Source organism: Streptomyces stoeckheimensis (genome assembly GCF_045822005.1).
Taxonomy (GTDB): domain Bacteria; phylum Actinomycetota; class Actinomycetes; order Streptomycetales; family Streptomycetaceae; genus Streptomyces; species Streptomyces stoeckheimensis.
Genome location: NZ_CP169550.1, coordinates 7,470,944 through 7,581,861 on the forward strand (window position 1 = coordinate 7,470,944; position 110,918 = coordinate 7,581,861).

A 110,918-nucleotide genomic window follows, 5' to 3' on the forward strand; every position below is an offset into this window, starting at 1 on the left:
CCCGGACCGGGCCGCGAGGAGCGCGAGCGGTGCCATCTGGTCCTGCCGCCGCCCGCTCCGGGCGCACCGGAGACGGTCTTCCTCTCGTCGCCCGGGGCCGCGCTGCGATTACGGTCCTTCGTGGTGTGGGAGCCGCGGCTGAGCGGGGTCGTGCTCGCCACCGACGGCTGTGCGGCCCTGACGCTCGACCACCCCTCCGTACGGGAACTCCCGCCTGAGGCGGGCCCGTTGCCCTCCGAGCGGTTCTTCTGCGGCCTCGCGGCCACGCTCCGCGCCAACGGCGGTGACGCCACACCCCTGCGCGCCCTGCTCTCCGGGCCCGGGGCGGCGCGGACCGGCGACGACCTGACGGTGCTCTGCGCTCTCACGGACGGCAGGTGACGATGGCCCTCACGGTGGTGTCCGACAGCGGACGCACATGGCACCTCACGCGGCAGATCGGCAGCGGCTCGGAAGGGGTCGTCTTCGCCGTGGACGACGCGCGCCCCCTGGTGGCCAAACTCGTCCTCGACCCGCCCGATCCCGCCGCCTACCGGCGCCGCATCGCCCGGCTGGTCCGGCAGCGCCGTCAGCCGCGTTCCGTCCGGCTGCTCGCGGGGGCGCCCGCGCGGGTCGCCTGGCCGATGGCCGGGGTCCGGGCCGGCGGGCCGGGCGGCGACGGCGTGGACGGCTACGTGATGACCGACATGCGCCACGCCCACCAGCCGTTCGCGTACCTGCTGACCCCGCAGGCCCGCCAGGTGCTGCTGCCCCGTGCGACGTGGGCCACCGCACTCGCCGCGGCCCTCTCGCTCGCCCGCCTCCTCGCGGACCTGCACGCCGAGGACTACGTGGTGGGCGACCTGAAGCCGGACAACCTCTGGGCGGACCCGCAGGGCAGGGTCGGCATTGCGGACGTGGACTCCTGGCAGTTCACCGACGGGGGCGAGACCTTCCCCGGGAGGATGGGCAGCCCGGGCCACACCGCGCCCGAACGGATCGGGGCACCGGCCGGTACCGCGCCGGACCGGGCGTCCGACGAGTTCGTCCTCGCCGTCCTCATCCACCAGTTGCTGATGTGCGGACTCCACCCCTTCGCCGGGCATCCCTCGGGGGGCGGCGACTACCTGTCGTACGACGACAACGTCCTGCACGGCCGGTGCCGACTGCTCGACCGGACCTCGGTGTACCTGCCCCGCTCCGCGCCGCCCGTCGACCTGCTCCCGCGCCGGCTCACCGCGCTCTTCCGGGCCGCGTTCGGCGGGATCCGGCCTTCCGCGGCGGCCTGGAGCGAGGCGTTGGCGGCGGAGTCGGACCCTTCGCGGCTCAGGACCTGCCGGCGGAACGCCCTGCACGTGCACACGGCGGAGCGGCCCTGGTGCCCCTGGTGCGACCTGGCCGAACGCGGGGCCGACGGCTATCCGGGGCCGGACCCGAGGTCGCGTACGGACGGGGTGGCGGCGGGCGCAGGGGGCGCGAAGGGCGCGGAGGGCGGGACGGACCCGAAGGGCGCGGGGGGCGGGACGGGTACGAGGGACCGGAAGGACGCGAAGGACGCGAAGGACGCGAAGGACGCGAAGGGCGCGCAGGACGTGCAGGACGTGCAGGACGTGCAGGACGGTAAGGACGCGAAGGGGACGGAGGGCGCGGCATGGCAGAGGTGACCGGGCTCTCGGTGGCGCGGCGGCTCGACCGCTGCACCGTCCTCGGCCCGGGGGTCAGGGCCGTGATCTGGGTGCAGGGCTGCCCGCTGCGCTGCCGGGGCTGCGTGGCCGCGGAGACGCTGCCCTTCGAAGGGGGCACCGCCCACACCGTGGAGGAACTCACCGACTGGCTCTGCGGGTTGCCCGACATCGAAGGCGTCACCCTCTCCGGCGGCGAACCCTTCAGCCAGGCGGCGGAGCTGGCCTCGCTGCTCGACACCGTGCGGGCGCGGCGCCCCGAGCTCAGCGCGATGGCCTACTCCGGATTCCGGTACGAGGCCCTGCGCCGGGGCGGCCCCGACCGGCAGGCACTGCTGCGCCGCCTGGACCTGCTCGTCGACGGCCCCTACGTGGCGTCCCGACAGCACGGTCTGCGCTGGCGCGGCTCCGCCAACCAGCGCATCATCGCGCTCACCGGCCGCTACGCGGACGTGGGGACGGAGCCCGACCACAGCGCGGGCGTCGAACTGTCCCTGGAAGCCGACGGATCACTGTCCTGGGCCGGAGTGCCGCCGACTCCCGGCTTCCGTGAGGGGCTCGAGGAACGACTCGCGGCACGGGGCTTCGTCCTGCGCGCCGAGGAACGGAGGGAAGCATGAGCGGATCACCGAAGTACAGCACCGTGTCGGTCGCGCCGGCCTACGCGCGGATCGAGGCGCAAAGGCGCCGTGCCCGGGAGGCCGCCCGCCGGCGGCTGGAGGCGCAGCGTGCCCGGGAACGGGCCGAGCGTGCCGCCCAGCGGGCCCGGGAAGTCGCCGCCCGCCGGGAGCGGGCCAGGGCGGAGGCCGGGCGCCGGGAGGCGGAGCTCGCCCGGCGCCGGTCCGAGCAACAGGATTCCCACGCCGCCCGGGTCCGCCGGGAGCAGGCCGACGCCGACGTGCGCCGGCTGGCCGAGGTGCGCGGGCTGCTGGGCCGGGCCCGCGCCGAGGACTCCGGGGTGCACGTGCTGCGCGAGCGCCTGGACCTGCTCCAGAGCCGCGTGGAGCGGGGCGAGGACCCCGGCCGGGACATCGAGGAACTGCGCGGCCGGGTCGTCCTGCTCGCCGAGGAGGCGGAGGCTTCCGGCCGGAACGCCGACCACGGTGCCGTCCTGGCCGGGCTGGAGGAACGGCTCGCCGGGATCGGGCCCCAAGCCCGTGAAAGCGACCCCGAGGGACACCGGCGCTGCCTCGACCTGCTCGCCGAGTTGCGTGCCACGGCCGGACCCGGTGAGCAGACGCGGTTCCAGGCGATGCTCGGCACCGCGGAGCACGCACTCACCCGGCATGCCGCGACCGTCGGGGAGCGGGCCGCCCGGGAACGCCGTCGGGCGGAGCAGGCCCGGGAGGCGCAACTGCAGGCGGAAGAGCGCGCGTCCGAGCAAGAGGCGGCACGGCAGGCCGCGCTGGAGGACGAACAGGAGCGCGTGACGGCGATCCTCGCCGAGGCCACGGACCGGCTCGGCGTCGTACGGCAGTCCGTGGGAGAGGCGGCGGCCGAGGCCCGGGAGCTCGGCGCCCCCGAACTCGCCGAGCGCATCGAGGCGGCGCTGACCGCCGTCACGAGCCCGCTCGCGGCGGGCGCGCCGGCGGAGGCGCTGACGGCGGTCGCGGCGCTGGAGGAGCTGCTCGTCGACGCGGAAGCCCGGCTGGACGAACTGCAGTTGGCGTACGCACGCCGGATGGATCTCGCGCAGGCGCTGCAGGACGCCATGATCGGCGAGGGCTTCGCCTTCACCGGGGGAGCGGAGCGGGCCGGAGAGCTGCTGCTCAGCTTCGAGCGTCCGACCGGAGCGACGTACCAGACCACGATCACCACGGACGGCGGCGGCACCCCCGTCCTCGTCTACCAGGTCGACGGCGAGCCCGATGTCACCCTCAGCCCGGATCCGGAGGTCGCCGTGTGCGACCGCACCGAGGACCTCCTGGTGCGGGTGCACGAGGCCATCGTCGAAGGGGACGGCTTCGTTCCCGGGGACCTCACCTGGCAGGGCAAGCCGCCGGGCCCGCGGGGCAAGAGGCTGACGGACACGGGGCAGGTGCCGGACACGGAGGAGTGGAGTTGGACCGGGTGAGCACCGTCGGCTGGGTGAAGCAGGGCGACGCCGGCGGCGCGGGACGCCCCTCGCGTACGGAGCGTCCGGGCGGGCCCGCCGGGGACGGGCAGCCGGTGGTCGCGGACGGCATGATGCCGCTGTGGGCGGTGTCCCTCGACTGGGAACTGAGGCGCGGGCGCCAGGTGATCCTCAACGGTCAGATCAGGGACCGCTGGTGGTTCGCGGACCGGCCGGCCTCCTTCCGCGAGGTGGTCGCCGGTCTGCTCGAAGCGCGCGGCGCCGAGGTCGTCGGCTGGTGGGATCCGGTGGGCGGGCTCGTCTTTCCGCTGGACGGCCACGCCGAGCGCTTCGACGAGCTGCGCGAGGGGCGGTCCTCCGAGCGCGCCCGGACCCCGGGCGGGGCTGCCACTCCGGGCGGGGCCTCCATCCCGGACGGGGCCTCCATCCCGGGCGGCGCGTCCGGGACCGGTACGCCCGCGGACGCCGCGGGAGCGCGGCCGCCACAGGGGCGGGGTGACGGGGAAGGGCCGTCCGACGGCGCGCCGGACGCGACCGCCCGCGCCCGGCGCGGAGACGAGCGGGACCGGGGCCGCGAACGCCTGCTCGCGCCGCGGCAGTCGGGCCGGCCCCGCTCCTTCGAGGACGTCGTCGCCACCGTGCACCGCCTGGTGGCCCTGCCCGACGCGGCGGTCGCCTTCGTCTTCGAGGACGTCGATCACCACCTGCCGCCCGGCCACCCCGAATCGCACCTGGGCTACTTGAGGCTGCGCGCCGCGATGACGGACGCCGTGACCCCGCGCTCCGCCGCGGGCCCGGCCCCGCACGCGCGCAACGCGGTGCTGTGCGCGGTGGGTGATGTCGGGCGGCTGCCCGGCTGGTTCCACCTGGAGGACCCGAGGGTCGCCGCGCTCCACATCGGCCCGCCCGACCCCAGTGAACGGCGGCTGTGGCTCACCTGGCTGCTCCGCACCTTCAACGGGGCGCACGAGTCCTCGCGCGCCGATCTCGAAGCCCTCGTGGGAGCCACCGACGGCATGCTGGGCTGGGACATCGAGTCCCTCGCCAGGACCTCGTGGATGCGCAACGCGCCCTTGGGGAAACCGGACAAGCTGCTGGAACTGCACCGGCTCAACGTGAGCGTCGACCCGTGGACCCAGCTCGACCGGGAGACGGTCGCGGGTGCTGCCGGGGTCCTCGGCTCCCGGGTGGTCGGCCAGAGCGTGGCCGTGAACGCCGTGGCCTCCGCCCTCCAGTCCGCCTTCGTGGGCGTCGACTTCGGCAGTTCGGGGACCGCGCGTCCCCGGGGCGCCTTCTTCTTCGTCGGACCGACGGGCGTCGGAAAGACCGAACTCGCCAAGGCGGTGGCCGAGTTGATGTTCGGCGATCAGAGCGCCTACGCCCGCTTCGACATGAGCGAGTACCAGCAGGAGCACGCCGCCGAACGCCTGGCCGGCGCACCGCCCGGCTACATCGGCCACGAGCAGGGGGGCGAGCTGACCCGCCGCGTGCAGGAACGGCCTTTCAGCGTGCTGCTCTTCGACGAGATCGAGAAGGCCCACCCCAAGGTGCTGGACAAGTTCCTGCAGATCCTGGAGGACGGCCGGCTCACCGACGGCCGGGGCCAGACGGCGTACTTCTCCCAGTGCCTGATCATCTTCACCTCCAACACGGGCGCGGATCAGGTCCGGAGCCTGCTGGAGGAGCGCGACCAGCTTTCGTACCCCCGGCTGGAGGCGCACTTCACCCGCGCCGTGGAGGAGAAGTTCCGGCAGATCGGCAGGCCGGAGATCTACGGCCGGCTCAAGCCGGGCGTCGTCGTCTTCGACATGCTGCGCCCCGAGCACGTCGCCAGGATCGCCGACCGGCTGCTCGGAGAGCTTGCCGAGTCGGTCCGGGAGCGCCACCGCGTGGAGCTGGTTCCCGACACGGACACCCTGTACCCGTGGATCACGGAGCGGATGTCGGATCCCGGGCACCAGGCCTACGGCGGGCGGCAGATCCGCAACGAACTGGAACTGGTGCGCTCGGCCGTCGTCGGCCATCTGCTGGCGAACCGTCCGGAGCCGGGCAGCCGGATCCGGGTCGGTGTCGGGGCCGACGGCCGGCCGTGGGTCACCGCCGACGGCGCGGGGCCGTTCGCGGGCGAAGGGAGCGTACGGTCATGATCGCCATCGACCTGGGACACCGCTTCGGGCGGGTCGCGCGGGTCGGCCCCGACGGCCTGCCGGAGGTGACCACGACCCGGCTCGCCGGTGTGGACGGCGTCCTCGACCCGGTCCGGGCCCTGCCCCTGCTGATCGGATCAGCCCCGCAGGAGGAGGGGGTCCACGGGGTGGAACCGGACGGTACGGCCGCTCTCGGACTCCCCGTGTCGGGCGGGCGGGAGGACGAGCTGCGGTACGCGGTGGAGCGCTGCGGGCTCGAGGTCGGACGCGTCGTACCGGAGCCCGTGGCCGTGGCCCTGCACTACGGGGCCGTCGCGCAGGGCGTGGACCACACGGTCCTGGTCTGCGACCAGGGGGCGACCACCCTGGACCTGAGCGTCCTGGCCATCGCCCCCGACCTCACCGTGCACGTGGTCCGCTGCCTCGGCCTCCCGCTCGGCGGCGACGACTGGGACGCGGCGGTCGCCGCCGAACTCGCCGGCCGCCTGCCGGACGGCGTGGACCCGCTCGGCGCGGCCGAGGTCCTGCGCCGGGCGCTCGGCGACGCGGACGCCGTCACCGAGACCGTGGAGGACGCCGATGGCGGCCGGCATGCGCTGACCCTGGACCGGAGCGACTTCGAGCGGGCGGTGACGCCCCTGCGGGAGCGCCTGCTCGCCGCCGTCGCGGAGCAGCTCGGCACCGCGGAACCGGCCGTGGACACGGTGCTGCTGGCCGGCGGGATGGGCGCCGAGCCCGGCCTGCGGACCGGGATCGAGGCCCTCCCGGCCGCGCAGGGCCTCACGGTGCGCTGCGATCGCCCCGAACTCGCGGTCGCGCTCGGGTTGTTGGAGCTGCAAGACTTCGGAGTGCTGCGCGTCGTCACCGCATCCGCCGGGAGGCCGGCACGGGCGGAGGCCGGGTACGCCGGCCGGGACTCCGGGTACCCGCGCGCGGAGACCGGCCGCCCCGGCGGGGACACCCGGTACGCGGGCGGCCTCGAGTCCGTGGACACCCTCCTGGACCCCGAACCCGCCGGCGCGCCGACGGACCCGGAGCCCCGCACCGGGCGTCCCCCGGTTGAGGACCCCGAGCCCGCCCCGCGGCAGGGCGGCGGGCGGGCCGGGCAGGAGGGCGCCTTCGCACCCCCCGAGCCCGAAGCGGCCGGGCCGCAGCCGCACGCCGACTCCGCGCACGCCGAGTCCCCGCACGCCCCGTACGCCGAGTCCGCATACACCGAGTCCGCGCACGCCCCGTACGCCGAATCCCCGTACACCGAGCCCCCGTACGCCGAATCCCCGACGGCCGGACCCGCGTCCACCGATGCCCCCGGCTCTCCGGAGGCCTCGCCGCCGCCCCCGCCGAGCGCTCACCACCCCGAGCCCGAGCCCCGCTCCGAGCCCCACCACGAGACCGACCCCGAGGACGGCTCCCCGGCCCCGCCCGGCCGGGATCCGTACGACGCCACGGCCGAGGACCCGCCGCGTTCGCCCGTCGAGCCGCGGACCCTGTTCGCGGTCCCGGTGGGCCAGCTCCAGTACGTCCGGCGCGGGGACCACCTCCTCGTGCTGTGGGCGTGGCCCGAGGGGGCGCTGAGCGCCCGGGTGCGCTGGCGCCGGGAGGGGAACGCCTCCGGGGCCGCCGCGGGCGCGGGGGACACCGTGTGCCGTCGCCGGGTGTACGAGCACGACGGCGGCTTCGACCTGGCCGTCGGCAACGGGGCCGTCACCCTCACCGTGGAGGCCCTGGTGGCGGATCTCGGCGAGGACTGCGAAGGAGCGTCCTCGCTGCTCATCCCGGCCGCCCCGACGGTCGTCTCGTACGAGCCGAGCGTGCGCCGCCGCCTCAAGGGCCGGGTGGCCTCGGTCACCTTCACCTCCGAGGACGGCTGCGACCTGCCCGGGCTGCGCATCGTCCACAGCCTCGGCCGCTTCCGCCCCACCAGTACGGCCGAGGGCACCGTCCTGCACGAGGTGCCCGCACAGCGGCTGTCCGCAGCCACCCCCCTGACCGTGGAGTTCCCGCTGCCCGCCACCCGCGGCCCGTCCTGGCTGGTCTGCTTCCCGGCGCACGCGGACGCGGGCACCGACCTCGGTATCGACATCCGCCCGACGGCGCTGCACAGACTGCGAGTCACCTGATGGCCAAACGCCTCATCTGCCCCTACTGCTACGAGAACTTCGCCCCGCGCGAGATCCGATTCCGCTGCCACAGCCGGCTGAGCCGGACGGGAAAGCAGTGCGAGCGGCGCCGCGACCAGGTGCTCGATCAGCGGAAGGGACCGCGCCGCAGCCACGACCTCGGACCGGACTTCGCCGCCGACGGCCGCAAGCCCACGGCCGTCTGCCCGGACTGCGACGGAGAGACCACCTACCGGATCTGCCCGGTCTGCCACTCCGAACTGCCCGTCCAGTTCGGCATGATGGACAATCGTCTGATCGCCATGGTCGGTCCGAAGGCCTCCGGCAAGACCGTCTACATGACCGTGCTGCTCCACGAGATGCGCAACCGGATCGGAGAGGCCTTCGGAGCGGCCCTGATGGGCTCGGACGACGAGACGATGCGGCGCTTCAGCTCCGACTACGAGGACCGCCTCTACCGCGACAACCAGATGTTCCCCGGTACCCAGACGGCCTCCACCAACCTCAACCGGGTGGACCCGCTGGTCTTCCGCTTCGGCCTGCGCCGGCGCACGCTGCTCGGCGAACGCCCGCAGCACACCGTCCTGTCCTTCTTCGACACGGCCGGCGAGGACTTCAACTCCCGGGAGAACGTGGAACTCAACACCCGCTATCTGGCCGGTGCCGACGGCATCGTGCTGCTGCTCGACCCGCTGCAGATGCCGGGCGCCCGCGACAACGCCCTGCCCGGCACCCCGCTGCCGGGCAGCGAGGGGCTCGACCCGCCCATCAACGTCCTCTCCCGGGTGACCAACCTGCTGCTCGCCCGCGGTTCCGGCCGGGCCGCCCAGAAGATAGACATCCCGATCGCCGTCGTCTTCTCGAAGATGGACGCCTTCTGGCACCTCCTCGATGCCGGCAGTCCGCTGCGCGACCACGTGCCCGCGCGGGACCGCTTCGACGTGGGCGACAGCCTGAACGTCCACGAGGAGGTGCGCCGGCTCCTCAAGGACTGGGACGGCGTGCCGATCGACCACCTGCTGGACAACCACTACTCCCGCTACCGGTACTTCGGGGTCTCCGCGCTCGGCCGCCACCCCACCACCGACGCACGGGTCGCCGCCACCGGCATCCAGCCGTACCGGGTGGCAGACCCCCTGCTGTGGCTCCTGAGCGAGTTCGGTTCGGTGCCGAAGGCGGGCCGGGGATGAAGCACTTCCAGCAGCTCTACTACACCTCCTGTGAGCACGGGCTCAGCGGGTTCTCCGGCTTCCAGTTCAACGCCGTCAGCCCGGGCGTCACCGCGGGCACCCGGCAGGCCGTGGAGGCCCTGGCCGGGTACGAGCCGCCCCGCTCCCTGGCGGAGTCGGACACGCCGGAGCTGCTGGAGCGCTGCCCGGTCAACCTCTGCTACCGGCCCTACGACCGGGACGGGCGCCGCGCCACCGCGCTGTGCGTGCGGTACGTGGGCCGCGACTCCGCCCGCCGCTTCGGCAACTACTTCGCCCACGCCCTGCACAGCGAGGACTTCCGGGAGGCCGCGGGCGGGATGCTCGGGATCGAGCTGTGGAACTCGCCCGTGTGGACCCGTACGGTGGCCCCGGCCACGGAGATCCCGGCGCTCGCGGCGCCCGCGCCCGGACCGCTCGATGTCCGGGCCGTGGCCGAGTTCCTGCGCGGGCATCCCCACGCGGCCCGGCTGCCGGAGCTGCTGGCCGCCGTGTTCGCCGCGCTCACCGAACACGGCTCGGTGGTGGTGGTCGACCGCGACACCGAACGGATCGCGCGCTGGTTCGCCGCCGTCTCCTACCTGCTGCCGCCCCCGCTCGCCCGCGGGCTGTCCTTCGCCACCTACGTCTTCCGTCCGGGCCGGAGCCGGCTGCATCTGATCGGCACCGTGCCGGAGGCGCAGCTCGCCTTCGGCACGGACGACGAAGCGGCCTACACCGTCTTCGACTTCTCGCGGGGCGTCTTTCCGGAGGTGCCCGTCAGCGACCTGGTCCGCCTCCTCACCAGGATCGGCGTCGAGTCCGTCCGGCTCGTCTGGTCCTGGACGGCCGACTACACGCGGGGCGGGGAGGAGACGCCGGACGACTGGCACGCCCCCGTCGCCGCAGCGGCCTGCGCGGGCGGCATCACGCTCACCAGGGCCGACGCCCACGCCGTGATCGACTGGCTGGCCGGGGCCGACCACCTGGGCGCACTCGGGGCGACCGTCGCGGACGACATCCACCGCAAGCACCGGGACCTAGACGACGGCCGGCTGGCCATGCTGAGCTCGGCCGCGAAGGCCGGAGGCGACATCGGCGTGCACCGGGAGATCGAGGGGAAACTGCACGCGGCGCGGATGCGGGCCTACATCCGCGCCGCCGGGAACGCCGCCCCGCCGGTGCCGATCGACGACCCGACGACGCGCGAACGGGCCACCGCCCTGTGGGAGCGGCTCGCGGCGGAGGCGCGGACCCCCCGCGAGCGGACCCGACTGCTGCTCTGGGCCGTCGGCGCCCGCCTCTCCCTGACACGGGAGGCCGTGGAGCGGGCGACCCTGGGCCTGGCTCACGCGCTGCTCGCTTCGAGTACCGACGACCTGCTCGACGAGGTGTCCGAACTCCTGCGCGTCCTGCCGGCGATGCGCGAATCCCTGGCCGCGGCGGTGGAGGAGGTACTGAAGGGACGCTCCGGCCAGGAGCAGGTGCTGTCGCACTTCCCCGCCAATCTCCTGCGCGAAGCCGACCTGGCGGACCGTCCTCTGGTCCTGGAGCACCACCTGCGGGCGAGGGCCGAACGCATGCGCTCGGACACGGTTCCGATCATGTTCAAGATCCTGAAGATCCGGGGTCGGACGTCGCCCGACGAGGAGCTGGTGAGCGCCCTCTGGCACCCTTCGCGGACCTGGTCCCACGAGGAAGCGGCCTGGATCGCCAGGCTGCTGCCCGCCGCGGAACCGGTGGACGAGGCGGTCGGCGCATGGTTCCGCCGCGCGCTGGGCCAGGACATCCAGGAGGAGGAGTCACTGGAGGCCTGCCTGCGCCTGTGCGGGCTGCTCGCCGACCCGGGCCGCTTCGCCTGGCTGCCCGCGGACGTGGGGGAGCGCGTACGGGTCGCCCTCGATCTGAACAGGGTCCTCCGTGAGGCCGTCGAGGCCACGGACCTGCTCGCGGCCTTCGAGGTCCCACCGAAGCTCAGATGGTCCGCGACGCTCGCGCTCACGAGCCTGTGCCTGGTGCCCGCCATGCTGTGGCTGCCTGCCGACATCGCGCGACTGCGGGGCCGGCTGCGGGAGTTGAGTGACCGTGACCTGGACCGCTACCTGTCGGACGTGTACCGCAGGGTCACGGGCGGCGAGGGGATCGGCGACGTACTGCTCAGCCATGTCGCCACCGCGGCCACCCTGTCGCGGAGGTCTCTGCGCACCCATGCCCAACTGGAGCTCGTGACGGCGATCCGCTCCCATCCCGCCGCACACTGGCGCCTGGCGGACCTGGCACGTCTGGAGGCGGCGGTACGGCCCCACCAGCCCGGACTCGCCGACCACTACGCCGAGGACGCCGAGGCCCGGCGCAGCAGCCCGCAGCGCCGGCCGCGCAGGGTCTGGCCCTTCGGCCGCCACACGGAGCCCGCCGCCGCGGATCCTCCCGGCGCGAGGGCGTCCGCGCCTTCGGCGCCCGATGCGGCGAGTCCCGACACGTCCCGGAAGAAGAGTTCCGACAAGTCCCGGAAGGAGAAGGGACAGTGATGCGTCATGGATGAAATCATCTCCTTCGTCCTCGTCCCCGCCCTCTACCTCCTCGGGCTCGGCGCGTTCCTGCCCTTCGTCCCGGTCATCGCCGCCCTGCGCGGCCTCGCCCTGGTGATGCAGGTGCTCGCCGGGTACGGACGCACGGTGGTCGGCGTCGTGCACCGGCGCACCCCCGAGTTCCAGACGATCGCCCCCTACCGTCCGCAGGACGAGCAGGTGAAGGCGTACCGCAACTACTTCTTCGGACCGGCCTTCCGCGACCTGCGCCAGATCCTCGTGCTGGAGCGCCGGTCGTACGTCAGGACGGTCGGCGACTCCTTCCGGGCCGTGACCTCGAGTCAGTTCACCGCTCCCGCGCGCAACCGGGCCTTCACCGTGCCGTACGGGCTGGCGCTGTACCTGGGACTCTGCACGGGCCTGGTGGTCGCCCTGCCGCCGCTCGCCGTGCTGCTGGGCCTGCACGCCGTGGTCATGGGCCTGCTGGCGGGCGGGGCCCGGCTCCTCGCCGGTGCGCTGCGGGCCGTCGACCGGGCGGTGCTGTGGGTGAAGCACCTCCGCACGGGCATGCTGTGCCCGCACTGCTTCGAACGCGTCCCCTATCCCGCGTACGACTGCCCGCGTCCCACCTGCCGGCGGCGGCACGCGGACATCCGCCCCGGCACGTACGGCATCTTCCGGCGGCGCTGCCAATGCGGACAGCGCATGCCGACCCTGCTGATGCTGATGAGCCGGGACGCGCGGCTCCAGGCGTACTGCGTCCACCCCCACTGCGGAAAGCCGATGAACACGGACGCCGGCCACATGCCCGAGGTGGTGATACCGCTGATCGGCGGACGGGCGGCGGGCAAGACGCAGCTGATGGCGGCCATGCTGCTTTCCCTGGAGCGCGCGGCGGCGAACGGCGGGCCGGCGCTCACCCTCGCCGACGAGGAGTCGGAGGCCAACTACCAGGTGCTGCGCGAGGTGCTGCGGATGCGCGGGAACACCCGCGCCACCCAGAAGGCCCTGCCCCGGGCGCACTCGTTCGTCCTCGGCGGCGGCCGCTCCCGGCGGCTGGTCCACCTCTTCGACACGGCCGGTGAGCGGTTCGTCGACCGCGAGGAAACCGACGCGCTGCGCTACGCGCGGGCCGCGCGCACCTTCGTCTTCGTCCTCGACCCGATGGCGGTGAAGGAGTTCTGGACCGCAACGGACCCGGCGCCGGGTCCCCTGTTGGACCGCACCCTCGGCTCCACGGTCGATCCCGAGGAGGTCTTCGCCCGGTCGGTCCAGGCGGTGGCCGCGATGGGCGCCCCGCTGAAGCGCGCCCGCCTGGCGGTCGCGATCAGCAAGACGGACCTGCTCGCCGAGCACGGCCTGGTACCGGCCGGCCTCGACGGCAGCGAGGCGCGGACCTGGCTCTGCGAGGTGCTCAGCCTGCAGAGCCTCGTCAGTGCCATGGAGCTGCACTTCCAGGAGGTCCGGTTCTTCCGCACCGCCGCCGTGGCGGACGAGGACGCGCGCGTGGACGACAGCATCGAAGGGTTCACCGAATGGTGCCTGCAGGGGTGAGCGGATGTGCCGCGGATATGCCTTGGATGCGTGGCTCGACGGCCGGATAGCCTGGGGAAATGCTCACAGAAGTGATCGCGACCCGTTACGTCACGCCTCTGCGGGAGGGCGGCTCGCTCCCCGGAATCGTGGAAGCCGACGATCTCGGCACGTACGTCATGAAGTTCACCGGAGCCGGCCAGGGTCGCAAGACCCTGGTCGCCGAGGTCATCTGCGGCCGCCTGGCCCAGCGGCTGGGGCTGCGCGTCCCCAGGCTGGTGCAGATGCAGCTGGACCCGGTCATCGGGCTCGGTGAGCCCGACCAGGAGGTCCAGGAGCTGCTCAAGGCCAGCGGCGGGCTGAACCTCGGGATGGACTACCTCCCCGGCTCCATCGGCTTCGACCCGCTCGCCTATCAGGTGGACCCCGTCGAGGCGGGGCGCGTGGTCTGGTTCGACGCACTGATCAACAACGTCGACCGGTCCTGGCGCAACCCGAACATGCTGGTCTGGCACGGGGACCTCTGGCTCATCGACCACGGCGCCACCATGATCTGGCACCACAACTGGCCCACCGCCGAGAGCGCCGCCGCCAAGCCCTACAACGCCTCCGACCACGTACTGGCCCCGGTCGGCCCGGACATCGCCGCGGCGGCGGCCGCGCTCGCACCGCTGGTCACCGAGGAGCTGCTCACCGAGGTCGCCGCCGACGTGCCCGACGAGTGGCTGGTCGACGAGCCGGGCTTCGACTCCACCGACGCGCTGCGCCGCGCCTACGTGGAGGCCCTGCTGCCGCGCGCGGCCACGATCCACGAGAGGATCACGATGGAGGCCGAGGCGAAGGTCCGGTCGGGTCCGCCCGGCTGGCTCGCCGACCGCCTCGACCCCCGTCCCCGGAAGATGAAGAGCGACAGCGAGTGATCAAGCGGGACGTGTTCGAGTACGCGGTGGTGCGTGTGGTGCCCCGGATGGAGCGCGGCGAGTGTTTCAACGCCGGCGTGATCGTCTACTGCCGGGCGCGGTCCTACGTCCGCGCGCGCACCCACCTCGACGAGGCCAAGCTCCTCGCCCTGGACCCGAAGGCCGACGTGGCCGGGGTGCGGGCCGCCCTGCGCGGGGTCGAGGGCGTGTGCGCGGGCGGCGAGTCCGCCGGCCAGGCCGCGGGTGACGATGCGGGGCGGCGGTTCCGGTGGCTGATCGCGCCGCGCAGCACGGTGGTGCAGCCGGGCCCCGTCCACACGGGACTGACGGCGGACCCCGCCGCCGAGGTGGAGCGGCTGCTGGACCTGCTGGTCCGGTAGTCGGCCGGATCTGCTCCCCGTTGACACGGAGTGCCAGGGCTCCTAGCGTCTCCTCAGCTGAAGCTACTAAGCGGTTGCTCACCCATGAGGGGCCGCTTTTCCGAGGGCGAGGAGATCCAGCATGTCCACCACCGAGCAGCGCGTCGCGATCGTGACCGGGGCGGCCCGGGGCATCGGCGCCGCCACTGCCGTACGCCTGGCCGCCGAAGGCCGGGCGGTCGCCGTCCTCGACCTGGACGAGGCGGCCTGCAAGGACACCGTGGAGGCGATCACGGCGGCCGGCGGCACGGCCGTCGCGATCGGCTGCGACGTCTCCGACAGCGCGCAGGTGGAGGCGGCCGTCGAACGGGTGGTGACCCTGCTCGGCGCCCCGACCATCCTCGTCAACAACGCGGGTGTGCTGCGGGACAACCTGCTCTTCAAGATGAGCGACACCGACTGGGACACCGTCATGAACGTGCACCTGCGCGGTGCGTTCCTGATGTCGAAGGCCTGTCAGAAGCACATGGTCGCGGCCAAGTTCGGCCGGATCGTGAGCCTGTCCAGCAGCTCGGCGCTCGGCAACCGCGGCCAGGCCAACTACTCGGCGGCCAAGGCGGGCCTGCAGGGCTTCACCAAGACCCTGGCCATCGAGCTCGGCAAGTTCGGCATCACCGCGAACGCCGTCGCCCCCGGTTTCATCGTCACCGAGATGACCGCCCACACGGCCGCCCGGGTCGGCATGGACTTCGATGACTTCCAGGCCGCGGCCGCCACCCAGATCCCGGTGCAGCGCGTCGGGCGCCCGGACGACGTGGCCAACGCGATCGCCTTCTTCACCGGCGAGTCCGCCGGCTTCGTTTCCGGCCAGGTCATGTACGTGGCCGGCGGCCCGCTCAGCTGACGAGAGGCAGGCGCACGCTATGACGTACGACGGAACGGACAGCGGCAAGGTCGCGCTGATCACCGGTGCGAGCCGGGGCATCGGCTACGGCATCGCCGAGGCCCTGGTGGCGCGGGGTGACCGGCTCTGCATCACCGGCCGGAACGAGGAGGCCCTCAAGGAGGCCGTCGAGCGGCTCGGTGCGGACCGGGTGATCGCGGTCGCGGGCAAGGCGCACGACGAGGCCCACCAGGCCGTCGCCGTGGAACGCACGATGGAGGCCTTCGGCCGCGTCGACTTCCTGATCAACAACGCGGGCACCAATCCGGTCTTCGGGCCGATCGCGGACCTGGACCTCGGGGTCGCCCGCAAGGTCTTCGAGACCAACGTGATCTCGGCGCTCGGCTTCGCCCAGCGGACCTGGCACGCCTGGCAGAAGGAGAACGGCGGGGCGATCGTCAACATCGCCTCGATCGCCGGCGTCTCCGCCTCGCCCTTCATCGGGGCGTACGGGATGAGCAAGGCGGCCATGGTCAACCTGACGCTGCAGCTCGCCCACGAGATGGCGCCGGGGGTCCGGGTCAACGCGATCGCGCCCGCGGTGGTCAAGACCAGGTTCGCGCAGGCGCTCTACGAGGGCCGGGAGCAGGAGGCCGCTGCGGCGTACCCGCTGGGCCGCCTCGGGCTTCCGGAGGACATCGGAGGGGCCGCCGCGTTTCTTACATCTGCACAAGCGGAATGGATCACGGGACAAACTCTCGTCGTAGACGGGGGAATGTTCCTTAATGCCGGGGTGCATTGACCGATAATCGGACGCATTTGCCTCCGAAGGGGAGGCAAATGCGTACCGAATGGGTACTAAATCGGTCAAGTGCCGCACGAAACCTACCCATTGGTTTCGTGATGCTCTGCGGTAGGGTCTGCCGCACCCCTGGCTGATCGAGGAGCGTGCACGTGTTCAACCGGACCAGATGCCTGCAGATCACTGCGGCCCTTGCGTCCATATCCCTGCTCTCAGGATGCGGCCTGTTCTCGGACGACGGCGGCAATGGAGAACAGCGGATTGTCGTCGGAACGACGAGCGCACCCACGACCCTCGATCCCGCCGCGGCCTGGGACGGCTCCTGGGAGCTCTACCGGAACGTCTACCAGACCCTGCTGGCGTTCCCCACGGGTGCCACCAAGCCCCAGCCGGACGCCGCCTCGAACTGCGAGTTCACCGACTCCGGGAACGAGTCGTACCGCTGCACCGTGCGCAAGGGCCTGAAGTTCTCCGACGGCGAGCCGCTCGACGCCAAGGCCGTCAAGCACTCCCTGGACCGGATCAAGACCATCGACGCCCCGTCCGGCCCCAAGGCCCTCTTCGGCAGCCTCGACAAGATCGAGACCCCGGACGCGCAGACGGTGGTCTTCCACCTGAACACCCCGGACGCCACCTTCCCCTTCGTGCTCGGCTCCCCGGCCGCCTCGCTCGTCTCGCCGAAGCAGTACCCGGCCGACAAGCTGCGCGAGGGCGACAAGGTGACCGGCTCCGGCCCGTACACCCTGGAGTCGTACAAGGAGGCCGGCGAGGCGGTCCTGAACCGCAACGAGAGCTACAACGGCTTCGCCAACCGCCGCAACGGCGGGGTCACCATCCGTTACTTCGCGGACTCCAAGAAGATGATCGCGGCCCTCAAGGGCAAGGAGATCGACGCGACCTACCGCGGCCTCTCCGCCGACGAGGTCAAGGACCTCCAGGCCCCCGCCTCGCACGACGCGGGCGTCCAGGTCGTCGAGAACGTCGGCTCGGAGATCCGCTACCTGATCTTCAACCCCACGGACCCGCAGGTCGCGAAGGTCGAGGTGCGTCGGGCGATCGCCCAGATCGTCGACCGCGGGGCGCTCGTCTCGAAGGTCTACCAGGGCACCGCCGAGCCGCTCTACTCGATGGTCCCCAAGGGGGTCGTCGGCCACAAGACGCCGTTCTACGACTCCTACGGCCAGCCGGACGTGGCCAAGGCCAAGAAGGCCCTCAAGGACGCCGGGATCCCCACGCCGGTGAACCTGACCTTCTGGTACACCACCGACCGCTACGGCGCCTCCACCGCGGACGAGTTCACCGAGCTCAAGCGTCAGCTCGACGAGAGCGGACTCTTCAAGATCACCCTGCGCGGGCAGCCCTGGAAGGACTTCCAGGCCGGCTACAAGAAGGGCGAGTACCCCGTCTTCGGCCGCGGCTGGTTCCCCGACTTCCCGGACCCCGACAACTTCATCGCGCCGTTCGTCGGCAAGGAGAACGCGGTCGGCACCCCGTACGAGACCGCGGAGATCCTGAACGTGATCCTGCCCAAGTCCCGCCGCGAGAGCGACCGGTCGGCCGGCATCCACGAGTTCGAGAAGGCCCAGCAGATCTTCGCCGACGACGTCCGGCTGCTGCCCCTGTGGCAGGGCAAGCTGTACGTCGCCGCCCGCGACGACATCGCCGGCGCCGAGCGGGCGCTCGACCCGCAGACCGTCATGCAGCTGTGGGAGCTGTACCGCAAGACCAGCTGGTAGCAGGCCCGTACACCGCCCGCCCGTCCGCACCGCCCACCCCGGCGGGGCGGGCGGGCGTCGCGTTGTCAGTGGCCACCGGTAAGTTCTGGACCAGTCGCGCGAAGCAGTTGCGCGAGCGCGCAGACGTGACGTATCGAAGAACGTGTACCGGAGGTTGTCGCCGTGACCCAGATGCTGCCCGAGTCCTGGCTCCCCGTCCTCGGCGGAGAGCTGGACCAGCCCTACTTCAAAGAACTCACCGAGTTCGTCGAGAAGGAGCGGGCGAACGGGCCGGTCTACCCGCCCCGCGAGCAGGTCTTCGCGGCCCTGGAGGCCACGGCGTTCGACGAGGTGAAGGTGCTGGTCCTCGGCCAGGACCCGTACCACGGCGCGGGCCAGGGCCACGGACTGTGCTTCTCCGTGCAGCCCGGCGTGAAGACCCCGCCCTCGCTGCGCAACATCTACAAGGAGATGCAGGCCGAGCTGGGCACCCCCATCCCGGACAACGGCTATCTGATGCCGTGGGCCGAGCAGGGCGTCCTGCTGCTCAACGCGGTCCTCACCGTCCGCGAGGCCGAGCCCAACTCGCACAAGGGCAAGGGCTGGGAGAAGTTCACCGACGCGGTGATCCGCGCGGTGGCCGAGCGCCCCGACCCGGCCGTCTTCGTCCTCTGGGGGGCGTACGCGCAGAAGAAGCTCCCGCTGATCGACGAGGAGCGGCACGCGGTCGTCAAGGGCGCCCACCCCTCGCCGCTGTCGGCCAAGAAGTTCTTCGGCTCCCGGCCCTTCACCCAGATCAACGAGGCCGTCGCCGCCCAGGGCCATGCGCCGATCGACTGGCGGATCCCGGACCTGGGCCGATGACCGACCGCGCCTAGGCGGCATTGCAGGTGCCTCCGGCTAGCGTCTTGATGATCAGACCGGAGCAGGTCTGACGGGAACGAGCCGGAGGCCGCGTTGACGGAGCAGCAGGAGGCGTCGGAGGACGCCGTCATGACCAGGATCGGCCAAGCGGCCATCCTGCTGCACGCCGGCGACCGCGAGGAGGCCCGCAACCGGCTCGGCGAGATCTGGTCGGAGATCGCCACGGAGGGCGACTCCCTGCACCGCTGCACGCTGGCGCACTACCTCGCCGACGCGCAGGACGACCCCGCCGAGGAGCTGGCCTGGGACCTGCGGGCGCTGGCCGCAGCGCACGCCGACTCCGACGGTCCCGGTCCGCCCTCGGCCGTGCGGGTCTTCTACCCGTCGCTGCACCTGAGCCTGGCCGCCGACTACGTGAAGCTACGGCGCCCCGAGGCGGCCAGGATCCACCTGGCGCGGGCCCGCGCCGCCACCGGGGCCCTGGCCGACGACGGGTACGGGAACGGCGTACGGGCCGCCATCGCCCGGCTGGAGCGCCGGCTCGCGGAGGAACCGGGGGAGGAGCCCCGGCCGTTCCCGGAGCAGAACCAGTAGCGGAGCCGGGGGAGCGGGGCCGGGACCGGGACCGGGACCGGGGGAGAGTGACCGGGACCGGAGGCCGGGCCGTCAGCCGCCCTGGACGCCCGCGCAGATTCGGGCCTCCGGGCTGTCCGGATGCCAGCGCCCGTGCCGGCGGCCCAGCGCGCACACGTCGGCCGGCCGCACCGGCAGCTCCCGCACCAGCTCCCGCGGCACCTCGGCACCCTCGGACCGGGGCCGCCCGGGGTGCTGCCCGCCGGGACGCCCGTCGGAGCGGTCCCGCTGCCCGCCGTGCTGCCGGGGCTCCGGGATGTCCGGAACCGGCGCAGCGGCCGCCGGGGCTCCGCGGCCTCCGGGCCGCCCGTTCCCGGCCGCCTCCGCGGCGGGGTCCGCGGCCCGCGGGACGGCGGCCCGGCCGGACGTGGAGGGCGCCGGCCCGGCAGGCCGCCCGGGCAGCGCCTCCACGGCCTCCAGCGCCTCCAGGGCGGGTGCCCGGACGACCACCGGCGCGGCCCCCGGACCGCCGCGGGGCTCGTGCCGGGGCGGCGCGCCCGGGGTGCCGGGGGCGGGCGCCGGCTGCACGGGGGGCGGGGTCACGTTCACGCAGCCGGAGACGGCCGAGACCGCACAGGCGACGCCGAGCAGCAGTTTTGTCGTGGTTCGGGTTGGATGCACTCACACAACTCTGCTGTGCGAGGACCCCGTTGCGAAAACCCGGAGCCGATATTCACCCCGCACGGGTGACGGCTACTCGCCCGTGGCGCCGTCGAGGTGCTCGCGCAGCAGGTCGGCGTGGCCGTTGTGGCGCGCGTACTCCTCGATCATGTGGGTGTAGACCCAGCGCAGGCTGAACACCTCGCCCCGGCGGTGGCTCTCGGGCTTCGAGGCGAGGTCCAGGGAGCGGCCGGCCGCGGCCTGCCGGGCCAGCTCGATCTCGGTCTGCCAGACCCGCTCGGCCTCGGCCCAGGTGTCCGCGTCGGAGAAGTGGAAGTCCCCGTCCGGGTCGTCAGCCGTGCAGAACAGCTCGGGCAGGTCCTCGTCCAGCATGATCTCCCGGAACCAGTACCGCTCCACCTCGGCCATGTGGCGCACCAGCCCCAGCAGGCTCAGCTCGGACGGCAGCAACGGGGTGGTGCGCAGCTGCGCGTCGGACAGTCCCTCGCACTTCCAGGCCAAGGTGGAGCGGTGGTAGTCGAGCCAGCCGTCGAGCATCTCGCGCTCGTCGGCCGTGGTGGAGGGTTCGGAACGGTGGGATCCGTCACTGATCGTCATGGGGCCCATCCTGGTCGAACCCGTGCGTGGTCACCACCGATTAGGCTGCGTACTCCCACAAGGAACGAACCTGGAGGTCCCGGTGAAGGTCGGCTGTATCGGACTCGGCGACATCGCGCAGAAGGCGTACCTGCCCGTCCTGACCACCCGCCCGGGGCTCGAACTGCACCTGCAGACACGGACCCCGGCCACCCTGGAACGGGTCGGCGCCCAGCACCGGGTCCCGGCCGAACGCCTGCACACCGACCTGGACTCCCTCATCGCGCAGAAGCTCGACGCGGCCTTCGTGCACGCCCCGACGGCCGTTCACCCGGAGATCGTGGAACGGCTGCTGGAAGCGGGCGTGCCGACCTACGTCGACAAGCCGATCGCCTACGAGCTCGCGGAATCGCGCCGCCTGGTCGAACTGGCCGAGGAACGCGGGGTCTCCCTCGCCGTCGGCTTCAACCGCCGCCACGCGCCCGGCTACGCGCAGTGCGCCGACCACGCGCGCGACCTGATCGTCATGCAGAAGAACCGGGTCGGCCTGCCCGAGGACGTCCGGACCTTCGTCCTGGACGATTTCATCCACGTCGTCGACACGCTGCGCTTCCTGCTGCCCGGCGAGGCCGACCAGGTCGACGTACGGGCCGTGGTGCGGGACGGCCTGATGAGCCAGGTGGTGCTCCAGCTGTCGGGTACGGGCTTCACCGCGCTCGGCATCATGAACCGGCTCTCCGGCTCCACGGAGGAGGTGCTGGAGGTCTCCGGGCAGGACACCAAGCGCCAGGTCGTCAACCTCGCGGAGGTCATCGACCACAAGGGCCAGCCCACCGTCCGGCGGCGCGGGGACTGGGTGTCGGTGGCCCGCCAGCGCGGCATCGAGCAGGTCGTCGACTCCTTCCTGGAGGCCGTCGCCGCGGGCACGACCCTCAGCGCGCGCGACGCGCTGCTGACCCACGAACTGTGCGAGCGGGTCGTGCGCTCGGCTCTGGACCAGGCGTCCTGAGCGACTCCCCGAGGGGCGCGGCGGCCGGATCACCGGCCGGCGCCCCGAGGGGCCGCCGGAGCCGTGCGGAGCGGGCGCCCGCGACCGTGCAGTACGCGGCCAGGGCGACCAGCGCCGCGCCCACCGCCCAGTCCCCGAAGCGGACGTAGAGGGTCGTGCCCCGGGCGAGCGGGACCTCGTACACCCGCGCCGTCCGCGCCGAGGTGGACAGCGCGGAGCCGATCCGCTCGCCGGACGGCCCGTGCACCGCACTGACCCCGGTCAGCGCGGCGTGCACCTCGGGCCGCCCGGTCTCCGCCGCCCGCAGCGCGGACAGCGAGGCGTGCTGGGCCGGGGCCCAGCCGTCCTGGAAGGTGGACGTGGCCGACTGGTCGATCAGCACGGCGGCTCCGTCGCGGACGAGGCGGCGGCTCATGTCGGGGAACGCCGACTCGAAGCAGACCAGCGGGCCGAGGCGGACGTCCGCCCGGCCGGGCAGGTCCATCAGGACCGGTGCGTCGCCCGGGACCCGGTTCTCGTCCGCCGCCTTGCCGACCGAGGTGGCCCAGCCCAGCAGCTCGCGGGCCGGCACGTACTCCCCGAAGGGGACCAGGCGCATCTTGTCGTACCGGTCACCGGTCGGGCCCGCGGGACCCACGAGCACCGCCGATTTGCGGATCCCCGGCCGGTCGGCGGCCCGCGCGTCCACGTTGACCAGCAGCGGAGCACCCACCCGCGCCGACAGGTCGGCGAGCCGCCGGGCCAGGTCCGGGCGGGCCGTCAGGTCCTCGCCGACACTGCTCTCGCCCCACACCACGAGGTCGGGGCGGAGCCCGGCCGCGGTCCCCGTGGGCGGCTGCCCGGTCGAGGGCCCGGTGGGCGGCTGTCCGGCCAGGGCCCCGGTCAGTTGCTCCCCGACGGCGAACCGCCGTTCCGCGCTGTCCGGGCCGTCCTCGACCGGACCCGGCTGTACGACGGCCACGCGCAGCACCCCGGAGACCTCCGGGCGGGGCGCCCACAGCCACACCACCCCCGTCAGCACCGCGCAGCCCGTCACCCCGGCCAGCGCCGGAACCCGCGCCCCCGGCGCCGTGAGCAGCAGCGCCACCGCACAGTTCACCGCCACGACCAGCAGGCCGACCAGCCAGACCCCGCCCACCGAAGCGAGCCTCAGCGCGGGCGCCACCTGCCACTGACTGGCACCGAGCAGCCCCCACGGCCCGCCCAGCCCCTGCCAGGACCGGGCCAGCTCCGACAGCAGCCAGCCCGCCGGTACGAGGACCAGCGCGGCGCCCGCCCGGACACCGCCGGGCCGTCCGCCCAGCAACTCCCGCACCAGCAGGGCCCAGGGGATCCAGAGCAGGCCCAGCAGCCCAGCCAGCACGAGGAGGAACACGTGCAGGCTGGGCAACAGCCAGTGGTGGACGGCGAAGACGAAGCCGGCGCCGCCGAGCCAGCCCTCCAGGGCGGCGCGCCGGCCGGTGGGAGCCGACCGCAGCAGCAGGATCCAGGGCACCAGGGCGACGTAGGCGAACCACCACAGCGCGGGGGCGGGGAAGGCGAGGCAGGGCAGGGCTCCCGAGGTGACCGCCGCCGCCGCACGCCACCCGGGAACCCGCTTCGGGACCGCCGGGACCATCGGCATCATGAAGGGCCTCCGCTTCCAGTGTGGAACAGCCCTGACCGTCGAACCATCAGAACGACATGTGCCGCCACTTCTCGTGGACGGTGACCCGCGAGAGCCGCCACCCGGACCGGGCGGTACGGGTGACGGCGAAGGTGTAACGGCCCGCCGCGACGAAGTTGGGCGCGGTCACGGGGGGCCCGCCGTCGTCGGGCTCCTCCCCGGCGAGCCGCATGGGATTGAGGAAGTCGGCCCGGACCTCCGCCGTGTCACCGGGGGAGCCGCCCAGGTCCGCGATCCGGATCAGCCGGTTCACGATCAGGTGCTGGCGCACCGGGAACAGCTTCATCGTCTCCGCGAGCCAGTCCGCGACCTCCCCGGCCGGGCCCTCGATCCCGCCGGCCGAGGCGTAGTCGGCCCGCCCGCCCGGGGCGAACAGGGCGCGGTAGGCGTCCCAGTCCCCGTCGTCCACGGCGATGGCGTATCCCGTGACCAGCTCGTCGATCGCCAGTCGGTCCATCACGCCCGCAAGGTCCACACGCTGCGTCATCGGGTCAGTGTGGGGGCGGGGGCCGCGAAGGCCAAGGGGCGTGCGCGGCCCGGATGCCCCGGCGCCCGATCAGTGACCGGAACGCGCCTCCCGCGGACGGACCACCACGAGGTAGGCGTCGGTCGCCAGATCCATCACCACCTCCGCGGGCACGCCCTCGCGGGTCCGCTGCGCCGCGTACTCCTCGGCCGGCCAACTTCCCCTCGGACTTCCGGCCGGAAACCGCTCCAACACCACTCGACCCATGGGACACCCCCTGCTGTTCGTCTTCAGGTCTCTCCCTCCACAACGACGCGGAGGCCGCCCGGGAACGTTCCCGGGCGGCCTCCGATTCACGCGAAGCGGTGAGCGCGGCCGTACTAGCCGGCCGACTCGCCGGCGTGGGGGCTGAGCACACCCATGCCGATCAGCACGAACAGCAGGATGCCGAGCAGGACCCGGTAGATCACGAAGGGCATGAAGCTCTTGCTGGAGATGAACTTCATGAACCACGCGATGACCACGTAGCCGACGATGAAGGCGACGACCGTCGCGAAGATCGTCTGAGGCCATTCGATGTGCCCGGGGTCCTCGATCACGTCCTTGATCTCGAACAGGCCCGAGGCCAGCACGGCCGGGATGGCGAGGAGGAAGGAGTAGCGGGCCGCGGCCTCGCGGGTGAAGCCGAGCAGCAGGCCGCCGGAAAGCGTGGCACCCGACCGGGACACACCCGGGATCAGGGCCATCGCCTGGCAGAGACCGAAGATGAGGCCGTCCTTGACGCCCAGTTCCTTCAGGGTCTTGCGCTCACGGATGGCGCGGTGCCGGCCGCCCTCCTCGTCGCGCGCGGCCAGCCGGTCGGCGATGCCGAGCACGATGCCCATCACGATGAGGGTGGTGGCGATGAGCCGCAGATCGCGGAACGGGCCCTCGATCTGGTCCTTGAAGGCGAGGCCGAGGACACCGATCGGGATCGAGCCGACGATCACCAGCCAGCCCATCTTGGCTTCCTGCTCGGAGCGCAGCGCCTTCGTGTACAGCGAGCGGAACCACGTGGAGATGATCTTCGCGATGTCCTTGCGGAAGTAGATCAGTACGGCGGCTTCGGTGCCGATCTGCGTGATGGCGGTGAAGGCCGCTCCCGGATCGTGCCAGCCGGCGAACGCCGCGGTCAGCCGCAGATGGGCGCTGGAGGAGATCGGGAGGAACTCCGTAAGCCCCTGGACGAGACCGAGGATTAGGGATTCGAACCAGCTCATGTCGGGGTGCGCTCGTCCTTGTGATCGTCGGGCAGTTCGCGTCCGATGCTAGGGCCCGTGAGGTGCGGCCGTGACCACAGGGGGGTGTACGGCCGTCAGTTCCCGTGCGGACACGGGCCGCTCGGGCTTCCGTACGGGCGCCAGCCGGTGCCGCTTGCGCCAGGCGACGACCGCCGCCCCCACCGCGGAGAGGGCGATGAAGCCGAACGAGGCGAGGAACGCGGGGGAGGTCGGGGAGGAGGCGCTGGCCCCCGCGATCACGTACGCGGCGGTGTTCGGGACCACGCCGATCGCGGTGGCGAGGAGGAAGGGGAGCCAGCCGCACCGGGACAGCGCGGCGGCGTAGTTGGCCACGGCGAAGGGCAGGCCGGGGAAGATCCGCACCGCGAGCATCGAGCGGAAGCCGTGCCGGGCCAGCTGGTCGTCGGCCGCCTGCAGCAGGCGGCCGCGGATCAGCGGACGCAGGGCGTCACGCCCCATCATCCGGCCGAGACCGAAGGAGATCCCCGCGCCGACGACCGAGCCGCCGACCGCGGCGACCAGGCCGAACTGGGAGCCGAAGAGGGCCCCCGAGGCCAGGTTCAGCAGCGGGCGCGGCACCAGGGCGGCCGTGCACACCCCGTACGCCGCGGCGAAGAGCAGGACGGCGGTGCCCACCGGGAGCCCCGGGGGCCAGCCCTCCGAGAGCAGACGCTGGGGCTCGAACAGCACGACGCAGACGCCGGCCGCGAGGAGCAGCACGACGAGCAGCGAGAGCCGCGTCCACGGCGCCAGGAGGAGGGACATTCCGGGAGACTAACCGACCCCCCTGTCCGAGCGCCGTAATCTGGGCCTCATGCAGTCGAACGACAGCCGGCCTCCGCAGGTTCCGCACAGCGACCTGGCCGACCTGTTGATGCCGCGGCTCACGGAGTCCTACGGCGCCGCGGCCGACGCGGGCCGGGCCGGGCCCATGGCCGCGTACATGAAGGACGTCTCGCCCTTCCTCGGTATCCCCACCCCGCTGCGCCGCGAGCTGTCCCGGGCCGTGACCAAGGGCACCCCGAAACCGTCCGAAGCGGACTGCGCGGCCCTCGCGCTGCGCTGCTGGGAGCTTCCGGAGCGTGAGTACCGCTACTTCGCCGTCGACTACCTGCGCCGGCATGTCTCCCGCTGCTCCTCCGGCTTCCTGCCCGTGGTCCGGCACCTGATCGTGACCGTCCCCTGGTGGGACACCGTCGACCTGCTCGCCGCGCACACGGTCGGGCCCCTCGTGGCGGCGGACCCGACGCTCGCCGCCGTCATGGACGAGTGGATCGGGGACGAGGACCTGTGGGTGGCCCGCACCGCCCTGCTCCACCAGCTCCGGTACAAGTCCGCGACCGACACCGACCGGCTCTTCGCGTACTGCCGCCGCCAGAGCGGGCACCCCGACTTCTTCGTCCGCAAGGCCATCGGCTGGTGCCTGCGCGAGTACGCCAAGATCGACCCCGCCGCCGTACGCGCCTTCGTCACCGCCGAGCGGGAGTCGCTGTCCCCGCTCTCGGTGCGCGAGGCGCTCAAGAACACCGGCGGGGCCGAGTAGTTCACTGGCCCCGCCGACCCGGGTCCGGCAGGATCGGGCCCATGTCCAGGCAGACCTTCCCCGAAGCACCGTCCGCAGTCGCGGACGCGCCGAAGGCTGCCGTCCCCGCACTGCTCGCCGCAGGCGCATCCGCATTCGGCGGCGCACGAAGCTGACCCTTCCCGGATCGTCCGGCGGACCCCACAGGGGGAGGGTCGGTTCGCTCAGGGGTCCCGTCATTCTTCAGCTTCGGAATCACACGGGAAGACATCATGGCCAAGACGGCCTTCGTGCGCACCAAGCCGCACCTCAACATCGGCACCATGGGTCACGTCGACCACGGCAAGACCCGCTAGCCGTACCCTACCGCGATGCTCCTGACCAGCAAAAAGGCCCCGGCGAGCACTCGCGGAGGAGTGCCAGCCGGGGCCGTGGCCGCGACCAAAAGAGTGCCTCTCATCCCTCAAAGGTGAGAGGGGACCATACCGGGGGCAGGCCTCCTGGGCTGGTTCGCTTCATCAAGCGTGAGCCTCACCCAGTCGAAAGGAATTCAGGATGCGAACGAACATCGCTGTCCGCCATGCCCTGATCGCCGCGCTCATCCTCTCCGGTTCCGCCCTGACCGTCCCCTCGGCCTACGCAGCCGATGCCGACCAGCTCGCGCTTCTCAAGAGGAGCGTGTCGGAGTGGAACCAGTGGCGTACGGACAACCCCAACGTCACGCCCGATCTCACCTCAGCCGACCTCGCCGGAACGAATCTGCTGGGGGCTAACCTCTCCAGCGCTGACCTAACCGACGCCACCCTGACGGACACGAACCTCACCGAGGTGAATCTGACCGGCGCCAAGCTCAGAGGCGTGAAGGCGACGGGCTCCCTCCTCTTCAGCGCCGTCCTCGACAACGCCGACGCCAACGGCGCAAACTTCGAGGGCTCCAACCTCTCCAGCATCAAGGGCCGGCACACCATCTTCGCCAGCGCCGATCTCAGGAACGCCAACCTCTCCGACGCCGACCTCGCCGAGGCCGACCTCAACGGCGCGAACCTCGCAGGCGCCAACATGAGCTGCAAAAACCACGAGCTCTGCACGACTACCCCTGCCGGGTGACCGTGGAACGAATGCGGCACCGCAAGTGACAGGCCCCGGAAGGTCCCTCTCAGCTCACAAGTGGGAGGGACCGCTCAGCTTAGTCCCTAGCCTCTCCCGCCTGGGAGCAGGTCGCGCGCCGTCTTCATCAGCACCTCGTCAACGATCCGCCTGAGGTGCTTCTTACCCTTCTCGTCCTCGTACTCCTCAGAGCCGTTGGTGAACGTCAGGCGGCCCGTATAGACCTCGGAGTGTCCGTACATGAAGGAGCTGCCCTTGTCGCCGTCCGCGTCGCCCCGGGCGTAAACCTCCAGGTGCCATTCCGTATCGTGAAGGATCAGACTCCCGGGCTTGAACACCGTGAGCGAAGACCAACCGGTGCACAAAATCCAGTTCACCCGTCGGGGAGGTCTAGCCCCGTGCCTGCCCGGTGGGGTTGGCAGGCAGGCACGGGAGTCTGTTAGGCCGTTCGGGCCGGGTCCGCCTCGCAGCCGCAGCCCGTGAACCGGCAGGGCATCAAGTGCGGTTCCTTGGCGGCCTCTTCTGGCTGGCCGGCCGCCGGGGCTGATTCGACGTCAGCGGCCTCGGTTTTGATGCGGTACGACCACCAGGTCGCGCGCTCTGCGCTCCGCCGGGGTCAGCACGCGGGTCAGTTCTTCGCCGCCCGTTTCGAGCCGTCCGGGTCGGCGCAGTCAATGTGCCGATAGACGACGACCGGGCCCGCCGGAGTCGGCAGCGTGCCACGCTTGCAGCGGTGCAGCGTCCCGATCGGGGTCATGCACGCCGGACAGCTCGTACCCCTCGGCGCAAAGGTCTCGTACTCCCATTGGCTTGCGTCTGTCGCGATCTTCCCCGCCGTCATATCGCTGTCCCCTCGTCGTCCGCCTGCCTCGACGGTAGGGATCGACAGAGAGCAACACCTAGGAAATTCTACCGAGTTCTACGCCGGTTCCAGCTCGGCGGCGGCTGCGGAGATCAGCGCGCGGGCGTCCGCCCCGTAGACGGCCAGCTTGGCGTACTCGCCGAACGCCTTGAGGTACTGGCGCACTTCAGTCGGGGCTGTCACGTTCACCTGAGCGGTTAGCAGCTCGACTTGGGCCTGTTCCTCGTCGTAGACGCTAAACGTCTCGATCACCCACATGCGGCGGTCGGAGCTGAAGGGGATCACCCCGAAGGAGACGCGCGGGTACGACATCACGGTCAGCAGGTGTTCGAGCTGCCCGGCCATTGTCCCTGCGTCGCCGACGCGATGCCGTAGGGCCGCCTCCTCGACCAGCAAGGAGAACCGGTGGTTTCCCTCCCGGATCACGCGGGAGCGCTCCAGGCGAGCCGCCACGGCCTCCGCAATGTCGTTGCGGGTACCCCTGAACTCAGAGATGGACGACAGCAGCGCGGCGACGTACGGGCCTGTCTGGAGGAGCCCCGGAATGACGTTGGAGCTGTAGACCCGGAACGCCTTGGTGCGCTCGAACAGCGGCACGTACGACTCTTGGAGCCGACGCATGCCGGTGCGCTGCAACCGCCGCCACTCGACGTATGCGTTCTCGGCCGTCCGGGATGCGGCGATCACGTCGGCGGCCTGCTCTTCCGCCTCGCAGGCCCGGCACCACGCCCTGATGTCGTCGTCACTCGGGGGCGTGGTGCCGCTCTGGAGCCGAGACACCTTGGACGCATACCAACCCGTCCGCCCGGCGACGTCCTTCACCCGGCACTACGCCCACGTGGACATGCCGGGCCACGCCGACTACATCAAGAACATGGTCACCGGCGCGGCCCAGCTCGACGGGGCGATCCTCGTCGTCTCCGCCCTCGACGGGGTCATGCCGCAAACCGCCGAGCACGTCCTGCTCGCCCGGCAGGTGGGCGTCGACCACATCGTCGTCGCGCTGAACAAGGCCGACGCCGGGGACCCCGAGCTCACCGACCTGGTCGAGCTGGAGGTCCGCGAGCTGCTCACCGCTCACGGCTACGGCGGGGACGGAGCCCCCGTCGTACGGGTCTCCGGGCTCGGGGCGCTGGACGGCGGCGCGGGTGTACCTGCTGTCCGCCCGCGAGGGCGGCCGCACCACACCGGTGGCGACCGGCTACCGGCCCCAGTTCTACATCCGCACCGCCGACGTGGTGGGGAACGTGGACCTGGGCGGGGCGGGCGCCGCGAGGCCGGGCGACACGGTCACCATGACCGTCGAGCTCGGGCGGGACGTCCCGCTGGAGAGCGGACTCGGCTTCGCGATCCGCGAGGGCGGCCGCACCGTCGGGGCCGGGACGGTGACCGAGGTCGGGTAGCGGGCCCGTAGCGGCCCGGCGGTACCCGCTGTGGTGGCGGTGGTCGGCTTGCGCCAGACTGCCGTCACCACAGGCAAGCGGGGAGGGGAGCGGTTCGTGAACGACGGCAGCGTGGGCGAAGGCGGCGGCGAGGGCGGCGGCGAGGGCAAGGGCACGGCTCTGGTGCTCGGCGGCGGCGGGCTGACCGGCGTCGGCTGGGAGGCCGGGATGCTCTACGGGCTCGCCCGCGCGGGCGTCGACCTGACGGGCGCCGACCTCGTCGTCGGGACCTCGGCGGGCTCGGTCGTCGGCGCGCAGCTCACCTCCGGACTGCTCACCCCGCGGGAGCTCTACGAGCGCCAGCTCGGTGACCCCGGCGGGGAACTCCCCGCGAAGCTGGGGGCCTCCCTGATCGGGCGGTACGCCGTCGCGATGGTGCGCTCCCGCGACGCGAAGTCCTACCGGCGCCGGATCGGCGCCTTCGCCCTCGCTGCCGACACGGAGCCGGAGGGCGTGCGCCGCAAGGTGTTGGAAGCCCGGCTGGTGTCGCACGACTGGCCCGAGCGGCGCCTCGTCGTCACGGCGGTGGACGCGCTGACCGGCGAACTCGCCGCCTTCGAGCGCGGGAGCGAGGCCGGGCTGGTCGACGCCGTCTCGGCGAGCTGCGCCGTCCCCGGGGTGTGGCCGCCCGTGACGGTCGCCGGACGCCGGTTCGTCGACGGCGGGGTCCGCTCCGCGACCAACGCCGACCTCGCCTCCGGCTACGGGCGCGTGGTGATCCTCGCGCCGATGGCCACGGGCGCCGGGCTGATCCCCTCGCCCGCGGCGCAGGCCGCGCGCCTGCGGGAGGCCGGCGCGAAGGTGCTGCTGATCACCCCGTCGCCGCAGGCCCGTAAGGTCTTCGGACGCAACGTACTGGACCCCGCGCGCCGCGATCCCGCCGCGCGGGCGGGGCTGGAGCAGGCCGCGGAGCACGTGGAGCAGGCGCGCGAGGTGTGGGCGGCTCCGAGGGCCTGACAATGGTGCGGTGAGTGACGAACAGATCCCGGTGATCCGGGACGTGGCCCAGGGCACCGCCAAACTGATGCCGGACATCGACCGCGAGCGGGCCTGGCTGCTCACCGTGGACGGGGCGCCGCAGTCGTACGTGGACCTCGACGACCCGGAGCACCTGGAGTTCGAGTACGTACGCCGCCTCGCGCACGTCCTGGACTGCGTGGCCGAGCCGGGGGCCGCGCTGGACCTGCTGCACCTGGGCGGCGGCGCGCTGACCCTGCCGCGGTACGCGGCGGCGGGCCGGCCCGGGTCGCGGCAGGACGTGGTCGAGTTCGACGCCGGGCTCGTCGCGCTGGTCGGGGAGTTCCTGCCGGTCGCGGCCGGGAGCGGCATCACGGTGCACGTCGCCGACGCGCGGGCCTGGCTGGCCGCGGCGCCGGACGCGAGCGCTGACGTGGTGGTGGGGGACGTCTTCGGGGGATCCCGGGTGCCCGCTTCGCTGGCCTCGGCGGAGTACGCCCGGGAGGTGGCGCGGGTGCTGCGGCCCGGCGGGGTGTACGTGGCCAACCTCGCCGACGGGGCGCCGTTCGGCTTTCTGCGGGGGCAGCTCGCGAACTTCGGTGCGGCCTTCGGGGAGTTGGCGCTGATCGCGGAGCCGGGGGTGCTACGGGGGCGGCGGTTCGGGAACGCGGTGCTGCTGGCTTCGCAGCGGGAGTTGCCGGTGGCGCCGCTTTCGCGGGTGTGCGCGGGGGACGCGTTTCCCGCGCGGGTGGAGAGCGGGGCGGCCCTCGCGCGGCTGATGCGGGGTGCCCTGCCGGTGGCCGACGCCGATGCGGTGGCTTCGCCCGAGCCGCCGGAGGGGGCGTTCAGCCTCGGCTGAGGCGGCTCCGCTCCGCCCCCCGCCTCAGACGGCGGCGGGGCTGGGGTCGGCGGGGCTGGAGTCGGCCGGACCTGGCTTCGCCAGGTCGGGGGCGCCGGCGCCGGGCCCGTGCACGGCGTGCGGTTTGCGGGTCATGCGGCGGACGTCCGGGACCAGGAGGACGGCGGCCGTCACCACGACCACCAGGGCCGCGCAGCCCCAGAGGGCGGAGGTGCGGCCGATCGCGGATTCGACCGGGCCGGCCACCGCCGTGGCCAGCGGGAGCATCGAGAGCGAGCCGAACCAGTCGTAGGCGGAGACGCGGGAGAACATCTCCTCCGGGATCTCCTGGTGCATCGTCGTCATCCAGCTCACGCCGAACACCTCGATGGCCGCTCCGCTCACGAACATCACCACGCACAGCCCCCACACCGGGAGCGGCACCGCCAGCCCCGCGGAGGGGAGCGCCAGCGGGAACACGCACAGGGTGCCGGCCAGCAGCAGGCGGCGCGGTTTCCAGGCCATCATCAGGACGGCCCCGCCGATGGTGCCGAGGCCGAAGAAGGCCAGGGCCACGCCCCACGGAGCCGCCCCGCCCAGTCGCTCCAGCGCGACCAGGGGCCCGTAGACCGCTTCGGCGGCGCCGACCACGGCCACGACGACGGAGAACTGGAGCACGATGCTCCACAGCCAGGGGCGGCTCCTGAACTCCACCCAGCCCTCGCGTAGATCCTTCAGCAGGCCGCCGCCGGGAGCGCGTTCGGCGATGTGGCCGACATCCAGGAAGGCCCGTAGGGCTCCGGCGGCGGCGAAGGCGGCCGCGTCCACGGCGAGCACCCAGCCGGGGCCCAGCAGGGCGACCATGGCTCCGCCGAGGGCCGCTCCGCCGACGCCGGCGCCGTTCATCGCCATCCGGAAGAGGGCGAAGGCGCGGTTGGCCTGCGGGCCGGAGACGCTGGCCATGAGCATGCCTTCGGCGGCCGGGTTGAAGAAGGCCGTACCGGTGCCGCACAGGGCCGTGAGCAGCATCATCTGCCACAGCTGCGGATCGCCGGTCAGGACGAGGAAGGCGAAGACGGCCTGCGAGACGCCGTTGAGGGCGTTGGCCGCGACCATGACGTGGTGGCGGGGGATCCGGTCGGCGATCGCTCCGCCGATGAGCAGGAAGAGGACGAGCGGCAGCGTACGGGCGGCGGCCACCAGGCCGACGTCGCCGGCGGAGCCGCCCGCCTGGACGACCGCGAAGGCGGTCGCGATGAGCGCCCCGTGGCTCCCGAGGTTCGTGATGACCGCGGCACCCGTCAGGAGGGTGTAGTTGCGGCCGGCCCACTCGGGCCTCCGGCGCGCGGAGGAGGGGCGGACGGGACCGGGGGAGGAGGCGGGGGAAGAACTCACCTCCGGACTATCCCGGTCCCGGGCCGGGAATCCAAACGGATTTCCGGCCCGGGAGGGAGGGGCGGGGGAAGATCAGCTCGCTTGGAGGCGGACGCTGCTCAGGATCTTCTCGTAGATCTCCTTGCTCACTTCGCCCGGGACGCCGGCGGCGCCGTAGAGGACCCAGGTGGAGAGGTCACCGTTGGTGGTCAGGAAGCTGAAGGCCACGGACTTCCCGTCCGTGGAGCACTTGTTCTCCTTGGGCAGGCCGCTGACGGTCGCGGTCGCCATGTGGCCCTTGAGCCCGGAGGAGGTCGTGTACTCCTTCGCCTCGGTCACCTTGGTGGTGCCCTTCGGCGCCTTCTGCGCGTACGCGGCGAAGGCCCAGTTGCCCGCCTCGTTGTACGCGGCTTCGGCGGTGCCCTTCGCACCCATGCCGCCCTTGGTTCCGGTGCTCGCCAGCTCGGTCGACTCCTCCTTGCCGTCCTTGTTGGCGTCGACCTTGCACCAGTCCTCCTTGAGGATGGCGGGCGCCCCCATCATGACCAGGGGCTTGTCGTCGCTGCTGTTGTGGTCGTCGAAGCCGATGGACAGGCCCGAGGACTTGACCTCCCAGTCCGGCGGGACGTCGAAGGCGGTGCCGTACTTCGGGTTGAGGACGACCTTCCAGCCGGGGATCACCGGCTTGGCCTCGGTGTTGCCGCGCGGGTTGGCGCTCGGGCTCGCCGGGGCGGGCGCACCCGAGGAGGCCGGGGCGGAGGAGGAGGCGCTGGGCTTGTCGTCCGCCTGGTTGGAGGTGTCGTCGTCCCGGGTCAGGACGAACGCCCCGGTGGCGGCGGCCGCCACGACGACGGCCGAGGCCGCCACGATGGCCACGGTCTTGGTCGAGAACGGGCTCCCGCCGCGCGGGGGCGGGGGCGGCGGAGTGCCGCCCCACTGGGGTACGGGAACGGTCGGGGGCTGTTGGCCCCATCCCTGGGGAGCGGGGGGCTGCTGCGGGTACCCGTAGCCGGGCTGCTGCTGCTCCCCGTACGCCGCCGTCGGCGGCTGCTGCTGGTACGGGTTCGGCGTTCCCGGCTGCTGCTGGTACGGGTTCTGATGCGCGTCCTGGGGGTTGGGTTCTCCCCCGGGCGGCTGCTGCTGTCCTGGCCACATGGCCGGTAACGATAGTGGGAGTGCGCGCGGGGAGCCACGGCCACCCCCGGCCGGGTCTGGCCAAGGGTGACTACTCGCGGGTAACATCGCGTCCCATGAGCGCTGACCAGATGAACGTGGGCGAACTGCTCGCCGCGACCGTGCCGATGGCCAAGACCCTGAACCTCCAGTTCCTGGAGACCACCCCCGAGCGTGCCGTCGTCCGGCTCCCGGACCAGCCGGACTTCCACAACCACCTCGGCGGCCCGCACGCCGGCGCCATGTTCACCCTCGCCGAGTCCGCGAGCGGCGCGATCGTCCTGGCCGCCTTCGGCGACCAGCTCTCCCGCGCCGTGCCCCTCGCGGTGAGCGCGGAGATCGGCTACAAGAAGCTCGCCAAGGGCGTCGTGACGGCCACCGCCACCCTCGGCCGCCCGGCCGCCGACGTCGTCGCCGAACTCGACGCGGGCGGCCGCCCGGAGTTCCCCGTCACCATCGCCATCCAGCGCGAGGACGAGGCCGTGACGGGCGAGATGACCGTCGTCTGGACCCTGCGCCCCAACGCGTAGTTTCCGACCCGGGGCGGAGCGTGTCGCGGGTGGTTGCACGGCATACCTGCGGCACGCTCCTTCCTCGACCGGCGTCTCCTTGACGGGCGATGCACACTCCACCGCCGAGCGGCGGATCCGCAGCGGCCCGACGTCGTGGGCGGACGCGCCCGCCGAGGACGGCGCCTGGGGTGCACCCTCCGGCGCCGCGGGACGGGTGGTCCGGACGCTGCGCCGCGCGGCCTGCGCCCGCTAGAGTCCCTCCTCCGAGGACGGATGGAGGGGGTCCCGTGCCGGGCCGAGCCAAGATCAGCATCAGTCTCGACGCCGAGCTCGTGGTGGAGGTGATGGTCCTCGCCGGGATCGGTTCGCCCCAGGACGCGGTCGAGGCCGTCGTACGGGACTACATCGAGCGCGGCCACCGCACCGAGGCGCGGGTCCAGCTCCAGGACGAGCCCCGGCGCGAGGCCGACCTCGGGCAGCCGCCGCCGCAGGGCTGAACATCGGCGTCGCGGTGGCGCGCCTGAAGCGGGCCCGCGCGGCGGGCGGCGCACAGTGGGCGGCGGGAGCGGTCCGGCGCGGGCCGCTCCCGCCACCTGACGCCGATGCCCACGCCGCAGGGAGCGCCCATGAGCGAGGCCGTGTCCAGACGCCGTGCGATGCGCCTCCTCGGGGCGTTGGGCGGCCTCGGCGCCGCCCTCGGCGCGGCCGGCTGTGTGCCCGCGCCGCCGCCCGGCGCGCAGCCCCGTAAGGCCTCCGCCTCCGGCGCGTCCCCCGCCGCCGCTCCCGCGGCCGGCAGCGCCGCCCGGGTCGACGCCCTGCTGGACCGGCTCACCCTGGAGGAGAAGACCGTCCTGCTGCACGGCGGCCCGGACCCGGAACCGCTCGGCCAGGCCGGCTACGTGCCGGGCATCGCGCGCCTGGGCATCCCGGCGCTCCGCCTCGCCGACGGCCCGGCCGGGGTACGCGTCGCCAAACCCGCCACCGCGCTGCCCGCGCCGGTCCTGCTCGCCTCCGCCTTCGACCCGGCGCTCGCCCGCGCGTACGGGAGGGTCATCGGCCGCGAGGGCCGCGCGCTGGGCATCGACGTGCTCCTCTCGCCGATGGCCAACCTCATCCGCACCCCGTACGCCGGACGGAACTTCGAGACGTTCTCGGAGGACCCGAAGCTGACGGCCGACCTGGTCGCCGAGGTCGTCCGGGGCATCCAGGACGAGGGGCTCATCGCCACCGTCAAGCACTTCGCGCTCAACAACCAGGAGAAGGGCCGCGACACCGTCGACGTGATCGCCGCCGAACAGACCCTCCACGAGACGGAGCTACGGGGCTTCGAAGCCGCCGTGGCCGCCGGGGCCGGCGCCGTGATGGGCGCCTACAACAAGGTCAACGGGGTCTACGCCTGCGAGAACAAGCCGCTCCTACACGAACTGCTCCGCGGGCGCTGGGGGTTCGACGGCTGGGTGATGTCGGACTGGGACGCCACCCACAGCACCGTCGCCTCGATCGGCGCCGGCCTCGACATGGAGATGCCCGCGGGCACCCACTACGGCGCCCCGCTGCGCGAGGCGGTGCGCGGCGGCTCCGTCCACGAGGACACCGTGGACCTCGCCGTACGCCGGATCCTGACCACCATGGACCGCTTCGGACTGCTCGCAGGGCACCCGGCCGCCCGGCCCGCCCGGGACGCCGCCGCCGGGGCCCGCACCGCACGGCAGATCGCCACCGCCGGAGCCGTCCTGCTGCGCAACGAGCGGGCCACCCTCCCGCTGGCGGGCTCCGCCGCCCGCTCCATCGCCGTGATCGGCCCCACCGGGCGGACCCCCTTCGTCGGTGGCGGCGGAAGCGCCCACGTGGTGCCGAACGCGGCCGCCGCCCCCCTCGACGAGATCCGGCGGCGGGCCGGGAGCGGCTCCACGGTGGGCTACGCCCTCGGCGAGGACCTCTACGGGCGCCCGTTGCCGGCGAAGCTGCTGGCGCCCGACGCCGGACTCGACGACCGGGCGGTGGCACCCGGGCGCACCTGGGGCTATGAGGGGACTTTCCGGCTGGCCGCCGACGACGAGTGGACCCTGCTCGTCCACTACACCGGGAAACGGCCGGCCGTCCGGCTCGACGGGGAGGAGCTGTTCCCCGTACGGCAGGGCGTGGCCGAGCAGTTCGCCGGGGGACTGCTCGGCGCCGCGCCCGACGGCCGCACCGTGCGCCGCCGCACCCTCGCGCTCAAGGCGGGCGACCACCGCCTCGCCGTCTTCGCCGAGGGCGGGCCCAAGGGGCAGCGGCTGCGGCTGCGGCACACCACGAAGGCGACCCGGGCCGCCGACGTCGCCGAGGCCGTCAAGGCGGCCAAGGCGGCCCGCAGCGTGGTGCTGTTCGCCTACGAGGACGCCACCGAGGGCAGCGACCGCACCTCCCTGGGGCTCCCCGGCGGCCAGGCGGCGCTGATCGAGGCGGTCGCCGCCGCCAACCCGCGCACCACGGTGGTGCTCAACACCTCCTCCGGTACGACCATGCCGTGGCTCCCGCGTACCGGAGCGGTCCTCCAGATGTACTACCCGGGGCAGGAGGGTGCGGCCGCCACCGCCGACGTGCTGTTCGGCGACGCGGAACCGGGCGGCCGCCTCACCCAGACCTTCCCGGCCGACGAGCGGGCGACCCCGGTCGGCGCGGACCCGGTGCGCTACCCGGGCGTGGGCGGGCGGCAGGAGTACACCGAGGGGGTGCATGTGGGCCACCGCTGGTACGACCAGCAGCGGGTGGCTCCGCTGTTCCCCTTCGGGCACGGGCTCTCGTACACGACCTGGGCGTACGAGAAGCTGGCGGTCCGGCGGGGCGGTGCGCACGGGAAGCACGGCGGGCTGCGCGTGGAGTTCACCGTCCGCAACACCGGACGCCGCACGGGCACGGAGGTGGCCCAGGTCTACGTGGGCCCGTCCCCGGACCTGAAACTGGACCAGCCGGTCCGGGCCCTGGCCGGGTACCGGCGCCTCACCCTCGAACCCGGCGAGGAGCGGCGGATCGTCATGGACCTCGACGCGCGCACCCTGTCCTCCTGGGATCCCGGGCGGGACGCGTGGGTGGTGGGGACGGGACGCCGCGAGGTGTTCGCGGGGCGTTCCTCCCGCGAACTGCCGCTGCGGGCAAAGACTGTGGTGGCGACCGGATAGGCTGCCCGTTCGGCCCGCCACAGGGGGCGGGCCGGGCGGAACAACTCGGGAGGACGTACCGGTGGTCCAGGAATGGCTGGAGACGATTCCGGCGGTCAGCATCTACCTCCTGGTGGGGCTCGTCATCGGACTGGAAAGCCTCGGCATCCCGCTGCCGGGGGAGATCGTCCTGGTCAGCTCGGCGCTGCTGGCCTCGCAGCAGGGGCACATCGACCCCGTGGTGCTGGGCATCTGCGCGACCACCGGGGCGATCGTGGGCGACTCGATCGGCTACGCGATCGGGCGCCGGGGCGGGAAGCCGATGCTGGAGCGGCTGGGCCGGCGCTTCCCCAAGCACTTCGGGCCGGACCAGGTGGCCATGGCGGAGCGTTCCTTCGACAAGTGGGGCATGTGGGCCGTCTTCTTCGGCCGGTTCGTGGCGCTGCTGCGGATCTTCGCAGGGCCGCTGGCGGGCGTGCTGCACATGCCGTACTGGCGGTTCCTCATCGCGAACGTCCTCGGCGGGATCCTGTGGGCGGGCGGTACGACGGCCGTCATCTACTCGATCGGGATCGTCGCCGAGCCCTGGCTGAAGGGGTTCTCGTGGGTGGCCCTCGCCCTGGCCCTCGTCTGCGGGCTCGCCATGACCGTGGTGGTGCGCGGACGGATGAAGAAGGCGGCCGCGGCGGCGCGGGCCGAGGCCGGTACGGACGCGGCTGCGGCCCCGGACGCGGCCGAGGTGCCGGGGCAGGCGTCGGCCGCTCCGACCGTGCTCACCGACTGAGAACCTGCCTCTCCCCTTTCCGCCCGAGGGCGGAAAGGGGAGAGGTGCGCGCGTTACGCGCCCGGGGTCACCGAGGCGCTGTGCTGCTTGGCCAGCTCGGTGTACATGAGGGCGTTGACCTTGATGCCCTCGCGCTCCTCCGCGGTCAGCTCGCGCCGCACCTTCGCCGGGACGCCGGCGACCAGCGAGCCGGGCGGGACGATCATGCCCTGCGGGACCAGCGCCTGGGCGGCCACCAGCGAGCCGGCGCCGATCACCGCACCGTTGAGGACCGTCGCGCCCATCCCGATCAGGCAGTCGTCCTCGACGGTGCAGCCGTGCACGACGGCGTTGTGCCCGATGGAGACGCGCTCGCCGATGGAGACCGGGAAACCGGGGTCCACGTGCACGGTGCAGTTGTCCTGCACGTTGCTGTCGGCGCCGAGCGTGATCGGCCCACAGTCCGCGCGGAGCACGGCCGAGTACCAGATGCTCGCGCCCGCCCCGAGGCGTACGTCCCCGACCACGACGGAGGTGGGAGCGGTGAACGCCGTCGGGTCGATCTCGGGGTTCTTCCCGCCGACACCCGCCACGAGTGCCTGGGCCGCCTGCTGCGTCATGTGTTCTCTTCCTCTTCCGGTACGTCGCGTCGCGCTACCGGAACCGTAGGCCACGCCGCCCGCACCCCCGGGGATGGGGTGAAGATCACGGCGCGGCCCTGGCCCCCGGCGCGCTACGGTGACCCGGTGGCGAAGAACCAGAACACGTTCTCTTCTCAGGCGGCGCTCTCTTCCCTGACGGGACTGCGCCGCCGGCTCGCCGGGCGCGCGGTCCACGCGGGCTGGCGCTGGATGCAGCGGGCCGGCGCGGTCACCGCCCAGACCCCCGGAGGGCTGCGCTTCGGCGCGATCGGACACGGCACCCGGCTCGCCTTCCCGCAGGGCACGGTCTTCGGTGCGCCCTGGATCCGGCTCGGCGACCACTGCATCATCGGGGAACAGGTCACGCTCACCGCCGGGATGATGCCGGACCTCGACCTCGGCGCCGAACCGGTCCTGGTCCTCGGCAACGGCGTGGTCATCGGCCGCGACAGCCACGTCATCGCCGACACCCGGATCACGATCGGCAACGACACCTTCTGCGGTCCCGGGGTGTACATCACCTCCACCAACCACAGCTACGACGACCCGCACGAGCCCGTCGGCAAGCAGTGGCCGCGCAGTGCGCCGGTGGAGATCGGCCCGGGCTGCTGGCTGGGGACCGGCGCGGTGATCCTGCCCGGGGCGCGGCTGGGCCGCAACGTCGTGGTGGCGGCGGGCGCCGTCGTACGGGGCGAGGTGCCGGACCACGCCGTGGTGGCCGGGGCACCGGCGCGCATCGTCCGCCGCTGGGACCCCGAGACGGGCTGGCAGCCGCCGCTGCGCACCCCGGCGCCGGTCCCGATCCCCGACGGGGTGACACCGGAGCAGCTGCGCGCACTGGCGGACGTGACGGAGCAGGAGTGAAGGTGGGGGCCGCACCTGCCGCCCCGTCGCCGGGCAGCGGGAGCCGGTGGGTCAGGGGCAGGCCTCTTCGAGCTTGACCGTGTTGAACACGATCTTCGTGTCGGCGGCGGCCTGTGTGCCGGCGGACGGCGCCTGTGAGCAGACCTTCCAGTTCCGGTCGAGGACCTGCATGCGGTGCCGCCCGAGGGCGTCGGTGGAGCCGAGCAGGAAGAACCCCGCGGCCTGCGCGCCGTCCTGGGCGGTCTGCAGGACCTGACCGACGCCGTTGGGCACGGCGGCCCGGGCAGGTGCCGGGGCGGGGTCCGGGTCGCGGCGGCCGTGTGGTGCCCGTGACCGGTCTGTGACGCACCCGAGCGCGCCTCAGCCCGCCGCCAGGAGGACCGTGCCGGCCAGGGCCAGGCCCGCGCCCGCCGCCTGGACGGTGCGCAGGCGTTCCTTGAGGACGGCGAAGGCGGCCAGGGCGGTGATCACCGGGTAGAGGGAGGAGAGCACGGCGGCGGTGGTGACCGGGCCGTGCTGGGCGGCGATGGAGTAGGTGCCGTTCGCCGCGACGTCGGCGAGGCCGACGAAGGCGAGCGCCGGCAGCAGCTTCCAGAGGACCCGCAGGCCGCCCGTACCCTCCGGGAGGGCCGGCACTCCGCGCCGGGTCCGCACCCACAGGGCCGTGCCGCCGACGGCGACGTTGGTGACGCGCTGGACGAAGAGCGCGAGGAAAAGACCCGGCACGGTCGAGGAGGCGGGGGCGATCAGGGCCATCACCGCGCCGAAGCCGAAGGCCGCGACGAGGGTGAGGACGACGGCCTGCCGCTGTACGGGAGCGCCGCGCAGCTCGGGTCCGCCCGCGAGGACGATGCCCACGACGGCCACCGCGATCCCGGCGAGCTGGGCGGCGCCGGGCCGCTCGCCCAGGAGCAGCCCCGCGGCCATCGGCACCACCACGCCGAGCGATCCGAGCGGGGAGACCACGCCCATCGGGCCGAGGGCGAGCGCCTTGTAGAAGCTGAGCATCGCCACCGGACCGACCAGCCCCGCCCCCACCGCGAACCAGAGCTGCGGTCCGGCCTCCCGCCAGGCACCGGTGCCCAGGACGACCGCGCCCAGCACGAGGACGGCGAGGACCTGGGAGGCCACGACCACGGTGAGGGCCGGTATCCGGCGGGTGAGCAGCCCGCCGCCGAAGTCGGCGAGGCCCCACAGGACGGCGGTGGCCAAGGCGAACAGGGCGGTCATGGCAGGCCTCGCAGTACAGTGCGTTGAACGGTGAAGTACACGATGAAGTACAGCACACGGTAGTTCAGTCTGTTGAACCCTGTCATCCAAAATATTGTACGAAGTGTAGGGAGTGGAGGGAACGGTGTCGGATCTCGAGCAGCTCACCCAGGCGCTCGGCCGCAACCTCAAGCGCTGGCGCGGGGAGCGCGGGTTCACCCTGGAGGCCCTCGCCGCCCGGGCGGGGGTGAGCCGCGGCATGATCATCCAGATCGAGCAGGCCCGTACGAACCCCAGCGTCGGCACGACGGTCAAACTCGCCGACGCGCTCGGCGTCAGCATCACCACCCTCCTCGACCACGACCGCGGTCCGCGGGTACATGTGGTGCTGCCGGGGCAAGGGGTGCGGATGTGGTCCACCGAGGGCGGCAGCGGCGCGAGGATGCTGCTCGGCGACGACCGGCGGGGGCCGGTGGAGATGTGGACCTACCGGCTGGAGCCCGGCGAGGGGACCGCCTCGGACCCGCACCCGCCGGGCACCTTCGAGATGCTGCACGTCACGCTGGGCGAGCTGACCCTGCTGGTCGCCGACGAGACGTACGCCGTACCGGCCGGCGGGGCCGTCTCCTTCGAGGCGGACGCCGCGCACGCCTACCGCAACGAGGGGCCCGGTCCGATGGAGATGACCATGGCGGTCTCCATCCCGCCGGTGACCGCCCACGGGTGAGCGGCGAGGCCGGCCCGGGGTCAGCGGGAGCCGGCGACTCCCAGGCCGGCGTTCCGGTGCGCCACGTGGCCTGCCGCGCCCAGCACCGGGTGCGTGGCGATCAGGTCCTGGCAGACGGCCAGTACGTTGCCCCGGTCGGCCGTGATCCAGTCCCGGTCCATGGCCCAGCCCCGCAGTATCGGGTCCGGTTCGAAGGCGACCGCCAGCCCGACCTGCTCGAACACCTCGGCGTCGGAGGGGGAGTTCCCGATGGCGAAGGAGCTCCGGCGGTCCACGGCGCCGCCCCTGGTCGCGGTGCGCAGGGCCGCGCGTTTGCCGCCGGGCAGGGCCGGCGTCGTGGTGAGGGTGCCGGTGCAGCGGCCGCGCCGGAACTCGGCCCGCATGCCGTGGGCCTCGCCGATGCCCAGCTCCGCCGCCGCGCGCCGGACGATCTCGTACGGGCTCCCCGAGATCAGCACCGTCCGCAGCCCGGCCGCGTGCAGGAGGCGTACGAGCTCGTCGGCGAAGGGAAATATCTTCTTCCGGGCCGCGGGCCAGGCGACTTGGGCCGCGTGCTCCACGTCGGTCCGGGCGGCGCCTTCGAGGGCCCGCGCGAGGTGGTCGTAGGCCGCGGCCGCGGAAGGGGCGTGGGCCGCAGTGCCCCGCTGGTAGCCGGCCATCATGTCGAGCGCTGCTCGCCCGGCCGCCGGATCGCAGACGCCGCCGGCGATGAGGGACTCCACGAAGGGCGGCGCCACCGACCCCTCCGCCAAGGTCCCGTCGAGGTCGAGGACGGCGATGCGGGCATGGCTCTCGGCACGGCTGTGGGCATGACTGATCACGGCGGGGCTCCCTGGTCGGGGTCGGTCCGAGGTGCGCGGCAGACCCCGACGGGGAGGCGCGGTCTCAAGTATTCGTACCGTTTGGGCGGTTTGGATACTTGGGCCGCGTTGAAAGAGTTGAAGGGCCGGGAGGCCGGGAGGCCGGGAGGCCGGGAGGCCGGGAGGCCGGGAGGCCGGGAGGTCCCCGGGGGCCTCAGAGGGCGGGGATCTCGATCGCCGGGCAGCGGTCCATGACCATGTCCAGTCCGGCCGCGCGAGTACGGGCGGCGGCGGCCTCGTCGACCACGTTCAGCTGGAACCAGACGGCCTCCGCCCCCTTCGCGACGGCCTCGTCGGCGACCGCACCCGCAAGCGCGCTGTTCACGAAGACGTCCACCACGTCCACCTTGAACGGGATCGCCTCCAGCGAGGCGTAGCCCTGCTCGCCGTGGACCGTCTCGGCCTTGGGGTGCACGGGGATCACGCGCTTGCCGTACCGCTGGAGGACCTCGGCCACGCGGTACGCGGCCCGGTCCTGATTGTTGGACAGGCCCACCACGGCCCAGGTGTCGCCGAGCTCGGTGAGGATCTTGCGAATGGTTCCCGGATCGCCGTACACGCGTGCCGCCTCCTGCTGCTGCTGGTCCTGCTGCGTCTGACCGCTGATTGCCGCCAGCTCGATCAACAGAGAAGACGCATGCCGGATTCCCCGTAGCCACCTCAGGGTGCCCATGTGCGCCGGTCCGACCGCTCGCAGCCGCTGCGTAGCCTGTAGCTCCGTTCGAACGGGATGACGGGATGAGGAGGCCGCTGGTGCCGGTGGATGCCGAAGGATCACATGCTGCGATCCAGCTTCCGGAAGGCTCCTGGTGGGACTGGGAGGTCATCGCCTGGGACGGCGCACAGCTCAAGCTCGCCGCCGACCACGACCTGACCTACCACCACGGCCTGGAGCTGGTCTTCGGCGATCCGCTCCTCGTGAGCTGCCCGTCCAGCTTTCACGATCCGGTCTTCCGGGCCCCGTCGCCCGACGAGCTCCTGAAGGTCACGCACCAGCTCGGCGAAGAGCCACCCGTCGTGGTCGCCTTCGAGGCCGACGCCGGCGGGCGGGAGCCGGTCTCGTGTCTCATCGCCGCCGGGCGGCTCGACATCGTCCGCGAAACCGTCCTGCGCTACCGGCGCGAGGACGCAGACCCCGATCAGCGCTTCGCTCCCCGGGTCCCGGCCCCGGAGCAGTAGGCGGTCCCGGGTCCGGCGGCCCGCGCCCGCGCCCGCGTTCGTGGTCAGGGAGTCGTCAACGGCTGAGGCGGTCATCCGGGGCGCCCGGTTCTTCTCCGGCCGGTCGGGCCCGGGCCACGGCTTAGGGTGGACGGGTGAAGGCAGACCAGTACGTGACGGTGGCCCGTGAGGGTGTGCACGAGTCGGAGATCAACCGCTCCAGGTTCCTGTGCGCGCTCGCGCCCGCGGCGACCGAGCGGGAGGCGCAGGATTTCGTCGCCCGGATCCGCAAGGAGCACCCCACCGCCTCGCACAACTGCTACGCCTACGTCATCGGCGCCGACGCCTCCGTGCAGAAGGCCAGCGACGACGGCGAGCCCGGCGGCACCGCCGGCGTGCCGATGCTGCAGATGCTCACGCGTCGGGACATCCGCTACGCCGTCGCCGTCGTCACCCGCTACTACGGAGGCGTGAAGCTGGGCGCCGGCGGCCTCATCCGCGCCTACGGCGGGGTCGTCGGAGAGGCCCTCGACGCGCTCGGCACCGTCACCCGCCACCGCTACCGGCTGGTCACCGTCACCGTCGACCACCAACGGGCCGGCAAGACCGAGAACGACCTCCGCTCCACCGGCAGGACCGTCCTCGGCGTGACCTACGGGGCCGCCGTGGAGATCGAGGTGGCCCTGCCCGAGTCGGACCTGCCCGCCTTCGAGGCCTGGCTGGCCGACAGCACCGCCGGCAGCGCCACCCTCACACCCGGTGGGGAGACCTACGCGCCCTGAGCGCCCGAGGGGACGAAGGGGACGGAGCGACACCGGGGAGGCGTTAGCGTAGAGGGGTTCAGGGTCCGGCCGGCGCGGTCCGGCCGGCGGGGTCATCCAGCAGGGGGAGACGGTATGCGCGGCGGTGCCGGCGAGTGAAGTTCCTGCACACCTCCGACTGGCATCTGGGGCGGAGCTTTCACCGGGTGAATCTGCTCGGGGCTCAGGCTGCTTTTATCGATCATCTTGTCGAGACCGTGCGGGAGCACGAGGTCGACGCCGTGCTCGTTGCCGGTGATGTGTACGACCGGGCCGTGCCGCCGTTGCCCGCGGTGGAGCTGTACGACCAGGTCCTGCACCGGCTCGCCGATCTTGGTGTGCCCACCGTGATGATCTCCGGGAACCATGACTCCGCCCGGCGTCTCGGAGTCGGGGCCGGGCTGATCGGGCGGGCCGGGATTCATCTGCGGACCGATCCCGCCGGGTGTGCCGACCCCGTGGTGCTGGCCGACCTGCATGGTGACGTGGCGTTCTATGGGCTGCCCTATCTGGAGCCTGCGCTGGTCAAGGATGAGTTCGGTGCTGGCAAGGTGAGTCACGAGGCCGTGCTGAGTGCGGCCATGGACCGGATTCGGGCGGATCTGGCCGGGCGGGCGCCCGGGACGCGGTCCGTTGTGCTTGCTCACGCCTTTGTTGTTGGTGGGCAGGCTTGTGACAGCGAGCGCGACATCACCGTCGGAGGCGTCGAGGCCGTGCCGGCTTCCGTTTTCGACGGGGTCGACTATGCCGCCCTCGGCCACCTCCACGGCTGCCAGACGATCAACGAACGGGTCCGCTACTCCGGGTCCCCGCTCGCCTACTCCTTCTCCGAAGCCGACCAGCGGAAGAGCATGTGGCTCGTGGAGATGGGGGAGGGCGGGGACATCGTGAGCACCGAGCGCGTCGACACCCCCGTGCCGCGCGGGCTCGCCCGGGTGCGGGGGCCGCTGGAGGAGCTGCTTTCCGAGAGTGCGTACGCCCGGTACGAGGACTGTTGGGTGGAGGCGACGCTCACCGATGCCGTCCGGCCCGAGGAGCCCATGGCCCGGCTCGCCGTGCGGTTCCCCCATGTGCTGAGCCTCGCCTTCGACCCCGAGGGGCGTGGCGAGGACGCCGGCGGGTCCTATGCCCAGCGGCTCAAGGGCCGTAGCGACCGGGAGATCGCCGAGGACTTCGTCGCCCACGTGCGCGGGGGCGGGGGTTTCTCCGACGATGCCGAACGGGACGTCCTCCAGGGCGCCTTCGACGAGGTACGGGCCGAGGACAGCCGGCAGGAGACCCATCGATGAGGCTGCACCGGCTCCGCATCACCGCCTTCGGGCCCTTCGCCGAACCCCAGGAGATCGACTTCGACGCCCTCTCCGGCGCCGGGATCTTCCTGCTGCACGGTCCCACCGGCGCGGGCAAGACCTCCGTCCTGGATGCCGTCTGCTACGCGCTGTACGGGTCCGTTCCCGGATCCCGGCAGGCCCCCGGTACCAGTCTGCGCAGTGACCACGCGGCCTCCGACACCCCGACCGAGATCACCCTCGAGCTCACCGCGGGCGGGCGGCGGCTCGAGATCACCCGGCGGCCCGAACAGGACCGGCCCAAGAAGCGCGGCACCGGGACGACGAAGGACAAGGCGCAGAGCTGGCTGCGTGAGTACGACGGGGAGAAGTGGGCCGCGCTGAGCCGGTCCCATCAGGAGATCGGCGAGGAGGTCGAGCAGCTGCTCGGCATGAGCCGCGAGCAGTTCTGCCAGGTCGTGCTGTTGCCGCAGGGGGAGTTCGCACGCTTCCTGCGGGCCGACGAGGTGGCGCGGGGACGGCTGCTGGGGCGGCTCTTCGACACCCGGCGCTTCGCCGCCGTCGAGACCCTGCTGGGTGAGCGCCGCCGAGCTGCCGAGGCCAAGGTCCGTGCCGGTGACGAGCAGGTGCTGCACACCGCCCAGCGGCTCGCCCAGGCCGCCGGGGACGCCGCGGACCTGCGTGCCTGGCCGCTGCCCCGGCACCAGCCGGGCGACCCCGGGCTGGCCGGGGCGATCCGTGCCTGGGCCGCCGTCGCGCGGTGCTCCGCCCGGGAGCGGCTCACCGTCGCCGAGTACGCACTCGCCGCCGTCGAGGGGCGCCACGCCGCCGCTCGGCGGGCCGCCGAGGAGGCGCGGGAGCTCGACCGGCTGCAGCGCCGGCACGCGGAGACCACCCGTCGGGCGGCCCTGCTCGCCGAGGCCGGTCCGGAGTGGGAGCGGGTGCGCGCCCTGCTCGACCGGGCTCGGCGCGGAGCCCTCGTCGCCCCCGCCCTGGAGCTGCGCGGAGCCGCCGCCGGCGCCCACATGGCCGCCGCGCACGCGGAGTCGGTGGCCCGGGCGGAGCTGCCGCCGCAGCTCGCCGAAGCGGGGACCGAGCAGCTGGCCGCGGTCGAGCAGCGGCTGCGCGAGGATCTCGGAGCCCTCGGAGCCGCCCGCCGCGCCGAGCAGCGCAGCGCCGAGATCGGCCGCGAACGCGCCGACCTGGAACGGGAGTCCCGGGCCGCCGACGAGCAGCAGCAGGAGACCGCCGAGTGGCTCGGCCGCTGGGACGCCACCCGGACCGAGCTGGCCGGGCGCGCGGACGCCGCCCAGCAGGCCGCGACCCTGGCCGAGCAGCTCGCCGGCAAGCTGGAGCCCGCCCGGCTGCACCTGCACGCCGCCCGGCGGCGCGACGCCCTCGACGCCGACGCGGAGCGGGCCTCGGGCGAACTGCTCACCGCGCGCGAGGAGTCGGCCGCCGCCCGGGAACGCTGGCTGGAGCTCAAGGAGACCCGGCTGCGCGGGATCGCCGCCGAACTCGCCGCCGCCCTGGTGGAGGGGGAGCCCTGCACCGTGTGCGGGGCCGCGGAGCACCCGGCTCCGGCCCGGCCCGCCCCCGGTCACGTCGACCGGGCCGCGGAGGAGGCGGCGCACGCCCGGTTCGAGGGGGCCGAGGAGCGCAGGGCCGGCGTGGAGGGCGATCTGGCCGCCGTCCGACAGGCCCGCGCCGAGGCCGCCGCCGTCGCCGGTGACGCCACCACCGCCGAACTCATGGAACTCACTGCGCAGTTGAGCTCCCGTCACGCCGAGGCGCACGCCGCGGCCGCCGGACTGCACACCGCCCGCGAGCGGCTGGCCCGTGCCGAGCGGGAGCACGCGGTGCGCAGCGCCGAGCGGAGCGAAGCCGAGGCCCGGGCCGCGGCGCGGGCTTCGCGCCGCGAGGCGCTCGACCGGGAACAGGCCTCGCTGGAAGCGGAGCTGGCCCTCGTGCGGGCGGACGCGCCCAGCGTCGCGGCCCGCGCCGGAGTCCTGGAGGACCGGGTCCGCATGGTCACGGGCGCGGCCGCCTCGCTGCGCCGGGCCGAAACCACCGCCGCCCGGCTCAAGGAGGCCGACGACCAGCTCGCCGACGCCGCCTTCAAGGCCGGCTTCGACACCACCGAGGAGGCGGCCGACGCCGTGCTCCCCGAGTACGAACGCAGCGGGCTCCAACGCCGCATGGACGCCTGGCAGGCGGAGGAGGCCATGCTGGCCGACCGCCTCGGCGAGGCCGACACCGCCGCCGCGGCGGCTCTGCCCCCGGCCGCGCCGGAGGCGGCCGAGGCGTACGCGGCGCTGGCCGCCGCGAAGCTTCGTACGGCCGGGTCCGCCGTGGACGCGGCCCGGGTCCGGTGCAAGGACCTCGACGGGCTCTCCCTCCAAGTGGAACGGGAGCTGCGCTCCCTGGGACCGCTGCGCGAGGCCTACGAACGGGTGGCCCGGCTCGCCGGACTCACCGCGGGCACCTCCGCGGACAACGAGCGCAAGATGCGGCTGGAGGCCTACGTGCTCGCGGCCCGGCTGGAGCAGGTCGCCGCCGCGGCCACGGTACGGCTGCTGCGCATGTCGGGCGGCCGCTACACCCTGCTGCACTCCGACGCCAAGGCGAGCGGACGAGGGCGTTCCGGGCTCGGGCTGCACGTGGTCGACGCCTGGACCGGCAGCGAGCGGGACACCGCCACGCTGTCCGGCGGCGAGACCTTCTTCGCCTCGCTCGCGCTCGCGCTGGGCCTGGCCGACGTGGTCACCGACGAGGCGGGCGGCATGCGGCTCGACACCCTCTTCATCGACGAGGGTTTCGGCAGCCTCGACGACCAGGCGCTGGACGAGGTGCTCGACGTGCTGGACTCGCTGCGCGAACGCGACCGCAGCGTCGGCATCGTGAGCCACGTCGCCGATCTGCGGACCCGGGTGCAGGCCCAGCTGGAGATCGTCAAGCAGCGCGGAGGCTCGGTGGTGCGGCACCGCACGGCGGGTGGACAGATCCGGGCATAGGTCGTGACGTCTCGGACGTCGCCGCCGCCTTCAAGGCGCACCGGGAGGAGGGCGCCGAGCTCGGCTTCCAGGTCAAGGAAATGCTCGGCGGCATCGAGTACTGGATCCGCGAGGGCTTCGAGGTCGAGACCTGGCAGGGCCGTGAGCAGCGTCCCGAGGCCGACCCGCTGACCGCCCCCACGGACTCCGACGACTGCGGCTGCTGACCGACCGGGCCCGCACCGCACGGATGGGCCGCACCGCACGGATGGGCCGCACCGCACGGACGGGCCGGCCCCCCGAGGGAGCCGGCCCGTCCGTGCGTGGTGCGGGTCCCGGCGGTCAGAGCTTCGACAGCTCGTCCACCAGGTCGTCCAGGCCCAGCGAACCCTGGGACAGCGCCGCCATGTGCCAGGCCTTCAGGTCGAAGGAATCACCGTGCGCGGCACGCGCGTTGTCACGGCCCAGCAGCCAGGCGCGCTCGCCCAGCTTGTAGCCGATCGCCTGCCCCGGCATCGACAGGTAGCGGGTGAGCTCGCTCTCGACGAAGTCGCCCGGCCGGCCGCTGTGCAGGCCGAAGAACTCCTGCGCCAGGTCCACCGTCCAGCGCTCGCCCGGGTGGAACGGCGAATCCGCCGGGATCTCCAGACCCAGGTGCATGCCGATGTCCACGATGACCCGCGCGGCGCGCATCATCTGGCAGTCCAGGTAACCGAGGCGCTGCTCGGCGTCCTTGAGGTAGCCCAGCTCGTCCATGAGCCGCTCCGCGTACAGCGCCCAGCCCTCGCAGTTGGAGCTGACGAGACCGACGCTGGCCTGGTAGCGGGAGAGCTGGTCCGCCACGTGCGCCCACTGCGCCAGCTGGAGGTGGTGCCCCGGAACGCCCTCGTGGTACCAGGTGGAGACCAGGTCGTAGACGGGGAAACGGGTCTGCCCCATCGTCGGCAGCCAGGTGCGGCCCGGACGGGAGAAGTCCTCCGAGGGGCTCGTGTAGTACGGGGCCGCGGCGCCTCCCGGAGGGGCGATGCGCGACTCCACCCGCTTGACCCGCTCGGCGAGTTCGAAGTGGGTGCCGTCGAGGTTCTCGATGGCCTCGTCCATCAGGCCCTGCAGCCAGGCCTGGACCTCGTCCTCGCCCTCGATGTGGGTGCCGTGCTCGTCCAGGTGCTTGAGCACCTCCCAGGGACCGGCGTCCGGCAGGATCTTGGCGGCTTCCGCCTTCATCTCCGCCAGCAGCCGGTGGTACTCCGACCAGCCGTAGGCGTACGCCTCGTCCAGGTCCAGGTCGGTGCCGTTGAAGTAGCGCGACCAGCGGGCGTAGCGCTCGCGGCCCACCGGGTCGGGCTTGCCCTCGACCGCGGGAGCGTACACGTCCCGCATCCAGTCGCGCAGTTCCACGACGGCGGCGGTCGCGGCGGCGGCGGCCTCGTCGAGCTCGGCGCGCAGCACCTGCGGGCCGGCGGCGGCGAACTCGGCGAAGTAGCCGTCCTTGCCCTCGCCCTCGGCGCCCTCGCCCTGGCCCGCCCAGGCGGTGAGCTGCTCGATGAAGGTGGCGGTGGGGCGCGGGCTGCCGAACAGGCCGCGGTCCAGGCCGAGCGCGAGGCACTCGCGGTAGCCCGCGTACGCGACGGGTACGGCGCGCAGCCGCTCGGCGATCGCGGCCCAGTCCTCGTCGGTTTCGGCCGGGGTCAGGGAGAAGATCTCGCGGACCGAGTGCGCGGGGGAGTGGATGTTGCTGACCGCGCGCAGGTCCTCGTCGGCTTCGTGAACGGCGAGCTCGGCGGTGAGCCGCTCGCGCAGCAGCCGGGCGCAGCGCCGCTCGACGTCGCTGTCGGCGCCGGGGAGGAGCTCGGCGGCGTCGAGCTTCGCGAGGGTGGCGCGGGAGAGTTCGGCGGCCGCCGCGCGGCCGGCGGGGGAGAGGTCCGGGAGCTTGCCGGAGCTCGCGGCGACACCGAGATAGGTGCCCGTGATCGGGTCGATGGCGATGAGGTCGTCGACGTAGGCATCGGCGACCTGTCGGGGCAGCCGTGCGGTGCTGTCACTGGTGATGATGTCTGACATGTGGACATCTTCGTATGCGGGACGGGTCCGCGTCATCACCAAAGATCGCCAGCCTGCTGACACAAAGATCGCCAGCCTGCTGACACAAAGATCGCCGGCCTGCTGACGTGAAGATCGTCAGCAGGCCGGCGTAAGGGGTGGCGGCGGCCCGCAAGCTCACGGCCGTACGGGCTCACCTGCGCGAGGAGCAGAGCCGCCGGCCCGTGCCGGGCCTGGCCGGATCGCGTGGCTCCGGGTCACTGCCGGCCGCGGGGCAGGCCGCGGGATTCGCCCGGGAGCTCGTACGGCAACCGGGAGCTGACGGGGGTCGCGTCCAGCCGGGCCGTGATCACCAGGGTGCCCTCCTCGATCTGGTAGTCGAGGGGGAGGCCGAGGCCGCGCATGGCGGCGACCATGCCGGTGTTCTGGGCCTGGGTGACGGCGTACACGCTGTCGCATCCGGCCTCGACGGCCATCCCGATCAGCCGGCCCAGCAGCTCGGAGCCGATGCCGCGGCGCTGCCAGTCGTCCTCGATGAGCAGCGCCACCTCGGTCTCGTCGCCGTCCCAGAGCAGGTGGCCGAGGGCCACCAGCTTGCCGGAGGCGGTGGTCGCCGCGAGCGTGCGGCCGAAGCGCGGGCTCAGCAGGTGGCCGAGGTAGCGGTCGGCGTCGGCGACGGGGCCGTGGTAGCGCAGGCCGAGGGTGCGCTCCGAGCAGCGGTCGTGCATGGCGCGGGCCGCGGGCAGGTCGGAGCCGTCGGCGCGGCGGACGGTGATCTCGTTGCCCTCGGGGAGGGTCAGTACGTCCCGGCTGCGCGGGACCCGCGGCCCGAGCCGGGCGTCCAGCTCCACGAGCGCGCGGGCGCGGGCGAACTCGGTCGGGGTGAAGGGCAGGTAGGGCCGCTCGATGGTGATGGCACCGCCGGACGGGTCGCGCAGCCGCATGACCGTGGCCTCCAGGACGCCTTCGACGGGCGCGTCGGCGCCGGCGTTGGGGCGCCCGGAGAGGGTGGTCGCGGGGATCGAGTGGATGGTGCACCGGCCGAGCAGCTGGCGCAGGGCGAGCGGCAGCTCGGCGGCGTCCAGTGCGGTGCGGGTGGCCAGTCCCAGGACGCGCGTCGGGGTGTCGACCAGGTCGTGGGCGTCGGCGCGCTCGATCCAGGTGCTGTGGCCGCCGGCGCCGGCGATGGCCCGGGTGAGGTCTGCGGAGGGAAGCTGCTGCGGGGCGCGCAGCAGGAACTCGTCCACCGTGCCGCCCTCGGGGAGGGGGTGCGTCTGCAGGGTCAGGATGTCGACCCCGCTGCGGGCGAGGGCGGTGCAGAGCGCGGCGAGGCTGCCGGGCTCGTCGCGCACGGTCGTCCGCATCCGCCACAGGGCGGAGGCCGGCGGGGCGTCCGTACCGGCCGCCTCCGCGACTGCCCCGGTCCCGGTACCCGTGGCGGGGTCCGGGAGCGCGGTGTCCGTGGGAGGCGGCGCATGGCTGTGGCGGCGTGCCCACCAGGTGTGGAACGCCGCCGTGACCAGGAGCGCGACGGCCGAGGCGACGAGCAGTACCGGGCCGCGGGGACCGTGCACGACGAGATTGGCGATGGCGTCGGCGACCGCGACGGCGCAGAAGAGAGCGGCGAGTTCGACGACGTCGCGGCGCCAGTGGTGGCGGTGGGGACGGTGGGCAGAGGCAGGAATACGCTCAGTCATGCAGACCACTGTGACGCAGGGGTGTTGCGTGATCACGAACGATCTGTGACCGATTGGTTAAGGATCCATCTGGCCGATTTCGCCCTGTTTTCCGGCCGATTTCAGGTATCGGACCCTACTGTCCCACCCGTCCGGGCTGCAGGGTCCGCGTGAACAGTACGCCGCCTCCCTGACGGCGCAGCCGGACGGTGAGCTCGCCGCCCTCCCCGTCGATCTCGACCTCCCCGTAGTACGGGGGGTTCTCGGACGGGGACATGTTGGCGAAGGGCGCGGACTGGACGTACGCCATCTCCGGGCCGAAGGTGGCGTCCAGCCGGCCGGCGGGGAACCCGCCCGCGCCGATGGGGCCCGAGACGAACTCCCAGAAGGGCGCGAAGTCGCTGAAGGCGGCCCGCTCGGGCGCGTAGTGGTTCGCGGCCGTGTAGTGGACGTCGGCGGTGAGCCAGAGGGTGCCGGTGATGCGCTGGTGCTTGATGTGGCGGAGCAGCTCGGCGATCTGCAGTTCGCGCCCGAGCGGCGCGCCGGGGTCGCCCTGGGCGACGGCCTCGAAGTTCGCGGCCCCGTCGGCCACCACGATGCCCAGCGGCATGTCGGCGGCGATCACCTTCCAGGTGGCGCGGGAGCGCGACAGCTCGCGCTTGATCCAGGCCAGCTGTTCGGGGCCGAGGATGCCGATGGGGTCGTCGGTCTGGCGGCCGGGGGAGTTCGCGTCGCGGTAGGTGCGCATGTCGAGGACGAACACGTCGAGCAGCGGTCCGTGGCGCATCACCCGGTACATCCGTCCCTCGGCGCGGCCTCCGCGCAGGTCGGTGACCGGGAAGTACTCGCCGAAGGCCCGGCGGGCCCGGCCGGCGAGGGTGTCGACGTCCTTCACGGTGTAGCGGGGATCGTCGAGGATCTGGCCGGGGTACCAGTTGTTGCGCACCTCGTGGTCGTCCCACTGGGCGAGGACCGGCACCTGGGCGTTGAAATCGCGGAGGTTGCGGTCGAGCAGGTTGTAGCGGAAGTTGCCCCGGAACTCGGCGAGGGTCTCGGCGACCTTCGCCTTCTCCTCGGTGGTCACGTTGTGCCACAGGGTTCCGTCGCGCAGCGGTACGGAGGCCTGGATCGGCCCGTCGGCGTAGATGGTGTCCCCGCTGAAGAGGAAGAAGTCGGGGTCCCGCAGTCGCATTTCGTCGAAGACGCGGTAGCCGCCGAGCTCCGGGTTGATCCCCCAGCCCTGGCCGGCGAGGTCCCCGGACCACAGGAAGCGCACGTCGCGGCGGCGGGAGGCGGGGGCGGTCCGGAAGGTGCCGTGGACCGGCTCGCCGCTGCGGCGCGGATCGTCGGGGTCGGCGAGGAGCACCCGGTAGTGGATCTGCTGTCCGGGCGGGAGCTCGCGCAGGGTGGTGGTGCCGGTGAAATCGGTGTCAGGGCCGAGCAGCGGGCCGCGGTGGCGGCGGACGGCGTAGCGGAACGACTCGCTCGGGGAGGTCTCCACGTACATCCGCGCGGGCCGGTCGGAACGCGTCCAGACGGTGGCCGAGTGGGCGGTGATCTCGCCGGACTGGACCCCCCAGAAGGCGTTCGGGCGGTCCGAGCGGACGAAGGCGGGCACCGCCGCGTGGGCGGGCGTGGCGAGGGCGCCCGTGAGGGCGCTGGACAGGGCGAGGCCCACCGGAACGGCGAGGGAACCGCCGAGCAGGGAGCGTCGGGTGTGCGGCAGAGGTGCCATCGGTGCGTCTCCAGAGGCCGGCGGGGACGGGCCGGACCAGTGTGCCGCCGTACACCGGCCGCACACCGGACCGCCCGCGTCGTGCACGCGAACCATGCGTGAACACTGGTGCGCACGGCGGACGCCCCGTCAACACCTCATCGGGCGAGCTTGGTTGTGTCCAGAATGACGCGGGCGACCAGGGCCGGGTCGTCGTTCATGGGCACGTGGCCGCAGCCGGGGAGCCTGACGAGGCGCGCGCCGGGGATGGTGTGCTTGGCGCGGACGCCTTGGCGGCGCAGGAGCAGCCGGTCGCGACTGCCCCAGGCGATGGTGACGGGCAGACCGGGCACATCCGCGGTGAACCGTACGGAGCCGCCCGCGGCCAGCGTCTGCTCGAAACCGGTGGCCTCGCGCAGGGCGACGGTCTCGGCGACCACGGAATCGGGCGAACGCCGTCCCGGTCGCGCGTAGATGCTGCCGGTGAGCGCGGTGCGTCCGGCGGCGCTGCGGGCGAGCCGTTCCACGGCGGAGTGGGGCAGTGCCCCGGCGCCGGCGCGCATCGCGCGCAGTGCCGTGAAGGCGTAGCGGCGTTCTCCCTCCGACCAGAACCCGGCGGGGGAGAGGGCGGTGACCGAGCGCGCCAGGCCGACGCGCCCCATCTCCAGGGCGAGCAGCCCGCCGAGGGAGTTGCCCGCGACGTGCGGCCGCTCTGTCCCGAGCGCCGTGCAGAGCGCGCCGATCGCCGGGGCGATGGTGCCCAGATCGTACGGAACCCCGTGCGGCAGCGGCTCCGAGGCGCCGAAGCCGGGCAGGTCGACGGCGATCACGTCGTACTCGGCGGCCAGGACGTCGGTCACCGGGCGCCACGCCTGGAGGTGGTGGCCGATGCCGTGGAGCAGCAGGAGCGGCTCGCCCGCGCCCTTGCGCTCGTAGGCGGCGGTGGTGGTGCGGGGGCCCAGCGGCGAATCGATCGTGAAGGAGACCGTGGCGGTCATGCTGCTCCTCGTCGGGGGTCGGGCGGCTTCGGCGGCCGTGTGAGACGGCTTGTCAGTAGTGTCTCCCGACCGGTTACCGCCCGGTAGCCCCAGGGGGCAGGACTTCGGCTTTCGCGGCGTCCTTCGTGGTCCTCGCGAACATCCCGTGAACAGCTTGATGCATATGCCCGATCTGCCCGGTAAAGCGGTGAGCATTGGTCTTGACCAAGGGGGTGCGCCGTCCTATCGTCGCAGGCATAGTGCAGGAACCTTTAATAAACAAAGGCGCGGAACTCACGCTGGAACACGGCGAGTGCGGCGATTGCAGGAGGAGTCAGGGTGGGGACCATGCAGCTCGAATCGGTGCCGGAGCCGAAGTACTTGCACCTCAAGACCGTCCTCAGTGAGGCGCTCGACCAGGACTTCGCCGTGGGCGAGATCCTGCCGAACGAGCGCGAGCTCGCCGCCCGCTTCGGTGTCGCCCGGGCGACCCTGCGCCAGGCCCTGGAGCAGCTCGAGCTCGAAGGTCGCCTCCAGCGCCGCCGGGGCGTCGGCACCACCGTCGCCCCGCCGCGCGTGGGCGTCGACGTCGGCGGTGCGCAGCACAGCTGGCCCGGCGAGAGCGTCGACGGGTGGGAGCCCGTGGACGCGGCCGAGGAGGCCGTGCTGTCCCCCGCCCTCCTGAAGCTCCTCGGGACCGCCCCCGGCGAGATGGTGCTCGCGGTGCGCCGCAGCCGCGTCGAGAACGGCCAGGTCCTCGCCGCCGAGCTGCTGTACGTGCCGGCCTCCTCGGTGCCCGGCCTCTCCGCGATCGACGCCCCGGCCGGTCCGGCGCGGGCCCGCGCCGTGATGCGCGAGCTGCAGAAGCTGGTCCTCGACGGACAGGACCGCTCGGTGGAGCTCGGCTCCGCCCGCCCCGAGGACGCGAAGGAACTGGACCGCCTGCCCGGCGCCCCGGTCCTGCTGGTCACCACCCGCTACTTCACGGTGGCGGGCACCGCGGCTGTCTCGGTGGCCACCTACCGGGCGGACACCTGCCGACTCACCTTCGGCGACTCGGGCGACGTGCAGATCACCCACGACGCGCGGGTCGCTTCCTGACCGCGTACTGAACGCCTGCCGAGCGGGGCCACCACATCGGGGTGGCCCCGCTCGGGTGTGCGGGGTCCGCAGCCCCGGAGGCGGCGGCGCGGACCGGTATCCGGACCGCCCCCCGGAGGGGCTCAGCGGCGCCGGGCGGTGACCGTCTTCTCCACCGCGAACAGTTCTTCCTCCACGTGGTCCAGCGCCAACCGCAACGCTCCCGTGGCCACCGCCGCCTCGCCCAGCAGGGACAGCGCCACGCGCGGCGGGCGCAGACAGTAGCGCTCCAGCTCCCGGCGGAGGGGATCCAGGACCCCGTCCAGCCCGGCCGCCCAGCCGCCGACCACGACCAGCTCCGGATCCATCGCCAGGACCAGCGCGGCCACGTCGTGGACCAGCCGCTGGATGAACCGCTCCACCGCGGCCACCGCCCCCACGTCCCCGCGCTTGGCCATCGCGAAGACCTCCGCCACCGCGCGCTCGTCCAGCGGGTGCAGGGGTTCGCCGGTCGTCGACAGCAGCTTCTCGGGCGTGACCTCACGTCCCAGCAGGTGCAGTGCGCCGATCTCCCCGGCCGCCCCGCCGAAGCCGCGGTGCAGCCGGCCCCCGATCAGGGAGCCCGCTCCGGGGCTGAGCCCGGCCATCACGAAGACCATGTCGTCGGTGTCGGTCGCGGCGCCCTTCCAGTGCTCGGCGACCGCCGCGGCGTTGGCGTCGTTCTCCACCTGCACCGGGCAGCGGAACGAGCGGCGGAGCCGTTCCCCGAGCGGGAGCCCGGTCCACCCGGGCAGGGCCGTGCCGAGGCGGACGGTGCCGTCGGCCTCCACGATCCCGGGGCTGCCGACGCCGACCGCCCGCAGGGAGTCCCGGGGTACCCCGGCGCGACGCAGCAGATCGGCCACCGCACCGCGGACCCGTTCGAGCCGTTCGTCGGCGGAGGCCGTCTCGGCGACCTCCTTGGTACCGGCGCCGATCACCCGGCCGTCCAGTCCGGACAGCAGCACCGCGATCCGGTGCGCGCCGATCTCCACGCCGAGCAGGTGCCCCGCCTCCGCGCGGAAGCGGAACCGTCTGGCCGGGCGTCCCTGGCGCCGCGCACCCTCTTCCGCGCCCGCCTCGACGACCAGGCCCGTCCCGATGAGTCCTTCGACGACACCCTCGACGGTGGGCCGCGAGAGCCCGGTGACCCGGGTGAGGTCAGTGAGCGTCGGCGATTCGGCCGCACGCAGGGCCCGCAGCACCACGGCGGAGTTGATCCGCCGCAGCAGAGAGGGGTCCCCGCCGGTCAGCTGCCCCAACGTGTGTCCTCCCAGCTAGCGAGCGTGTCAGCCGGATCGTACTGCGCACCGGCCGCGGCGGCGAGAAGCGGCCCCCCATCGGCCGGAATCAGCCCTTCCCCTCGGGGGCCGGTCATGCGGGAGCTACGAACCCGGACTCGTACGCGGTGATGACGGCCTGGGTCCGGTCGCGCGCCCCCAGCTTCGCCAGGATCGCACTGACGTGGGACTTCACCGTCTCGGTGCCCACGATCAGCTCGCGGGCGATCTCGATGTTGGTCAGCCCCTTGGCCATCAGCCGGAGCACGGCCTCCTCGCGCTCGGTCAGTGCCGCCCGCTCCAGTGCCGTCCGCGCCTGCCGGTTCCCGTACTCGGCGGCCAGCGAGCGGACCGCCGAGGGGAAGAGCAGCGTCTCGCCCTCCGCCACCAGCCGGACCGCGTGCACGATCTCCGAGGGACGGGCCCGCTTCAGCAGGAACCCGTCCGCGCCGGCCCGCAGCGCCTGGTAGACGTACTCGTCGTTCTCGAAGGTGGTGACCACGAGGATCTTCGGCGGGGAGTCCACGCTCCGCAGGACCGCCCGGGTCGCCTCGATCCCGTCGAGCAGCGGCATCCGCACGTCCATCGCCACGACGTCGGGGCGCAGTTGCCGCACGAGCGGGACCACCGCGGCGCCGTCGGCGGCCTCGCCGATCACCTCGATGTCGGGCTGGGCGTCCAGGACGGCGCGCAGACCCGCGCGCACCAGGGGTTCGTCGTCGACGAGCAGTACGGTAACCGGCATCCGGTCAGCGTATTCGCTCCAGCGGCAGCCGCGTGCGCACCCTCCAACCCCCCTTGTACGGACCGGTCTCGGTGTCCCCGCCGAGCAGGGCGGCCCGCTCCCGCATCCCGCGCAGTCCGGTGCCGCCGCCGGTCATGACGGAAGGCCGGTCCGGCAGCGGATTGGTCACCTCCAGGTCCAGCCGGTCGGCGACCATGCCGATCCGCACCCGTACCGCTACGGGACCGCAGTGCCGCAGCACATTGGTCAGAGCCTCTTGCAGGATCCGGTATCCCTCCTGGCTCACCGGGTCGGGCAACTGGTCGAGCGGGCCGACCAGTTGCGCGTCGACGGTGGCGCCCGAAGCGCGCGCGGACTCGAACAGCCGGTCGGCTTCCACCAGCGTGGGCCGCTGGGACGGCCGCTGGCCGGACTCGCGCAGGACGCGCAGCACCCGGTCCAGGTCCTCCAGCGCGGCCCGGCCCGTCTCCTCGATCGCACTCAGCGCGCGGTCCGTGAACTCCGGATCGCCCGCCGCCCGCGCGGCCCCCGCCTGGACGACGGCCACGGTCAGGGCATGGCCGATGGAGTCGTGCAGTTCCCGCGCGATGCGGGTGCGCTCCAACAACTGCTCGGTGCGCACCTCCAGCGCGGTGAGGCGCTCCGCGGCCGAAGGTCCCAGCAGGCGGCGGGCGATGGCCGTGATCATGTCGCCGAGCAGGACCACGACGACGATCAGGAGGACCGGTGGCACCGGAGCCAGCGCCCACGCCGCCCAGACCGGGAATCCGGCGGGTATCACGTTCTCGGAGGCGACCCTGCTGCCGAGTCCGGCCGTGACCAGTTGGACCGTCAGCATCGGCAGCCACACCGTGGCCATCATCGTGGCGAAGGAGACGACGAGTCGTATCTCCAGCCACAACAAGGTCCGCCAGCGGTCGCTCCACGTCTGGGACCCGACGGTGCTGAAGCTGTTCTCCTCGGCCTCCCGCGCGCCACGGGCGTTGCGCTCGGAGGGAGTGAGGAGGAATTGCGCCTGGAGTCCTTCGGCCACCCGCATCCAGGGCAGCAGTCCCAGCGGTATCACGAGGACGAGCGGTACCCACGGAGCCTCGGGCTCGATGAACATCCAGACGGCCAACATCAGCATGGGCACGCACAGATGCACCCAGCGCGAGTAGGTCACGGGGCGCAGTGCGGCGCGGAACAATCGGTGCATCCCCTCATCGTCGCAGTTCGGGGCGGTGCGGCTCCTCCCCCACGTGGGGGAGAAGGAACCCTCGCATGGGGGAGGAAGAGGGGTGGGGCCGGCAGCGAACCTTGAGACATGAACAGCATCGAGATCCGAGAACTGACCAAGGAATTCGGCCGGACCCGGGCCGTGGACCACCTCACCTTCGATGTCATGCCCGGCCGTGTCACGGGCTTCCTCGGACCCAACGGGGCCGGGAAGTCGACCACGATGAGGCTGCTGCTGGGCCTGGACCGGATCACCTCCGGGACGGCCACGATCGGCGGCCGGCGGTTCACCGAACTTCCCGACCCCCTCCACCGGGTCGGGGCCCTGCTGGACGCGCAGTCGGCGCACGGCGGCCGAACCGCCCGTGACCACCTGCGCTTCCTCGCCGCGGCCAACCGCATCCCGATGAGCCGGGTGGAAGCGGTCCTGGAGCAGTCCGGGATCGCCTCGGCGGCCAGGCGGCGGATCAAGACCTTCTCCCTGGGCATGCGCCAGCGCCTCGGCATAGCGGCCGCACTGCTCGGAGACCCGGAAGTACTCCTCCTGGACGAGCCCACCAACGGCCTCGACCCCGAGGGCATCATCTGGATCCGCGAGCTCATGCGCGGCCTGGCCGCCGAGGGGCGCACGGTCCTCGTCTCCAGCCACCTGATGACCGAGACGGCGGCCCTCGTCGACCACCTGATCGTGCTCGGGCAGGGCAGGCTGCTGGCCGACACCTCCATAGAGGAGTTCATCGACTCCCGCAGCACCCCGAGGGTGCGGCTGCGCACCACGGACCCCGTCCGGCTCCGGGCCACCCTGGCCCGGGACGACTTCGAGCTGGTCACCGCCGAGGGCGGGCGGTGGACCGTGGACGGCATGCAGGCCGAGCAGCTCGGCGTCATCGCCGCCCGCGAAGGCATCCCGATGCTGGAACTGATCGACGAGCGGGCCTCCCTGGAGCAGGCCTACCTCGATCTCACCGCGGACAGCGCCCAGTTCGCCGCCACCCGCTGACCCACCCCTTCCAAGGAGGCCTCCCCATGAGCACCGCTCTGCCCACCGTCCCCGTCCTGCACTCGGAATGGATCAAGATACGGTCCCTTCGCGGCACCTTCGGGGCGCTGATAGCCGTCTTCGTCGCCACGGTGGGCATCCAGATGCTGACCGCGGCGATGATCGGCACGGAGGAAGCCGGCAGCATGGGAGAGGATCCGCTCCTCGCGGCCTTCTACGGCCTCAACTTCGGCCAGATAGCGGCCTTCGCCTTCGGTGCGACCGCGCTGTCCTCGGAATTCCACAACGGCGCCCTGCGCACGTCCCTGACCGCGGTGCCGGACCGGACGCGGCTCTACCTGTCGAAGATGGCCATGGTGGGCGGACTGGCCTTCGTGGTCGGACAGTTGAGCGGACTGGCTGCCTTCGTCGGCGGACAGGCGTTCATGGGTCCCTACACCCTGGAACTGGGCAGCCCGGGCACCTACCGCGCGATCTTCGGCTGCGGAGCGTACCTCGCGCTGATGGCCCTGCTGGCGGCCGGACTGACGGCCGTGCTGCGCAGTGCTTCGGCCGTCCTGAGCCTGCTCATACCCTTCGTGCTGATCCTGTCGTTCGTCATCGGCCAGGCCACCGAAGGTGTCGCCGGATACCTGCCGGACCGCGCGGGGCAGATGATGATGCGGCTGGACACCTCGGTGGGCGTCGCCCCCTGGACCGGGCTCGGTGTGCTCGCCCTGTGGGCGCTGGCCGCCCTCGCCGGCGGATGGCTGTCGGTGCGGCGGCGGGACGCCTGACGCCGGAGCGGCTGCCCGGACCCCGCCGCCCGGCGGGGTCAGTGGGTGGTGAGGAGGGCGGGGAGTTGGCGCATGTCGTCGAAGACGACGGTCCCGGGGCCTTCGAGCTGCTCGGCGGGGGTCAGCCCGCCGGCGTAGCCGAAGGCCCGCATCCCGGCGGCGCGGGCCGCCTGGACGCCGGGACGGCTGTCCTCGACGACCGCGCAGGCGGCGGGATCCACGCCCATCCGCCGGGCGGCGTACAGGAAGAGGTCCGGGGCGGGCTTACCGCGGGAGACCTCGGTGGCGCTGTGGATGCGGCCCTCGAAGCGTGCGTAGAGGCCCGTACGGCCGAGGGTGTGCCGCATCTTCTCGTGCGAGCCGCTGGAGGCGACGCACGTCGGCAGGGTGATCGCGTCGAGCGCCTGAGGCAGACCTTCCACGGGGGACAGCCCCGAGTCCACGGCCTCCCGGTGGAGTTGCTCGAACCGGTCCCACCAGTGGGCGGCCACCTCGGGACCGAGCCGGCCGGTGATCTGCTCGCGGATGGAGGCGGAGGAGCGTCCGATGAACCGGTCGATGACCTCGGCCTCGGTGAGCGGCCAGCCGAGCTCCGCGCCCAGAGCGACCTGGACACGGGCGGCTATGCGTTCGCTGTCGACGAGCACCCCGTCGCAGTCGAATATCACGAGTTCGATCGGCTTGATGATCATCCCCGGATGATAGACGTGCCGGTCGCGGGGCGGCCGAGGCGGTCTACGGATCGACGTCGGTGGGATCCGCGGACTCGGCGGCTGCGCGGAGGCGGGCGTACTCCTGGGCCATGGCTGCGGCGGTCCACCGGGCGTTGAGGCCGCTGGGGTTGGGCAGGGCCCAGATCCGGGTGGCGCCGATGGTCCGCTCCTGGGGGCCGATCAGGGCCTTCCGGTCACCGAAGGCGGTGCGGTAGGCGGTGACTCCGACCACGGCCAGCCATTGGGGGCGCAGGAGCTCCACCTTGGCCGTCAGGATGCGGCCTCCCTCGCGGAACTCCTCGGCGCTCAGCTCGTCGGCGCGGGCCGTGGCGCGGGCCACGACGTTCGTGATGCCGAGGCGGTAGGTCGGCAGTTCCCCCTGCTCGGCGGGGGACAGGAGCCGCGGAGTGAAGCCCGACATGTGCAGGACCGGCCAGAAGCGGTTGCCGGGGCGGGCGAAGTGGTGGCCCGTCGCGGCGGAGAGGAGGCCCGGGTTGATGCCGCAGAAGAGGACACGAAGACCGCCCGCGACCACGTCCGGGAGGACGCGGTCACGGGCGGCGTTCAGCTCTTCGGGGGTCAGAGGATCGACCCGGGGGTGTAGCCCGCGGCCTCGGGGTGCTCCTTGGTGATCTCCTCGATGCGCGAGACCACCGCGGCGACCTGGTCGCCCGCCGCGCCGGTGAAGGAGAGCTTGTCGGCCATCAGGGCGTCCAGCTGGGCCCGGTCGAGCGGCATGCGCTCGTCGGCGGCCAGCTTCTCCAGCAGCTCGTTGCGCTCGGCACCCTGCTCGCGCATGGCGAGCGCGGAGGCCACCGCGTGCTCCTTGATGACCTCGTGGGCGGACTCGCGGCCCACCCCGGCCCGCACGGCGCCCATCAGGACCTTCGTGGTGGCGAGGAAGGGGAGGTAGCGGTCCAGCTCGCGGGCCACGACGGCCGGGAAGGCGCCGAACTCGTCGAGGACCGTCAGGAAGGTCTCCATCAGGCCGTCGAGAGCGAAGAACGCGTCGGGCAGCGCGACCCTGCGGACCACGGAGCAGGAGACGTCGCCCTCGTTCCACTGGTCGCCGGCCAGCTCGCCGGTCATCGACGCGTAGCCGCGCAGGATGACCATCAGGCCGTTCACGCGCTCGCAGGAGCGGGTGTTCATCTTGTGCGGCATCGCGGAAGAGCCGACCTGGCCGGGCTTGAAGCCCTCGGTCACCAGCTCGTGGCCGGCCATCAGGCGGATCGTCTTGGCGATGGAGGAAGGTGCCGCGGCCAGCTGGACCAGGGCGGTGACCACGTCGTAGTCGAGCGAGCGCGGGTAGACCTGGCCGACCGAGGTGAAGGCCTGGCCGAAGCCGAGGTGGGCCGCGATCCGCTGCTCCAGGTCGGCCAGCTTCGCGGCGTCGCCGCCCAGCAGGTCGAGCATGTCCTGCGAGGTGCCGACCGGGCCCTTGATGCCGCGCAGCGGGTAGCGGGTCAGCAGGTCTTCCAGGCGGCCGTACGCGACCAGCAGCTCGTCGGCCGCGGTGGCGAAGCGCTTGCCCAGGGTGGTCGCCTGAGCGGCGACGTTGTGGGAGCGGCCGGCCATGACCAGCTCGGCGTGCTCGCCGGCCAGCTTGCCGAGGCGGGCGAGGACGGCGACCGTGCGGTCCCGGACCAGTTCCAGCGAGAGCCGGATCTGGAGCTGCTCGACGTTCTCGGTCAGGTCGCGGGAGGTCATGCCCTTGTGGACGTGCTCGTGGCCGGCGAGGGCGTTGAACTCCTCGATGCGGGCCTTAACGTCGTGCCGGGTGATCTTCTCGCGCTCGGCGATGGAGCCGAGGTCGACGGTCTCCAGGACGCGCTCGTAGTCGGCGAGGGCCGCGTCGGGGACCTCGATGCCGAGATCCTTCTGGGCGCGGAGCACGGCGAGCCACAGCCGCCGCTCCAGCGTCACCTTGTACTCGGGGGACCACAGGACGGCGAGCTCCGCGGAGGCGTAGCGGCCGGCCAGGACATTGGGGATGCGGGGCTTGGCAGTCACGTGTAGGGATTCTACTTGGGCCTCGGCTGTGCGTTTACGCAGGTAGGGGACCCGGCCTGGATTGTGCCTTGCTACGAGAGCGGGCGGGGGGCGGGCCGGGGTGGCCCGGGGCGGGCGCGGGGTGGCCACGGCCGCCCCGCGGGCTATACGAGCCGGTCGCCCGCCGGAGCCTCGTAGGGCAGCAGTTCCGGGCGCTTGGCGGGTCGGCCGTCCCCGCTGGAGCGGCCCGTCAGACGGCGGCCGACCCAGGGGAGCAGGTGCTGCCGGGCGAAGCTGAGGTCCTGCGAGCGGCGCGCGGTCCAGCCGGGGGGCACGACGGCCGGCAGTTCGGCGCTCCAGTCCGCCTCGGGCGGCAGGCCCAAGGTCTGCCAGACCGCCTCCGCGACCCTGCGGTGGCCTTCGGCCGTCAGGTGCAGCCGGTCAACGTCCCACATCCGCGGATCACCGAGCGCGGCGGACCCGTACAGGTCGACCACGAGGGCGCCGTGCCGTGCGGCGAGCTCCTCGATGATGACGAAGAGCTCCTCCATGCGCGGACGGAAACGTTCCATCACGGGTCCGTTGCGGCCCGGCGAGCGCATCAGGACGAGCGTCCCGCAGGAGGGCGCCAGCAAGCCGACGGCCTCCTCCAGCTGACCGCGCACCCGGCCCATGTCCACCTTGGGGCGCAGGGTGTCGTTGAGCCCGCCGACCAGGGTCACCAGGTCGGCGCCCATCTCGGCGGCGGCGGGCGCCTGCTCCCCGGCGATCTGCCCGATCAGCTTGCCGCGGACCGCGAGGTTCGCGTAGCGGAAGTCCGGCTCGCGGGCGGCGAGGCGGTCGGCGAGCAGATCGGCCCAGCCCCGGTAGGAGCCGTCGGGGAGCAGGTCCGACATGCCCTCGGTGAAGGAGTCGCCGACCGCGACGAAACTGGTGTACCGCACATTCATCTCCATGGCGGGAGCGATGCTACCGCGGCACGCGCGCGGCGCTCCTGCCGCTACGTCGAAGCCGGCCGGCCGAACAGCTCCCGCAGCACGTCCTCCATCGTGACCAGGCCCGTCATGACCCCGTCCGGAGCGAGCACCGCCGCCAGGTGCGTACGGCTGCGCCGCATCGCGGTCAGCACGTCGTCCAGCGGAGTCTCCGCCCGGACCTGCGCGATCGGCCGCAGTGCGGTGACCGGGAACGGCTCGTCCCGCTCCGCCGCGTCCAGCGCGTCCTTGACGTGCAGGTATCCCAGGATCCGGCCCTGTGCGTCGATCATCGGGAACCGGGAGTACCCCGACTCGGCCGACAGCCGCTCCAGTCCGGCCGGTGTGATGCCCTCGCGGGCCGGAACCACCCGGTCCGCCGGCAGCACCACATCGGTCACCGGCCTCCGCCCCAGTTCCAGGGCGTCGTGCAGCCGCTCGCTCGCACGGTCGTCGATGAGTCCCGCGTCGCTGGAGTCCTTGACGATCCGGGCCAGCTCGTCGTCCGAGAAGGTCGCCGCGACCTCGTCCTTGACCTCCACCCGCAGCAGGCGCAGCAGGGCGTTGGCGAAGGCGTTGATCGCGAAGATCACCGGCTTCAGCCCCCGGGTGAGGGTCACCAGCGGCGGACCCAGCAGCAGGGCGGTCCGCACCGGCTCGGCCAGTGCGACGTTCTTCGGCAGCATCTCGCCGAAGAGCATGTGCAGGTACGTGGCCAGGGCCAGCGCCACCACGAAGGAGATCGCGTGGGTCAGCCCGGACGGCACCCCGAAGAAGTCGAACGCCGGGGTCAGCAGGTGGGCGATGGCCGGCTCGGCCACCACGCCCAGCACCAGGGTGCACAGCGTGATGCCCAGCTGGGCGGCCGCCATGAGCGCCGACACGTGCTCCAGGCCCCACAGTACGGCGCGCGCCCTGCGGTCACCCTGCTCGGCGTGCGTCTCGATCTGGCTGCGCCGCACGGAGATCATGGCGAATTCCGCGCCGACGAAGAAGGCGTTGACGACCAGGGTCGCCAGGCCGATCAGCAACTGGACGGCGGTCATCGGGCCTCCTCCACACCATCACCGGGGGTCGGTTCGACCGGCACGTGCAACAGCACCCGCGCGGCCCGCCGCCCACTCGCGTCCACCACGTCCAGCCGCCAGCCGTCGAGCTCCAGGCTGTCGCCGACCATCGGGATCCGGCCCAGCTCGGTCGCTATCAGACCGGCCAGCGTCTCGTACGGGCCGTCCGGCACGCGCAGCCCGATCCGCTGGAGCTGGTCGGTGCGCGCGGCGCCGTCCGCGGAGAACAGGGCGCGCCCGGCGTCGTCCTCCCCGGCCGGGGCCAGGTCGGGGGTCTCGTGCGGGTCGTGCTCGTCGCGGACCTCGCCGACGACCTCTTCGACGATGTCCTCCAGCGTGGCCACACCGGCCGTGCCGCCGTACTCGTCGATGACCACGGCCATCGTCTGCTTGCCGGACAGCCGGTCCAGCAGCCGGTCCACGGTCAGCGACTCCGGAACGAGGAGGGGTTCGCGCAGCAGCTGCGACACCGGGGTGCGGTGCCGTTCCTCGGCCGGCAGGGCCAGTACGTCCTTGATGTGGACGGTGCCGACGACGCTGTCGAGGCTGCCCCGGTAGACGGGGAACCGGGAGAGGCCGGTGGCGAGCGTCGCGTTCGCCACGTCCTCGGCGGTGGTCTGCAGGTCGAGGGCGGTGACCTGCACCCGCGGGGTCATGACGTTCTCCGCGGTCAGGTCGGCGAGGTTCAAGGTCCGCATGAACAGTTCGGCGGTGTCCTTCTCCAGGGCGCCGGCCCGCGCGGAGTGCCGGGCCAGGGCGGCCAGCTCCTGCGGGGTGCGCGCGGAGGCGAGCTCCTCGGCGGGCTCCATGCCGAACCGGCGGACCATGTGGTTCGCCGTGGTGTTCAGATGGCTGATGAGGGGCCTGAAGGCACGGCTGAAGACCCGCTGGAAGGTGGCGACCCGCTTGGCGACGGCCAGCGGGGAGGAGATCGCCCAGTTCTTGGGCACGAGCTCGCCCACGACCATCAGGACGACGGTCGACAGCACGGTGCCGAGGATCAGGGCGGTGGAGGACGCGGCTCCGGCGGAGAGTCCCATGGCCTCGAAGGGGCCCTTGAGGAGGGCGGCGATCGAGGGCTTGGAGATCATGCCGATGACCAGGCCGGTCACGGTGATGCCGAGCTGGGCGCCGGAGAGCTGGAACGTCAGGCTGCGGACGGCGGCCAGGGCGCTGTCGGCGCCGCGTTCGCCGCGCTCGACGGCCCGTTCCAGTTCGCTGCGCTCGATGGTGGTCAGCGAGAACTCGGCCGCGACGAAGACTCCGCAGGCAAGGCAGAGCAGCAGCGCCACGACGAGCAGGAGCACTTCGGTCATCGGTCCTTCACCTCCGTCCCATGATCAGCCAGGAGGAGGGGTGTCGCGCGCTGTCGCCGACGGGAAGGGAGGGGACTGGGAGGCTCGCCCATGGACGGACGCTCACACCTTTCGTTCGGGGGAGAAGAGGAACAGCTGCCTACAGGGTAAAGGAAGAGCAAAGTGGGCGGAGCGTTCCTTCGGTGGACCCACCCGGCCCTGACGGCGTGACGCCCTGACGGCGTGATGCCCCGACGGGGCCGGATGTGAACGATCTTCGCATCCCACCCGCGTCGGCGTCCGCGCGATGGGGCCCGGGTGCGCCCGCCTTGCGTCTCGGCAGGCGGAAGTCGGTGGCGGGGCCCCGGGCGGTCGTGCTTGGCTCCCGGACATGACCGATCTGCACATACGGGCCGCCCTGCCGGCCGACGCCGAGACCGTGCTCGCCTTCTGGAGGGAAGCGGCGGAGGGCACGTCGATCACGGACGACGCGGACGGCGTGACCCGGCTCGTCACCCGTGATCCCGAGGCGCTGATCCTCGCGGAACGCGGCGGGGTCCTCGTCGGGTCCGTGATCGCCGGCTGGGACGGCTGGCGGGCGTCCCTGTACCGGCTCGCCGTACTGCCCTCCCATCGCCGCCAGGGGATCGCCACGGCGCTCCTGGAGGCGGCCGAACGGCGCTTCGTCGCCGTCGGGGGCCGCCGCGGTGACGCGATGGTCCTGGAAGCGAACGAACGCGCGCAGCGGGCGTGGGCCGCGGCCGGCTACCACCGTGAGGATCACTGGCGGCGCTGGGTCAAGCCGCTGGTGGAGACGGCGTGACGCCTCGCACCGGCACCGGCACCGCGACCGGCATCCGCACCCGCCGGGTCGGGGCCCTGCTCCTCGCCGCCGGAGCGATCGCGCTGGCCGGCTGCGGCACACGGACCGCGGGGGCCGGGGAGGCGGCGGAGCCCCCGGCGCCGTCCGTGACCCCCTCCGTGGACCACGCGGCCCAGGCGGCCGCGGCGGTCGCGCGCCACGACGCGCTGTTCCCCGCGATCGCGGCACGGTGCGCCGACGTGGCGACGGGCGGCGCGAGCCCCGGGGCCACGTCGGGAGAGCTGCCCGCGGATCCCGAGGCACGCAAGTACGCGGAGAACCACGCCTAGAAGCAGCAGGCGCAGCTCACCCCCGGGGCCCGCTGCCGGGGCGACGCGCACGCCGCACGGATCAAGGCCGCGGTGGCCGGCGGTTCCGGCGGGAAGGGTGCGCCGCACACGGTGGAGGAGGTCCGCGCGGTCCTGACCGGGCTGGGGTACGGATTTGACGCCGGGGGCGCGTACGGATCCGGGGCGGTGAACGTCTCCTTCGTCCTGTCGGTCCCCGAGAGCGGCCCGTGCGTGACGGGCCGTCTCGGCCCGCCGCTGACCGTGGAGCCCCACGGGGTGTACGTGGAGGGCGGCTGCCTGGAGCCCCGCGGAGGCCACTGACCCCGCCGGTGCCCGCTCCACCGACCCCGCCGGAGCCGGAGCCGTCGGCTCACGTCGCGTCGGCATCGGCCCCCGAGCCGTCCCGGGCCAGGGCGAGTACGCCCGCGCAGATCAGGGACAGGCCCAAGAGCTGCGGAAGCAACCACCAGTGGGTCCGCAGGTGTTCCTCGTACAGCAGCACGCCCAGCGCGACGCTGACGCCCGCGTCCCCGAGCGTCAGCGCGGGCTGCGAGGCGACCAGCGGGCCGCCCTGCATGGCGTGTTCGAGGAGCAGGAGGGCGCAGATGCCCGTCGCGGCGAAGGCGTACGTCTCCCAGGTGCGCAGGAAGGCGCCGACGCCGCCCCCGTCGAGCACGTGCATGGCCGACTTCATCAGCGCGGCGGTCAGCGCGTAGCAGACGGCGGTGGCCGCGCCGAGGCATCCGGCCCGCATCCGGCCGGGCCGCCGCCGCAGGCCGAGCACGGCGAGCACCGCCACCGCCCCCGCACACGCCACCAGGGCCAGGACCCACCGGTCGGCGGGAACGTCCGTACGGTTCCCCGCCGGCGAGGCGGCCACCAGGACGATCCCGAGCCCGGCCACCACGCCTCCCACGGCGAGCCACAACGGCCCCGGCATCCGGGTCCGCGTCACCAGCGAGGCGATCAGCAGCGCGAGCGGCAGCTCCAGGACGAACAGGGGCTGTACGAGGGCCAGCGCGCCGGTGGCGAGCGCCACGGCCTGCCCGACGCCGGCCGCGATCACGGCCAGGATGCCGCCGATCCAGAGCGGCCGGCGCAGCAGGTCGAGCACCAGCCCGAAGCGGAACCCGTCGCTCTGCGGCACGGTGAGCGACGCCCGCCGCTGGAGCACGGTCGCGAGCGCGTTGCTGAGCGCCGCGAACAGCGCGAAGAGGACCGGTACGAGGAAGCCCACGCGCCGATACTCATCCGCCCCGCCGCGACTCCCCACCACGACACCGCGGGGAGGCCGAGCGGCCCGGCCCGTTCCCCCGTCCGGCCCCACGGACCGGGCGGCGGGACCCCGTACGGGGCCTCGCCGCCCGGTCCGGCTGCGCACGCGGATCCCGCCCGCGGAGGCGGGTTCAGCCGGCGGGCGCCGACCAGGTGCCGTGGAGGGCGGCGGCGAGCCAGCCGGGCGCCGAGGTGCGGAAGGCCGTCGGGGGGAGGGTGCCCGCGCCGGCCGGGACCATGCCCAGGAGGGGGAGGGAGGAGACCGAGGGCAGGTCGGCCAGGTTGCAGCGGGACGCCAGGTCGGGCTCGGCCGGCCAGCTGCCGATCACCACGCCCGGGGAGTTCAGGCCGCGGGCCCGGAGGGCTTCCGCCGTGAGGGCGGTGGAGTTGAGGGTGCCGAGGCCCGCCGGAGCCACGATCAGCACCGGGGCGCCGAGCAGGCGGGCCGCGTCCGCCAGGGTGTGGCCGGACTCGTCGAAGCGGACCAGGAGGCCGCCCGCGCCCTCGACCAGGACCAGGTCGTGGGAGAGGGCGAGCTCGCGGGCCGCCTCGGCGATCCGCTCCGGGGAGACCGTCGGGAGGCCCGAGCGCCGGGCCGCCGTGTCCGGGGCCAGCGGCTCCGGATAGCGGGCCAGTTCCGCCGTGGTGACGTCGGAGCCGGCCAGCCGGCCGACCTCCGCCGCGTCTCCGGGCTCGTCCGGGCCGACGCCCGTCTGGGCCGGCTTCAGCACGGCCACCGAGAGGCCCGCCGCGAGCGCGGCGGCCGCGACGGCCGAGGTGACGACCGTCTTGCCGATCTCGGTTCCCGTTCCCGAGACCATCAGTACCGTCATGTCAGGCCTCCTTCGCGGCGGCCATCACGGCCCGGCAGATGCGGGCCACGTCGGCGTCGGCCGTCACGAACGGCGGCATCGTGTAGATCAGGTCCCGGAACGGGCGCAGCCAGACGCCCTCCCGGACCGCCGCCGCCGTGGCGCGGGCCATGTCGACCGGGTGGTCGAGCTGGATGACGCCGATCGCGCCGAGGACCCGTACCTCCCGGACGCCCGGCAGGTCCGCGGCCGGGGCCAGGCCCTCCAGCAGGCCCGCCTCGATGCGCTTGACCTCGCCCTGCCAGTCCTGACCCAGCAGCAGGTCGATGGAGGCCAGGGCCACCGAGGTGGCCAGCGGGTTGCCCATGAAGGTCGGCCCGTGTGCCAGGACCGGGACCTCGCCCTGCGAGATGCCGTCCGCGACCCGCTCCGTGCACAGCGTGGCGGCGAGGGTGAGGTAACCGCCGGTCAGCGCCTTGCCCAGGCACATCACGTCCGGGGTGATCCCGGCGTGGTCGGCCGCGAACAGCGCGCCCGTGCGGCCGAAGCCCGTGGCGATCTCGTCGAGGATCAGCAGCACGCCGTACTCGTCGCACAGCTCCCGCAGCACCCGGAGGTAGCCCGGGTTGTGGAAGCGCATGCCGCCCGCGCCCTGGACCACCGGCTCCACGATCACGGCCGCCAGTTCGTCCCGGTGCGCGGCGAACAGGGAGCGCAGGTGGGCGACGTAGGACTCGTCCACCGGAGCGGAGAACCCGCTCGGCGGGGCGTCCGCGAAGAGCTGGCGCGGGAGGATGCCCGACCACAGCTCGTGCATGCCGCCCTCGGGATCGCAGACGGCCATCGGCTGCCAGGTGTCCCCGTGGTAGCCGCCCCGCCAGGTGAGCAGGCGGCTCTTCTCGGGGCGCCCCACCGAACGCCAGTACTGCAGGCACATCTTCACCGCGACCTCGACCGAGACCGAGCCCGAGTCGGCGAGGAAGACGTGCTCCAGGCCGGCCGGGGTGAGCTCGACGAGCTTCGCGGCCAGCCGGACGGCGGGCTCGTGGGTGAGCCCGCCGAACATCACGTGCGACATCCGGCCGAGCTGGCCGGTGACCGCCTCGTTCAGCGCCGGGTGGTTGTACCCGTGGATCGCCGACCACCAGGAGGACATGCCGTCGACCAGCTCGCCGTGCCCCTGCGACGGCTCGGCCAGCCGCAGGCGGACCCCCGAGGCGGAGGCGACGACGAGCGGCTCCTGCCGCCCGGGCATCGGGCCGTACGGGTGCCAGACGTGCTGCCGGTCCAGCGCGAGCAGTTCGGCGGCCGGCAGCGCGTCGGGCGAGCCCGTCTCCGGGGATCCCGCCTGATCAGGCATTGGGAGCGAGATCCGTTCCCGCGCCTCGGCGGCGTACCGCCACCAGGTCGGAGCGGACGTCGCCCGCCTCCGCCTGGACCGGTACGGGGGCCTCGTGCCCGGCGTGCCCCGAGCAGCCGCCGCACGCCGAACCGCAGCCGGCCTCGTCCGCCGTGGCGGAGGAGCCGCAGACCGAGGCGCCGGAGCCCTGCGAGCCGCAGCCCCCGGTGGCCGCCGCGACCTCGGAGCGGTGCGCGGGCAGGGTCGTCGTACCGGCGCCCTCCACCTCGAAACCGGCGTCCGCGATCATGTCGAGGTCGGCCTGTCCGGCCTGGCCCTCGCTGGTCAGGTAGTCGCCCAGGAAGATCGAGTTCGCCACGTGCAGCGCCAGCGGCTGCAGGGTGCGCAGGTGCACCTCGCGGCCGCCCGCGATCCGGACCTCGACGTCGGGGCAGACGAAGCGGACCATCGAGAGGATGCGCAGGGCGCGCTGCGGGGTGAGGTTCCACTCCTGGGCCAGCGGGGTTCCCTCGAAGGGGATCAGGAAGTTGACCGGCACCGAGTCGCTGTCGAGCTCGCGCAGCGCGTAGACCACGTCGACGAGGTCCTCGTCGCTCTCGCCCATGCCCGCGATCAGGCCCGAGCAGGCCGACAGGCCGGCGGCGTGCGCCTTCTGCACCGTGTCGACCCGGTCCGCGTAGGTGTGGGTCTTGGTGATCTGGCCGTACGTGGCCTCGGAGGTGTTGAGGTTGTGGTTGTAGGCATCCGCACCCGCGTCCTTAAGGCGCTCGGCCTGGCCGTCCGAGAGCAGACCGAGGCAGGCGCACACCTCGACGCCCTCGTTCTGCTCCTTGATGGCCGCGATCGTCTTGCCGACACGGTCCACGTCGCGGTCCGTCGGACCGCGCCCGCTCGCCACCAGGCACACCCTCTTCGCCCCGCCGGCGACGCCGGCGGCCGCGGCCTGGGAGGCCTCGTCGGGCTTCAGCCACGTGTACTTGAGGATCTCGGCCTTCGATCCCAGCCGCTGGGAACAGTACGAGCAGTCCTCGGGGCAGAGCCCCGACTTCAGGTTGACCAGGTAGTTCAGCTTGACCCGGCGTCCGAACCACTGTCGGCGCACCTTGCCGGCCGCAGCCACCACGTCGAGCAGTTCGTCGTCAGAGGTCGCCAGCACGGCGAGTGCCTCTTCGCGGGTCGGCAGCTCACGCCGCAGCCCCTTGTCCACGAGGGTGTTCAGCAGGTCCATGATGCCGATCCTGTCCCACACGGGCACTCCCGGCCAAGGAGAGATCGAACAACATGGCCGGAAGTGAGTGTGTGTATCGCCACACCTGACGCACAGGTCACGGGCGGTTAGGGTCGGTCAGGTCTGTGGACTGCCGACAAAAACTCGAGGACCGTCGATGCCGCACCAGCACACCCCCGCCCCCGTGGACGTCTTCTCCTGGATCGACGACGCGGAGCGGGCCAGGGAGCAGGCCGGACTCGTCCGGACGCTGCGTCCGCGGCCGGCCCACTCCCCGCTCCTCGATCTCGCGAGCAACGACTACCTCGGGCTGTCCCGGCACCCGGAGACCGTACGGGGCGCGCGCGAGGCCGCCGAGCGCTGGGGCGCGGGAGCCACCGGATCGCGCCTCGTCACCGGCACCACCGAACTGCACGCCGAGCTGGAGCGGGAGCTCGCCGCCTTCTGCGGGTTCGAGGCGGCGCTGGTCCTCTCCTCCGGGTACGCGGCCAACCTGGCCGCCGTCACCGCGCTCAGCGACCGGGGCACCCTGGTGGCCTCGGACGCGGGCAACCACGCGTCGATCGTGGACGGCTGCCGCCTGTCCCGCGCCGATACCGCCGTCGTCCCGCACTGCGACCCGGAGGCCGCCCGCAAGACGCTCGCCGCCCACCAGGGTCGGGCGCTGCTGGTCACCGACTCGGTGTTCTCGGTCGACGGGGACGCCGCCCCGCTGGCGGCGCACGCCGAGGCCTGCCGGGCGGAGGGTGCGGCCCTGCTCGTGGACGATGCGCACGGCCTCGGGGTCCTGGGCGAGGGGGGCCGCGGGGCGCTGCACGCCGCCGGGCTCGCGGGGGCTCCCGGGGTGGTCGCGACGCTGACCCTCTCGAAGTCCCTGGGCAGCCAGGGCGGTGCGGTGCTCGGCCCGGCCAAGGTGATCCGGCACCTGGTCAACACGGCGCGGACCTTCATCTTCGACACCGGACTGGCCCCGGCCGCGACGGGCGCCGCACTGGCGGCCCTGCGCCTGCTCCAGCGGGAACCGGAGCGCGCGGACCGGGCCCGCGCGGTGGCCGCCGAACTGTACGGGCGGCTCACCGCGTCCGGCCTGACCGCGGCCAGGCCGGACGCGGCCGTGGTGTCGGTACGGGCCCCGTCGGCTTCGGCGGCACTGCGCTGGGCCGCCGACTGCCGCGAGGCAGGTCTGTCCGTGGGGTGCTTCCGGCCGCCGTCCGTGCCGGACGGCATCTCCCGGCTGCGACTGACCGCGCGGGCGGATCTCACGGGGGACGAGATCAGCCGTGCGGTGGAGACGATCCTGGGGACCGCTCCGGCCGGAGCCACGGACCGCTGAGCGGAGCCGTTACGAGCGCTCCTGCGCTCCTGCGCTCCTGCGCTCCTGCGTTCCTACGTCCCGAGATCCGCGCGGACGGAGACGAGGAAGCCGTGCCAGGCCGGCCCGGTGAAGAGCACGGCCGGGCCGTCCGCCCGCTTGGAGTCGCGGACGGCGAGCAGGCCGCCGCCGAGGACGGCCGTTTCCACGCAGTTGTTCATTCCGGTGCTGCGGCTGCTTCGCCGCCACCGCGCGCTGTTCAGAAGTCCGCTTGTGTATAAGGGGGTTGCGGACACGGAGGTGCCTCCTTACGCGTCGTCAGCGAGGGCGCTGATGAGATCCGACGAATCGCGGGGCGGGAGGGCGTGCGCCTGGATGGTGCGGAACGCGGCGCTGTACGCCTCAAGGTCTTCCTTCCGCTCCAGATAGAGGCTACTCGTCAAATGGTCGAGTACCACCACATCCAGATCGGCGATGTTCGGAAATGAGAAGATGACGAACGGTCCGGTCAGGCCGAGATGTCCCCCCACGCTGAACGGCAGTACCTGAAGCCGCACTTGGGGCAAACGCGCCACCTCCACCAGGTGCCTCAGCTGTTCCTCCATCACCCCCGCCCCGCCGATCGCGCGCCGCAGCACCGCCTCGTCCAGGACGGCGCTCAGCTCCAGCGGCGGATCCGCCCGCAGCACGGACTGACGCGCCAGCCGTACGTCGACCAGCGCCTCCACCTTCGGCTCCGGCAGCCCGCCCAGCGCGGCCCGGGTCACGGCCCGCGCGTACTCCGGGGTCTGCAGCAGTCCGGGCACGACCGACAGCTCGACGGTGCGGGCCGACCGGGCGCCCGCCTCCAGGCTGATGAAGTCCCGGTACTCCTGCGGCAGCAGTCCCCGGTAGTCGTGCCACCACTGGCGCCCGCGCCCGGTGTCCTCGTCCGGGGCCGGCCCCGCCGCCGAGGCCGACAGGGCTTCCAGCAGGGCGCGCTGCTGTGCGCTCACGACGTCTTCTCCGTAGACGTCGAGCAGCAGCCGGATGTCCTCCACCTTGACGCCGCTGCGCCCCGTCTCGATGCGGCTGATCTTCGACTGGTGCCATCCCGCGAGCCGGGCCGCCTCACCGCTGGTGAGTCCGGACCGGTCGCGAAGGGCACGCAGTTCCTCGCCGAGCTTGCGCCGGCGCACCGCGGGACCGTGCTGCACATCCGCCTCCTTCCACCGGCACAGGTCGCACCAGTCTGCCGTCCAAATACGCTCTTCCGTAGCAGAGTTCACCGCATTGAGCGACAGATATATGCATATCTTGAGGGATCGGCGGAAACGACGGGACGATGGGTGGCACTCTGGCGTCCAGCACAGATCCGGGGCGGCTTCGCCCCGGTGGGAAAGGGACCGTCGCCATGGCAGATCACCAGGAAGCATCCGTCACTCTGCCGAGCGATCCCGCCTCGGTCGCGGCCGCCCGCCGCTACGTCGCGGAGGTGCTGAGCGAGTGGGGACTGTCCGAGGGGACCGAAGCCGCAGACAGCATCCGGCTCATCGTCTCGGAACTGGCCACCAACTCCGTACTGCACACCTTCGGCCAGTCGCCGACCTTCACCGTGCACATCCGCCTGGAGCGCGAGGAGTGGCTCCGCATCGGGGTCACCGACAGCCACCCGCGCTGGCCCAAGCGGCTCCCGGCCGCCGTCCAGCAGGACAACGGCCGGGGGATGGTCATCATCCGCTGGCTCGCCGCGGAGGCGGGCGGCCGGCTCTCAGTCAGCCCGACCGAGGACGGCGGCAAGACCGTGTGGATCGCCCTGCCCTGGACGGCCGCCGGCACGCCGGCGAGGACCGCGACCGGCTGCTGACCGGCCGCCGACCGGCCGGGCGTCACGGCATCAGGACCCGGCGCGCTCCGCGGCGCTGCGCTCTATGCACAGTTCGTTGCCCTCCGGGTCGGTCAGCGTGACCCAGCCGGTGCCGTCCTCCCGGCGGTGGTCGCCCTGGATCTTCGCGCCGAGCCCGAGCAGCCGCTCCACGTTCTCGTCGCGGGTGCCGGTGGTCGGCTGGATGTCCAAGTGGACCCGGTTCTTCACGGACTTGCCCTCGGGCACCTGGATGAACAGCAGTCCGGGCACCCCGGCCTGCCCCGGCACGAGCGAGATCTCGGGGTCGTCTGCCAGGTCGTCCGGGTGAATGGGCCAGCCGGTGACCTCGGACCAGAACTGCGCCAGCGCGTAGGGCTCCTGTGCGTCGAAGGTGATGTGGTGGACGGGGTTGGCGAACATGCTGCTCCTCGTGGGCGGCTCCGTATACGGAACCGGGCTGTGCGATGCCCGGAGTTGAACCGGGTACCTGCTCGAAACGTGGGTTAACTCAGCGGAAAAACGCGGCCCCTAGCGTGACGGCCACGTTCCTTCCGCCAATGGTCACCCATGCGCCGGCAAAGCGGCGGTGGGCGGGACGGAAAGCCTTTCCCTGTGTTGGGCAAGACACGCTTGGCTCGGATATGCGCAGGTCAACAAAGTGTTGACGGCCCATAGGGTCGGCTCGGCGCGATGTTGATCATGTCCCGGAAGCTTGGTGATTGCTGTGCAGCTGACCCCCCACGAGCAGGAGAGACTGCTCATCCACGTGGCCGCGGACGTGGCCGAGAGACGCAAGGCGCGGGGCGTGCTCCTCAACCATCCCGAGGTGGTAGCCCTGATCACCGCACACATCCTCGAAGGGGCCCGCGACGGGCGGACGGTGGCCGAGCTGATGGCCTCCGGACGGACCGTGCTCTCCCGCGAGGAGGTCATGGAGGGGATACCCGAGATGATCCACGACGTCCAGGTCGAGGCGACCTTCCCGGACGGCACCAAGCTCGTCACCGTCCACGACCCCATCGTCTGAGAGCGAGTACCCGCATGATCCCCGGCGAAATCGCCTACGGGGACGGCCCGGTGCGCCTCAACGAAGGCCGGCCCGTCACCCGCCTCACCGTGCTCAACGCCGCCGACCGGCCCGTCCAGGTCGGCTCGCACTACCACTTCGCCGAGGCCAACCCCGGCCTCGACTTCGACCGCGCGGCCGCCCGGGGACTGCGCCTCGACATCGCCGCCGGCACCGCGGTCCGCTTCGAACCGGGCATCCCGGTCGCCGTGGCCCTCGTACCGCTGGCCGGGCTGCGCACCGTGCCCGGACTCCGCGGGGAGACCGGAGGGCCGCTCGATGGCTGAGATATCGCGCCAGGTCTACGCCGACCTCTTCGGGCCCACCACCGGCGACCGCATCCGCCTCGCCGACACCGACCTCTTCGTCGAGATCGAGCAGGACCTCGGCGGCGGCCCCGGCCGGGCCGGCGACGAGGCCGTCTTCGGCGGCGGCAAGGTCATCCGCGAATCCATGGGCCAGGCCCGCACCACCCGCGCCGAAGGAGCCGCCGACACCGTCATCACCGGAGTGGTGATCCTCGACCACTGGGGCATCGTCAAGGCCGACGTGGGCATCCGCGACGGCCGGATCTGCGGCATCGGCAAGGCGGGTAACCCCGACACCATGGACGGCGTCGACCGCGCCCTCGTGATCGGCCCCGAGACCGAGATCATCGCCGGCAACGGGAAGATCCTCACCGCCGGCGCCGTCGACGCCCACGTGCACTTCATCTCCCCGACCGTGATCGAGGAGGCCCTCGCCTCCGGCGTCACCACCCTCGTCGGCGGCGGCACCGGCCCCGCGGAGGGCACCAAGGCCACCACCGTCACCCCCGGGCCCTGGCACCTGGCCCGGATGTTCGCCGCGCTGGAGGCCCACCCCGTCAACATCGGCCTGCTCGGCAAGGGCAACACCATGTCCCGCGAGGGCATGTACTCCCAGCTGCGCGGCGGAGCACTCGGCTTCAAGCTCCACGAGGACTGGGGATCCACCCCCGCCGTCATCGACGCCTGCCTCACCGTCTGCGAGGAGACCGGCGCCCAGGCCGCCATCCACACCGACACCCTCAACGAGGCCGGGTTCGTCGCCGACACCCTCGCGGCCATCGGCGGACGGACCATCCACTCGTACCACACCGAAGGCGCGGGCGGCGGGCACGCCCCCGACATCATCACCGTGGTCTCCGAGCCGAACATCCTGCCCAGCTCCACCAATCCGACCCGGCCGCACACCGTCAACACCGTCGAGGAACACCTCGACATGCTGATGGTCTGCCACCACCTCAACCCCGCCGTCCCCGAGGACCTGGCCTTCGCCGAGTCCCGGATCCGGCCCTCCACCATCGCCGCCGAGGACGTCCTGCACGACCTCGGAGCCATCTCGATCATCTCCTCCGACGCCCAGGCCATGGGCCGCGTCGGCGAAGTGATCCTGCGCACCTGGCAGACCGCCCACGTGATGAAGAAGCGGCGCGGCTTCCTTCCCGGCGACGGACCCGCCGACAACCACCGCGCCCGGCGCTACGTCGCCAAGTACACGATCAACCCCGCCGTCGCCCAGGGCCTGGCCCGCGAGATCGGCTCCGTCGAGACCGGCAAACTCGCCGACCTGGTGCTGTGGAAGCCCGCCTTCTTCGGGGTCAAGCCCGAACTGGTCATCAAGGGGGGCCAGATCGCCTACGCGCAGATGGGCGATGCCAACGCCTCCATCCCGACCCCGCAGCCGGTCCTGCCGCGCCCGATGTTCGGCGCGTACGGGCGGGCCCCCGGGCTCAACTCGGTGAACTTCACCGCCCAGGCGGCCCTCGACGACGGACTGCCCGAACGGCTCGGCCTCGGCAAGGAGTTCGTCGCCATCGAGAGCACCCGCAAGGTCACCAAGGCGGACATGCGCAACAACGACGCCATGCCGAGGGTGGAAGTCGACGCCGACACCTTCACCGTCACCATCGACGGCGAGGTGGTGGAACCGGCCCCGGCGACGGTGCTCCCCATGGCCCAACGCTATTTCCTCTTCTGAGAGCAGGGGCCTTCCGATGAGCCTCGCCACTCTGCTCGTCCTCGCCGACGGCCGCTTCCCCGCCGGAGGGCACGCCCACTCCGGCGGGGCCGAGGCCGCCTGCAAGGCCGGCCGGATCCACGACGCCGCCACCCTGGCGGAGTTCTGCCGGGGCCGGCTGCACACCGCCGGGCTCGTCGCGGCCGGACTCGCCGCGGCGGCCGCCCTCGGAATCGACCCGGCCGCCCTCGACGAAGCCGCCGACGCACGGACCCCGTCACCCGCGCTGCGCGCCGCCGGGCGGCGGCTCGGACGCCAGCTGATGCGGGCCGCCCGCGCCACCTGGCCCGGCGCGGAACTGGACGCGCTGGCCGCCGCGTTCCCGCGCGGGGCGCACCAGCCCGTGGTGCTCGGCGTCACCGCCCGGTCGGCGGGGCTCGGGGCGCCGGGCGCCGCGCACGTGGCGGCGTACGAGAGCGTGAGCGGGCCGGCCACCGCCACCGTACGGCTGCTCGGCCTGGACCCCTTCGAGGCGAGCCGGGTCCTGGCCGGGCTCGCCCCCGAACTGGACTCCGTGTCCCGACAGGCGGAGCGGGCCGCGCTGCGGGCCCGCACCGACGGAACGCACACCCTGCCCGCGGCCTCCTCGCCGCTGCTGGACATCGCGGCACAAGCCCATGCCGACTGGCCGGTACGGCTCTTCGCCTCCTGATCCCTTCGGCACCCCGCGCCGCCCCACCCCCACATCCCCATGCCTCAGCTCAAGGAGCCCCCCATGCACCTCGATCACGCTGTGACCTTCCCGCACCGCCATACCCACAGCGCCGATCCGCTGCGGGCCGACGGGACCCGCCGGGCCCTGCGCATCGGCCTCGGCGGGCCCGTCGGCTCCGGCAAGACCGCCACCGTCGCCGCCCTCTGCCGGGCCCTGCGCGCGGAACTGTCCATGGCCGTGGTCACCAACGACATCTACACCCGCGAGGACGCGGAGTTCCTGCTCCGCGAAGCCGTCCTGCCGCCCGAGCGGATCAGCGCCGTGGAGACCGGCGCGTGCCCGCACACCGCCATCCGCGACGACATCTCCGCCAACCTGGAGGCCGTGGAGGAACTGGAGGAGGCCTTCCACGGGCTCGGACGGCTCGACCTGATCCTCGTCGAGTCCGGCGGGGACAACCTCACCGCCACCTTCTCCCGGGGCCTCGTCGACGCCCAGATCTTCGTCATCGACGTGGCCGGCGGCGACGACATCCCGCGCAAGGGCGGGCCCGGCGTCACCACCGCCGACCTGCTCGTCGTCAACAAGACCGACCTCGCCCCCCACGTCGGCTCCGACCTCGGCCGGATGGCCCGCGACGCCGCCGAGCAGCGCGGCGAACTGCCCGTGGCCTTCCAGTCCTTGCGCGGCGAGGAGGGAGTGGGCCCGGTGGCCGCCTGGGTGCGGGAGCGGATCGCCGCCTGGACCGCCCGGTGAGCCTCACCGCCGTCCCCGCGGGCCTCCCTACGCCGACCGGCGGGGCCCCCGCCCGCCCCCCGGCCCCCGCTCCGGCCGGCCTCCGCGCCACCGCCCGGATCGGCGCCGTCGCCGACGGGCGGGGCTCCACCGCCCTGCCGCTGCTGGCCGGGGAGGGGCCGCTCGCCCTGCGCCGCACCCGGGGCGGGCCGGGCGAGGCCGGCGTCATGCTGGTCGGCGCCATGAGCGCCCCCCTGGGCGGCGACCACCTCAGGGTCGAGGCCACCGCCGGACCGGGCGCCCGGCTGGTGCTCCGCTCCGCGGCGGCCACCCTGGCGCTGCCCGGCCGGCACGGGGAACCCGCGCGGTACGACGTACGGCTCCGGCTCGGGGACGGGGCGGCGGTGCGCTGGCTCCCGGAGCCCCTCGTCTCGGTGCGCGGCAGCGACCTGCGGGTCCGCACCCGCGCCGAACTGGCCCCCACCGCCCGGCTCCTGCTGCGCGAGGAGCAGGTGCTCGGCCGCACCGGGGAGGCCCCGGGCCTGCTGCGCGCCCGGCTCACCGTGACCCGGGACGGGAAACCGCTGCTGGAGCAGGAGCTGGCCTGCGGGCCCGGCGCGCCCGGCGGCTGGGACGGTCCGGCGGGACTCGCGGGCCACCGGGCGCTGGGCCAGCTGCTGGTGGTGGACCCGGAGTTCGCCAAGGCCCCGCCGCAGGCCGGGATGCTGGGGGAGTTCGCGGCGCTCACCCCGCTGGCGGGACCCGCCGTCCTGGTCACGGCCCTGGCCCCGGATGCCCTGCGGCTCCGGGAGCTGCTCGACTCCGCCTGCGCGGCCTACGGTTGGTGAACCCGGGGGAGGCCGCGGGCCCTCCCGCCGCCGAAGGCCTCCGAACCCGGGACGAACCCGACACCGCTCAGCGGTACACGCATTTCCGGATATCGGGTTGGCAAAGAACGGCCCCGCGCTCTGTCGCCCGCTCCCGGTCAGGCGGAAGTATCCCCTGCACATGCCGACGCACATCCAGACCGGCACGAACCACGCCGCCCACGGCGGCAGATGACGCAGGGGGAACAACCACGTGATACGCAACGCGGCGCTGGGGAGCGCCGCCACTCTGATCACCGGCACGCTGGCGGCGGGCCTGCTGCTCGCCCCGTCCGCGTCGGCCACCCAGGCCTTCCCGTCCGGCCCGTCCGGCCGCGACAACGGGGTCGCCGAGGCCTTCGGCACCCAGATCGCCGCCGCCCGCGCGGCACGCGCCGGGATCGACTGGAAGGACTGTCCGCCCGACTGGGGCTTCGCGGCGCCCATCCAGTGCGGCTATGTGAAGGTCCCGCTCGACTACAGCAAGCCCTTCGGCAAGACGATCGACATCGCGGTCGACCGTGCGGTCAGCACCGGCACCAAGGACGAGCGCCAGGGCGCGCTCCTCTACAACCCGGGCGGCCCGGGCGCCTCCGGCATGCGCTTCCCCCGCCGCATCACCACCAACAGCCCGCTGTGGGTCAACACCGCGAAGGCGTACGACTTCGTGGGCTTCGACCCGCGCGGCGTCGGCCACTCCGCGCCGATCTCCTGCATCGACCCACAGGAGTACGTCAAGGCGCCCAAGGCCGACCCGGTGCCGGACAGCAAGGCCGACAAGAACGCCCAGCGCAAGCTCGCCGAGGAGTACGCGGACGGCTGCAAGGAGCGCAGCGGCGAGATGCTGCCGTTCATGACCACGCCGAACATCGCGCGTGACCTGGACGTCATCCGCGCCGCCCTCGGCGAGAAGAAGCTGAACTTCATCGGCGTCTCCTACGGCACCTACATCGGCGGGGTCTACGCGACCCTGTTCCCGACGCACGTGCGCCGCATGATCGTCGACAGCGTGGTGGACCCGTCCCGCGACAACATCTGGTACGAGGCCAACCTCGGCCAGGACGTCGCCTTCCAGATGCGCTGGAACGACTGGCAGGACTGGGTCGCCAAGAACGACGCCTCCTTCCACCTGGGCACCACCCGCGCCGCGGTCGAGGCCAAGTGGCTGGCGCTGCGCGCCAAGGCCAAGGCCAACCCGCTCGGCGGGATCGTCGGCCCGGCGGAGCTCATCGGCTTCTTCCAGAGCGCCCCGTACTACGACTCCTCCTGGGTGCCCGTCGCCCAGACCTGGGCCGCGTACGAGGCGGGCGACGAGCAGGCGCTGATCGACGCCATCGCCCCCGACATGAGCGACGTCCAGGGCAACGCCTCGGCGGAGAACGGCAACGCGGTCTACACCGCCGTGGAGTGCGCCGACGCGAAGTGGCCCACCAGCTGGTCCAAGTGGGACCGGGACAACACCAAGCTGCACGCCCAGTACCCCTTCATGACCTGGGCCAACGCGTGGATGAACCTGCCCTGCGCGACCTGGAAGTCCAAGCAGTACAACGCGATCGAGGTCGGGGTCGGCGCCCACCGCGGCCTGCCGCCGGTGCTGGTCGTCCAATCCGAGCGGGACGCCGCCACGCCGTACAAGGGCGGGGTCTCCCTGCACAAGCGGCTCGCCGGCTCGCGTCTGATCACCGAGAAGGACGCCGGCTCGCACGGTGTCACCAACCTGGTGAACCCCTGCATCAACACCCGGGTCGACACCTACCTGCTCACCGGCCAGGTCGACGCCCAGAACGTGACGTGCGGTCCGCACGCCACCCCGGTGGCCCCGGCCCCCGTCGCCGCCAAGCTCGTCGCCCCGGCCCCTGCCGCCGACAAGCAGGCGATCGAGGAGCTCCCGGCCATCCGCTAGCCGGACCGTGCGGGCAGCGCCCGCACAGCACGACACCGCACAGCACCGCACGGGAGAAGGCTCAGCGCGTCCAGCGCCGGGCCTTCTTCCGTGCTTCCTCCTCCTCCGCCTTGACCTCGGCGGCGTACCGGTCCACGTACTCCTGGCCGGACAGGGCGAGGACCTCGTACATGATCTCGTCGGTGATGGCCCGCAGCACGGCCCGCTCGCCCTCCATCCCCTCGTACCGGGAGAAGTCCAGCGGCCGGCCGAAGCGGATCGTGACCCGGCGGATCTTGGGGATCTTCTGGCCGGGCGGCTGGATCTCGAAGGTCCCGACCATCGCGCACGGGACGACGGGCACCGCGGCGCCCAGCGCCATCGCGGCGACACCGACCTTGCCCTTGTACAGCCGCCCGTCGTGCGAGCGGGTGCCCTCCGGGTAGATGCCGAGCAGCTCGCCCTTGGACAGCACCCCGAGCCCCTCGCGGAGCGCGGCCTGACCGGCGTCCTTCCCGGAGCGGTCCACCGGGATCTGGCCTGCACTGCGGAAGAAGGCGGCCGTGAGCCGTCCCTTCACCCCCGGTCCGGTGAAGTACTCGGCCTTGGCGAGGAAGGTGATGCGCCGCTTGAGGATCGCGGGCATCAGGAAGTGGTCGGAGAAGGAGAGGTGGTTGCCCGCGATGATCGCGGCCCCGTCCTCCGGAATGTTCTCCAGTCCTTCGATGCGGGGCCGGAACAGGAGCCGCAGCAGCGGCCCCAGGATCACGTGCTTGAGCAAGTGGTAGAACACCAGGCGGCTCCCGTCGACGTCCCGTGGTCATGGACATCCTACGGACGGCTCGTCAGGGGGTGCAGGGCCCGGCTACTCAGGTACCCATCAGGTACCTACTCAGGTACCGCCCGAGGCCGCCATGCCCGCGGTGAGCAGCCCCAGCACGACCCAGCCGAACCACAGCCAGCCGTTGCTTCCCAGGGCCACGGAATACGTGGCGATCGCCACCAGAGAGGCGAAGGTCATCACTGCCATCGCCTTCACGGATCCGGTCATGCCCCATGGTGGCGCCTGAAGGCGGTCCCGCGCTACTGGCCACGCGCTTGGAGCGAGGCGAGATACGAGTTGTAGGCCGCCAGCTCCTGGTCCCCGTTGCGGTCCTCGGACCGGTCGGAGCGCTTCGCCGCCCGCTGTTCCGAGTGGTACCACTGGTAGACCAGCGCGATCAGGACCAGCACCGAGGGGATCTCGCTGAAGGCCCAGGCGATACCGCCGCCCCACTGCTGGTCGAGCAGGGGGTCGATGCCCAGGGAGGCCGGCGGGTTCGCGTACGTCTTGATCATCGGCTCGCTGGCCATCATCAGCGCGATGCCGAAGAAGGCGTGGAAGGGCATTCCGGCGAACAGCTCCAGCATCCGCATCACGTAGCCGGGGCGGTGCGGGCCCGGGTCCACGCCCATGATCGGCCAGAAGAAGACGAGGCCGACGGCGAGGAAGTGCACCATCATCGCGATGTGACCGGTCTTCGACCCCATCAGGAAGTCGAAGAGCGGGGTGAAGTACAGGCCGTAGAGGCTGGCGATGAACATGGGGATGGTGAACACCGGATGGGTGATCACCTTCATGTACCGGCTGTGCAGCAGCATCAGCAGCAGCTCGCGCGGCCCCTTGTGGCCGCGGGCCGCCGGCGGCAGCGCGCGCAGCGCCAGCGTCACGGGCGCGCCCAGCAGCAGCAGGATCGGGCTGAGCATGCTGATCACCATGTGCTGGACCATGTGCACGCTGAACATGACCATGCCGTAGTCGTTCAGCTTGGTGCACATCACCAGGGCCACGCTCAGCACGCCGATGGCGAAGGCGACCGTCCGGCCGACCGGCCAGGCGTCCCCGCGCCGGCGCAGCCGTACCACGCCCCACCCGTACAGCACGAGGCCGAGGATCGAGCCGATCAGGAAGAAGGCGTCGAAGGAGAACTCCAGCCCGCGCCCGAGAGTGAAGGGCGGCAGGTCCATGTCCATGCCGGGCATGTCCATGCCGTCGTGCGCGAGGTAACTCAATCTCTTCACTCCTTGACCCGTGGTGCCCCACCACAGTAATGCCGCCCCCGGACGGGAAATCATCCGGGGGCGCCCATTAAGGGAGTGATGCGTGAAGGAGGGGAAAGATCACAGAACGTTCTGGGCCTCGGCGTACCGCTCGGCCGGGACCGTCTTCAGGGTCTGGACCGCCTCGTCCAGCGGCACCATCACGATGTCCGTGCCGCGCAGCGCCGTGAGCATCCCGAACTCGCCCCGGTGGGCCGCCTCCACCGCGTGCCAGCCGAAGCGGGTCGCGAGGACGCGGTCGTACGCGGTGGGCGTGCCGCCGCGCTGGACGTGGCCCAGGATGACCGGACGGGCCTCCTTGCCGAGACGGTCCTCCAGCTCGACGGCGAGGCGGTTGCCGATGCCGGCGAACCGCTCGTGGCCGTACATGTCGGTGCCGCCGCTCTCCAGGGCCATCGAGCTGCCCTCGGCGGGCTTGGCGCCCTCGGCCACCACGACGATCGCGAAGCGCTTGCCCTGCTCGAAGCGTTCGCCGACGATCGCCGTCAGCTCCTCGATGTCGAACGGGCGCTCCGGCACGACGATGGCGTGCGCGCCGGCCGCCATGCCCGAGTGCAGGGCGATCCAGCCGGTGTGGCGGCCCATGACCTCCACGACCATGACGCGCTGGTGGGACTCGGCGGTGGTCTTCAGCCGGTCCAGGGCCTCGGTGGCGACGCCGACGGCGGTGTCGAAGCCGAAGGTGACGTCGGTGGAGGCGATGTCGTTGTCGATCGTCTTCGGGACGCCGACGATGGGCAGACCGCCCTGCGAGAGCAGGTTCGCGGCCTTCAGGGTGCCCTCGCCGCCGATCGGGATGATGGCGTCCAGGCCGAGATCGGCGACGTGGCCGCGGGCCCGCTCCACGCCGTCGCGCAGATGGGCGGGCTGGACCCGGGAGGATCCCAGAATCGTTCCGCCACGGGCCAGGATGCCGCTCACGGCGTCCAGGTCGAGCTTGCGGTAGTCGCACTCCAGCAGGCCGCGCCAGCCGTCGTGGAAACCGATGACCTCGTCCCCGTGGTCGACGACGGCGCGGTGCACGACGGAGCGGATGACGGCATTGAGCCCGGGGCAGTCGCCTCCGGAAGTGAGCACACCAATGCGCATGGCAGGAGGACCTTTGCAACGTGGGCCGACGACCGGACCACGTCGTCCGGTTGGAACTACCCAGCACCCTACAAGCGGATCGAGGGTGGACTGAACCATCCTCCACATGCTGGTCAGATAAGTCGTACGAACGCACGTCGGCCCGGATCCCCCCAGGGGAATCCGGGCCGAACAGCAGGTGCCGCGAGGGGGCCGCTACGCGGGCTGCGTGGCAGCCGCGATCCGCTCGGCGCGCAGCGCCTCGTACCAGCGGTCGTCGATGGGCGGCAGCGCGTTCACGTCGAGGGCCAGCTTCAGCAGCAGGTCCGCGATCTGCGGGTTGCGCGCCAGCACGGGACCGTGCATGTACGTGCCGAACACAGTGTCGTTGTACGCGCCTTCGGTGCCGTCACCGGTGCCGTTGCCCCGGCCCATGGTGACCCGCGCGAAGGGCTTGGCCGTCGGGCCGAGGTGCGTGACGCCCTGGTGGTTCTCGAAGCCGGTCAGCTGCGGCAGTCCGAGCCGCGGGTCGATGTCGCCCAGCACGTCGCCGACGCACCGCTCGCCCTCGCCGCGCACGGTCACCACGTCCAGCAGGCCGAGGCCCTCCTGGCGCTGGCCGACGTCGTTGACGAACTCCTGCCCCAGGATCTGGTACCCGGCGCAGACGGAGAAGACGATCGCCCCGTTCGAGACGGCGCGCTCCAGACCGCCGTCGCGCAGCAGGCGCTCCGCGGCCAGCCGCTGCGGCCGGTCCTCGCCGCCGCCGATCAGGTAGATGTCGCCCGAGGTCGGGATCGGCTGGTCGCTGCGCACGTCCACGCGCTGCACGTCCAGGCCGCGCCGGCGGGCCCGGCGCTCGACGACCAGGGCGTTGCCCTGGTCTCCGTACGTGCTGAGCAGGTCGGGGTAGACCCACACCAGACGCAGGCTGTTGTCGCTCATGCTCTTGTCCTTATGGGTACTAGTTGCCGACGCGGCGGCGCACGTCCTGGAAGGCGGTGTAGTTGGCGATCAGCTCGATCTGTCCGGGCGGCGCCAGCTGCACGGCCTCGTCGAGGGTCTCGCACACCCGGAAGTCCAGGCCGGCGACTTCCAGGCGGACCGCGAGGTCCAGCTTGCGGTCGCCGATCACGAAGATGGGGTGGCCGGCCAGGCGCGGGTAGTCCACGTCCCACAGCCACGAGGTGTCGGTACCGTCCGCACCGCGCGCGTTGACCGACAGGATCACCGGGGTCGGCGGCGGGTCGATGAGGGAGAACGTCTCCAGCCAGCCGGCCGGGTTCTTCGCGAGCAGCAGTCGCAGTTCGCGCCCCTGGAAGCTCACCACGTCGTAGCGTCCGGCGACGGCCTGCACCTGGTACATCCGCTCCAGCGCCACCTGCGGCGGAACGCCGAAGACGGCTGCCACGGCGGCCGAGGTGGCCGCGTTCGCCTTGTTGGCGCGGCCCGGGAGCTGGAGGCTGATCGGCCAGGCGCTGCCGTGCGGGTCGAGCACGTGGTCACCGGAGAGCACCCAGCTCGGGGTGGGACGCCGGAAACCGCACTCGCCGCAGAACCAGTCGTCGCCCGGGCGCTGCATGACGCCACCGCAGGAGGGGCACGACCAGGCGTCGTCCTTCCACTCCTGGCCGGCCGCGACCCACACCACGTTCTGCGAGGAGGAGGCGGCCCACACGATCAGCGGGTCGTCAGCGTTCGCGACGACGACCGCCTTGGAACCCGAGAGGCCCTCGCGCCACTTCTCCGCGAGCATGCGGGTCTCGGCGGCGCGGTCCAGCTGGTCGCGGGAGAGGTTCAGCAGGGCGATCACCTTGGGGGTGACGTCCCGGGCCACACCGGCCAGGTACTTCTCGTCCACCTCGATGACGCCGTAGCGGGCGTCCGAACCGCCCGCCAGGGCGGAGGTGATGCCCGCGGGCATGTTCGCGCCCAGCGCGTTGGAGACGACCGGGCCGCTGGCCCGCAGGGCCTCGGCGATCAGTCGGGTCGTCGTGGTCTTGCCGTTCGTCGCCGAGACGAGGACGACGTCGAGATGCTGCGCGAGCGCTCCGAGAAGATCGGGGTCGAGTTTGAGTGCGACCTTGCCACCGATCACCGATCCGCTTCCGCGTCCCGCGGCCCGCGACACCGCCGCCGCGGCCTTGCCCGCCGTCACGGCCAGCTTGGCCCGCGGCGAAAGCGGCTCTGTGTTGCCTGCCATCGTCCCTTGTCCTCCTTGCGTCGGTCGCCCCCAGCCTATCCATGACCTGCCCGCGCCCCGACCGCGGCGCCCCCGGTCTGCCGAAGATCTCCTCATATAGTCGCCCGTCGTACCCTTACGGCCATGCGACAGCGCCCCCTCCCCGGTACCTCCGGCATCGTCCGCACCATGAGCCTGCTGGGCGACCCGGTGCTCCATTCCGCTTGCGCGGAGGTCACCGAGTTCGGTCCGGCCCTCGACCGGCTCATCGAGGACATGTTCGCCACGATGTACGCCGCCCAGGGCGTCGGCCTCGCCGCGAACCAGATCGGCGTCGGGCAGCGGGTGTTCGTATACGACTGCCCCGACGACGAGGACGTCCGCCACGTCGGGCACATCGTCAATCCGCGGTTGGTTTCCGCCGAGGGGGACGAGTTCGCGGGTCCCGAGGGGTGTCTGTCCCTGCCGGGGCTGGAGGCGTCCACGGTCCGCTTCGACGAGGCCGTCGTCGAGGGCGTCACCTCGGACGGGGCGCCGGTGCGGGTGGCCGGGACCGGGTTCTTCGCGCGGTGCCTGCAGCACGAGTGCGATCACCTGGCCGGTGCGGTGTACGCGGAGCGGGTTACGGGGCTGCGGGCGCGCAAGCTGCGCAGGCAGATCCGGAAGACCGACTGGGGTCGGGCCGGGATCCACGCGCTGGAGGAGTGAGAGCCCGGCGGGGCCGGGGTTCCCGGGGCTCCGCCCCGGACCCCGCGCCTCAAACGCCGGCGAGGCTGGATTTGCCCCCGGCGGCGCCGGATTTGCCGGGCGCCCCGAGGCGGTTCCGCGGGGCTGGATGTGCCCCGGCGGCGGATGTGCCCGGTGGGGCCTAGAACCCCGGGCCGTCCGCGCGGTTGCCTGCCGTGGCGAGGCGGCCCCACAAGAGGTCGGTGAGGGCGCTGACCAGTTCCGTGCGTGCGCAGGGGCGTTCGCCGAGCCACCAGTCGCCCGCCGCGTGCATCATGCCGACGATGCCGTGGCCCCAGACCCGGGCCAGGCGTTCGCCGCCGGGGCCGAGGTCGACGCGTTCGCCGATCACCTGGGCCAGTTCCTCGCCGAGGCGGCGCAGCAGCGGGGCCGAGTGCAGGCCGACGTCGAAGCCGCGCTCCGGGGTCTGGGAGTCCTCGGCCGGGTGCATGAGGAAGCGGTAGACCTGGGGGCGTGCCTCGATCGCGGCGAGATAGGTGTCGAGGGTGGCCTCCACCCGGCTGCGCCGTTCGGCGGGTGCGTCGAGGGCCGCGCGCAGCGAGTCGAGCAGGGCGTCCGTGTGCCGGACGGCCAGGGCCTGGTAGAGGCCCGCCTTGTCGCCGAAGTGGCGGTAGAGGATGGGTTTGGTGATCCCCGCCTCCGCCGCGATGGCGTTCATGGACGCCTTGGGGCCGTCCCTGAGGACGACCCGGTCGGCGGCCTCCAGCAGCTCCCGCCGCCGGCGCTCGCCCGCTCCCGGCTCGCCGGACTGCCGTGTGGTCTCCATGCCGTGTCACTCCCCGCCCTTGCGATGTCCTGAGGCCCACGCAACGTAACACCCCGCACACCCTGGTGATCTCATCGGCGGTCCGTCATCGACGCTGCTTGACAGTGCTTACCGGCCGGTAACAGACTGGAGTCGAAGTAAGGGTTACCGCAGGTAACCTCTTGTGTGGCAGGCGAGACGAAAGTTGGAGGGGACATGGCGGAGTTCACCATGGAGCTGAACGACGACCAGAAGCAGGTGCGGGACTGGATCCACGGCTTCGCCGCCGACGTGATCCGCCCCGCGGCCGCGGAATGGGACGAGCGCGAAGAGACTCCGTGGCCCGTCATCCAGGAGGCCGCCAAGGTCGGCATCTACTCCCTCGACTTCTACGCCCAGCAGTTCTTCGACCCCACCGGCCTCGGCATCCCCATGGCCATGGAGGAGCTGTTCTGGGGTGACGCGGGCATCGCGCTGTCGATCGTCGGCACCGGACTCGCCGCCATCGGCGTCGTCGCCAACGGCACCGAGGAGCAGATCGGCACCTGGATCCCGCAGATGTACGGGACCCCCGACGACGTGAAGGTCGCCGCCTTCTGCTCCTCCGAGCCCGACGCCGGCTCCGACGTCGGCGCGATGCGCACCCGCGCCGTGTACGACCAGGCCACCGACGAATGGGTGCTCAACGGCACCAAGACCTGGGCGACCAACGGCGGCATCGCCAACGTCCACATCGTCGTGGCGGTCGTCGACCCGGAGCTGGGGACCAAGGGGCACGCCTCCTTCATCGTGCCGCCGAACACCCCGGGCCTCTCTCAGGGGCAGAAGTTCAAGAAGCACGGCATCCGCGCCTCGCACACCGCCGAGGTGGTCCTGGAGGACGTACGGATCCCCGGTTCCTGCCTGCTCGGCGGCAAGGAGAAGCTGGACGAGCGGCTCGCGCGGGCCCACGAGCGGGCCAAGGCGGGTGGCGGGGAGCGCGTGAAGAACGCGGCCATGGCCACCTTCGAGGCCTCCCGCCCCGCCGTCGGCGCCATGGCGGTCGGAACGGCGCGGGCCGCGTACGAGGTGGCGCTGGACTACGCGAAGACCCGTACGCAGTTCGGCCGGCCCATCATCGACAACCAGGGCGTCGCCTTCCAGCTCGCGGACATGCGGACCTCCATCGACGCGGCGCGGCTGCTGGTGTGGCGGGCCTCCTGGATGGCGGTCGCGGGCAAGCCCTTCACCTCGGCCGAGGGTTCGATGTCCAAGCTGTTCGCGAGCGAGACCGCCAAGAAGGTCACCGCCCAGGCGGTCCAGATCCTCGGCGGCAACGGCTTCACCCGGGAGTACCCGGTGGAGCGCATGCACCGCGACAGCGCGATCTACACGATCTTCGAGGGCACCAGCGAGATCCAGCGCCTGGTGATCGCCCGCACCCTCTCGGGCATGCCGATCCGCTAGCGCGGGGCCGGAAAGCGAAGGGCCCCCGGCGGCACGAGGCGCCGGGGGCCCTTCCGCTGCCGGTCGCCCGGTCAGTGCAGCGGCGTCAGGCAGTAGAGGACGGTGCCTTCGGGGCTGTAGGCCGGCAGGGCCAGGAAGTCGCCGGGGGCGCAGGTCCCGCCCGGGGCCAGTGAGGGGCGGGTGGCGCGGTACTGGGCGTCCGGTGAGGCGCAGTCGGTGACGAGGAGCTTCTGGTGGCTCCAGTCGCCCTCGTTGCGGACGCACTGCCCCGACACCAGCGGGTGCGGGGCGTCGTCCCCGGCCAGCACGCCGATCAGGATCAGGGTGGGGATCGCCAGGAGGAGGAAGAGGGCCGGCACCAGGAAGAACAGTGCGGCCGGCCGGCGGCGCAGCGGCTTGCCCGGGTCGAGCGGGGGCCGGTGGCCGCCCGTCGGGGGAGCGAGTCGGCGGAAGGCCGCGCGCGGGCCGAGGTTGAGCAGCAGGGTGACCGGCGTGATGAACAGCGACAGGGGACCCCACCAGCCCTGCCACAGGGTGTCCGAGGACATGCGGCGGTAGGTGGCGAGCCCGCAGTCCCGGCAGAACGGCCCCCGCAGGCTCAGGAACCGCATCAGCACGATCATCCCCTGATGGCCGCGCACGGTCGCCTCGGCCGCCGGACCGGCCCCGCAGAGCCTGCAGCCGTACGAGGGCTGCGGCGCGGCCCAGGAGCCGTACGGACCCGGCTGCGGCGGCACGTGCGGCGCGTGGCCCGCGTGCCGGCCGTAGGGGCCCGCGGACTGCGGCGGTGCGTACGGGCCCGCCGGCCCGGGCTGCTGCGGCTGGAGGGCCGCGTACGGGCCGTACGGGCCTGCCTGCGGAGGTGGCGGGGTGGCCACGAGGATCCCCCTCGGTCGCGCGGTGATCACCCGGTGCGGTGACGGGGGAACCTTAACCGCGCTGCTCAGGGCCGCAGCAGGCGGTCCAGGGCGCGGGTGAAGAAGAGGCGGGCGGCCGCCGCCACCAGGGGGTCGAAGGGGCGGCCCAGGCCGCTTACGCGCAGTTCCTCGCGCCATTCGGCCTCGCAGCCGCCCCGGGGCGAGGGGCGGAGCTCGATCTCCGCCCGGCCCCGCACCACGCGCCCGTGTTTGACGAGCCGGACCAGTCCCGCCGAGCCGTCCCGAGGGGGCCGCCAGAGGGTGACTTCCATGGGGTCGTCGAACGTGATCCTCCCCACGCCCGTACGCATGGTGAAACGGCTTCCGGTGTGCGTGGGAGGCGGCGTTTCGATGATCGCCCGGGTGAGCGGGACGGCGGCGCCGTGGCGTTCCCAGTCCGTCAGCCTCCTCCACGCCTCCTCGGGGTCGAGAAGTGTGTGGCGAATGATCCGGATAGCGGGCATGAGCGCATCGTAAGCGGGCATACACACCCTGAACTGGGCGGCGAATATGGGTTCCGCCCGGGGGTGGCGATCAGTAATACTCACCGCCACCGTGGATCGCGGATTCGACCGGGTGACCACCGGCCTTCCCGCCCCACTCTGCGAGGAGGTGCGCCATGTGCTCCCACCAGCCCCCCTGCCCGTCCGCCGACAGCGTCGATCATGACGCCGCACGCACCGTGGCCTTCCACCCCGAACAGGGCTGGAACCTGCTCTGCAACGGCGCCGTGGTATTCGACGACACAGGTGAACTGCTCCCCGACGGCCGCACGGTGGAACCCCGCCGCCCGGCCCTGGTCTGAGCGAGGAGGCAGCATGCGCCAGCAGCTGATCCGAAAGCCCGTTCCCAAGCCCGCACCCCGAGACCTGGATCTGCGCACACCGTCGGGCAGACCCCTCCCGTACTGACGGGAGCCCAGGAGTTACGCCACGGCGCCACCGGCCCGGCCCGGCCCCCTGCACGGGGTGGGCCTCAGCCGGTGGACGCCGCCGCCCCGCCCAGGAAGGCGCTTTCGTACGCCTCGTCGCCGATCGCCGCCCTGGCCTGCCGTTCGCCTTCGTCGCGCACCGCCGTGAGCGACGGGGAGCCCATCTGCGGCCGGCCCACCGTGCGCCACCAGGCGTGCCCCGTGCCCAGCAGCCGGGCCGCCAGCTCGCCGTCTCCCATGGCCGCCACCGCCGCCGCCAGCAGGTCGAGACCGAGCGCGATCCCGAAGCGGTCGCCCAGCAGCCGTTTGCCCGACAGCATCGCCCGCGCGTGCCGGGCCGCCTCCCCGTGGTGGCCGAGCCCGAACGCAGCCACGGCCAGGATGTAGTCCGCGTACGCCCGCAGCCAGCGCTCGCCCAGCTCCGTGCAGGCCTCGCGCAGGCCCCGGGCCTCCCGCTCGGCCTCCTCGAAGCGCCCGAGGTCGCACAGCGCGTAGCCGGTGGCCAGCCGGCACAGCAGCCAGCCCACGCCGGTGGGTCTCCCGCCGTGGCCCCCGCGGGCCCGGGGTCCGGCGAGCGCCAGGGCCCGTACGGGATCGCCGGGCATCAGCACCGACACCGCGTGCAGGTACGCGGCGCGCAGCTCCGGCTCCGGGTCGGCCAGCGTGGCCGCGGAGGCGGTGCACGCCTTGCCGAGCTCCTCGGCCGTGGCCAGGTCGCCCTGGAGCAGGGTGGTGAGCCCCAGGGCCCACAGGGCCTGGACGTACGCGGCCCCCGAGCGCGGGCCCCGGCTCAGGGCCCGTTCCAGGAAGGACCGGCCCTCGTTGACGTGGCCGCAGGAGAACCAGAAGAACCAGAGCGCGCCGGCCGTCTCCAGGGCCGCCGTCGGATCCGAGCGGAGCAGGTGTTCCAAGGCGGTGCGCAGCTGTGCGTGCTCGGCGGTCATCCTGCGGTACCAGTCCACCTGGCCGGGCCCCATCCACCCCGGATCGGCGGCCTTCGAGAGCGCGGCGTACCAGTGGGCGTGCCGGTCGGCGACGACCCGCTCCTCGCCGAGTTCCGCCAGCCAGTCCTGTCCGTACTCGCGGATCGTGTCCAGCAGCCGGTAGCGGGCGCCCGCGCCCCGTTCCCGGCTGCACCGGACCACCGACTTCGCCACCAGGCCCGCCAGCACCCGCTCCACCCGCGCGGCGGGCAGGGGGCCGCCCGAGCACACCGCGCGCGCCGCGGCGACGTCGAAGTCCCCGGTGAAGACCGACAGCCGGGCCCACAGCAACCGCTCGACCGGTTCGCACAGTTCGTGGCTCCAGCCGATGGCGGTGCGCATCGTCTGGTGCCGGGGGAGCCGGGCGGCGGTGGTGCCGGAGAGCAGGTCGAAGCGGCCTTCGAGGCGCTGCGTCATCTGCTCCAGGGTCCAGAGCCGCATCCGGGCGCCGGCCAGTTCGAGGGCGAGGGGGATCCCGTCCAGGCGGCGGCAGATGTCGGCGGCGAGGGCCACCCGGTCCGGGTCGGCGAAGGCGGCCGCGGCGTGCGGGGTGGCGGCGAGGGCGCGGGCCCGGAACAGGGCGAGGGCGTCGCTGTCGGGTCCGTCGCTGGGCAGCGGGCTGACCTCGACGAGGTGCTCCCCGGAGGTGCGGAGCGGCTCGCGGGTGGTGATCAGCACCGTCAGGCCCGGTGCGGACTGCAGGAGTTCGCCCACCAGGTGCCGGCAGGCGGCCACCAGGTGCTCGCACGTGTCGAGGACGATCAGCAGTTCCTTGTCGGCCATCCACGCGCACAGTTCCTCGTCCAGGGGGCGCGGGGACTGGTGGGCGAGGCCGATGGTGTGCGCGACGGTGGCGGTGAGCAGGTCGACGTCGCGCAGCGGGGAGAGCTCCACCCACCACACCCCGTCGGGCCTGCGCTGGCGGGGGTCGGCGGCGGCCCGCAGGGCCAGCCTGGACTTGCCGACGCCGCCGACGCCCGTGAGCGTCACGAGCCGCCGATCGCGCAGCAGGTCGGACAGGAGGCCTAGTTCACGCTCGCGGCCCACGAAGCTCGCCGTTTCCGGCGGCAGGTTTCCCGGCACGGCGCCAGAGTCTGGCGCAGGATCGCCGTCCGCGGAATCTGCCTGATTGTTGTTGACCGAGTACTCACCGAACACGGGAGTATTCTGCGCGATCTTCTTTCCCCGTAGTGTCGTTCGGGCCAGATCGGAACGAACGGGTTGTCAGAACCTGCTCCGCCACGCGGGGTTCAGGAGGCCAGGACGATCCGCCGCTCGGCGGAGAAGGCCCCCCAGGTGCCGTCGGGGAGCCGCGCCCGGAGCTTCACGGTCCATACGGTTCCGGGCGGTTCGGCGACCGTGAGGCGGTGCTCCGCCCGGCCGGCCGGGACGGCGCCCGCGCCGAACTGGATGACGGTGGTGGGGCGGCCGTTGACGTAGAGCTCGTACTCGCTGGTCTCCCGGCCGGTCGCCGGGGCGGTCCAGGCGAGGGTCACCGCGCCCGGTGAGGCGGCCGCGGTGAAATCGGCCGGGGCGGTGCCGGTCCGCTGCCCGGGCCCGGGCGGGGTGGTCACGTCGGCGGCGGGGCCGGCGGGGGAGGAGTTGTCGGCGCCGTCGCGGGCCTTGACGGTGAAGGTGTACACGCTGTCGGGCCGGAGGTCCTCCAGGACCGTCGTGGTGACGCCGGGGCCGACCGTGTGGATGCGGGCGTCGCCCTGGTAGACGTCGTACGCGGTGACGCCCGTGTCGTCGGTGGCCGTGGCCCAGGTCAGCCGGGCGGAGGTGGGCCCGAGGGCCCGGCCGTCCGTGCGGGGCGGGGCGGTCGGGGGCAGCCGGTCCTCGGCCTTGGCGGCGGGAGTGGTGGCCGAGGCCGTCGCACCGGCGGGGGAGGTGTTCCCCGCGGCGTCCCGGGCGCGGACCGTGAACGCGTAGGCCGTCTGCGGGGCGAGGCCGGTGATGTCCGTCATCGTCTTGTCGGCGGGCAGTTCCCGGACCAGGCGGTCCGCCTGGAAGACGAGGAAGGAGGTCACCCCGTCGGAGGGCGCGGGCGACTGCCACATGACGTGCACCGTGGTGGCGCTGCCGGCCTGGGCCGTGAGTCCGGCCGGGGCCGCCGGGGGCGTGGTGTCGGAGGCTCCGCACGCCGACAGCAGGGCCGCAAGGGCCAGGGCGAGGGCGGGAGTTGCCCCGCGTACGGACGGCCGCCGGAAGGGGTGCGGGGGGTGCGGCGCGGTGCGGGGTGCGGGGTCGTGCACGGCGGGCGCCCTCTTCTCCCGGCTCCTCGGAAAGGTCTAGACATATATGGCACGCTCCGCGGCGGCCGGGCAAGACCCCTGCGGCCCCTTCCCGCCGACGGTGCCCGGTTCGTGTTCTCCCGTCCCCGTCTGGCATTATTGCGAGCTCTTTGCAATAACGAAGGAAGTGCACCAGATGAAGGCCCGGACCGTACGGGGAATGGCCGGGGCGACCGCGGCCGCGGTGATCGTCACGGGCGCGGCGGCCTGCTCGAACCCCGGGGGAGGTGCCGCGGCGGGTGCCGGGGCGGCCGACTCCGCCGTGGTCGGCATAGCCACCGAGCCCGAGAGCCTCAGCCCGCTGCTGGGCTACGGCAAGGACGGCAACTCGAAGATCTTCGACGGACTGCTGGCCCGCGACGCGGACATGAAGCTGAAGCCCGCGCTGGCCCGTGCGCTCCCGGAGGTCTCCTCGGACGGGCTCACGTACACCTACGCGCTCCGCCCGGGCGTGCGCTTCAGCGACGGGCAGCCCTTCGGTTCCAAGGACGTCGTCTTCACCTACAAGGCGATCCTCGACGCGAAGACGAACAACGCGTCCAAGTCCGAGCTCGACGCGATCGCGGACGTCACGGCGCGGGGAGACGACGCCGTCGTCTTCACCCTGAAGTACCCCTACGCCCCCTTCGCCGAGCGGACCGTCCTGCCCATCGCCCCCGAACACCTCGCGGGCGGACAGGACGTCAACAGCGGCGAGTTCACCACCAAGCCCGTCGGCACCGGACCGTACGTGCTCACCGCCTGGTCCAAGGGCGAGAAGCTGAGCTTCAAGGCCAACCCGACCTACTGGGGCGGCGAGCCCGCGGTGAAGAAGTTCACCATGGCGGTCATCAAGGACGACGACGTGCGCGCCACCCGGCTGCGCTCCGGCGAGCTGGACGGGGCAGTCCTGCCGCCGAACCTGGCCAAGGGGTTCGCGGCCGACAAGGCGCTCAAGAACTACGCGGCCACGACCTACGACTACCGCCAGGTCACCCTGCCGACGGAGCACCCCGTCACCGGTGACACGGCCGTGCGCCAGGCCCTGGACATCGCCGTGGACCGGGACACGATGGTGGACAAGCTCCTGGAAGGCGCGGGCAAGGCCGCCTACGGCCCGGTCCCGACCGGCAGCCCCTGGTTCACCGCCGGCACGGAACGCCCGTACGACCTCGCCATGGCCAAGGAGATCCTCGACGACGCCGGCTGGATCCCCGGCGCCGACGGCATCCGAGCCAAGGACGGGATCCGCGCCGCCTTCCCGCTCTGGTACCCCTCGGGCGACAAGCTCCGCCAGGAGCACGCCCTCGCCTTCGCCTCCGACGCCAAGAAGGCCGGCATCCAGGTCACCACCGAGTCCGGCAGCTGGGAGGTCATCGAGCCCCGGATGAAGACCGACGCCGTCCTCGCGGGCGGCGGCTCCCCGGCCGACCCGGACTTCGACCAGTACCTGACGCTGAACTCCGCGCTCGCGGGCGACGGCTTCAACAACATGGCCCGGTACGACAACCCGGCCGTCGACAAGGCGCTGCTCGACGGCCGCCGCAGCGCGGACCCGGCCGTGCGCAAGGCCGCGTACGACACGGTCCAGCGCGAGCTCGTCAAGAACCCGGGCTACGTCTACCTCACCCACATCGACCACCTCTACGTCGTGGCGGACAAGTGGGACGGGCCCACCACCCAGGTGGAGCCGCACGACCACGGCCTGGGAACCGGCCCCTGGTGGAACGTCGAGAGCTGGAAGCCGAAGCAGAAGTGAGCCGTCTCCACCGTCTCCACCGTCTTCCGTGGGGGCCGATGGCGCGCATGGCGGGGCGGCGGACCCTGTTCGCCGGGCCGGTGCTGCTCGTCGTGACCTTCGGGGTGTTCGCGGTCGCCGCGCTGTCGCCCTTCGACCCCGTCAAGGCCTACGCCGGCACCGCCGGGCTCACCGCCTCCCAGGCCGGACTCGACCAGTTGCGGGTCAACCTCGGGGTGGACCAGCCCCTGCTCGCGCGCTGGTGGGAGTGGCTCACCTCGGCACTGACCGGTGACCTCGGCACCTCCGCCGTGATGCGCCAGCCCGTCTCCGACGTCATCGCCGAGCGGCTCGGCTGGTCGGCCCTGCTCGCGGTGTGCGCCTTCGCCTTCGCCGTCCTGCTGGGCACCGGGCTCGGCGTCCTGGCCGCACGCCGGCCGGGCGGGCGCCTGGACCGGGCCGTCTCCGGGCTCGCGTACACCCTCGAAGCGGCCCCGGCCTTCTGGCTGGGCCTGCTCGCCGTCTGGTTCTTCTCGGTGCGCCTGGGCGTGCTGCCGTCCGGCGGCCTCACCGACGCGGGCAGCGACGTGGTCACCGCCGGGCAGGTGGCCCGCCACCTGGTGCTGCCCGCGCTGGTCCTCGGCATCTCCCAACTGCCCTGGTTCTTCCTGTACGTCCGGCAGGGCGTGGCCGACGCGCTGGAGGAGGATCCCGTACGGGGAGCCCGCGCGCGGGGCCTGGGGGAGCGGCGGGTGCTGCTCGGCCACGGGCTGCGTTCGGGCATGCTCCCGATGCTGACCCTGATCGGCTCACGGGTGCCGGAGCTGATCACCGGCGCGCTCCTGGTGGAGACCGTCTTCAGCTGGCCCGGCATCGCCGCGGCCACCGTCGAGGCCGCGACCTCGGTGGACTTCCCGCTGCTGGCCGCGCTGACGGTGCTGGCCACGGCGGCCGTGCTCGCCGGGAACCTGCTGTCCGACCTGCTCTACGGACTGGCGGACCCGAGGGTGGGCTTCGATGGCTGATACCGCTCACCCGACCGACGTGACGGACCCGACCGACGCGACGGACACGACCGGCGCGACCGGAGCGAGGCTCTGGAGGTCCCACGGCCGCGACCGGAGCTCCACCCGGAACCTGCGGGTGCGGACCTCGGCGGTCATCGTCGTCCTCATCGCGCTGGCGGTGCTGCTCGTGCCGCCGCTGGTCCAGCTCGACCAGCAGGCCGTCGACTTGTCGGCAAAGCTGCTGCCGCCCTCCTGGGCCCATCCCTTCGGCACCGACGACGTGGGCCGCGACCTGCTGCTGCGCTGCGTGTACGGGCTGCGCGTCTCGCTGCTGGTCGGGCTGGTGGCGGCGCTGGTCGCCACCGTCCTCGGCACGGCGGTCGGCGCGCTCGCCGGAGCGCTCGGCGGGTGGCCGGACCGGTGCCTCATGCGCGTGGTGGACGCGCTGTCCTCGATCCCGCACCTGTTGCTCGGCATCTTCATCGTGGCGATGTTCCGGCCGGGCGTGTGGCCGGTGGTCGTCTCGGTGGCGCTGACCCACTGGCTGTCCACGGCCCGCATCGTCCGCGCGGAGGTGCTCTCGCTGCGCTCGCGACCCTATCTGGACGCGGCCCTCTCGGGCGGCGCCTCGCGGTGGCGGGTGACCGTACGCCACCTCGTGCCCGGAGTCCTGCCGCAGGCCGGGCTCGCCGCCGTGCTGATGGTCCCGCACGCCATGTGGCACGAGTCGGCCCTGTCCTTCCTGGGCCTCGGCCTGCCGGCGCACCAGGCGAGCCTGGGCAATCTGGTCCAGACGGCCCGCGGTTCGCTGCTCGCCGGCGACTGGTGGCCCACGCTCTTCCCCGGGCTCCTCCTGATCGTCCCGACCCTGGCCATCGCCGGCCTCGCGGGCGCCTGGCGCGAGCGCCTCAACCCCCGCCGCCGCTCGGAGCTCAGCCTGTGAAGGAGCTCAGCCTGTGAAGAACCCCGTCCCTCCGGGACCGAAGCCGGCGTCGGCACCCGTGCCCGCGCCGGAGTCCGTGCTGGAGACCGCCCGGCCCGTGCTCGCCCTGGACCGGCTCTCCGTGCGCTTCCGCATGCGCGGCGGCCGGTACGTCGCGGCCGTCACCGACGCCACGCTCGCCTTGGCCCCCGGCGAGTGCCTCGCCCTCGTCGGCGAGAGCGGCTGCGGCAAGTCCGTGCTCGCCTCCGCCCTCCTCGGCCTGCTCCCCGGCAACGCCGAGACCGCCGGCGCGGCCCGGCTCGCCGACGGGACCGACCTGCTCGCCCTGGACGAGCGCACCCTCGCCCGGACCGTACGGGGCCGCCGCGTCGCCCTGGTCCCGCAGAGCCCCGCCGCGCACCTCACCCCGGTCCGCACCATCCGCTCCCACCTGGAGGAAACGGTCCGCGAACTGACCGGGGCCGCCGGACGCAAGTCCAGGGCGCAGCTGCGGGAAGCCGCCGAAGCCGCGGCCGAGCGGGCGTCGTTCCCCGCCACCCACCTGGACCGCCATCCCCACGAACTCTCCGGCGGGCTCGCTCAGCGCGCCGCCACCGCACTCGCGCTGATCGGCGACGCACCCCTGCTGCTCGCCGACGAGCCGACCACGGGCCTCGACCGGGACCTCGTCGACCGCACCGTCGACGAGCTGCGCGCCCACACCCGGGAGGCCGGCCGGGCGCTGCTGATGATCACGCACGACCTCGCGGCCGCCCACCGCATCGCCGATACCGTGGCCGTCATGTACGCGGGCCGCATCGTGGAAACGGCCCCCGCCGGAGCCTTCTTCGGCGCTCCGGGCCCCCGCCACCCCTACGCGCGCGGGCTCCTCGACGCCCTCCCCGAGCGGGCCTTCGCCCCCGTCCGGGGCGTCCCGCCCGAACTCGGCGCGCTCCCGGCCGGCTGCGCCTTCGCCGCCCGCTGTCCGCGCGCCGATTCCCGCTGCCGGGCCGAGCGGCCCCCGCTCACCGAAGGGGTGGCCTGCCACCATGCTTGAGCTCACCGGCATCACCGCCGGCTACGACCGCCGCACCCCCGTCGTACGCGGAGCCCACCTGAGCCTCGCCCCCGGCGCCTCCCTCGGACTGCTCGGCCCCAGCGGCTGCGGCAAGTCCACCCTGGCCAGGGTCGCCGCACTGCTGCACCGCCCCGACCGGGGAACCGTGGCCTTCGACGGCCGCGCCGTGGCCGGCTTCCGGCACCGCGCGCCGCGCGCCCTGCGCACCTCGGTCGGCATGGTGTTCCAGCAGCCCCGGCTGGCGGCGGACCCCCGGCTCACGCTGCGCGAGCTCGTCGCCGAACCGCTGCGGGCGACCGGACGGCGCGGCGAAGTCGACGCCACCGTCCCCGCGTTGGCGGACCGGGTCGGCCTGGGCGCCGACCTGCTCGACCGGCGGCCCCACGAGGTCAGCGACGGGCAGCTGCAACGGGCCTGCGTGGCACGGGCCCTGGTGCTGCGACCGCGCTGGCTGGTGTGCGACGAGATGACCGCCATGCTCGACGCGTCGACCACGGCCGCGCTGGTCGGCGTAGTGGAGGAGTACCGGGCGGAGTCAGGGGCGGGGCTGCTGGCGGTGGGGCACGATGCCGTGCTGCTCGGGCGCTGGTGCGGGCGAACGGTCCACTGGGACGAGATCGTCAAGGACTGAGCACCGGTCACGGACCGTCAACACCCGTTTGGCGGACACGAGTTTCGCCCGAAGGGCCCTCCCGCTGCGCCACCATGGCGGCGCGTAAGGAGGTGTTCCGATGGTGATCTCCCTCTCCGTCCTCGTCCTGCTCCTCGTCCTCGCGTGGATCTTCCTGCGCGGTGGCGGCCTCAAGCTGTCGCACGCGCTCGTCTGCGTCCTGCTCGGCTTCTACCTCGCGAGCAGCAGCCTCGCGCAGACCATCCACAACGGGGTCTCGGCCACGGCGAACGTGGTCAGCGGCTTCAAGCCCTGATCTTCGAAGGCGAGTTGATCAACTGTTGCGCCTTCGTGAATCATCCGGCTCTTCCATGGACTCCTCAGGCAGTGCGATCTAGCGTCTGGCCGCGGCGCGATGTCATACGCAATGTCAATAAAGCTGAGGACAAGGGAGGAAGTCCGGATGTTCCGAAGAGCGCTGAACTGCGCCGTGGCACCCGCTCTCGCCGCATGTGCGGTGTTGTACGGGGTCTCGCCGGCCGCCGCCGAGGAGATACCCCTGGCACCGGGCCACCGTCTGGTCAGCCATTACGACGGCGCCCCGGCCGCGGCGGCGCCGCTGCCCGGCGAGGCCCCGCCGCAGCACCCCTTCCTCGCGCCCAACGGCCGCAGCGGCATGCACTCCGACGCGGCGGGCAGCGCCACCTCGCCCTGGTCCGGCCCGCTCGGCAAGAACCCGAAGGTGACCAGCGAGAAGATCGCCGCCCTCGGCGGCGAATGCGCCACCGCCACCTTCGACTCGGGCGGCCGGCTGGTCACGGTGTGCGGCACCTTCGGCGGCTTCAAGGTCAAACTGCTGGACCCCCGTACGCTCGCCACGCTCGCGGAGCACCAGCTCCCGCAGCGTTCTTCGACGGTCCAGGCGATCACCTCGCTCGACTTCTCGAAGATCTTCAAGGACACCTCGGGCGGCGCCTACTTCTACCTGGACAACCAGGACCGGGCGGTGCTGGCCGACTCCCGCCAGCACATCCTGAGGCTCTCTCACGTCCAGAACGCGGACGGCGGCTGGCAGTTCAAGGTGGACGACGACTGGGACCTCACCGGCCAGGTCCCGCACGACTGCGTCGACTGGACCAACCTGTGGCCCACCGGCACCTGTGACCCGGTCACCTCGGTGATGCCCGACTGGAACGGCCGCATCTGGTGGGTCACCCGCCAGGGCCGCGTCGGCACCGTGGACCCGGCGACCTCGGTGATCCGCTCGATCCGGCTGGCGGGCGAGGAGATCCAGAACTCCTTCTCGGTCGGCGAGGACGGCGTCTCCATCGTCACCGACCACGCGCTCTACAGCTTCACCGCCTCCGCCGACGGCACCCCCGTCGCGCAGTGGCGCCAGACCTACGACCGCGGTACGGGAACCAAGCCCGGCTCGGTCAACCAGGGCTCGGGCACCACCCCGGACCTCTTCGGCAACGGCTACGTCGCCATCACCGACAACGCCGACGACCGGATGAACGTGCTGGTCTTCAAGCGGGGCCTGGACGTGCCCGACGGGCAGCGGCTGGTGTGCAAGGTCCCGGTCTTCGGATCGGGCGCCTCGACCACCGACAACTCCCTGATCACCTGGGGCAACAGCATCGTCGTCGAGAACAACTACGGCTACGAGAACGTCACGTCGCTGGTCCTCGGCAAGTCGGTCGTCGGGGGCGTCAGCCGCATCGACGTCCGCGCCGACGGAAGCGGCTGCGACACGGTCTGGCAGAGCGCGATCCGCTCGCCCTCCGTGGTCCCCAAGCTCTCCACCGCGAACGGGCTGCTCTACTTCTACGAGAAGGAGCCGAACTTCTGGGGGATCGACGCCTGGTACCTCACGGCCGTCGACTTCCGCACCGGTGAGCGCCGCTGGCGCCAGCTGACCGGCACCGGCCCGCTGTACGACAACAACTGGGCCCCGATCACGCTGGGCCCCGACGGGACGGCCTACGTCGGCGTCTTCAACGGCATCGTCGCGGTCCGCGACGGCGGCTGAGTCACCGCGGGGGCCCGTCCACCGGACGGGTCCCCGCTCAAGGTGGCAGGCCTCCCGGCTCACGGCAGCCGGCCTCCCCGCTCACGGCAGCGGGCCGACGCGCTCGATGGCCACCATCGCCGCGTCGTCGCCCAGGAGGCCGTTCGGAGTGTGGGCGAGGAGGTCCGCGCACAGGTGGCGCAGGAGGGCTTCGGGGCCGTCTCCGTGCCGGTCGGCGGCCCGCTCCGGAAGCGGGTAGAAGGCCCCCGACGCGTCACGGGCCTCGATGACGCCGTCCGTGTACAGCAGGACCACGTCCCCGGGCTCGAAGGGGAAGGACTGCGGGGTGAAGCCGGTGTCCGCGAACTCGGACAGTCCCAGCGGCGGAGCCGGATGGTCCACCTGGAGGGGGACGACGCGGCCCGCGCGCAGCAGGAGCGGCGGCGGGTGCCCGCAGCTGACCAGCCGCAGCGAAGGCTCCCCGTCGGGAACGTCGAGCACGGCCGCGGTGGTGAACCCCTCGTCCGGCCGCCCGGGGCCGTCCGAGCCCCGGTCCGGGTCGGCGGCCACGGCGGCCTCCAGATAGCCCACGAGCCCCGGCAGGTCGGCCTCCAGGTGGGCGGCGGCCCGGAAGGCGCCGAGGACGACCGAGGCCTCCCCGACCGCCTCCAGCCCCTTGCCGCGGACGTCGCCGATGATCAGCCGGGTGCCGTCGGCGGTGCGGGCGGCCGCGTACAGGTCGCCGCCGATCTGGGCCTCGGCCTCCGCCGACAGGTACACGGAGGCGATCCGCAGCGGGCCCATCCGGTCGCGCAGCGGTCGTAGGACCACCTGCTGCGCCGCGACCGCCACGGAACGCAGCTGGGTGAGCTGCCGCTCGTGCACCTCGCGCAAGTGTGCGAAGAAGGTGACGAAGGCCGAGATCAGGACGAGGGCGATGATCTGGAACGTGTGGTTGAGGTCCGTCAGGGAGGTCCGGGCGATGGCCACGCCCACCTGTGCGAGGACCGCCACGGCACCGACGAACCCGGTCGTGCGCGGCCCGGCGAAGGAAGCGGTGAGGGCCGGGGCGGCCACCAGGAAGGGGCCCAGGTGGACCTCCGGCGGGGCCAGCACGTCGACCACCGTGACCACGGCGATCAGCGCGAAGGGGACCGACAGCAGCACCGCGCGCGATTCCCGGAACCTGCTGGAGCGTCGGTGCGTCGGTGGGTGCGTCGCGGAGGGGGCCATGCCACCTGCATACACCGCACACGGCCGGGCGGCACCCGCTCCGGCCGTGGGGCCGGGGCGGGTGCCGCCCGGTGGGTGCTCAGGTGGGGCTCAGGGTGCCGGGGGCGTCAGCTCACCTGGAGGGTGACGTCGTCCACGACGAAGGAGGTCTGCAGGGACGCGTCCTCCAGGCCCTGGAACTTCAGGGTGACCGTCTGGCCGGCGAACCGGGAGACGTCGTACGTCTTGAGCTGGTAGCCCGAGGCCGCGTTCACGTTGGACAGGCTCGCCAGCGTCTGGCCGCCCACCGAGACCGTGAAGGTGTCGTAGACGGTGTTCTCGGTCTCGTCCGTGTCGATGTGCAGGTAGAAACCGAGCTGGTACGAGGAGCAGCCGGTCGGGATGGTCACGGACTGCGAGGCGTTGTCCGTGCGGGTCGTGCCGTAGCCGTTGAGCCAGGCCTTGTAGGTGCCGCCGTGCGGGGTCTGGCCGGCCTGGTTGGTGATGACGTTCGAGGTGGTCGTCCACGGGGTGGTGCCGCTCTCGAACCCGCCGTTCACGACGAGCTGGCGCGGGGTGCAGGAGGGGCCGGTGCCGGTGACGGTCAGGGTGTAGGTGGTGGTGTGGCTGACCGAGCCCGAGCCGGTGACGGTCAGGGTGTAGGTGCCGGGCGCGGTGCTCGCGCCGACCTGGACGGAGAGCGTCGAGGAGCTGCCCGACTGGACCGAGGCGGGGCTCAGCGAGGCGGTGGTGCCGGCGGGGGCACCGGTCACCGACAGGGCGACGGTCTGGGCGGCTCCGCTGACGGTCGCGGTGTTGATCGTGGAGCTGGTGCTGCCGCCCTGGGCGGCGCTGCCGGTGGCCGGGGAGGCGCTGATGGAGAAGTCCGGACCGGGGGTGGTGCCGCCGACGGCCTGGTTCCAGACCGTGTAGGCCACGCCGTCGGCGCTGCGGTCCAGGACCGTGGCGCTGATGTTGTTCGTGGTGTCGCAGGAGGCGTGGTAGCAGGGGTCGTACGCCGCGTTCGCGGTGCCGCCCCACTTCGTGACCTGCGCCGCGGTCTTGCGGGCGCTGGCACCGGCGGCGTAGCCGGAGGTGGGGATGCCGCCCTGCTGGAAGGAGTAGTCGTCACTGCGGCCCTGGCCCTCGGTGTTCTCCTCGGGAGCGAGGTTCAGGGAGGTCCAGTAGGCCTTGAGCGGGGCGGCCGCCGTGGAGTTGACGTTGTTGATGAAGTAGCCGCCGTTGGTCGAGCCGACCATGTCGAAGTTGTAGTAGGCCTTGATGGCCGACTTCTGGGTGCTGGTGAGCTGGTTGACGTAGAACTTCGAGCCGTTGAGGCTCTGCTCCTCGTCGGTCCACCAGGCGAAGCGGACGTGCTTCGTCATCGTGGGGTTCTTCTGGGCGAGGACGAGCGCGTTCTCCAGCAGGGTCGCGGAGCCCGAGCCGTTGTCGTTGATGCCCGGACCCGCCGAGACACTGTCGAGGTGCGCGCCGAACATGACCGTCTGGTCGGCGGGGCCGCCGGGCCAGTCGGCGATCAGGTTGTTCGACGGGTAGGTGCACGAGGTGCAGTTCTGCTCGGTCACCGTGTAGCCGGCGGCCTGCAGCTTGCCCTTGATGTACGCCACCGACTGGGTGTAACCGGCGCTGCCCGCACGGCGGTTGCCGCCGTTCTGGGAGGCGATCGTGTTGAGCTGCGTCAGGTGCGCCTGGACCGCGGCCACGTCGATGTTCGGCGCGCCGGGGTTGGGTGTGGTGCCGCCGACGGTGAGCGCGTAGTCGACCGTGTGCGCGAGGCTGGTGCCCTGGCCCTTGACCACGACGGTCGAGGATCCCGGAGCCGCGCTGGAGGAGGCGGTGAGCGTCAGCGTCGAGGACTGGCCGGACTGCACGGTGGCCGGGCTGAAGGAGGCCGTGACGCCGGCCGGGAGGCCCGACGCGGTGAGGGTCACTTGCTGGGCGGTGCCCGTGGAGATGGCGGTGGCGACCGTGGTGGTGACCGAGGCGCCCTGCTGGACGGTGCCCGAGGCCGGGTTCAGCGCCAGCGAGAAGTCGCTCTCCTGGCCGCTCGGGGTGCAGGTCGGGTCACCGGACTGCGCGGGCACGCTGATGGCGTCCCAGGCGGCCTTGGTCTTGTTGAACAGGTTGCAGGTGGTGTCCAGCGACTTGGCGGAACTCAGCGTCGCCGTCCGGTACTTCTTGTAGGACATGCTGGACGTCTTCAGCAGCATGCCGCCGTAGAAGATCTTGCCGGCGTTCTGTATGCCCACCCCGGTCAGCGTGGACTGGTTGCAGGTGCTGCTGTTCGGCTTGCCGCCGCCCGGGCTGGTGCCCTCGGCGAGCAGGTAGAACCAGTGGTTCAGCGGGCCGGCCGCCGCGTGCACCTCGGTGCCCGGTATCGCGGAGCTGTAGCAGGCCGGGTCGTTGTTGACGGCCGCCGGGTTGTACATGTTGCGGATCGGCCCGCTGCCCACGAGGTTGATCGTCTCGCCGACGAGGTAGTCCGGAGTGTCGTACGGGGAGGGCTCGTTGGCGAAGGCCTCGGTCAGTGCGCCGAAGATGTCGCCGGTGGCCTCGCCGAGCCCGGACTCCTGGCCGCTGGTGCCGCCCGGGGTGTTGGAGTCGATGGCGTGCCCGTACTCGTGGGCCACCACGTCGATGCTGGCGATCCACTCGTTGGCGTTGTTGTGGCCGATGCTGACCGAGCTGCCGTCCCAGTACGCGTTCACGTCGTTCAGGCCGACCTTGGCCGGGAAGCTGCGGCCGTTGCCGCTGACGCCGTTGCGGCCGAGCCACTGGCTCAGCATGTCCCACTGCTTCTGCGCCGCGAACATCAGGTCCGTACACCCGGTCTCCTTGGAGGTCGGGTTGCCCGTGCCCCAGGAGTCGGATGACTTCGAGAAGACCGTGCCCGAGCTGTAGTCGGCGCAGCTCAGTCCGGTCCGGTTCGGGTCGCGCAGGGAGTACGTGCTGCCCGAGGCCGTGGTGTCGATGGTCAGCGGGTTCGGGCCGTTCCACTTGCTGTTGCCGCTGCCCGCGACCACCTCGTCGAAGCGGTCGAGCACCTTGCCGGTGCGGGCGTCCACGAACACGTGGAGCCTGCTGGGCGCCTTGGCGGTCCGCCCGACGAGAACGGTCTCCCAGGCCAGCACCGCCTTGTCGTCCTTGAGCTTGACGACGAGCCGGCGGCTCTCCACCTTGTCGGTCGCGACCTGCTCGGTGCGCGAGACCGTCTCGGCGGCCTGCGCCGAGACCGACGCGGTGGTGGCCACGTCGATCACGGTCGCCGAGGCCGACTGGAGGGCGCGCACCCGGCCCTGGCCGTCGGCCAGGACGACCGCGTCGCCGCCGACGACCGGCAGGCCGCGGTAGCTGCGCTCGTACGCGACGGAGTAGAGGTCCTTCACCCAGGGGGTGACCAGGCGCCGGTCGTACTGCTGCTGCGGGGAGTTGACCAGGCTGTCGAGCCCGCTGCGCACGGCCGCGTCGGCCGCGGCGACGGCCCGTTCGGCGGCGGTGGGCGGCAGGGGATCCGCGTTCTGCGAGGCGGTGGCGGTGGTGGCCAGCGTGCCGGCGAGGCCCGTGGTCAGCACCATGGCCGCGAGGGCGGCCATCCATCTGGTGGGCTGCAAGAGTCCACTCCGATCGTGTGGGGGGTGGGACGGGGAGGGGAGGGCTGCGAAAGGCGGTCTGGCTGTTCGCGGCCGAGTATGGGCGTGTCCATGACGAGATCGGGACATCTCTGCCGACATAAGACCGGCGTTATGGTGCCGGTGGATGACGCTGCGTAAGCTGCCGGGATGCAGCTGGAGTTGAGACATCTGCAAGCCGTCTGCCAGATAGCGGAGACCGGAAGCCTGGGGGGCGCGGCGCGGGTCCTCGGGGTCTCCCAGCCGGCGCTCTCCGCCCAGCTGCGCCGGATCGAGCGGGTCACCGGCGGCGAACTCTTCGTCCGGGGCCGCCTCGGGGTCGAGCCGACCCCGCTCGGTCAGTTCGTCCTGGCCAAGGCGCGCCGCGTGCTCAGCGAGATGGACGCCCTCGGCGCGGAGACGCGGGCCCGGACGACCGATGCCCCGCTGCGCCTGGGCTGCATCCTGCTGGTGCTGATCGACGGCCTGATCGCCCGGCAGGACCTGGCCCTGGCGGGCCGGGAGATCACCGTGGACCTGGAGGACTCGGTGACCGCCCTGGTACGGATGCTCGGCGCGGGCCGCTACGACGTCATCGTGTACGGAGAGGTGAACGACCACGAGGTGCCGCTGCCCGCGGGAGTGACGGCCCGCACCCTGGTCCCCAAGGAACCCTTCTGCATCCGCATGTCGGCCCGGCACCCGCTGGCCCGGCTGGAGGCCCTCGATCTCGCGGACCTCGCCGACGAGCAGTGGATGACCCTGGTCGAGGACGACGACGGCGGGCCCGAGGCGCTGGTCGAGGCCTGCGCCAAAGCCGGCTTCGTCCCCGCGCTGCGCTACCGGATCACCGACCGCATGATGCAGTACGACCTGATCTCCGCGGGCCGGGCCGTCTCCCTCAGCCAGCCCACCGCACCCGCCGTGGCGGGCACGGTGATGCGCCCGCTGATCGGGGCCCCCATCACCGGGCGCATCCGGCTGGCCTGGAACCGCTCGACGGTCTCGGCCCGCCAAGCGGAACTCTTCTACCGGTCGGCCGCCTACGCGTATCTGGCCAATGTGGACAACAATCCCTTCCACCGGGCCTGGTGGGACGAGCATCCGGAAGCCCACCCGGCCATGGACTGACGCCGTTCACGGAGCCTGACGTCATTTCATACTCCGTACATGGAATGCGTATTCCCCTCGCTTTACGCTCTCCACATGGCAGTGGCCGCCACACCATT

107 protein-coding genes and 2 pseudogenes (1 of these 109 cut by a window edge) are annotated in these 110,918 nt (G+C 72.7%); 60 read left to right on the plus strand and 49 right to left on the minus strand.

All coding sequences use genetic code 11. From position 1 onward, the window contains the following. The 16 genes from ACE1OC_RS33890 to ACE1OC_RS33965 all read left to right on the plus strand — a co-directional run. Positions 1-381, plus strand: the 3' end of a protein-coding gene (locus ACE1OC_RS33890) for a protein phosphatase 2C domain-containing protein (RefSeq protein WP_407840172.1). It extends 450 nt beyond the left edge of the window; the window shows 381 of its 831 coding nt (coding positions 451-831); its start codon lies beyond the left edge, outside the window; the stop codon is at positions 379-381. A 2-nt stretch (positions 382-383) separates the two neighbouring features. Then, positions 384-1,643: a hypothetical protein gene (locus tag ACE1OC_RS33895; protein ID WP_407841765.1), complete on the plus strand. Its 1,260-nt coding sequence runs from the start codon at positions 384-386 to the stop codon at positions 1,641-1,643. After that, positions 1,631-2,281, plus strand: a complete 651-nt coding sequence (locus tag ACE1OC_RS33900) for a 4Fe-4S single cluster domain-containing protein (RefSeq protein WP_407840173.1) — start codon at positions 1,631-1,633, stop codon at positions 2,279-2,281. The genes ACE1OC_RS33895 and ACE1OC_RS33900 overlap by 13 nt, the downstream gene beginning before the upstream one ends. Then, the gene (locus tag ACE1OC_RS33905; RefSeq protein ID WP_407840174.1) at positions 2,278-3,735 is read left to right on the plus strand and encodes a hypothetical protein; all 1,458 of its coding nucleotides are present in this window, start codon (positions 2,278-2,280) and stop codon (positions 3,733-3,735) included. Before ACE1OC_RS33900 ends, ACE1OC_RS33905 begins: the two co-directional genes overlap by 4 nt. After that, positions 3,732-5,882 (plus strand): AAA family ATPase, encoded by a 2,151-nt coding sequence (locus tag ACE1OC_RS33910; protein WP_407841766.1) that lies wholly within the window; start codon positions 3,732-3,734, stop codon positions 5,880-5,882. Before ACE1OC_RS33905 ends, ACE1OC_RS33910 begins: the two co-directional genes overlap by 4 nt. Then, positions 5,879-8,002 carry an Hsp70 family protein gene (locus tag ACE1OC_RS33915; RefSeq protein ID WP_407840175.1) on the plus strand — a complete coding sequence of 708 codons (2,124 nt, stop codon included), beginning with the start codon at positions 5,879-5,881 and terminating at the stop codon, positions 8,000-8,002. The genes ACE1OC_RS33910 and ACE1OC_RS33915 overlap by 4 nt, the downstream gene beginning before the upstream one ends. Beyond that, a complete protein-coding gene (locus ACE1OC_RS33920) occupies positions 8,002-9,192 on the plus strand; it encodes a TRAFAC clade GTPase domain-containing protein (RefSeq protein ID WP_250745248.1) in 1,191 nt (396 codons plus the stop codon). Before ACE1OC_RS33915 ends, ACE1OC_RS33920 begins: the two co-directional genes overlap by 1 nt. Continuing rightward, positions 9,189-11,717 (plus strand): GTPase-associated protein 1-related protein, encoded by a 2,529-nt coding sequence (locus ACE1OC_RS33925; RefSeq protein ID WP_407840176.1) that lies wholly within the window; start codon positions 9,189-9,191, stop codon positions 11,715-11,717. The genes ACE1OC_RS33920 and ACE1OC_RS33925 overlap by 4 nt, the downstream gene beginning before the upstream one ends. Positions 11,718-11,723: 6 nt before the next feature. Next, positions 11,724-13,271 (plus strand): TRAFAC clade GTPase domain-containing protein, encoded by a 1,548-nt coding sequence (locus ACE1OC_RS33930; RefSeq protein WP_407840177.1) that lies wholly within the window; start codon positions 11,724-11,726, stop codon positions 13,269-13,271. 59 nt (positions 13,272-13,330) lie between these two features. Then, complete coding sequence (locus ACE1OC_RS33935; RefSeq protein ID WP_250745251.1) at positions 13,331-14,170, plus strand: HipA family kinase; 840 nt, start codon at positions 13,331-13,333, stop codon at positions 14,168-14,170. Then, positions 14,167-14,550: a DUF3037 domain-containing protein gene (locus ACE1OC_RS33940; RefSeq protein WP_407840178.1), complete on the plus strand. Its 384-nt coding sequence runs from the start codon at positions 14,167-14,169 to the stop codon at positions 14,548-14,550. The genes ACE1OC_RS33935 and ACE1OC_RS33940 overlap by 4 nt, the downstream gene beginning before the upstream one ends. A 121-nt stretch (positions 14,551-14,671) precedes the next feature. Next, the gene (gene fabG / locus ACE1OC_RS33945; RefSeq protein ID WP_407840179.1) at positions 14,672-15,433 is read left to right on the plus strand and encodes a 3-oxoacyl-ACP reductase FabG; all 762 of its coding nucleotides are present in this window, start codon (positions 14,672-14,674) and stop codon (positions 15,431-15,433) included. 19 nt (positions 15,434-15,452) lie between these two features. Then, the gene (locus ACE1OC_RS33950) at positions 15,453-16,214 is read left to right on the plus strand and encodes an SDR family oxidoreductase (RefSeq protein WP_250745254.1); all 762 of its coding nucleotides are present in this window, start codon (positions 15,453-15,455) and stop codon (positions 16,212-16,214) included. Between the two features lie 152 nt (positions 16,215-16,366). Continuing rightward, the gene (locus ACE1OC_RS33955; RefSeq protein WP_407840180.1) at positions 16,367-17,950 is read left to right on the plus strand and encodes an ABC transporter substrate-binding protein; all 1,584 of its coding nucleotides are present in this window, start codon (positions 16,367-16,369) and stop codon (positions 17,948-17,950) included. A 171-nt stretch (positions 17,951-18,121) separates the two neighbouring features. Continuing rightward, positions 18,122-18,793: a uracil-DNA glycosylase gene (locus tag ACE1OC_RS33960; RefSeq protein ID WP_407841767.1), complete on the plus strand. Its 672-nt coding sequence runs from the start codon at positions 18,122-18,124 to the stop codon at positions 18,791-18,793. Between the two features lie 93 nt (positions 18,794-18,886). Beyond that, complete coding sequence (locus tag ACE1OC_RS33965) at positions 18,887-19,387, plus strand: hypothetical protein (RefSeq protein WP_407840181.1); 501 nt, start codon at positions 18,887-18,889, stop codon at positions 19,385-19,387. 72 nt (positions 19,388-19,459) lie between these two features. Here the strand turns inward: ACE1OC_RS33965 and ACE1OC_RS33970 are convergent, their stop codons facing one another. Then, positions 19,460-20,047, minus strand: coding sequence for a hypothetical protein (locus tag ACE1OC_RS33970; protein ID WP_407840182.1), 588 nt, complete (start codon positions 20,045-20,047; stop codon positions 19,460-19,462). Between the two features lie 72 nt (positions 20,048-20,119). Continuing rightward, positions 20,120-20,644: a DinB family protein gene (locus ACE1OC_RS33975; protein WP_407840183.1), complete on the minus strand. Its 525-nt coding sequence runs from the start codon at positions 20,642-20,644 to the stop codon at positions 20,120-20,122. Positions 20,645-20,726: 82 nt separating this feature from the next. Here ACE1OC_RS33975 and ACE1OC_RS33980 point away from each other — a divergent pair, with 82 nt between their 5' ends. Next, complete coding sequence (locus ACE1OC_RS33980) at positions 20,727-21,632, plus strand: Gfo/Idh/MocA family protein (RefSeq protein ID WP_407840184.1); 906 nt, start codon at positions 20,727-20,729, stop codon at positions 21,630-21,632. On the opposite strand, the gene lnt is transcribed toward ACE1OC_RS33980, so the two are convergent. The 5 genes from lnt to ACE1OC_RS34005 all read right to left on the minus strand — a co-directional run bounded on the left by lnt (position 21,556) and on the right by ACE1OC_RS34005 (position 25,809). Further along, the gene (gene lnt / locus ACE1OC_RS33985) at positions 21,556-23,259 is read right to left on the minus strand and encodes an apolipoprotein N-acyltransferase (protein WP_407840185.1); all 1,704 of its coding nucleotides are present in this window, start codon (positions 23,257-23,259) and stop codon (positions 21,556-21,558) included. The two genes, ACE1OC_RS33980 and lnt, sit on opposite strands and share 77 nt — an antisense overlap. A gap of 46 nt (positions 23,260-23,305) precedes the next feature. Continuing rightward, entirely contained in the window at positions 23,306-23,785 is a 480-nt protein-coding gene (locus ACE1OC_RS33990) for a nuclear transport factor 2 family protein (RefSeq protein WP_351440471.1), read from the minus strand. Between the two features lie 69 nt (positions 23,786-23,854). After that, the gene (locus ACE1OC_RS33995) at positions 23,855-24,031 is read right to left on the minus strand and encodes a hypothetical protein (RefSeq protein WP_407840186.1); all 177 of its coding nucleotides are present in this window, start codon (positions 24,029-24,031) and stop codon (positions 23,855-23,857) included. Between the two features lie 113 nt (positions 24,032-24,144). Next, positions 24,145-25,023: an undecaprenyl-diphosphate phosphatase gene (locus tag ACE1OC_RS34000; protein ID WP_407840187.1), complete on the minus strand. Its 879-nt coding sequence runs from the start codon at positions 25,021-25,023 to the stop codon at positions 24,145-24,147. 48 nt (positions 25,024-25,071) lie between these two features. Beyond that, a complete protein-coding gene (locus tag ACE1OC_RS34005; RefSeq protein ID WP_407840188.1) occupies positions 25,072-25,809 on the minus strand; it encodes a TVP38/TMEM64 family protein in 738 nt (245 codons plus the stop codon). A gap of 49 nt (positions 25,810-25,858) precedes the next feature. Between ACE1OC_RS34005 and ACE1OC_RS34010 the strand changes: the two genes are divergently transcribed. Both ACE1OC_RS34010 and ACE1OC_RS34015 read left to right on the plus strand, forming a co-directional pair. Then, positions 25,859-26,587 (plus strand): DNA alkylation repair protein, encoded by a 729-nt coding sequence (locus ACE1OC_RS34010; RefSeq protein ID WP_407840189.1) that lies wholly within the window; start codon positions 25,859-25,861, stop codon positions 26,585-26,587. A gap of 534 nt (positions 26,588-27,121) precedes the next feature. Continuing rightward, positions 27,122-27,673: a pentapeptide repeat-containing protein gene (locus ACE1OC_RS34015; protein ID WP_407840190.1), complete on the plus strand. Its 552-nt coding sequence runs from the start codon at positions 27,122-27,124 to the stop codon at positions 27,671-27,673. A gap of 86 nt (positions 27,674-27,759) precedes the next feature. Here the strand turns inward: ACE1OC_RS34015 and ACE1OC_RS34020 are convergent, their stop codons facing one another. Together ACE1OC_RS34020 and ACE1OC_RS34025 are read right to left on the minus strand one after the other, a co-directional pair. After that, a complete protein-coding gene (locus ACE1OC_RS34020; RefSeq protein ID WP_407840191.1) occupies positions 27,760-28,011 on the minus strand; it encodes a hypothetical protein in 252 nt (83 codons plus the stop codon). Positions 28,012-28,592: 581 nt separating this feature from the next. Further along, positions 28,593-29,315, minus strand: coding sequence for a DUF5753 domain-containing protein (locus ACE1OC_RS34025; protein WP_407840192.1), 723 nt, complete (start codon positions 29,313-29,315; stop codon positions 28,593-28,595). A gap of 40 nt (positions 29,316-29,355) precedes the next feature. Between ACE1OC_RS34025 and ACE1OC_RS34030 the strand changes: the two are divergent. The 3 genes and pseudogenes from ACE1OC_RS34030 to ACE1OC_RS34040 all read left to right on the plus strand — a co-directional run. Continuing rightward, a pseudogene (locus ACE1OC_RS34030) lies at positions 29,356-29,938 on the plus strand (GTP-binding protein); the annotation flags it as partial. A 96-nt stretch (positions 29,939-30,034) separates the two neighbouring features. Next, a complete protein-coding gene (locus tag ACE1OC_RS34035; protein WP_407840193.1) occupies positions 30,035-30,934 on the plus strand; it encodes a patatin-like phospholipase family protein in 900 nt (299 codons plus the stop codon). 67 nt (positions 30,935-31,001) lie between these two features. Beyond that, positions 31,002-31,793, plus strand: coding sequence for a spermidine synthase (locus ACE1OC_RS34040; RefSeq protein WP_407841768.1), 792 nt, complete (start codon positions 31,002-31,004; stop codon positions 31,791-31,793). Between the two features lie 24 nt (positions 31,794-31,817). Here ACE1OC_RS34040 and ACE1OC_RS34045 read toward each other — a convergent pair whose 3' ends face one another. Together ACE1OC_RS34045 and ACE1OC_RS34050 are read right to left on the minus strand one after the other, a co-directional pair. Beyond that, the gene (locus ACE1OC_RS34045) at positions 31,818-33,167 is read right to left on the minus strand and encodes an MFS transporter (protein ID WP_407840194.1); all 1,350 of its coding nucleotides are present in this window, start codon (positions 33,165-33,167) and stop codon (positions 31,818-31,820) included. A gap of 72 nt (positions 33,168-33,239) precedes the next feature. Further along, positions 33,240-34,301 carry a hypothetical protein gene (locus ACE1OC_RS34050; protein ID WP_407840195.1) on the minus strand — a complete coding sequence of 354 codons (1,062 nt, stop codon included), beginning with the start codon at positions 34,299-34,301 and terminating at the stop codon, positions 33,240-33,242. Between the two features lie 95 nt (positions 34,302-34,396). On the opposite strand from ACE1OC_RS34050, the gene ACE1OC_RS34055 reads away from it, so the two are divergent. The 5 genes from ACE1OC_RS34055 to ACE1OC_RS34075 all read left to right on the plus strand — a co-directional run bounded on the left by ACE1OC_RS34055 (position 34,397) and on the right by ACE1OC_RS34075 (position 38,755). Further along, entirely contained in the window at positions 34,397-34,849 is a 453-nt protein-coding gene (locus ACE1OC_RS34055) for a DUF4442 domain-containing protein (RefSeq protein WP_407840196.1), read from the plus strand. A gap of 79 nt (positions 34,850-34,928) precedes the next feature. Further along, positions 34,929-35,084 (plus strand): hypothetical protein, encoded by a 156-nt coding sequence (locus ACE1OC_RS34060; protein WP_407840197.1) that lies wholly within the window; start codon positions 34,929-34,931, stop codon positions 35,082-35,084. A gap of 34 nt (positions 35,085-35,118) precedes the next feature. Continuing rightward, positions 35,119-35,328: a DUF2191 domain-containing protein gene (locus ACE1OC_RS34065; protein WP_407840198.1), complete on the plus strand. Its 210-nt coding sequence runs from the start codon at positions 35,119-35,121 to the stop codon at positions 35,326-35,328. 129 nt (positions 35,329-35,457) lie between these two features. Continuing rightward, positions 35,458-37,992, plus strand: coding sequence for a beta-glucosidase family protein (locus ACE1OC_RS34070; protein WP_407840199.1), 2,535 nt, complete (start codon positions 35,458-35,460; stop codon positions 37,990-37,992). Positions 37,993-38,053: 61 nt separating this feature from the next. Continuing rightward, the gene (locus tag ACE1OC_RS34075) at positions 38,054-38,755 is read left to right on the plus strand and encodes a DedA family protein (RefSeq protein WP_407840200.1); all 702 of its coding nucleotides are present in this window, start codon (positions 38,054-38,056) and stop codon (positions 38,753-38,755) included. A 53-nt stretch (positions 38,756-38,808) separates the two neighbouring features. Here the strand turns inward: ACE1OC_RS34075 and ACE1OC_RS34080 are convergent, their stop codons facing one another. Next, positions 38,809-39,354, minus strand: a complete 546-nt coding sequence (locus ACE1OC_RS34080; protein ID WP_250740209.1) for a gamma carbonic anhydrase family protein — start codon at positions 39,352-39,354, stop codon at positions 38,809-38,811. 126 nt (positions 39,355-39,480) lie between these two features. Between ACE1OC_RS34080 and ACE1OC_RS34085 the strand changes: the two genes are divergently transcribed. Next, a complete protein-coding gene (locus tag ACE1OC_RS34085; protein WP_407840201.1) occupies positions 39,481-40,239 on the plus strand; it encodes an acyltransferase in 759 nt (252 codons plus the stop codon). A gap of 51 nt (positions 40,240-40,290) precedes the next feature. On the opposite strand, the gene ACE1OC_RS34090 is transcribed toward ACE1OC_RS34085, so the two are convergent. Further along, positions 40,291-40,512 (minus strand): hypothetical protein, encoded by a 222-nt coding sequence (locus tag ACE1OC_RS34090; RefSeq protein ID WP_407840202.1) that lies wholly within the window; start codon positions 40,510-40,512, stop codon positions 40,291-40,293. Between the two features lie 87 nt (positions 40,513-40,599). Beyond that, positions 40,600-41,469 carry an EamA family transporter gene (locus tag ACE1OC_RS34095; protein WP_407840203.1) on the minus strand — a complete coding sequence of 290 codons (870 nt, stop codon included), beginning with the start codon at positions 41,467-41,469 and terminating at the stop codon, positions 40,600-40,602. Positions 41,470-41,593: 124 nt separating this feature from the next. Between ACE1OC_RS34095 and ACE1OC_RS34100 the strand changes: the two genes are divergently transcribed. After that, positions 41,594-42,175 carry a helix-turn-helix domain-containing protein gene (locus ACE1OC_RS34100; protein ID WP_407840204.1) on the plus strand — a complete coding sequence of 194 codons (582 nt, stop codon included), beginning with the start codon at positions 41,594-41,596 and terminating at the stop codon, positions 42,173-42,175. Positions 42,176-42,195: 20 nt separating this feature from the next. Here ACE1OC_RS34100 and ACE1OC_RS34105 read toward each other — a convergent pair whose 3' ends face one another. Continuing rightward, the gene (locus tag ACE1OC_RS34105; RefSeq protein WP_407840205.1) at positions 42,196-42,996 is read right to left on the minus strand and encodes an HAD family hydrolase; all 801 of its coding nucleotides are present in this window, start codon (positions 42,994-42,996) and stop codon (positions 42,196-42,198) included. A gap of 193 nt (positions 42,997-43,189) precedes the next feature. Beyond that, a complete protein-coding gene (locus ACE1OC_RS34110; protein WP_274551681.1) occupies positions 43,190-43,594 on the minus strand; it encodes a CoA-binding protein in 405 nt (134 codons plus the stop codon). Between the two features lie 194 nt (positions 43,595-43,788). Here ACE1OC_RS34110 and ACE1OC_RS34115 point away from each other — a divergent pair, with 194 nt between their 5' ends. The 5 genes and pseudogenes from ACE1OC_RS34115 to ACE1OC_RS34135 form a co-directional block, all read left to right on the plus strand. Continuing rightward, positions 43,789-44,214, plus strand: a complete 426-nt coding sequence (locus ACE1OC_RS34115; RefSeq protein WP_407840206.1) for a hypothetical protein — start codon at positions 43,789-43,791, stop codon at positions 44,212-44,214. Positions 44,215-44,348: 134 nt separating this feature from the next. Continuing rightward, positions 44,349-44,975 (plus strand): YigZ family protein, encoded by a 627-nt coding sequence (locus tag ACE1OC_RS34120; RefSeq protein ID WP_407840207.1) that lies wholly within the window; start codon positions 44,349-44,351, stop codon positions 44,973-44,975. A 134-nt stretch (positions 44,976-45,109) separates the two neighbouring features. Then, a complete protein-coding gene (locus ACE1OC_RS34125) occupies positions 45,110-46,282 on the plus strand; it encodes an exonuclease SbcCD subunit D (RefSeq protein WP_407840208.1) in 1,173 nt (390 codons plus the stop codon). Then, positions 46,279-49,296 (plus strand): AAA family ATPase, encoded by a 3,018-nt coding sequence (locus ACE1OC_RS34130; protein WP_407840209.1) that lies wholly within the window; start codon positions 46,279-46,281, stop codon positions 49,294-49,296. The genes ACE1OC_RS34125 and ACE1OC_RS34130 overlap by 4 nt, the downstream gene beginning before the upstream one ends. A gap of 53 nt (positions 49,297-49,349) precedes the next feature. Further along, a pseudogene (locus ACE1OC_RS34135) lies at positions 49,350-49,502 on the plus strand (rhodanese-like domain-containing protein); the annotation flags it as partial. A gap of 115 nt (positions 49,503-49,617) precedes the next feature. Here ACE1OC_RS34135 and ACE1OC_RS34140 read toward each other — a convergent pair. The 4 genes from ACE1OC_RS34140 to ACE1OC_RS34155 form a co-directional block, all read right to left on the minus strand. Then, complete coding sequence (locus ACE1OC_RS34140) at positions 49,618-51,336, minus strand: DUF885 domain-containing protein (RefSeq protein WP_407840210.1); 1,719 nt, start codon at positions 51,334-51,336, stop codon at positions 49,618-49,620. 236 nt (positions 51,337-51,572) lie between these two features. After that, the gene (locus ACE1OC_RS34145) at positions 51,573-53,012 is read right to left on the minus strand and encodes a GNAT family N-acetyltransferase (protein ID WP_407840211.1); all 1,440 of its coding nucleotides are present in this window, start codon (positions 53,010-53,012) and stop codon (positions 51,573-51,575) included. A 115-nt stretch (positions 53,013-53,127) separates the two neighbouring features. After that, positions 53,128-54,726, minus strand: a complete 1,599-nt coding sequence (locus ACE1OC_RS34150; RefSeq protein WP_407840212.1) for an alkaline phosphatase D family protein — start codon at positions 54,724-54,726, stop codon at positions 53,128-53,130. 137 nt (positions 54,727-54,863) lie between these two features. Then, a complete protein-coding gene (locus tag ACE1OC_RS34155) occupies positions 54,864-55,703 on the minus strand; it encodes an alpha/beta fold hydrolase (protein ID WP_407840213.1) in 840 nt (279 codons plus the stop codon). A gap of 318 nt (positions 55,704-56,021) precedes the next feature. Between ACE1OC_RS34155 and ACE1OC_RS34160 the strand changes: the two genes are divergently transcribed. Then, positions 56,022-56,783 (plus strand): GntR family transcriptional regulator, encoded by a 762-nt coding sequence (locus tag ACE1OC_RS34160; protein ID WP_407840214.1) that lies wholly within the window; start codon positions 56,022-56,024, stop codon positions 56,781-56,783. Positions 56,784-56,905: 122 nt separating this feature from the next. On the opposite strand, the gene ACE1OC_RS34165 is transcribed toward ACE1OC_RS34160, so the two are convergent. From ACE1OC_RS34165 to ACE1OC_RS34175, 3 genes are all read right to left on the minus strand, one after another. Beyond that, a complete protein-coding gene (locus tag ACE1OC_RS34165) occupies positions 56,906-58,063 on the minus strand; it encodes an ROK family transcriptional regulator (protein ID WP_274547667.1) in 1,158 nt (385 codons plus the stop codon). A 112-nt stretch (positions 58,064-58,175) separates the two neighbouring features. Continuing rightward, positions 58,176-58,826, minus strand: coding sequence for a response regulator (locus ACE1OC_RS34170; protein ID WP_407840215.1), 651 nt, complete (start codon positions 58,824-58,826; stop codon positions 58,176-58,178). A gap of 4 nt (positions 58,827-58,830) precedes the next feature. Next, a complete protein-coding gene (locus ACE1OC_RS34175; RefSeq protein ID WP_407840216.1) occupies positions 58,831-60,024 on the minus strand; it encodes a sensor histidine kinase in 1,194 nt (397 codons plus the stop codon). Between the two features lie 108 nt (positions 60,025-60,132). Here ACE1OC_RS34175 and ACE1OC_RS34180 point away from each other — a divergent pair, with 108 nt between their 5' ends. Continuing rightward, positions 60,133-61,044, plus strand: a complete 912-nt coding sequence (locus ACE1OC_RS34180) for an ABC transporter ATP-binding protein (RefSeq protein WP_407840217.1) — start codon at positions 60,133-60,135, stop codon at positions 61,042-61,044. Positions 61,045-61,070: 26 nt separating this feature from the next. Further along, positions 61,071-61,820: an ABC transporter permease subunit gene (locus tag ACE1OC_RS34185; protein WP_407840218.1), complete on the plus strand. Its 750-nt coding sequence runs from the start codon at positions 61,071-61,073 to the stop codon at positions 61,818-61,820. A 38-nt stretch (positions 61,821-61,858) separates the two neighbouring features. Here the strand turns inward: ACE1OC_RS34185 and ACE1OC_RS34190 are convergent, their stop codons facing one another. The 6 genes from ACE1OC_RS34190 to ACE1OC_RS34215 all read right to left on the minus strand — a co-directional run bounded on the left by ACE1OC_RS34190 (position 61,859) and on the right by ACE1OC_RS34215 (position 67,882). After that, a complete protein-coding gene (locus ACE1OC_RS34190; protein ID WP_407841769.1) occupies positions 61,859-62,509 on the minus strand; it encodes an HAD family hydrolase in 651 nt (216 codons plus the stop codon). Between the two features lie 46 nt (positions 62,510-62,555). Further along, complete coding sequence (gene mug / locus ACE1OC_RS34195; protein ID WP_407841770.1) at positions 62,556-63,116, minus strand: G/U mismatch-specific DNA glycosylase; 561 nt, start codon at positions 63,114-63,116, stop codon at positions 62,556-62,558. Further along, positions 63,113-64,546, minus strand: coding sequence for an adenylosuccinate lyase (purB, locus tag ACE1OC_RS34200; protein ID WP_407840219.1), 1,434 nt, complete (start codon positions 64,544-64,546; stop codon positions 63,113-63,115). The genes mug and purB overlap by 4 nt, the downstream gene beginning before the upstream one ends. Before the next feature lie 143 nt (positions 64,547-64,689). Continuing rightward, positions 64,690-65,481: an SGNH/GDSL hydrolase family protein gene (locus ACE1OC_RS34205; RefSeq protein ID WP_407840220.1), complete on the minus strand. Its 792-nt coding sequence runs from the start codon at positions 65,479-65,481 to the stop codon at positions 64,690-64,692. Positions 65,482-65,525: 44 nt separating this feature from the next. Continuing rightward, on the minus strand, positions 65,526-66,545 hold the full coding sequence (locus ACE1OC_RS34210; RefSeq protein ID WP_407840221.1) for a hemolysin family protein: 1,020 nt from the start codon (positions 66,543-66,545) through the stop codon (positions 65,526-65,528). Beyond that, positions 66,542-67,882, minus strand: a complete 1,341-nt coding sequence (locus tag ACE1OC_RS34215; protein ID WP_407840222.1) for a hemolysin family protein — start codon at positions 67,880-67,882, stop codon at positions 66,542-66,544. Before ACE1OC_RS34215 ends, ACE1OC_RS34210 begins: the two co-directional genes overlap by 4 nt. A 370-nt stretch (positions 67,883-68,252) precedes the next feature. Between ACE1OC_RS34215 and ACE1OC_RS34220 the strand changes: the two genes are divergently transcribed. The 3 genes from ACE1OC_RS34220 (at position 68,253) to ACE1OC_RS34230 (ending at position 69,334) form a co-directional block, all read left to right on the plus strand. Beyond that, positions 68,253-68,684, plus strand: a complete 432-nt coding sequence (locus ACE1OC_RS34220) for a GNAT family N-acetyltransferase (RefSeq protein ID WP_407840223.1) — start codon at positions 68,253-68,255, stop codon at positions 68,682-68,684. Further along, positions 68,681-69,013: a hypothetical protein gene (locus ACE1OC_RS34225; RefSeq protein ID WP_407840224.1), complete on the plus strand. Its 333-nt coding sequence runs from the start codon at positions 68,681-68,683 to the stop codon at positions 69,011-69,013. The genes ACE1OC_RS34220 and ACE1OC_RS34225 overlap by 4 nt, the downstream gene beginning before the upstream one ends. 72 nt (positions 69,014-69,085) lie before the next feature. Beyond that, positions 69,086-69,334 carry a hypothetical protein gene (locus ACE1OC_RS34230; RefSeq protein WP_407840225.1) on the plus strand — a complete coding sequence of 83 codons (249 nt, stop codon included), beginning with the start codon at positions 69,086-69,088 and terminating at the stop codon, positions 69,332-69,334. 49 nt (positions 69,335-69,383) lie between these two features. Here ACE1OC_RS34230 and ACE1OC_RS34235 read toward each other — a convergent pair whose 3' ends face one another. From ACE1OC_RS34235 to bioB, 4 genes are all read right to left on the minus strand, one after another. Next, complete coding sequence (locus ACE1OC_RS34235; protein WP_407840226.1) at positions 69,384-70,250, minus strand: DMT family transporter; 867 nt, start codon at positions 70,248-70,250, stop codon at positions 69,384-69,386. A 169-nt stretch (positions 70,251-70,419) separates the two neighbouring features. Next, the gene (gene bioD, locus ACE1OC_RS34240; RefSeq protein ID WP_407840227.1) at positions 70,420-71,121 is read right to left on the minus strand and encodes a dethiobiotin synthase; all 702 of its coding nucleotides are present in this window, start codon (positions 71,119-71,121) and stop codon (positions 70,420-70,422) included. 1 nt (position 71,122) lies between these two features. Beyond that, positions 71,123-72,460: an adenosylmethionine--8-amino-7-oxononanoate transaminase gene (locus ACE1OC_RS34245; protein WP_407840228.1), complete on the minus strand. Its 1,338-nt coding sequence runs from the start codon at positions 72,458-72,460 to the stop codon at positions 71,123-71,125. Beyond that, on the minus strand, positions 72,453-73,688 hold the full coding sequence (gene bioB, locus ACE1OC_RS34250) for a biotin synthase BioB (protein WP_407840229.1): 1,236 nt from the start codon (positions 73,686-73,688) through the stop codon (positions 72,453-72,455). Before bioB ends, ACE1OC_RS34245 begins: the two co-directional genes overlap by 8 nt. A gap of 157 nt (positions 73,689-73,845) precedes the next feature. Between bioB and ACE1OC_RS34255 the strand changes: the two genes are divergently transcribed. Beyond that, positions 73,846-75,021 carry an 8-amino-7-oxononanoate synthase gene (locus tag ACE1OC_RS34255; RefSeq protein WP_407840230.1) on the plus strand — a complete coding sequence of 392 codons (1,176 nt, stop codon included), beginning with the start codon at positions 73,846-73,848 and terminating at the stop codon, positions 75,019-75,021. Positions 75,022-75,074: 53 nt separating this feature from the next. Here the strand turns inward: ACE1OC_RS34255 and ACE1OC_RS34260 are convergent, their stop codons facing one another. Together ACE1OC_RS34260 and ACE1OC_RS34265 are read right to left on the minus strand one after the other, a co-directional pair. Further along, the gene (locus ACE1OC_RS34260; protein WP_407840231.1) at positions 75,075-75,296 is read right to left on the minus strand and encodes a DUF397 domain-containing protein; all 222 of its coding nucleotides are present in this window, start codon (positions 75,294-75,296) and stop codon (positions 75,075-75,077) included. Positions 75,297-75,308: 12 nt separating this feature from the next. Then, positions 75,309-76,196 (minus strand): helix-turn-helix domain-containing protein, encoded by an 888-nt coding sequence (locus ACE1OC_RS34265; protein WP_250740178.1) that lies wholly within the window; start codon positions 76,194-76,196, stop codon positions 75,309-75,311. Between the two features lie 197 nt (positions 76,197-76,393). Here ACE1OC_RS34265 and ACE1OC_RS34270 point away from each other — a divergent pair, with 197 nt between their 5' ends. Next, complete coding sequence (locus tag ACE1OC_RS34270; RefSeq protein WP_407840232.1) at positions 76,394-76,846, plus strand: ATP-binding protein; 453 nt, start codon at positions 76,394-76,396, stop codon at positions 76,844-76,846. Between the two features lie 30 nt (positions 76,847-76,876). On the opposite strand, the gene ACE1OC_RS34275 is transcribed toward ACE1OC_RS34270, so the two are convergent. Then, the gene (locus ACE1OC_RS34275) at positions 76,877-77,266 is read right to left on the minus strand and encodes a VOC family protein (protein ID WP_407840233.1); all 390 of its coding nucleotides are present in this window, start codon (positions 77,264-77,266) and stop codon (positions 76,877-76,879) included. A gap of 304 nt (positions 77,267-77,570) precedes the next feature. Here ACE1OC_RS34275 and ACE1OC_RS34280 point away from each other — a divergent pair, with 304 nt between their 5' ends. From ACE1OC_RS34280 to ACE1OC_RS34310, 7 genes are all read left to right on the plus strand, one after another. Further along, entirely contained in the window at positions 77,571-77,873 is a 303-nt protein-coding gene (locus tag ACE1OC_RS34280) for an urease subunit gamma (RefSeq protein WP_407840234.1), read from the plus strand. A 14-nt stretch (positions 77,874-77,887) separates the two neighbouring features. Beyond that, the gene (locus ACE1OC_RS34285; RefSeq protein WP_407840235.1) at positions 77,888-78,199 is read left to right on the plus strand and encodes an urease subunit beta; all 312 of its coding nucleotides are present in this window, start codon (positions 77,888-77,890) and stop codon (positions 78,197-78,199) included. Beyond that, positions 78,192-79,913 carry an urease subunit alpha gene (locus ACE1OC_RS34290; RefSeq protein ID WP_407840236.1) on the plus strand — a complete coding sequence of 574 codons (1,722 nt, stop codon included), beginning with the start codon at positions 78,192-78,194 and terminating at the stop codon, positions 79,911-79,913. Before ACE1OC_RS34285 ends, ACE1OC_RS34290 begins: the two co-directional genes overlap by 8 nt. A 16-nt stretch (positions 79,914-79,929) precedes the next feature. Then, complete coding sequence (locus ACE1OC_RS34295; RefSeq protein WP_407840237.1) at positions 79,930-80,604, plus strand: urease accessory protein UreF; 675 nt, start codon at positions 79,930-79,932, stop codon at positions 80,602-80,604. A 63-nt stretch (positions 80,605-80,667) separates the two neighbouring features. Next, the gene (gene ureG / locus ACE1OC_RS34300; protein WP_407840238.1) at positions 80,668-81,363 is read left to right on the plus strand and encodes an urease accessory protein UreG; all 696 of its coding nucleotides are present in this window, start codon (positions 80,668-80,670) and stop codon (positions 81,361-81,363) included. After that, positions 81,360-82,190: an urease accessory protein UreD gene (locus tag ACE1OC_RS34305; protein WP_407840239.1), complete on the plus strand. Its 831-nt coding sequence runs from the start codon at positions 81,360-81,362 to the stop codon at positions 82,188-82,190. Before ureG ends, ACE1OC_RS34305 begins: the two co-directional genes overlap by 4 nt. A 232-nt stretch (positions 82,191-82,422) precedes the next feature. Beyond that, positions 82,423-84,111 (plus strand): alpha/beta hydrolase, encoded by a 1,689-nt coding sequence (locus ACE1OC_RS34310; RefSeq protein WP_407840240.1) that lies wholly within the window; start codon positions 82,423-82,425, stop codon positions 84,109-84,111. Between the two features lie 61 nt (positions 84,112-84,172). Here the strand turns inward: ACE1OC_RS34310 and ACE1OC_RS34315 are convergent, their stop codons facing one another. The 6 genes from ACE1OC_RS34315 to ACE1OC_RS34340 form a co-directional block, all read right to left on the minus strand. Then, on the minus strand, positions 84,173-84,883 hold the full coding sequence (locus ACE1OC_RS34315; protein WP_250740169.1) for a lysophospholipid acyltransferase family protein: 711 nt from the start codon (positions 84,881-84,883) through the stop codon (positions 84,173-84,175). A gap of 99 nt (positions 84,884-84,982) precedes the next feature. Next, complete coding sequence (locus ACE1OC_RS34320) at positions 84,983-85,141, minus strand: hypothetical protein (RefSeq protein WP_250740168.1); 159 nt, start codon at positions 85,139-85,141, stop codon at positions 84,983-84,985. 32 nt (positions 85,142-85,173) lie between these two features. Then, entirely contained in the window at positions 85,174-86,118 is a 945-nt protein-coding gene (locus ACE1OC_RS34325) for a cytochrome c oxidase assembly protein (RefSeq protein ID WP_407841771.1), read from the minus strand. A gap of 132 nt (positions 86,119-86,250) precedes the next feature. Then, positions 86,251-87,279 (minus strand): 6-phosphofructokinase, encoded by a 1,029-nt coding sequence (locus ACE1OC_RS34330; protein WP_407840241.1) that lies wholly within the window; start codon positions 87,277-87,279, stop codon positions 86,251-86,253. A 195-nt stretch (positions 87,280-87,474) separates the two neighbouring features. Further along, a complete protein-coding gene (locus ACE1OC_RS34335; protein WP_250740166.1) occupies positions 87,475-88,203 on the minus strand; it encodes a type 1 glutamine amidotransferase in 729 nt (242 codons plus the stop codon). Positions 88,204-88,222: 19 nt separating this feature from the next. Next, positions 88,223-89,461 (minus strand): MurT ligase domain-containing protein, encoded by a 1,239-nt coding sequence (locus ACE1OC_RS34340; protein WP_266876101.1) that lies wholly within the window; start codon positions 89,459-89,461, stop codon positions 88,223-88,225. Positions 89,462-89,584: 123 nt separating this feature from the next. On the opposite strand from ACE1OC_RS34340, the gene def reads away from it, so the two are divergent. Next, entirely contained in the window at positions 89,585-90,148 is a 564-nt protein-coding gene (gene def / locus ACE1OC_RS34345) for a peptide deformylase (protein ID WP_407840242.1), read from the plus strand. A gap of 160 nt (positions 90,149-90,308) precedes the next feature. Here the strand turns inward: def and ACE1OC_RS34350 are convergent, their stop codons facing one another. After that, complete coding sequence (locus ACE1OC_RS34350) at positions 90,309-90,953, minus strand: TetR family transcriptional regulator (RefSeq protein WP_389692590.1); 645 nt, start codon at positions 90,951-90,953, stop codon at positions 90,309-90,311. Positions 90,954-91,148: 195 nt separating this feature from the next. On the opposite strand from ACE1OC_RS34350, the gene ACE1OC_RS34355 reads away from it, so the two are divergent. Further along, positions 91,149-92,378, plus strand: coding sequence for an acyl-CoA dehydrogenase family protein (locus ACE1OC_RS34355; protein WP_250740162.1), 1,230 nt, complete (start codon positions 91,149-91,151; stop codon positions 92,376-92,378). A gap of 71 nt (positions 92,379-92,449) precedes the next feature. Here the strand turns inward: ACE1OC_RS34355 and ACE1OC_RS34360 are convergent, their stop codons facing one another. Together ACE1OC_RS34360 and ACE1OC_RS34365 are read right to left on the minus strand one after the other, a co-directional pair. After that, positions 92,450-93,256: an LppU/SCO3897 family protein gene (locus tag ACE1OC_RS34360; RefSeq protein ID WP_407840243.1), complete on the minus strand. Its 807-nt coding sequence runs from the start codon at positions 93,254-93,256 to the stop codon at positions 92,450-92,452. A 65-nt stretch (positions 93,257-93,321) separates the two neighbouring features. Continuing rightward, positions 93,322-93,759 (minus strand): SRPBCC family protein, encoded by a 438-nt coding sequence (locus tag ACE1OC_RS34365; protein ID WP_407840244.1) that lies wholly within the window; start codon positions 93,757-93,759, stop codon positions 93,322-93,324. 155 nt (positions 93,760-93,914) lie between these two features. On the opposite strand from ACE1OC_RS34365, the gene ACE1OC_RS34370 reads away from it, so the two are divergent. Beyond that, a complete protein-coding gene (locus ACE1OC_RS34370) occupies positions 93,915-94,100 on the plus strand; it encodes a DUF5999 family protein (RefSeq protein WP_250740159.1) in 186 nt (61 codons plus the stop codon). 170 nt (positions 94,101-94,270) lie between these two features. Here the strand turns inward: ACE1OC_RS34370 and ACE1OC_RS34375 are convergent, their stop codons facing one another. After that, the gene (locus tag ACE1OC_RS34375) at positions 94,271-96,292 is read right to left on the minus strand and encodes an ATP-binding protein (RefSeq protein ID WP_407840245.1); all 2,022 of its coding nucleotides are present in this window, start codon (positions 96,290-96,292) and stop codon (positions 94,271-94,273) included. Between the two features lie 167 nt (positions 96,293-96,459). Beyond that, complete coding sequence (locus ACE1OC_RS34380; protein ID WP_407840246.1) at positions 96,460-97,464, minus strand: fibronectin type III domain-containing protein; 1,005 nt, start codon at positions 97,462-97,464, stop codon at positions 96,460-96,462. 175 nt (positions 97,465-97,639) lie between these two features. Here ACE1OC_RS34380 and ACE1OC_RS34385 point away from each other — a divergent pair, with 175 nt between their 5' ends. The 7 genes from ACE1OC_RS34385 (at position 97,640) to ACE1OC_RS34415 (ending at position 104,869) form a co-directional block, all read left to right on the plus strand. Beyond that, entirely contained in the window at positions 97,640-99,241 is a 1,602-nt protein-coding gene (locus tag ACE1OC_RS34385) for an ABC transporter substrate-binding protein (protein WP_407840247.1), read from the plus strand. A gap of 38 nt (positions 99,242-99,279) precedes the next feature. Then, positions 99,280-100,245: an ABC transporter permease gene (locus ACE1OC_RS34390; protein WP_407840248.1), complete on the plus strand. Its 966-nt coding sequence runs from the start codon at positions 99,280-99,282 to the stop codon at positions 100,243-100,245. Beyond that, positions 100,238-101,170: an ABC transporter permease gene (locus tag ACE1OC_RS34395; protein WP_407840249.1), complete on the plus strand. Its 933-nt coding sequence runs from the start codon at positions 100,238-100,240 to the stop codon at positions 101,168-101,170. Before ACE1OC_RS34390 ends, ACE1OC_RS34395 begins: the two co-directional genes overlap by 8 nt. A gap of 133 nt (positions 101,171-101,303) precedes the next feature. Further along, positions 101,304-102,206 carry an ABC transporter ATP-binding protein gene (locus ACE1OC_RS34400; RefSeq protein ID WP_407841772.1) on the plus strand — a complete coding sequence of 301 codons (903 nt, stop codon included), beginning with the start codon at positions 101,304-101,306 and terminating at the stop codon, positions 102,204-102,206. After that, on the plus strand, positions 102,199-102,858 hold the full coding sequence (locus tag ACE1OC_RS34405; protein ID WP_407840250.1) for an ABC transporter ATP-binding protein: 660 nt from the start codon (positions 102,199-102,201) through the stop codon (positions 102,856-102,858). Before ACE1OC_RS34400 ends, ACE1OC_RS34405 begins: the two co-directional genes overlap by 8 nt. Before the next feature lie 100 nt (positions 102,859-102,958). After that, positions 102,959-103,153: a hypothetical protein gene (locus tag ACE1OC_RS34410; protein ID WP_274547633.1), complete on the plus strand. Its 195-nt coding sequence runs from the start codon at positions 102,959-102,961 to the stop codon at positions 103,151-103,153. A 147-nt stretch (positions 103,154-103,300) separates the two neighbouring features. Continuing rightward, entirely contained in the window at positions 103,301-104,869 is a 1,569-nt protein-coding gene (locus tag ACE1OC_RS34415) for a hypothetical protein (RefSeq protein ID WP_407840251.1), read from the plus strand. A gap of 81 nt (positions 104,870-104,950) precedes the next feature. Here ACE1OC_RS34415 and ACE1OC_RS34420 read toward each other — a convergent pair whose 3' ends face one another. Next, positions 104,951-106,081 (minus strand): PP2C family protein-serine/threonine phosphatase, encoded by a 1,131-nt coding sequence (locus ACE1OC_RS34420; RefSeq protein ID WP_407840252.1) that lies wholly within the window; start codon positions 106,079-106,081, stop codon positions 104,951-104,953. Between the two features lie 107 nt (positions 106,082-106,188). After that, complete coding sequence (locus tag ACE1OC_RS34425; RefSeq protein ID WP_407841773.1) at positions 106,189-109,674, minus strand: M28 family peptidase; 3,486 nt, start codon at positions 109,672-109,674, stop codon at positions 106,189-106,191. Positions 109,675-109,860: 186 nt separating this feature from the next. Between ACE1OC_RS34425 and ACE1OC_RS34430 the strand changes: the two genes are divergently transcribed. Further along, positions 109,861-110,820: a LysR family transcriptional regulator gene (locus tag ACE1OC_RS34430; RefSeq protein WP_407840253.1), complete on the plus strand. Its 960-nt coding sequence runs from the start codon at positions 109,861-109,863 to the stop codon at positions 110,818-110,820. The last annotated feature ends 98 nt before the right edge of the window (positions 110,821-110,918 follow it).

What these genes read in the sequence shown, in the direction of transcription:
- ACE1OC_RS34180 (WP_407840217.1), top strand. Translation starts at nt 60,133, where the DNA reads ATGAACAGCATCGAGATCCGAGAACTGACCAAGGAATTCGGCCGGACC.
- ACE1OC_RS34155 (WP_407840213.1), bottom strand. Translation starts at nt 55,703, where the DNA reads ATGACCGCCACGGTCTCCTTCACGATCGATTCGCCGCTGGGCCCCCGC.
- fabG (WP_407840179.1), top strand. Translation starts at nt 14,672, where the DNA reads ATGTCCACCACCGAGCAGCGCGTCGCGATCGTGACCGGGGCGGCCCGG.
- ACE1OC_RS34070 (WP_407840199.1), top strand. Translation starts at nt 35,458, where the DNA reads ATGAGCGAGGCCGTGTCCAGACGCCGTGCGATGCGCCTCCTCGGGGCG.
- ACE1OC_RS34005 (WP_407840188.1), bottom strand. Translation starts at nt 25,809, where the DNA reads ATGTCCCTCCTCCTGGCGCCGTGGACGCGGCTCTCGCTGCTCGTCGTG.
- ACE1OC_RS34340 (WP_266876101.1), bottom strand. Translation starts at nt 89,461, where the DNA reads ATGGCAGGCAACACAGAGCCGCTTTCGCCGCGGGCCAAGCTGGCCGTG.
- ACE1OC_RS34325 (WP_407841771.1), bottom strand. Translation starts at nt 86,118, where the DNA reads ATGGACATGCCCGGCATGGACATGGACCTGCCGCCCTTCACTCTCGGG.
- ACE1OC_RS34000 (WP_407840187.1), bottom strand. Translation starts at nt 25,023, where the DNA reads ATGAGCTGGTTCGAATCCCTAATCCTCGGTCTCGTCCAGGGGCTTACG.
- ACE1OC_RS34290 (WP_407840236.1), top strand. Translation starts at nt 78,192, where the DNA reads ATGGCTGAGATATCGCGCCAGGTCTACGCCGACCTCTTCGGGCCCACC.
- ACE1OC_RS34220 (WP_407840223.1), top strand. Translation starts at nt 68,253, where the DNA reads ATGACCGATCTGCACATACGGGCCGCCCTGCCGGCCGACGCCGAGACC.
- ACE1OC_RS34010 (WP_407840189.1), top strand. Translation starts at nt 25,859, where the DNA reads ATGCAGTCGAACGACAGCCGGCCTCCGCAGGTTCCGCACAGCGACCTG.
- ACE1OC_RS34245 (WP_407840228.1), bottom strand. Translation starts at nt 72,460, where the DNA reads ATGCCTGATCAGGCGGGATCCCCGGAGACGGGCTCGCCCGACGCGCTG.
- ACE1OC_RS34285 (WP_407840235.1), top strand. Translation starts at nt 77,888, where the DNA reads ATGATCCCCGGCGAAATCGCCTACGGGGACGGCCCGGTGCGCCTCAAC.
- ACE1OC_RS33960 (WP_407841767.1), top strand. Translation starts at nt 18,122, where the DNA reads ATGCTGCCCGAGTCCTGGCTCCCCGTCCTCGGCGGAGAGCTGGACCAG.
- ACE1OC_RS34050 (WP_407840195.1), bottom strand. Translation starts at nt 34,301, where the DNA reads ATGTGGCCAGGACAGCAGCAGCCGCCCGGGGGAGAACCCAACCCCCAG.
- ACE1OC_RS34095 (WP_407840203.1), bottom strand. Translation starts at nt 41,469, where the DNA reads ATGACCGCCCTGTTCGCCTTGGCCACCGCCGTCCTGTGGGGCCTCGCC.
- ACE1OC_RS34320 (WP_250740168.1), bottom strand. Translation starts at nt 85,141, where the DNA reads ATGACCGGATCCGTGAAGGCGATGGCAGTGATGACCTTCGCCTCTCTG.
- ACE1OC_RS34295 (WP_407840237.1), top strand. Translation starts at nt 79,930, where the DNA reads ATGAGCCTCGCCACTCTGCTCGTCCTCGCCGACGGCCGCTTCCCCGCC.
- ACE1OC_RS33905 (WP_407840174.1), top strand. Translation starts at nt 2,278, where the DNA reads ATGAGCGGATCACCGAAGTACAGCACCGTGTCGGTCGCGCCGGCCTAC.
- ACE1OC_RS34210 (WP_407840221.1), bottom strand. Translation starts at nt 66,545, where the DNA reads ATGACCGCCGTCCAGTTGCTGATCGGCCTGGCGACCCTGGTCGTCAAC.
- ACE1OC_RS34390 (WP_407840248.1), top strand. Translation starts at nt 99,280, where the DNA reads ATGGCGCGCATGGCGGGGCGGCGGACCCTGTTCGCCGGGCCGGTGCTG.
- ACE1OC_RS33900 (WP_407840173.1), top strand. Translation starts at nt 1,631, where the DNA reads ATGGCAGAGGTGACCGGGCTCTCGGTGGCGCGGCGGCTCGACCGCTGC.
- ACE1OC_RS34410 (WP_274547633.1), top strand. Translation starts at nt 102,959, where the DNA reads ATGGTGATCTCCCTCTCCGTCCTCGTCCTGCTCCTCGTCCTCGCGTGG.
- ACE1OC_RS34040 (WP_407841768.1), top strand. Translation starts at nt 31,002, where the DNA reads ATGCCGGACATCGACCGCGAGCGGGCCTGGCTGCTCACCGTGGACGGG.
- ACE1OC_RS33975 (WP_407840183.1), bottom strand. Translation starts at nt 20,644, where the DNA reads ATGACGATCAGTGACGGATCCCACCGTTCCGAACCCTCCACCACGGCC.
- ACE1OC_RS34425 (WP_407841773.1), bottom strand. Translation starts at nt 109,674, where the DNA reads ATGGCCGCCCTCGCGGCCATGGTGCTGACCACGGGCCTCGCCGGCACG.
- ACE1OC_RS34400 (WP_407841772.1), top strand. Translation starts at nt 101,304, where the DNA reads ATGCGCGGCGGCCGGTACGTCGCGGCCGTCACCGACGCCACGCTCGCC.
- ACE1OC_RS34150 (WP_407840212.1), bottom strand. Translation starts at nt 54,726, where the DNA reads ATGGCACCTCTGCCGCACACCCGACGCTCCCTGCTCGGCGGTTCCCTC.
- ACE1OC_RS33990 (WP_351440471.1), bottom strand. Translation starts at nt 23,785, where the DNA reads ATGACGCAGCGTGTGGACCTTGCGGGCGTGATGGACCGACTGGCGATC.
- ACE1OC_RS34335 (WP_250740166.1), bottom strand. Translation starts at nt 88,203, where the DNA reads ATGAGCGACAACAGCCTGCGTCTGGTGTGGGTCTACCCCGACCTGCTC.
- ACE1OC_RS33920 (WP_250745248.1), top strand. Translation starts at nt 8,002, where the DNA reads ATGGCCAAACGCCTCATCTGCCCCTACTGCTACGAGAACTTCGCCCCG.
- ACE1OC_RS34255 (WP_407840230.1), top strand. Translation starts at nt 73,846, where the DNA reads ATGCCGCACCAGCACACCCCCGCCCCCGTGGACGTCTTCTCCTGGATC.
- ACE1OC_RS34385 (WP_407840247.1), top strand. Translation starts at nt 97,640, where the DNA reads ATGAAGGCCCGGACCGTACGGGGAATGGCCGGGGCGACCGCGGCCGCG.
- ACE1OC_RS34205 (WP_407840220.1), bottom strand. Translation starts at nt 65,481, where the DNA reads ATGGAGATGAATGTGCGGTACACCAGTTTCGTCGCGGTCGGCGACTCC.
- ACE1OC_RS34405 (WP_407840250.1), top strand. Translation starts at nt 102,199, where the DNA reads ATGCTTGAGCTCACCGGCATCACCGCCGGCTACGACCGCCGCACCCCC.
- ACE1OC_RS34395 (WP_407840249.1), top strand. Translation starts at nt 100,238, where the DNA reads ATGGCTGATACCGCTCACCCGACCGACGTGACGGACCCGACCGACGCG.
- ACE1OC_RS34015 (WP_407840190.1), top strand. Translation starts at nt 27,122, where the DNA reads ATGCGAACGAACATCGCTGTCCGCCATGCCCTGATCGCCGCGCTCATC.
- ACE1OC_RS34185 (WP_407840218.1), top strand. Translation starts at nt 61,071, where the DNA reads ATGAGCACCGCTCTGCCCACCGTCCCCGTCCTGCACTCGGAATGGATC.
- ACE1OC_RS34350 (WP_389692590.1), bottom strand. Translation starts at nt 90,953, where the DNA reads ATGGAGACCACACGGCAGTCCGGCGAGCCGGGAGCGGGCGAGCGCCGG.
- ACE1OC_RS34270 (WP_407840232.1), top strand. Translation starts at nt 76,394, where the DNA reads ATGGCAGATCACCAGGAAGCATCCGTCACTCTGCCGAGCGATCCCGCC.
- ACE1OC_RS33895 (WP_407841765.1), top strand. Translation starts at nt 384, where the DNA reads ATGGCCCTCACGGTGGTGTCCGACAGCGGACGCACATGGCACCTCACG.
- ACE1OC_RS34330 (WP_407840241.1), bottom strand. Translation starts at nt 87,279, where the DNA reads ATGCGCATTGGTGTGCTCACTTCCGGAGGCGACTGCCCCGGGCTCAAT.
- ACE1OC_RS33925 (WP_407840176.1), top strand. Translation starts at nt 9,189, where the DNA reads ATGAAGCACTTCCAGCAGCTCTACTACACCTCCTGTGAGCACGGGCTC.
- bioB (WP_407840229.1), bottom strand. Translation starts at nt 73,688, where the DNA reads ATGGACCTGCTGAACACCCTCGTGGACAAGGGGCTGCGGCGTGAGCTG.
- ACE1OC_RS33915 (WP_407840175.1), top strand. Translation starts at nt 5,879, where the DNA reads ATGATCGCCATCGACCTGGGACACCGCTTCGGGCGGGTCGCGCGGGTC.
- ACE1OC_RS34355 (WP_250740162.1), top strand. Translation starts at nt 91,149, where the DNA reads ATGGCGGAGTTCACCATGGAGCTGAACGACGACCAGAAGCAGGTGCGG.
- ACE1OC_RS34370 (WP_250740159.1), top strand. Translation starts at nt 93,915, where the DNA reads ATGTGCTCCCACCAGCCCCCCTGCCCGTCCGCCGACAGCGTCGATCAT.
- ACE1OC_RS34430 (WP_407840253.1), top strand. Translation starts at nt 109,861, where the DNA reads ATGCAGCTGGAGTTGAGACATCTGCAAGCCGTCTGCCAGATAGCGGAG.
- ACE1OC_RS34175 (WP_407840216.1), bottom strand. Translation starts at nt 60,024, where the DNA reads ATGCACCGATTGTTCCGCGCCGCACTGCGCCCCGTGACCTACTCGCGC.
- ACE1OC_RS34415 (WP_407840251.1), top strand. Translation starts at nt 103,301, where the DNA reads ATGTTCCGAAGAGCGCTGAACTGCGCCGTGGCACCCGCTCTCGCCGCA.
- ACE1OC_RS34365 (WP_407840244.1), bottom strand. Translation starts at nt 93,759, where the DNA reads ATGCCCGCTATCCGGATCATTCGCCACACACTTCTCGACCCCGAGGAG.
- ureG (WP_407840238.1), top strand. Translation starts at nt 80,668, where the DNA reads ATGCACCTCGATCACGCTGTGACCTTCCCGCACCGCCATACCCACAGC.
- ACE1OC_RS34080 (WP_250740209.1), bottom strand. Translation starts at nt 39,354, where the DNA reads ATGACGCAGCAGGCGGCCCAGGCACTCGTGGCGGGTGTCGGCGGGAAG.
- lnt (WP_407840185.1), bottom strand. Translation starts at nt 23,259, where the DNA reads ATGATGCCGATGGTCCCGGCGGTCCCGAAGCGGGTTCCCGGGTGGCGT.
- ACE1OC_RS33930 (WP_407840177.1), top strand. Translation starts at nt 11,724, where the DNA reads ATGGATGAAATCATCTCCTTCGTCCTCGTCCCCGCCCTCTACCTCCTC.
- ACE1OC_RS34420 (WP_407840252.1), bottom strand. Translation starts at nt 106,081, where the DNA reads ATGGCCCCCTCCGCGACGCACCCACCGACGCACCGACGCTCCAGCAGG.
- def (WP_407840242.1), top strand. Translation starts at nt 89,585, where the DNA reads ATGCGACAGCGCCCCCTCCCCGGTACCTCCGGCATCGTCCGCACCATG.
- ACE1OC_RS34170 (WP_407840215.1), bottom strand. Translation starts at nt 58,826, where the DNA reads ATGCCGGTTACCGTACTGCTCGTCGACGACGAACCCCTGGTGCGCGCG.
- ACE1OC_RS34215 (WP_407840222.1), bottom strand. Translation starts at nt 67,882, where the DNA reads ATGACCGAAGTGCTCCTGCTCGTCGTGGCGCTGCTGCTCTGCCTTGCC.
- ACE1OC_RS34145 (WP_407840211.1), bottom strand. Translation starts at nt 53,012, where the DNA reads ATGACTGAGCGTATTCCTGCCTCTGCCCACCGTCCCCACCGCCACCAC.
- ACE1OC_RS34055 (WP_407840196.1), top strand. Translation starts at nt 34,397, where the DNA reads ATGAGCGCTGACCAGATGAACGTGGGCGAACTGCTCGCCGCGACCGTG.
- ACE1OC_RS34275 (WP_407840233.1), bottom strand. Translation starts at nt 77,266, where the DNA reads ATGTTCGCCAACCCCGTCCACCACATCACCTTCGACGCACAGGAGCCC.
- ACE1OC_RS33950 (WP_250745254.1), top strand. Translation starts at nt 15,453, where the DNA reads ATGACGTACGACGGAACGGACAGCGGCAAGGTCGCGCTGATCACCGGT.
- ACE1OC_RS34130 (WP_407840209.1), top strand. Translation starts at nt 46,279, where the DNA reads ATGAGGCTGCACCGGCTCCGCATCACCGCCTTCGGGCCCTTCGCCGAA.
- bioD (WP_407840227.1), bottom strand. Translation starts at nt 71,121, where the DNA reads ATGACGGTACTGATGGTCTCGGGAACGGGAACCGAGATCGGCAAGACG.
- ACE1OC_RS33935 (WP_250745251.1), top strand. Translation starts at nt 13,331, where the DNA reads ATGCTCACAGAAGTGATCGCGACCCGTTACGTCACGCCTCTGCGGGAG.
- ACE1OC_RS33995 (WP_407840186.1), bottom strand. Translation starts at nt 24,031, where the DNA reads ATGGGTCGAGTGGTGTTGGAGCGGTTTCCGGCCGGAAGTCCGAGGGGA.
- ACE1OC_RS34140 (WP_407840210.1), bottom strand. Translation starts at nt 51,336, where the DNA reads ATGTCAGACATCATCACCAGTGACAGCACCGCACGGCTGCCCCGACAG.